The sequence below is a fragment of the Streptomyces sp. NPDC015346 genome (genome assembly GCF_043078785.1).
In the GTDB taxonomy this organism is placed as follows: Bacteria; Actinomycetota; Actinomycetes; order Streptomycetales; family Streptomycetaceae; genus Streptomyces.
Window position 1 is genome coordinate 47046 of sequence record NZ_JBIBTW010000008.1, and the last position, 113098, is coordinate 160143.

The following is a 113098-nucleotide window of genomic DNA, read 5'->3' on the forward strand; positions in this document are numbered from 1 at the left end:
TGTTAACTCGGTTGGCCTTAACCGCTGGCTCCGCCCCGCCCGCCTGTAGCTTTTCATGGGGGGCGGGGGGGGCGGGCCCCCCCCCCCCCCCCCCCCCGGTCATACGGCCTCCTCGCGCCCCCGCGGAGAGTACACCGCACCGACGGAGGCGGCGACCTACGGGATCGTGACCGGCCCTGCTGTGAGGGTCCGGGGTAGCTGTACGGCATCGTGATCGTGCGTTCCCCTTTCTGGGTGATGTCGTGGCGTCTGCGTTATCAGCGGGCGCGGGTGACGGGGCGGGGCAGCAGGTTGCGTAGGAGTTCGGCGGTTTCGGCTTCCATGTCGACGCCGCCGAGGAGCTGTTCGTTGATGCGGGCGAGGCGGGCCGCGGCTTGGCGCAGGGCATCGATGTCGTCGGCGGCCAAGAGGCCGCGCTTGGCGGCCCAGAGGGAGCCGGGGATGTCGTCGGCTTCGCGTCGGCGGGTGGCCAGTTCGGCACACCCAGCGGCGTTTTGAAGAGTGCTTTGTCCTGCCAGGGGTGTTTGGTAAGGCGACGGTTCCGGCGGATCACGGTCGCTCCTGAGTGCGGTCCGTGGGGTTCAATGCGGGTATGGGGAATGCTCTGTGGGACCGGCTCTCGATCGAGGTGCAGGCGGAGGTGGACGGTCTCGTTTCGGCCGGGCGGAATGTGCAGGCCATCGCCGTGATGCGTGAGCGTGCCAGTCTACCGATCCCGGGTCTGCATGAGTGTGTTGACCTGGTGGATCAGCGATTCAGGGTGTTGCGGCAGGGGTCGGCGAGCTCGTGATGATGCCGTGCCCAGTGGTCATGCGTCGCGCCAGTTCGGGGTCGATTCGCGGGTGAGCCGGCGGCATATGAGGCCGACCATTGCCACCTTGATCATGGCTTCGGAGCGGTAGGGGTGGGTCTCGTAGCCGCGGGCGAGGCGGCGGTGGCGCATGAGCCAGCCGAAAGCCCGTTCGACGACGGCCACCGCGCCGTACGCGACACGGTTTCCGCGCCGTAACGAGCGGGCGCGAGCCCGGACGCCACGGTGGGCGGCCCGCGCCCCGCTCCCACCGCCAGACGGGGGCGGAGCTGGCAGCCCCGGCTCCCGGCCCGCGCCGCCATCGGGCGGCGTGGCCGGTACGGGACCGAGGACCGCCACGTCGAGAGCACAGACGCGCCACAAGCGCAGCAGGAGGATCGGGGTTCAGACCTGACCGCGCCAGGATCCGGTCTCGGTGCCGCGCTCTCTCCCCCCGCGGGGCGGCTCCGAAGGGCCACGAAACCTTCATCTCTCGCACAGCATCACTTCCGGAAATCGCTCCCACATGCAACTTCCTTTCATGTTCGGGACACACGTCAAGGAGAAATGCGGCGGGTGCGCACCGAGTGGATGCACGGCATCGTCCCCGGCGATGCCGTCCACTCCCGCACGATGTCGTCCACTGAGCCTCCGCCAACCTGAAGATCCCAGGTCAGTAGGGCTGGTGTGACCGTGTTCCGGGGTACTCGTGCTGGTCGTGGGCGCAGGCTGCGCCGTAGACCGTTTGTCAACGGTTGATTTCGAGGTTCGTCAGGACGAGCAGAGCGCGCAGGAGTTGGGTGGCGTGGGCGGGGGTCGGTGCGGAGTTTGGTGAGGATCCGCCAGTTCTTGGGGCGGGCGAAGCCGTGCTCGACCGGTGCGCGTCCGACGGCGAGGAGGCGGTTGGCTTCCTTCTGGCCTGGGGTGAGCTTGGGGGTGCGGCTGGCGTGGAAGCCGGTGACGATCACGGGGTCGAGTACGTCGTTGTCCAGGCCGCGAAAGCCGAGGTCCGCGAGGGCGCCGAGGCCGGCGGCGCGCAGGTGGGCCAGGATGCGGTCGTGGCGGGCGGCGGTGTTGTCGTGGGTGCGGCCGGGCCGGGCGGCGGAGATCCAGACCGCTCGCTCACTCGCTCAAGGTCAGTTCGGCGACGGCGGGTTCGTCCCCCTCGGCCCGCACCTCGGCCAGCTGCTCTTCGAGTTCGTCCAGCTCCGCGCGGCGGGCGGTGATCCATTCCAACAGCTCGGGATCCAGCATGCACCAGATCGTAGAAGGCCGTCCGGCTACAGCGGGCAGGAACCGGACGGCCAGCTCCCGCCACACATGCCCTGTTGATCACTGGCCTACTCGGCCGTCGATCCTTTCGCGCAGGAGGTCGGCGTGGCCGCAGTGCCGCGCGTACTCGGCGATCTGTGCCACCAGGATCTCGCGAAGCGGAGCCTCCCCGGTTCGCGTGCCGAGGTCGGCGAAGCCGGCGATGAACCGGTCGGTCACCTCGCTCTCGGCCCGCCACTGCCGCCAGGCATCCTCAACGACCGCAGGGTCGGCGACCGCGCCGTTCCAGTCGCCGTCACGGTCTTCGGCGGTGCGGTAGATCCTGGGAGACTCCTCGCCGGCCATCCGGCGGAAGTGCCGCTCGTCCTCGGCCATGTGCCGCACCAGCCCAAGCAGAGACATCGTGGACGGAGGTACGGAGCGCCAGGCCATCTGTTCGACGTCCAGGCCCGCACACTTCATCTCGATGGTCAGGCGGAAGTGGCGCAGACTCTCCAGCAACGTGCCGCGTTCGTCGACCGTCTCGACTTCCGTCTCGCGCGGGTCGTCAACCGGGTCGACCCACATGTCGGGGTAGAGGGTGGAAGGAGTCCACCGAGTCACCGCTGCTGCTTCGTTGCGCTCGCCTGAGTCCATGATCGCATCGTTGTGCTCATCGACTTCGTCCGCCACTGAATATCGCATCCGGTCCCGCCGGCGGCCGACCCCGTCTCGCCTCCGCAGAGTCCAAGTCCACCAAGTGGCACATGTGCTGGCATTTCACCCTGATAGTCGCGAGCTGGTTGATCGCCAACTGGTCTCCTCCGCAGACAGCCGCCCACGACCAGCGTGAGCGCCCCGGGGACCGGTCACACCAGCCCTTTGGCCTGCAACTTCAAGTTGGCGGAGGCTCACTCCACTGAGTGGGCTCCACTCAGTGGAGTGAGTGTCGAGCACGGTGTCCTCCACTCCGGCGGGTGGGCTCCACTCGGTGGAGTGGAGCCCACCGCATCGTCGGTGCGCACCACGGCACCAGGCGCGTGGCATCGGGTCCGCTCAGTGGCCGGCCTCCCGGCCGCGGTGCGGTCCGGGCTCCTGCGGTCGGTGCGCCTGCTGGTCGTCCTGGCGCACCGGGTGAGCTCCATCGGCATCGTCCTGTTCGGCGTAGCGGTCCGTGCGGACGCGGGAGACGTCGGCCGCCTTGGTGAACAGGTCCTGGAGGCGGCGCAGCCGGTCGGCCGTGAGATCGAGGGCTTCCACGCCCGTGCGGGACTCCCTCAAGGCCCGCAGCGCCGTCAGTCGATCGCCTCCCGAGGTTCGGCCTCCGGCTCCTGGTCGTCGTGCTCGGGGTCGACGGCCGCGGCCCCGAGCAGCTGCTCAGGCATCGCCGCCTGCTCGTGCGCGACGACGTCGTACGCCCGGCCACGCACAGCGCCGGTGGTGGTGCGCGGCTGCTCCCGCACCGGCGAGGACCGCTCGCTCGTACTGCAGCGGAAGGCGGGGCATCTCCCACTCCCCCGCGTCCTGGCCCCGGGGCCGGAGCGCAGCCGGCTCGCCGGGCTCGGCCGGGGGTTGCCGGTCCGGGCCGGGGGCGGGGGTTGGTGGGTGGCGTCGGGCGGGAGGTCGGACAGGTCCCACCGGGCGGTGTAGAGGCGGTAGCCGGACTCCAGGCCGCGCACGGTCTTCGGCTCACTGATGTCCAGGCATTGGGTGGAGATAGCGGCGGCCATAATCCAGTCGTCCGGGCCCGGCTCGCGGCGACGGCCGCGCAGGACGAGGGCGAGGTGGCGGCGGGCTTCGGCGAGCAGATGCTGGCGGTGGAAGCGGCCACCTTCGTTCATCACGAACACCGTCGCGGTGACGTCGACGGCCGTGCCGCCAGGGCGATGTCGACCACTGCGGCGACCCGGGCCCGGATCGCCGCAGCCGCAGCACGGGCGTGCTCGAGGAGGGAGTTGATGACGTCCACGGCCGCCCCGGAGGTGAGGATCGCGCTCGTCTTCCACCACGCGCGCAGCTGCGCGAGCGGCCGGGTCTTCTGCTTCGGCGGGCGAGTCTTGCGGGCGGCCATCTGGCTCAGCTTGGCGCGGGCCCGTCCGGCGGGCGCCTGGGAAGAAAGTTCGGCTCGCCGCCGTCGTCGACCGCGGTGACGTACGTACTCGTGCTCCAGCTCTGCCAGACAGACGGCGATCTGGTCGCTGCGCCGGGAGGTCCAGCGGATCAGCTCGTGCGGCACACCGGCAATCTCCATCACCGGCCGGCGCCCCGGGGTGACGATGCGCGGCTCGGTCGCCAGCCCCAGCACCTCGCAGCCGGCTCGTCTGGCTGCGTGACCACCGCGAGGGCACCTGGGTCACGGTCCCGTGGCGGCTGCTGTCGTCGACCGCGACCCCATTCGGCGAGCCGGTGGCTCTGTCGATGACGAGGAGCAGCGTTTCTCGGGCGGCTCGGGAGGCACTGCCCGTGCTGGATGTCGATGGCTTCGGGCAGCAGCTCGGTGCCGATCGGTAAGACGCCGTGTGCTGCTCGTCCGAGGCCCGGGACACGAGCGCTGTGCACCCGCCGAGCCGGGGCACGGCACCCCGGGCACCTGGGCGGCGGACTGCACGCGGCCGCCACCACGACCAACACCTCGGCCGTGACCTCCACGGCCTCCAACCGCACATCAACGTCCGGCAACAGCACATCCTCCAGAGAGCAAACCCCCACCATCGACAAATGCCCTGCCAAAACGTTCCCTCATACAGCTCCTGAGCTGGGATTTCACGGAACTCCGGTCAGAGCCCGAATTTTCCCTAGGGCCGCTCTTGGTTCCCCAGTCGGTTGCTGCGGCAACGGGGATCGGGGCCGCCCGACCGTGGAGAGCGCGGGCCGTGCCGAGGGGTCAAGGGCGCCTACGGCGGCGCTCCGCGCTGGCCTTCGGCCACCTGGACAGCTCGGCCCGCCCCTGGGCCTGGCTGGCTATCGGACGCCCCTCCGGTGTTGCGCCCGACCGCAGGTCAGCGCCCCGGGGGTGGGGAACTTGGGTGAGCAGGTCTGTCCCACCCCCGAGCGCAGGGTGGGGAGATTTCTCGAGCCCATCCCCGACGCTGGCCCAGCCTTCAGCGGGCGCCCTGAAAGCCCGGCCGGGCAGGCGCAGACCGGCTTCGTACGGCAGCGGTCCGGACCGAGCGGGCGGCGTCGGACGGTGCTCACTCGGCCCAGTCTCCCCCACCCGGCCGGTTGTCAGAAATTTCTGACAACCGGCTGCAGCCTGCCACGTCCGGCCGCCCCGGGCGCTGAGATGGAGAGAATGCCCCTCCTGATCTCCCTAGAAGAGGTGCCGACGCCGGAATCGAGTGGCCCAGGGCCTGTGGCCTGCGCCGCCGCCAGGCTGGGTCGGAGAGGCAGGCAACCGGTGAGGCGACCGGTGGAGCAACCGGTGGACCGGGCCGTGCGCCTGGCGGTACGTCACCGAGATGACGTACGCCTCGGGATGGTGACGTACGTGGCGGGCGCGGCCGGGACCGTGCTCCTGGTGCTCGGCACGGGCAAGAAGAGTTCATCCGGCCTGGCGCAGGGCGGGGTCGGCGCCGGCCGTCCGGTCCGCTCGGTGCGGGCCCGAAGGATCGCGGGAATCCGGGTGGCTGCGGGGGCCTGGCGCTGCTGGGCGAGGCGTCTTCGAGGGACGTCGGGGAAGACGGTGGCGGCACGCTCGCGGCGGACCTGTTCCTGCTGTGCGGCCGGGGCCGGGCCCTCCTGCCAGGGTGCGGCGGCCGCACGGTGAGCGGCGAGGGCACGGTGGTAGCCGGTCGACGCGCTCTCCCGCGTCTTCACCGGCCCTGCCGGAACAGCTGGCCGCGGGGCTGGTTCGTCGACTGCGGCCGGCGACGGCACCGTGGCGGCAGGGGCGGCGGGCGCCAGGACGTGCACGGCCCGAACTATCGCACCGGTCACCGCCTCGTTGGCCGCCGTGATCAGCTTCGGCGCAGTCCAGCGCAGTTCGTGCCGTACGCCGGGGCATCGGGGGGTGCCCCTATCTCTTTGGTCAACGTGGACGGGCGCTGGTTCGGGCGTCTGGAACGATGAGCCTGTGCATGCTGATGATCAGGTTGCCGAGGGTGTCTCTGCAGACCTCGCGGCGTTTCTCCGGAACGCCGCCGACGGCCGCCCGTTGAAGGTCGTCCCTTCCTCTGCGGCGGATGTGGCGGGCGAGTGTTCTTGTGCTCGTCGACGATGTTGAGGGCGGAGCCGAGCGGGTGGGCGTTGGTTGCGGCGGTCGCGCGTTCATCGCGGATAGCGAGGAGTTCTGGGAGGACGTGGATCCTGGCGAGGCTGGCTGCCCCTGCGGGAGCGAGGAGTTCGAGACCGCGGTGGCGTTCTCATTGGCCGACGACGGATCGGTCCGCTGGGTGACCGTTGGGCTGCGGTGCCAGAAGGACCGCGCCGCGGGGGTCTATGCCGACTGGAAGATCGACTACGGCCCCACGGATCACCTCTTGACCATGGTCTAGGTGTGCGGAGCGACGGCCGGGACAGGCTGGGGTTCATAGAAGGCGCCGTCGCGGAGCATCGCCAAGAGAACGTCGGCCCGGCGTCGGGCGAGGCAGAGCAGGGCCTGAGTGTGGTCTTTGCCCTGGGCGATCTTCTTTCCGAGGGATTCGGACGGTCTGGGCCTGATGACGCCAGACCGACCCCGGATCTAAGGTGTGCCGGTGATCTTCAAGAGGAAGCGGGAGGCCACGGGCCTCACCGCCATCGTGTCCGAGCTGGAAGAGGCGGTCGCCACTCGCGATGGCGACCGTACCGGGCGTGCCTTCACCGCCATGATGAACGCCGTGCAGTCGGCACCGGATGCTGAACGCGTACTGGCAGGACCCCGGCTGGCAGCGTTGCTTCCCGCCTTCCCGCCTACAGGCCCGCGGCCGATGCTGGCGATGGCGGCCGGCTTCTGCGTCGAGCACGGGGCCGATCCGGCCGACTGCGCCGAGCCGATCCTCGACGGTGTACACCAGGACCTGCTCGACGCCCTGGAGTTCGCCCGCCGCTGGACCTCCACCTGCGCAGCGGAGAACGTGCTGCCGGAGCCGGACGAGAAAATCATTGACGACGCGTTGCTGGCCCGCCTCGGCGGCGACGGGCACGAGGCCGCGCGGCTGGCGCTGGCCTGGTGCTCGGTCGAACAGTGGCAGCCGCCCGCGCTGGCCGTGCTGTGCCGCAGCACCGAGGTGCGCCGTCGGTATACATCCGCGATCCTCCCTGCCTGCCGCGAGCTTGCGTCCCTGGAGCGGCACGACCTGAAATGCCTCGCCTACGCGCTGGCAGTCTTGGACGACGAGCCCCTCGTCGTGTTGCACAGGCCGACCGGGACAGGGTTCGAGGTACGCATCAGCGGCATCGGGGACAACTTCCAGCTGCACACGCTGCTCGCCCACGTCCTCGTCGGCGGAGGCTACGTACCCGGCACCGAGCCGTCGCGGGAGAGCGTCCGCCTGGCCACCGATCCCGAGCCTGCGCAGGGACGCACCCAGACCGTTGCGACCGGTACCTTCGAGCTCCTCACCGCGGACGGCGAGCGGATCTGGAACGAAGGGCTGCCCGACGACATACCTGTGGTGGAAGGATGCCGCCTGCTCGTGCTCGACGAGCCGACATACCAGCGCAGCTGGAACGCCGACCGCTTCTTCCCACATCTCCCGGGCAAGGCCGAGCTGATCCGCGTCCTGACCGCGGAAGAGACGCGGAACTGGTTCGCACACACATCGTCCGACAAGGAGATCCACCGGCCTTCCTGACCCGTTGCGCCAGGCCGTCACCGCTCTGGGCGCGGCCTGGCGGCGGCGCGGTGTGCAGGGTCGGCGCATCATCCGGGACGACGTCGGGCTCGGGGACGGCCCGGCGGGATAGCTCCCTCATCGCCCGGTTCTGCCCCTCCACCGCTTCCGCGATGGCCCGGGTCCACCCGGGATGGCGGCGTAGCCTGGCGGTCCGCCTCGATCACGCGGCGATAGCCGTCCGGCAGTGTCCGGCGCCCTACCGCCTGGTCGGGGCGGCGGGCTGTCGGGGCCGCCGCACTTCAGTCGCCGGAACTCGCGGCATCCGAAACAGACAGCGCATTGGATGGCAGTGAAATCCCTGTCGCTGACACGGATGAGCTTCGCATACGCCTGAGTGGCGAACATGACCACCTTTACGGCCGAGCGGATGAGCTTCTGAAATCGTCAGGCCTCGCCCTGTCTGATCATTACGCTCCCTCATACTTCGCCCCCCGGCGGAGTGCTCCCTCTCACAGAGGTCCGAAACGCGGTAGAAGAGTTCTGTAAAGCAGGCGGAAGGCGCCCTAACGGGATCCGTTGGGTTACCGGAAACCAGAACGGAACACGGCTCGACTGACGTCCCAACAGTCGTATCCTTCGCCGTGCATCCTGCTGGCGCCAGCAAGTCAGTCCCCCTGGTCGGGAAGAGGAAGAAGCCACTGCCGTGATCTTGTCTGTTCATACCGATAAAACTGTCTTCCTCGAAGGCAAGCGTGAAGTAGTCGAGGCCAATGACCGCGCGTTGGCCCCCGACAGCGTCCTGGGCTGCGAAACGGTCTCCTTCATGTACCACAAGGACAGGGACCCCGTGCCCAAGGAAGCCTCCCTAACCGTAACCGTCAACCCTGAGAACGGTTTTGGAGGTCTCGTCTGGTATGCCGACGGAGTTACAGCCACACGCCTAGCCGAGACTGTTGGCCACGACTTCGCTGATTCCATTTGGGTCTCAATAAACCCTAGCCCGCCCCAATTCGATCCGGAAATTCCGAGCGATCCCTGGGCACCCACATACATGGATCGCGTCAGCGCCTTGCCTCTCGCGGCCTTGCGCTCGGCGCTGGAAGAGTTCTGCGCGAACGGAACCGGAGATCGCCCAATGTGCATTGAATGGGTCGAAGGAAACTTCGACGGCAGTCTCCTGGACGATGTCGCTGGCGGCTAGACATACCTCTCAAGCGACACTTTATGTGAGAGGTCCCCTCCCTCGGAGGGGGAACCCCGGGTGGGAGTCCGAGCGCGGGCACTCTGATCATTGATCTTGTCGCAGGTCGAGGTGAGTTGACGGACGCGGCGTGAGAGCGAGTAGAGCCCCTGTTGCCGCAGGTGGATGGGCGTGGTCGTCCGTGGCGTGATCACCGGCAGGTGATCGACGGGGTGCTGTGGCGGCTGCGGACCGCGGCTCCGTGGCGTGATCTGCCCGGGCGTTACGGGCCTTGGCAGACCATTTACGAGCGGTTCGCCCGCTGGGAAGCGGACGGGACCTGGGCGAAGCTGCTGGAACACGTCCAGGTCCGCGACGACGCGGTAGGCCGGGTGTACGACATCGGCGCGAGTACTGGGCGACAAGGCGTATTCCAACCGGGCGATACGCCACCTGCTGCGGCGCCGGGGCATCGTTGCCACGATCCCCGAACGCCGCGACCAGATGGCCAGCCGTCGGCGACGTGAAGCCCACCGGCGGCCGCCCACCCGCCTTCGACAGGGACATCTACCGCGACCGCAACGTGGTCGAACGATGCTTCGCCCGCCTCAAGCAGTTCCGTGCGATCGCGACCAGGTTCGACAAGCTCGCCGATCGCTACCGGGCTGGAATCGTCCCTGGCAGCTCTGGTCCTGTGGCTCCGCGAACCCGCCAGATGATCATTTGACAGACAGGGCCTGGCAGCCTGCTCGGCCTGCTGCGGCGCAACGAAGGGTCCGTACCGACCACATCGGCACGGGCCCTCCCCTGCTCGGCTCTACGGATTCGGGTTGTCCCAGCCGCGCGTGGCGTCCACGGCGGCGGCAGCTCGTACTGGGTGAACAGGTCCTGCAGTACGGTGCGGCGGCGGTCGTACGGCTCGGTGAGCAGTTCGCGGCCGTCGATCTGAAGGACGTCGAAGGCGATGAAGTGGGCGGGCAGCGCGCCGGCGAGCTGCCCGGCTGTGCGGCCGCCGGCGCAAGCGCGGCGTTGCAGTGCCTCGAAGGACAGCCGCCCCTGCGACCAGACGACGACCTCGCCGTCGAGGACCAGGCCGTTCCCTCGACCTGTTTGGACCCCTGCCGGACAAGATCACCGTCCATCTGGACGCCGGCTACGACTCCACCGACACCCGCGCACAAGAGGCGAGAAAGCACCGATCCAAGCGAGTCAGCGGTGGCACGCCGAACGCACCCACGCCTGGCAGAACGCTTTCCACCGGCTCGCCCGCTGCTACGAACGCCGCGCTACCGTGATCAACGCATTCTGCGACCTCGCCGACACCATCCTCACCATCCGCAGCCTGATCCGACGCTCCTGGACGACCCACCGCTGGGACAACGGCCCACAACGTCGCCCATGAGATCGAGCAAGCCGCTCCGAGGCCACGGTCGCGTAAAGTACCTGGTCATGACCGTGCTGCGTGGCGCCTCCATCTCCCTTCGCCCCACCGTCCGGGAGGACATCCCCATCTTGGCCTCCATCCGGGCCACACCTGAGGTGCGCGCACGGTGGAGGGGCGGGGACGATCTCGAGGCAGACATCGCCGCCGATCTTGAAGACCCTGACACCCGGTGCCTGACTATCGACCACCAACAGCGCGTCATCGGCATGATCCAGTGGTACGCCGAGGAAGACCCGGACTACCGGCACGCCGGCATCGATCTCTTCCTGGATCCCACCGTGCACGGCAGGGGTCTGGGCACTGACGCCGTACGGACATTGGCCTGTCATCTCATCGACGACCACGGCTATCACCGTCTGGTCATCGACCCAGCAGCCGACAACACTGCAGCGATCCGCTGTTACACCAAGGTCGGCTTCCGACCGGTGGGCATCATGCGGCAGTACGAGCGTGGCGCAGACGGCACTTGGCACGACGGCCTGCTGATGGACCTCCTGGCCACCGAGCTGGTGCGCTGACCACTCCCACCACCGCCTAGGACAACCGCAGCAGGCGCGGGGACGCAGCACGAGCACAGGTCTCCCTGTCATCACAGAGCGTCGCAACTCCATGATCAAGGAACCGGTGCCTCACATGCCATCCCACCCTGGCCATCGCCCATCTGCGCGACCTCTTGACCGGCGACCGGGAAACCTGCGCTCCCGCACAGCTGATGGGCGCCGTCCAGGGTACGGGTCTGGGTGAACAGCTCCACCGTGCCGGAGATGTCGAGCAGGCGGCGCAGCTGGTGGAGCAGGGGGCCAACCAGTACAAGGCACCGGCGAGCGTCGAGGGGGTGGGCAGGAGGGCGCAGCTCGCGAACGCGACACCGGTGAGATCCACGGTCGCCGACACGTCGCTGGTCGCGTCCAAGACCTCACACAGGACCTGGACGGAGTCGGCGTCGGACTCACCGACCGACCGCACCAGAGCGGGCTGCTGCGGCCCCGTCAGATACTCCACGTCCGCCTGGGGGCGAGAGGCAGTCGAGCACGGACGGGCACGGGCGGTGTCCGGGTCGCGGAGACGCATGGCGATGAGGTCGGCGGCCTGGTCCAGGGCGCGGCAGGCGTCGCACCAGGCGCGCAGGTCGGTGTCGGAGGGTGCGGCCTTGGCGTTGAGGATGCGGGAGGTCTTGGCCGGGTCCCAGCCGCCGGGTACCAGCCGCACGGGGCGGGCAGCACGCGCCCGTTGGATCCCGGCGTCCTTCATCAGGTGCTTCAGGCGCCGGGCGAGGGCTTCACGAGCGGCCTGTGCGGCGGCGCTGTGCGCTGGAGGAGGGGGAAGCGGGCATGTGCTGTCCGGGCCGGGTCAGACGGTGTACTTCTCGTGCGGGATCGCCCGCTCCCAGACCTTCTCGAACGCGGCGCGCACAGGGCGGCCACCGTCGGGTCGTCGGTGCGCCCCTTGCCGTACTGCGCCCAGTCGCCGTTGCCGGTGAATTGGTGGAACTGCACGATGCGGCCGTCCAGGAGCCAGAAGTCGTTGCCCGGCAGGGCGATATCGGAGGCGCGGCGGCGGGGCAGCCAGCGGACCTGTTCACCGGCCGGGGGGTCACCGTGGTGATGGCAGCGCGTACGACGAGCGGCCCCCGGAGGCACGGCGCCCGGCGCGCACGGCGGCACGGCGCGCACGGCGCGCACGGCGGCACGGCCCGGCCGGAGGCACGGCCCCCGGAGGCACGGCCGGACGGAGGCGGCGCACCTTTTAGAGCGCACGGGCTCCGGGGAGATACCGCTGCTCGCCTACCCGGCGTCGCTCGGGAGGGTGGTCCTCGTGGGTCTCCCTCATGTGGCGACGCCGGGCGGGACGCGCCTCTGATCAGGTGCAGGTGCGGTAGTTGTAGCCGGCGAGTCGCTTTTCGCCACTGCGGTCGTAGAAGGTGTAGTCGCCGTCGGCGGTACGGGAGACCAGGAACGAACGGCCGCCGGTTCCTTGGTAGGTGTCCACGGAGCCGTTGCCGTCGGTGTCCTTCAGATACTGGCCGGCCTTGCTGAACGTGTCCTTGCCGACGACGCCGTCGGCCCCGCCCCCATAGGCTCGCTGCCAGGCGATGGTCGCGTCACGGGTCTTCGACCCGAACACGCCGTCGATGTCGTTCCAGGGCAGGTGGCCGTCCGCCCACAGGACCTTCTGCCACAGGCAGGTGGCGTTCGACGAGGTGTGGCGGCTCGTCGACAGGATGCCCTCGTCGTTCCAGTCGTCGCTGAAGCCGCCGCTTCCGGCCACCATGGACAGACCGCTGTAGTCGCCGCTGGCCGACGCCGGTGTCGCGCTCAGCACCACGGCGGCGGTCACCGCGGCGGCTACGCCGCCAACGGCCCGGACGCGCTTCCAGTAACTCATCTTGTTCGTGGCTGCCGCGGACGCGATATGCGTCTTCATTCCCATGGACTGTGTCCCCTTCTGCGAGGTGTGCGGGCGGCTGCCCGCCGTCGTGCGAATGGGGCGCTCGGGGCGCCGCAGCACCAGTTCAGCGGGCCGCACCTTTGTTCAGCAGGCCCCTTTCACCACACTGAACAATCACGCGCGCCCAGGTTGCGGAGCGGCATCGGCGCGAGATCGCCTTGTAGGGCCGCTGGACGCGCCCGTAGCGTCCCCTCAGCGCAGCGGACCTCTGCGTGACGGGAAACACGGGGAGCAGGGGGAGTTGTGGGGCGTCGCGAGAGGCCTGTTGATCCGAACGAGGGTCCGGTGCAGCGGTTCGCTTACGAGTTACGCAAGCTGCGGCAGGAAGCGGGAGGGCTCACCTACCGGGAGATGGCCCGCAGGGCCCACTATTCGGTGACCGCGTTGTCACAGGCGGCCGCTGGGGAGCAGCTGCCCTCGCTCGCTGTCGCCCTGGCCTATGTGAAGGCGTGCGGCGGCGACTTGGAGGAGTGGGAGCGGCGCTGGGAGGAGGCGAGCGAGGAAACGGCTTCCCGGGGTCTGGAGGAGGAGGGGGGCCGGTCGCCGTACCAGGGACTGGCGCGGTTCGAGCCGGACGACCACGAGCGGTTCTTCGGCCGAGACGAACTGGTCGCCGAGGTCGGGCGGATGACGGCCGAGCACCGCTTCTCGGCGGTCTTCGGTCCCTCGGGCAGTGGGAAGTCCTCCCTGCTGCGCGCCGGGCTGATACCGGCGCTGCGCGAGGACAGCGCGGGGCAGGTGGCGGCGATACGGATCCTGACACCGGGCGAGCAGCCCCTGCGCACTCATGCGGCCGTTCTGCGGGCGAAGGACGCGGACGGTGACACCGTCATCGTCGTCGACCAGTTCGAGGAGCTCTTCACCCTCTGCCGCGATCCGGCGCAACGTGCTGGGTTTGTCGACCGGCTGCTGGCCGCCCAAGAGCCGGACAGCCGGCTGCGGGTCATCATCGCCGTACGGGCCGACTTCTACGGGCGTCTGGCCGAGCACCGTGCCCTGGCCGCGGCGGTGTCCGCTTCCAGCCTGCTGGTCGGGCCGATGAGTGCATCCGAGTTGCGCGAGGCGATCGTCAAGCCGGCGCAAGGTGCCGGGCTGATCGTCGAGCGGGAGTTGACGGCTCGGCTGGTCCGGGAGGTGGAGGGTGAGCCGGGCGGCTTGCCGCTGCTGTCGCACGCTCTGCACGAGATTTGGCGCCGTCGGCGGGGGCGGGCGTTGACGCTGCAGGCGTATGAGGCGGCAGGCGGGCTGCACGACGCGATCGCGCAAACTGCCGAGGACGTCTACGCCGGTTTGTCAGACGAGCAGGCGAAGCTGGCCCGGACGGTCCTGCTGCGGCTGATCTCCCCCGGTGAAGGCTCCCCTGACACCCGCCGCCCGGCTGCCCGAAGCGAACTCGACACCGCCAGGCACCCAGACACAGGCGTGATCCTCGATCGGCTGGCCCGCGCACGTCTGATCACCATCGGCGAGGAAACCGTCGAACTCGCTCACGAAGCCATGATCACCGCTTGGCCCCGGTTGCGTGGCTGGATCGAGGAAGACCGAGAGCGCCTACGTGCTCACCGGCATCTCACCGAGGCCGCCACCGCGTGGGAGCAGCTGGGTCGTGATGCCGGGGCACTGTATCGCGGCGTCCGCCTGGTGCTGGCCACCGGCCTGGACCGACGGTCGCTGACCACCCTGGAGTCGGCTTTCCTCGATGCCGGCTTGGCCGCGCACGCAGCAGAGGAAACGGCGATACGACGACGTGCACGACTGCGGCGCCAGGCTGTGGCGTTGCTGACCGTTCTGCTTCTGGTGGCCACCACCACCGCGGTCTGGGCGGTGCGGGCGCAACGGATCGCGAACGCACAGCGCGATGTCGCGGTCTCGCGCGAGTACGCGGCCCGCAGCGACGCACTGCTCGCCCAGCGGCCCGAAGCGGCGATGCTGACGGCGCTGAAAGGCTTCCAGCGCAGCCCCACGCTGGAAGCCCGCTCCAGTCTGATCAGCGCCTACGGCATGTACCGCGCCAATGTACTCACCGGACACACCAAGAGCGCGCGGGCGGTGACGTTCAGCCCTGATGGACGCACGGTGGCCTCGGCGGGTGAGGATCACACCGTCAAGCTGTGGAACACGCGTACGTGGCAGCTGATCGCCACCCTCAGCGGACACACCGACACCGTCACCGAAGTAGCGTTCAGCCCCGACGGGCGGACCCTGGCTTCCGCCGGCGCAGACCACAGCGTCAAGCTGTGGGACCCCGTCAAACGGCGGGAAACGGCCATGCTCACCGGGCACACCCATCCCGTGAACACCCTCGCCTTCAGCCTGGACGGACACACCCTCGCCACCGCCGGCGGCGACCAGGCCGTACGGCTATGGGACACGCGGACCCACCGCACAACGGCCACTCTCACCGGCCACACCCGCACTGTTCTGGCCCTGGCCTTCTCACCGGACGGCCGCACGCTGGCCACGACCGGTGCCGACCGCACCGTGCACCTGTGGAACACGCACACCCGCAGGACAACAGCCACCCTCACCGGCCACTCCGATGCCCTCCAAGCGGTGGCCTTCTCGCCGGACGGCCGACTCCTGGCGTCGGCCGGCGATGACAGCACGACCCGCTTGTGGAGCGTCAAGACCCGGAGAACGGTCGCCGTTCTGGACGGCGAAGGCCAGACGGTGCGCGGTCTCGCGTTCTCCCCGGACAGCCGCGTGATCGCCACCACCGGCATGGTGGGCACGGTCACGCTGTGGAACACCGGCAGCCACCGGCGGATCGGGGTCGTCACCAGCCACAGCGACGTCGCCGTGAACGCGGTGGCGTTCCGTCCCGACGGCCGCGCGATCGCAGTAGCCGGGGACGGCACGGTCCGGGTGTGGGACACAGCGACGCGTCAGATGCTCGCCGATCTCGGGGACCACACCGAAGGTGCTTCCGACGTGGCGTTCAGTCCTGACGGGCGGGCCCTGGCCAGTGCCTTCAGCGATGGCACGGTCGGATGGTGGGACATTCGCCGACAGCGCGAGGCGGTCATGCCCACCGGTCACCGCGACAGCATCCGCAGCCTGGCTTTCAGTCCTGACGGCCGTACGCTCGCCACGGCCGGGGGCGTCGAGACCAGCGTCCGGCTGTGGAGCACAGCGACCCACCGGCAACTCGCCCTCTTCGAGCACCGAAGCCCGCTCATGACGGTTGCCTACAGCCCCAACGGCCGCACGCTCGCCACCGCCACCTACGACGGCACCGTCAGACTCTGGAACGTGGCCGAGCGCCGCACCACCGCGGTGCTGACCGGACACACGGACGCCGTCTTCACCCTGGCTTTCAGCCCTGACGGGCGGACACTCGCCACGGCGGGCGGCGATCGGACAGTCCGCTTATGGAACGTCACCACCGGCCGAACCACAGCGTCACTCACCGGACACAAGGCCGATGTCTACCACCTGGCCTTCCATCCCCGCGGCCGCCTCCTCGCCACCGCGAGCGCCGACCACACGGCACGACTGTGGGACACCAGCACCCGCCAGTCGACGGCTGTGCTGACCGGCCACAGTGATTCGGTCTCCGCTCTCACCTTCAGCCCCGACGGGGAAACCCTGATCACGGGAAGCCGAGACCGTACGCTGCGGCTATGGGGTGTCGAAACCCGCCACACCACGGCCGTCCTCAGCGGCCACGCGGAAGGCGTTCACGCCCTGGCCGTCAGCCCCGACGGCCGCACACTTGCGAGTCTCGCCGGCGGAGCCACGGGCACCGAACGACGGCTGTGGACCCTCGACACACGCCAAATCACTCGGCACGTCTGTCAGATCAGCGCTGCCCACCACTGGTCCCAGCTGGTGGTCGACACTGCCGCGACCACGGCCTGCACCTGACGCGCATTCCATGCCCTCGTCGTGCAACGGGCCTGATGGGCGGTGAACTGCGGCGGCGCTCACCCCAGTAGTACGGGGCAGGAGCGCCGTGCGGGTTCGGGTGTTCCGGTTTCGCCGCTACCCGACCCTGGACGGTTCGCCTTACTGATCATTTCGGAATGAGTTGGCAAGGCGGTCGAGCCGTTCCTGAACGAAGTCCTGAGGCCGTTAGGACTTCAGGTCCGCGAGACACGCCTGGCCCCCCGGACCCTCCCCCTTTACGATCAATGCCCATGTCCACCACCACCTCGCCCGTACCCGTCCTCCGAGGCTCCGGCGGAACCACCCTCCAGGCCGAAGAGGACGCCCTCGTCCTGAGCCGCCGGCGCAAGGAGAAGCGGATCCCGCTCCAGGCCGTCCGTCAAGTCCGCGCCGAGGGCCGAGCCCTCGCCGTGGAGCTCACCGCCCCGGCCGGTACAACCCCCACCGTGTTCCAGGTACGGGGCGTGAGCGCGGTGGCGGCCACGGTGTTCGCCGACGCGGTCACCGCGTGCCTGCCCGAAGACCGGGAATCCGACGGCGCGGCCCTCGTCACCGAAGGCACGCCGACGGAGTCCGAGGACGAGGCGTACTTCCGCACCCTCAAGATCTGTGCGTGGGTCGTCGGCCTCGTGACCGTCGGAGTGGCCGTGGCGATGATGATCACGGGGTCGAGGGCCAGCGCGCTCCTCTTCCTGTTCACCAACCCCATAACCCTGGTGATAGCCGTGCTGGGTCTCTATACGATGAGGACGCCGTACTACGAGTGGTACCTGCCCCGGTACGGCATCACCGTCGAGGCGGTGTACCGCGGCCCCCGGAACTATGCCTACACCGACCTGCACGGCACGACCCGCACCGCCGCCGTCGCGGGCACCGCCCCAACCAGACGGATCGCCTACCACCCGGACAGGGCCGGCGGCGAACCGTTCGCCGCGTACTCGTGGATTTACAAGGTGTTCCGGACCCTCTACTGTCTGGCGTTCCTCATCGTCGCCCTCTCGCTCTTCGCCCTCAACATCTACCTGGCCGTCGACGGCTTCCAACGCGGCTGACTGAACACTTCCGAATGGGTTCGGCCCGGAGGTTCGGCGGTTGGGCTGCTGGGCCGGCCCCGCCACCGGCCACGACGGCTGTTCGTCGACCGCGGCTACGACTACGACAAGTACCGCCGCCTCCTGCGGGCCCGAGGCATCACACCGAAGATCGCCCGCAAGGGCACCGCCGCTACGAGACATGAGCCGACCTCCACCTCGGGATACTCCAACTCGCCTGCAGCACGGCCGCCTACGCGTACGGCCAGGATCTCGCCGCGCCGGGCCCACGGCTTCGGCGGCATGGACCTCCCGCTCGGAGAGCACGGTGTACCCGCTCGCCTCCAGCGCCATCCCGGCGTCCGCGACGGCCAGGGGCAGTCGTTGACGCCGTTGACCGGCTGGTGCGGGGGCGCACGGAGAAACCGAACGGCAGGGCCGTATCCTGAGGCAGGCGACGCAGGCACTGCCGATGCGTCGCAGCCGTCCGTCGCCGCCAACGCCAGGTACCGGGTGCCCGGCAAACGATCGGGAGTTGACAAGTGATCAGTCTGGCCGCAGCGGGGGGAGTGGCCCTGGTCGAATTGGGCATGGCCCTGACGCCGGGACCGAACATGATCCACCTCGCCTCACGCGCGATCACCCAAGGCCGCAGGGCCGGCCTCGTCAGCCTGAGCGGGACCGCCGTGGGATTCCTGTGCTATCTGCTGGCTGCGGCCGCCGGCCTGTCCGCGTTGTTCGCCGCCGTGCCGCTCGCGTACACGATGGTCAAGCTCGCCGGGGCCGCCTACCTGGCCTACCTGGCCTGGGACATGCTCAAGCCCGGTGGCCGCTCCCCCTTCGCTCCAGCACAGGACCTGCCTCCCATCTCCGATGCCCGCCTGTTCTCAATGGGGCTTCTGACCAACCTGCTCAACCCCAAGATCGCTCTCCTGTACGCCGCTCTTCTGCCCCAGTTCATGGATCCGCAGGCGGGTCCGGCCTGGGCACAGCTGCTGCAGCTCGGCAGTGTGCAGATCATCGTGGGGGTCTCCGTGAACGCTCTGGTCATGCTGAGCGCAGCACGGGTGTCAGGGTTTCTTGCTACCCGGCCCCGCGTGATGACCGCTCAGCGGTTCGCGGCAGGCGGCTTGCTCGGTGTCTTCGCGCTGCGCACAGCCCTGTCCCGGACCCCTGTCTCGGCCTGAGCCGTGTATGTGCACCGGTGAGACCGGACGTGGAGCGATCTGACGGACGAGCGGAGCGTGACAGCGTTCTCTCCCTCAGAGAGCTCATTCTGAAATGATCAGTCAGGCACCTCTCCCTGGCGGAAGAGTGACTACCCCCGACGCCTGTTCTCCCCTGACCGTCCCGCTTCCAGAACGCGTTCGCGGTCCCAGCGCAGTTCGGGAACGCCCTGCTGGTCGCGCGCTGCCCATAGCTCCCCCTCGGCCACGGCCGGGCAGTGCGGTCGCCTCACGCTCCGGCATGTGCGACGGCGGGGCTACGGTCTGCGCCCAGCTCTCTCCGGAAGTGCGTCGTTCCGGCCGGCCACCCGGGCGCCCCCTCCCCCGCCGCTAGCCGCTTCGCTCAGCCCGAAGTACCCGCAGCCGCCGACGCAGGTGGCCACGGAGGCTCCCCCGTCGTCGCGGACTGCGAGGCCGCTTCGGCGGGCCGAGTGCTCGCCGCCTCCACGCAAGGTCCGCACAGTATCGCTGTCGCTGCGCGAAGGCCGGCGCCGCCCGCGCACCGCCTCCCGGCTCGGCGGCCTCGCGCATGTCCCACGATGCGGGAACGCCCCTTTCCTCATCATCCCCATGCCCCTTGCCGGGCGTCCCGAGGTCGGCCACCTCGCCGGGATTCTTGCCGTGGCAGGCCAGGGCGCTGCGTTCAGCCACCAAGGACGACCGGGGCCGCGATCGCCGGGCCGAACGCGCCGCCGAGTTGGTAGCCCAGGTTGAACAGGCCGATCGCCGTGGGGCGCTGGGAGGCGGGCGCGCTTTGGCCGGCGAGCACCGCGAGCGTGGCCTGACCCGCGCTCGTCGTGAACACGGCCAGCATGGCGACGGGCAGGAGCAGACGCCCAGGGGGGCAGAGAGCGGTGAGCGGCGCCAAGGCTCCGGTGGCGAGCAGGATGGCCAGGGACCGGGGGCGGCCCAGCTGGGCCGCAGCCACGGCCGGCGCCATGGAGAGCACCGAGCCGGCGAGGAGGGCGACCAGTTGACCGGTGCCGATCGTGGAGGTCTGTGCGGGCGCTGAAGGGCAATGAACCTCCCAAACGACTGCGGTCCCGGCCACGGCTCGCCCGGCCGGGACACCAGCTTGCTCCTGGGCCTCGCGCGGGCCGGATCACGGTCGACGCGCTGGCAGAGGAGGCCCCCGTCGCGGCGTGCACGCTGGCCGACGCCGCCGATCCGTCGCGGTGGAGCGCGGGCGCGGTGGAGGACTGGGCGGACACAGACCACCAGGTTCTCCTGGCGGGGAGCCGTGCCGCTCGGGGGGATGGCACGGCTCCCCGACAAAGGGGGTCGCAGCGCGAACGGTCCTGTCAGCGAAGCGCAGCTGCCCCCTCCTGCTTACGGCCGGGCCACGGTCCGCGCGACCGGCGCCGGGCGAGTTGGCGGCTCCAGTCCCTCGTACGGGTTGCCTCCCGTGAGCGGTGAACCGGTGGGCCAGACGGGGCCGTCATCGGGACATGTACGGCCCGACGCCGCCGGAGCCGACACCCGCGACGGCACACAACTGAACCTCAACGGCGAGTACTTCGTCATCAAGAACATCACCACCCGGGCCGTCAACACCAACGGCTACGTCCCCGACATCACCACCAACACCTACGGGCGCGCGCTGCCCTCCTATAGCCTGCCGGCCGGAGCGAAGGCGTACGTGCACACCGGCAGCGGACGCCACTACCGCGACAGCGGCGGCGCGCACCACATCTACCGTGGCTACACCCGCCATGTACTGCTGAACACCGCCACCGCGAAGAACCCGGACCTGCGGCTGAAGAGGCCCGGCAGCCTGGACGACAGCACGAGCGCTGACAGCATCTCCAGCTGTAACTGGAACACGGCTGCCGACGGCACCACATACGCCCGCCAACCCTGGTCACGGACCCCCTTGCCCTGGGGCAGCGATGAGGGCTGTGTACGGGCCGCGTCGACGTAGTGGATGTCGGTACTGCACGCAGCCCCTGGGCTAGAACCGCCCGGCATATGCGGCTAGCCAGCGGTCCTGCCGAGCGACGAGCCCGCTTCGCGTGCGTCGATGAGCTGGTCCCAGTGCTCCGCCGTCCAGGCGCACGCCGCGTCCATAGGCACGAGGAGGCTGCAGCCGAGGGGGGTCAGCTCGTACACGACCCGGCGCACTGGCTCGGTGTGGACCGTGCGGGCGATCAGGCCGTCGCGCTCCAGCGCGCGGAGCGACTGTGTGAGGACCTTGGAGGTGATGCCACGGAGTGGGACCCGCAGTTCCGAGAACCGCCGCGGTCCCTGTTCGAGACAGCGGATGATCATCCCTCCCCACTTGTCGCCGAAGCGGATCGGCGAGAGGTCGGACGGGCAGACCGGGTCGAACATGTCGGGATCAAGTGGTTCGGTCACCGTGCCACGGTAGCCGGTATCTCCTGGGTAACCGGGGCCTTTTCTATCGTCCGGGGAAGCGGCCGGCGTTCGGATCCGGCCCGCGGACCTGAGGGGAAGTCATGAGCAAGATCATCGTCTTCGGCGCCGGTGGCAGGGCGGGCCGGGCCGCTGTGGCAGAGGCCCGTAATCGGGGCCACCAGGTCACCGCGGCTGTACGCGACCCGGCCGCGCACGCCGGCCTGTCGGCGCTCGATGGCGTACGGACCGTCGCGGGTGACGTCACCGACGTAGGCGGCGTCGCCCGGCTGTCGGCGGGGCACGACGCCGCGATCAGCGCGGTGTACGACCCCGCCGAGCGGCCCGAGGCCTTCTTCACCGCCGCATCCCGTGCCCTCCTCGATGGCCTGATGCGGGCCGGTGTGAACCGGCTCGTGGGGGTCGGTCTGGCCTCGGTTCTGGAGACGTCCTCCGGGGCCCTCCTGATGGATACCCCTGGCTACCCCCAGGAGTACCGCGGCTTCTACCTGGGGCACGCGGCGGCCACCGACGTGCTGCGCGCCGCGACCTCCGGCCCGGACTGGCTGGTCCTCAGCCCAGCGGGCGACTTCGACCACAGCGGCGCCCGCACCGGTCGGTACCGTACGGCCCCGGCCGAGGCGACCAGCCGCATCACCCTCGCCGACTTCGCGATCGCGCTGCTCGACGAGATCGACGCCCCACGGCACCACCGCGCGCACATCGGCGTCGAGGCCGGCTGATGGACGGGCGGGAGGAGATCACCGACAGTCCCGACGCGTGGGTGGCGCGGCACATCCGCCGGTACGTCGAGACGAGCGGCCGGGCCAGGCCAGGCATGAACGACCTGCTCCTGACGACCCGCGGCCGCAAGTCCGGGAAACTGCGCCGCACGGCCCTGCTACACGTGCGGGACGGCGACCGCTATGTCCTCGTCGCCTCCAATAGGGGAGCCGACCGTCATCCGGCCTGGTACCTCAACCTGACGGCGAACCCGGATGTCACGCTCCAGGTCGGGCCGAAGACCTTCCCCGCGACCGCAAGAACGGCCACGCCCGACGAGAGGCCGCGGCTGTGGGCGCTCGTCGTGGCGGCCATGCCGTCGTACCAGGACTACCAGGAAGCGACCGACCGCGAGATCCCGGTCGTGGTGGTCGACCGCGCGCGCCGGGAACAGCCGTAGGACCTGTCCGGAAAGTCATGGGCGCAGAATCAGAGACAGGCAAGGGTGACCATGGCCTGCTGGTGACGCGACGTGCAGCTCCCGTGGATCATTGCATCGGGTACACCCGCTCGCCGGCGTTCGCTGACCGTGTCCGTCGATGAGGGTTCTCGTTGAAGCTGCTGGTGCCGCCTCACGCTGCCGCGACGGTGCCCGGCTGAGTGCCTCTCGCCCATGACCCGAGGACTGGTAGGCCCTAGACGCTCCGCGTCTTCGCAGCAGGCAAAGTGTGACCTGCCACGGTCAGCGTGCGCTCATGGGGCGACGCAAGAAGGGACCGAGTATGCCTTCCCACGCCCGCAAGAATGCGGCACGTCAGCACAAGGAACTGTCTGGGCTGAATCGACGGGCCGCTCTCCAGGCGATTCGCGACACCCTCCCGCCCGCGCCGCGAGCGCGCAGCGCGACGACGGCGCCTTCCGGCGGCCCGGCGCCCGAGATTGTCCCGGCGGAACTGATCGCGCTGGTCCAGTCGCTGACGCGTTCCGGCAGCGAGCATCTCGACGAGGCCGTCCGTAGGGCACGCCGGAATGCCGGCGCTCCGAGCGAGTGGAACCGCTTGGTGCTCTACTCGCTCACCGACGCACTGGCTTACAACGTCCTGCTCGTGGGCGCTCTCGCCGCGTACCTCCAGGAGCAGGGCATCGACCCGGAACTATTGCGCAGTCATCTCCAGTCTCCCGATCCTGACCGGTACGTCACCCAGCAGGCCCTGGACCTGGTGGCCGGGCTCCTGGGTAGAACCGTCACCGAAGGCCGGGTGGAGCCCACGTGGCACTTCGTCGGCAGGCACATCGCCGAGCGCGGCCTCGCACCCGACAGGAACTAGAGACGTTCGGAGCGGCCCGAGCCGGGGACGCGGCGGTGACCGCGGGCGAGAACGGCTCGGGACCTGCGCGCCGGGTCCTGGTCTTTGAGGAGGCCGGAGCCCCTACGGCTGCGCCAGGCGGTCTGCGACCTGGTGCAGGATGGCGGCGAGGCTGAGCCGCTGTCGGCGGTAGACGGTGTCCTTGCCGACACCCGCTCGCGCCGCGACCGCACCCGTGGACATCGCCGCGTAGCCGCTTTTGACAACCAGCTCGGCGGCGGCTGGACGATCGCGGCACCGGGCCGCTCGTCCCTGGGCCGCCCTCATGCGGCGGGGGAAGAAGTCATGCCCCCACATTGCCGCGGGTCTACCCGTATGGATAAGAGTGCTCGGGATCAGTGGGTCAGGTGCCAGTCGGTGGGGACGGGCATGCTCATGTGGGGTGCGAGGGAGCGAGCGCGCTGCCACATGCCGTGGGCCTGCTCGGTAGGGCGCTGCTGTTCGCCGTGCAGGGCGTTGAGGATGACCAGGCCGCCGGTCAGTGCGGGAACGGCCCACTGCATGCAGGCCAGCTGCCGCTGGGCCTTGTCGGTGTCGATGGGGTGCTTGGCGGCCTTCTCGGCGTCCTGAGGGTCGGAAGAGGCCGCCAGTTCGATCTTCTTGCCCAGCACGCGGCTGTAGGCGGTGGCCGCGAGGGCGGCGCCTGTCAGGACGGTCTTGGCAAGGGTGGACCCGGCCACACCCTGCTGCGTGGCGACCCGAGAGGCGTTCGCGGCGAGCAGACCGCCGGAACCGAAAAGGTGCGTGGCGATCGCCGCCGCGTTGACGGGGGTCCACTTCGCCCAGCCGGAGCTGGCGATCCTCGCGGTGGTCGCCCAGGTGCCGCCCTCGTCGCGGGCCGCGCCGTTCAGCCCGACCGCGCCCATGAGGGAGCCGCCGAACCAGGCAGCCAGCCCGACATCGTGCATGCTGCGCAGCATCGTGTTCCGTGACGACATGACCGGCTCCCTTGGTCCAGGCGGATGAAGCCCGGGCGAGGCGGCCGGGCGCCTCTTCACCGTCGCCGAGCAGGCGGCCGGCCGCCATCGCGGTTGGTGCGAACGGAGTAGATACACCAAGAAGGCGAGCGCCCTCGGTGGCGGACGGCAGCCTTGGCGTGGAGTGGCCGTCGGAGAGGGGAGCCGGAGCTGCGGGCCCGGGTGAGTCACGAGCTCGGGCACCACCTCAACGCGCTGCTGCGCACGAGGCCACGGGGGCGGGGAACCCGTGCTCCCATCTGATGTGGTCAGTCGGTGGACAGCGCTTCAAGAAGGTCGCCGACCTTCGGGTCGGGAAGAGCGCGGGCGACGTCGGCCTGGGCGACGATGCCGACCAGGCGGTGACCATCGATCACGGGCAGGCGGCGAACCTTGTGCGAGGTCATGGTGCGCAGGATCTCCTCGGCCTCGTCGTCGGCGCCGATGGTGACCGCCTCGCCCTGGGCAAGGTCGCCAGCCTTGACCTGAGCGGGATCCTTGCCGACGCCGAGGACTTTCACCACGATGTCGCGGTCGGTGAGCATGCCCTTGAGCTTGTCGTCGGTGCCGCAGATCGGCAGCGCGCCCACCCCGAGCTCGGTCATCTTCTTCGCGGCCTCGAGCACTGTCTCCTCGGCGCCGATGCACTCGGCGCCTTCCGTCATGATCTCGCGAGCCGTCGTCATCCCAGCAACCTCCATGGTCGTGTTGTGAGCGGTCTGTCCCGGTGCCGCCAGCTGGCTCCGGGCGGGAAGACGTGTGCCCCGTGGGCGTGGCGGGTAACGCCGTCTGCCGGTCAACCACCCGGCAGCCGGGCGGAAGGCGGCAAGCCGTCACTCCTGGGTGTCGGGCAAGGCGAGGGAGCAGTCGGCCGTGATCGCGCCCATGAGCCGTACCAGGTCGCTTCACGCTCAATCGCGGCGACCGGCAGGCTGTGCCCGGTCCTCCGACGGGTCGAAGGCCGGGCCCGGCTCGTACGCGTAGCCGAAGGCCGACACGTGACTTCGCGGCTCCTGCGCGCTGGCGGCTAGAGCCTGTTTCCTTGAGCGGTCAGTGACTCGTGGGGGGCTGGGTAGGTCGTGCTTGTGTATGGAGACCCTTACTTGGCCGCTCCTGCCACCGTTCAGGTGGGGATGCCCATGTACGGACTCCAGGGGGCCGAGGAGACTTTCTCCTGTACTGCGGTCAACTCCAAGACATGCATCCGCTCGATGTACTAGAAGGAATCTAGTGGTGGCAACGCTTCCAGAGATCACAGCCCTGTTGGGCGAACCCCGGTTCAACTGGTCGGATCCGGCTCCATGGATCGAACTTGAGCGGGAGCTCGGTATCGAATTTCCTGCGGACTTCCGTGAGATCGTGGACGCCTACGGTTCGATCGAGATCAACAGGCAGTTGTATCTGCAGCACCCGGCCGGCCATCTTGTGCACAGTCTGGGAGAAAACATCAGGGGGGATCTCGAGCTCTGGCGCGAGGAGGACATGGCGGAGTTCCTGCCGAATCCGGTGGGCGCGAACCCCGGGGAACTGATTCCGGTGGCGTCGGCCACGACCGGCGAGGCAGTTTTCCTTCGCATTCCCGGCAACCCCTCGTCGCCCTGGAGCGTCCTGGTCCAGGAGTTCGACAGTCCGGCCTGGACTCTCTACGAGATGACGTTCAGTGCGTGGTTGCTGGCTTATCTCAAGGGCAGGGACGTGACGTTGTGTTCTCGAAACTTCGCGCCTGACGGCCCGTTCTACGAATGCCTGCCCTGAAAATAAACGCGGTGGTATCTCCTGCCCTGGTGACAGGAGATACCACCGCGTGAAGATTTGCCCGTGACCACTTGGGCCACGTTTTTGATCGCATCGCGGGATTCAGCGGTCTGCTGCGATGACGGACAGCGGACTGATCGTTGACCTGTGCGGTCGGCTGATCGAGTCACTCAACGACTTATGGAAGGCGGTAAGCGAGCCGTGCGGGCTGCCGGAGTGGTTCGGCCGAACCTGGACGCGTGGTCGGACAGGATCGAGATCCGGGGCGTCTCTGAGGCGATCGACAGCCACGACCACCTGGCTGGCGTCTTTGGCGGAGAGCAGAACTGGCTCGTCGCCATGTGCCCTGGCCTGACGAACCCTTCGGACGCCTCGTTCAGCGCCGGGTCCAGATGAGTGTGGCAGCAAGATGAAGTGCGGCCTGGTAAACGATGGCGAGTCCGGGGGCAGTACGGGCACCGGATGCGCGTCACCGGCTTCAGGCAGAAGGTCCTGACCGCGGGCCGCCCGCTTGCTGGTCTGCTCGGCGATCTTCAGCGCGGTGCCGAGGAGAGGTGATCAACACTCACCGGGCGACGGCCCCAACTGACCGGTTTCGCCCCGTCGTTCGCGCCCAGAGACGCAAGCCAGTAGCCTGATCGAACGGAGTCCGTGAGACTTGGGGGGGGTGGGGAGTGCAGGCGCCTGCGACCGTCGTGCAGCTCGCTCTGCTCGTCCTTCTGGTGCTCCCGGGGGTCACCTATCAGTTCGTCCGGGAACGCCGCCGTGGGCCGGTGCCCGGTGAGCGTGATCTGGGTGAGCGGGTGCTGCGGGCGATCGTCGCGTCGATCGCGCTGGACGCCCTGTACGCCGTGGTGGCGGGGCCGGCGCTGGTTCGCCTGGTTCGAGGCAGCGGCGAAGGCTGGGACGGCTTCGCGGAGCGGCCGCGAGTGGTCGGCTTCGTCGCCGTGGTGCTGTTCCTCGTCGTGCCGGCCGTGGCGGCGGTGACCGTTTCCCTGGTGGATCGGCAGCGGCGCAAGGCTCGGTTCCTGCGCACGCCCAGCGCCTGGGACCACGCGTTCCGCGACCGCGAACCGTGCTTCGTGCGCATGCGGCTCAAGGACGGCAACTGGGCGGGCGGCTGGTACGGCGACCGGTCGTACGCCTCCTCGTACCCCCACCCGGCCGAGCTGTACCTCGAATCGGCGCGCGTGATGGGTGCCGACGGGTCGTTCGGCGCTCGCGTGCACGGGACGGCGGGCCTGCTGCTGCGGGCGGAAGACTTCGACGTGCTGGAGTTCGTCGAAGCCGGAGAACCGGCGGCCGTGCCGGAGGAGGAGCGATAATGGCGCACGAACCCGAGCTCTCGCCCGAAGAGGTGGCACTGCTGCAGGAGGCCGTGGAACGCGGCTACACCCCGAAACGCACGGTCGCCGAGCCGGACGAGGCGCCCGGCGGCCCGGCCGGCACCTCGAACGGCCAGCAGGACTGACGCGTGGGTGACGGGTCCGCGAACGACCTGGCCGAGCGGTTCTGGGAGGCGTTCAACGTGGCCCAGCACAGCGCGGACCCCGCGTCGGTCGAGAAGGCGATCGACCTCGGCCATGCCCTGCTGGCCGCCGAGGACGTGGCCGAGCGCCGCTCGGTCCTGTCGAATCTCGGAGGCCTGCTGCAGACCCGCTACCACCAGACCGGCGACTTCGCGCTTCTGCAGGAGGCCGTCCGGGCAGTCACGGAGGCCTACCTCCTGGCGTACGGAAACCCGGAGGATTCAGCGGGTTACGCCAACAACATCGGCATGCTGCTGCACACCGCGTTCCGGCAGAACCAGGACCGCGGAACCCTGGCCGACGCGCTGGACTGGAGCCGGACGGCCGTCGACGAAGAACCGTCCACGCAGAAGGCGTTCTACCTGGGTAACCTCGTTGTCGCGCTGCGGACGGCGTTCACCGTGACGCACGACCTCGCCCGTCTGGCTGAAGCCGCCGAGCACGCGCGGGCCGCCGTCGCATGCTCCCCCGATGACGTGTCCACCGCCAGGAGTCTGCACTTCCTCGCCGTCGTCCTGCGCGACTGGTCCCATGAGACCGGGGAGACTGGTGTCGTGGAGGAAGCCGTCGACGCCGCGCGGCGAGCGGTGGAGCTCACGCCGGCCGGGTCGCCCGACGTGCTCGACCGGTTGAAGAACCTCGCGTACCTTCTCGACGACCGCTACCGGGCTCGCGGAGCGCGAGATGATCTGGCCGAACTGCTTCGGGTCCGGCAGACGCTGATGGCCCACACCCCGGTCACCGATCCACGGCACTCGCAGAACCTCTCCGAGCTGACGACCACGGAACGAGACTGGGCCGCGCTCACCGGCGAGCGCCCGCAATCGAACCGTGGCTGGGAACCTGCCGATACCGAAGCCGAAGTGTGCGGCCGGTACGCCGCCAAGTTCAAACACACCCGGGACTCGGCCCTGCTCGACCGGGCGATCGAGCTCGGGCGTTCGGCGGCGGCGGCGACCCCCGCCGGGCACCCCCGTCGGGGTGTGCGGCTGGACCACTTCGCCACGGCGCTGGCCACCCGCGGTGAAGAGTTCGGGGACCACGCCGCGCTCGCGGAGGCCGTCAGCATCGAGCGGGAGGCGGTCGCGTGCACGCCGGCGGGCCAACCGCTGCGGGTCCAGTTCATGGGCAACCTCGCCGTCAACCTGAACGCGTTGTTCCGCGCGACCGGAGACCTGGCCCACGTCATGGACGCGATCGACGTCGCCCGCCGTGCCGTTGAGGCCACGGCCGGGCGGGGCGACCACCCGCGTTCCCTCGGGATCCTCGCCGTCGTACTGCACAACCGGTTCCGGGTGACCGGCGAGCTGCAGGTGTTGTCGGAGGCGGTCGACCGTGCGCGGGAGTCCGTCCGCCTCGGCGCGAGCCTGGTCGCCGAGCAGGCCCAGCGGCTCTCCAACCTTGGCGCCGTGCTGTCCGACTGGTTCACCAGGACGGGCGAGGCGAGCGTGCTCGACGAGGCGATCGCCGCGCACCGCGCGGCCGCGGATGTGACGGCGGACGACGACCCGGGCCGCGCCGTGCGGCTCGCCAATCTCGGCGGTGTGCTGGAGATGGCGTACGAGAAGTTCGGCGACCAGAACGCGTTGCGGGACGCGATCGCCGCGCGTCGCGCGTCCGTGGCCGCGACTCCGCAGGACAGCCCGCACTGGCCCGGGTACACCGCGAGCCTGGCCGCCGCGCTGGGCGACTGGTGCACGAACCCCGCCGCACCCGCCGACTCGCGACGGGAGCCGCCGGATCCGCAACTCCTCGCCGAGGCGATCGGCCTGGCTCGGAGTGCGGCGCGGAGGACCGGGCAGGACGCCTATTCCCGGGCGGGTTTGCTGACCCTCGTCGCCAACGTCCTGGCGCTCGGCTTCCGGCACCTCGGCGACGGCGACGCGCTGACCGAGGCGCTCGGCCGCTACCGGGAGGCCGCGGCGTCTGCCGGATCGCCGACGGAGAGCCGGGCGGAAGCGGCGGACCGGTGGGGCGCTCTGGCCGCCGAGGCCGGGCAGTTCGACGTGGCCGCCGAGGGGTACGCCGCCGCGGTCCGGCTGCTGCCCCGGCTCGCCGGGCGCCGCCTGGGCCGCGAGGACGCCCAGTACTGGCTTGGCCGGTTCGCCGGGGTCGCCGCCGACGCGGCCGCGTGCGCGCTGGCCGCCGGCGACGAGGTGAGCGCGGTGACCCTGCTCGAATCCGGACGCTGCGTGCTCGCGGCCCAGGCACTCGACAGCCGCGGCGATCTTTCCGACCTGCGCGAGCGGGCGCCCGAGCTGGCCGAACGCTTCCGGACGCTTACCGCGGAGTTCGAAACCGACACCGCGCGCGACCGCGTGGCCCTCGCCGACGAGCTCGACGCGGTGACCGACCGGATCCGCGCGCTGCCCGGGATGGAGCGGTTCCTACGGCCCCCGTTGCTCACCGACCTCACCGCGCAGGCACACGAGGGCCCGATCGTGTACGTCAACGTCAGCCGGCACCGGTGTGACGCGCTGATCATCACTCCGGACGGGGTCCGGTCACGCGCGCTGGACCGGCTGAGCGAAGAGACCGTGAGTCACCGCGTACGCGCTCTGCACACCGCGTTCACAGAGGGGCGGCTGGCCGCCGAGCAGGCGATCCATGACACGCTCGAGTGGCTGTGGGACACCGTCGTGGGCCCTGTGCTCGACGAACTGGGGCTGACGGCGAAACCGGCGGCGGATGGTCCGTGGCCAAGGATCTGGTGGGCCCCGGTCGGGTCGCTCAGCCTGCTCCCCCTGCACGCGGCGGGCCACCACCGCGACGGCGGACCTGTGCTCCTGGACCGCGTCGTCTCCTCGACGACGCCGACGATCCGCGCTCTGGGCCACGCCCGGGCGGGCCGCCGCGACGACCGGAACGAGCCGCGGCTGCTGGTGGTCGCGATGCCGCACACTCCGGACGCCCCGGACCTGCCTGGCGCGCAGGCCGAAGCCGACCACCTGGCCGCTCTCATACCCGGCGCCACGGTCCTCGTCGGCGCGGACGCGACTCGTGACGCCGTTCTCGACGCCTTGCCGACCAGTGGCTGGGCGCACTTCGCCTGCCACGGGTACAGCGACCCGGACAACCCTTCGGACAGCCACCTCGCGCTGCACGACCACGACCGCGCGCCGTTTCGGGTGCTGGACCTTTCCCGACTACGCCTGCGGAACGCGGAGTTCGCGTTCCTGTCGGCGTGCGACACGGCCCGCACCACCGCGCGCCTGTCCGACGAGGCGATCCACCCGTTGGCGGCTTTTCAGATAGCCGGGTTCTCCCAGGTGGTCGGCACACTCTGGCGCGTCGACGACGTCGTAGCGCCGGCTTTCAGTCAGCAGATCTACGGCGAGTTGAGCGCGGATCGATCCGGCGCGTTGTGCGCGTCGGCGGCGGTCCATCGCGCGGTCAGGCAGCTCAGGACGAAGTATCCGAACCTGCCGTCGGTGTGGGCCGCGTACGTCCACGCGGGCGCCTGATGAGGCGCACTCCGTCGTATCGGAGGTTGATCCGCAGCCGACCGGCCGGCTTCGTCGGTAGCTGTCATCGGCACCCGCTCATAGCTCCCCTTTGTGTCAGGCCGTGGGCTCATTCTTGATCTCGGACCCGATGAGCCGCTGAACGAGCTGCGGACCGCCGCCAGGGCATCGGGCAACAGGTCCTTCTCCCGGTACCAGTCGCGCACGTGGTTTTCGGTGACGTGCTTCAGGTACTCGGCACCGGGTTTCGTCGCGTGCCGCAGCAGCATCTCGGTGGAGGGCACGTGGAGGTAGTAGCAGCGTGAGACGCCACGGTGTGCGCTCACCAGGTTCTGGAGCATCGTGCCGTAGCCGTCGGCGTACAGGATGCCTTCCACGACGACGTGGAAGCCGTTGTCCAGGGCGTAGCGGGCGGTGAGGTCGATCAGGCCGATGTTGGCGCCGCCGGGCGGTCGCGTTCGCGCAGCACGGTTCGGCGCAGGTTGTCCTGGCCGACGATCGCGAGGTTGCGGCCGAACTGCTCGCGCAGTCCGGCCGCGACGGACGACTTCCCCGAGGCGCTGTTGCCCCGGACCACGATCAGACGCGTGTCCTGCGTTCCCACCGTGGTCGGCACACTCTGCGTCACTCGTCGTCGCCCGCGATGCTCAGCCGCATCCGGGTCTCGTGGAAGTGCTCCCAGTCCACGACCAGGCGGAAGCGCTGGTGCGCCTCCAGGCGTTCGGCGTCGGCGGGCTCCTGGCCGCGGTACACCCGGGCGTCCCCGGACTCGGCGAGCTCCGCGAGGGCGAGGCGGACGTCGTCGGCGTCCTGGCCGGTTGCGGCCGCCAGCCGGTCCAGGGAGGTGAGGACCTCCTGCGGTTCACCCAGATCGTCGACCAGGTGGTTGATGACGGTGTTGACGAGCGGGCCGGTGCGCATCGTCCAACGGATCCGGTCAAGCCGCTCGGTGAGTTCGGCGTCCAGAGGCAGCACGTCGCCGGGCAGCGGCAGCGCGGCGGGCATCGACCACCGGGTGCCCTCCGGGGATTCCTCGCGGCTGGCCAGGCCCCACGTCAGGTAGAGCTCGGACAGGTCCCGCACCGTCTTGGGTACCGGGAAGCCGGCGGCCGTCAGCATGGCGCCGAACTTCTCCCAGCGGCTCGCCTCACACGCCTCTCGGCCCTCCGGCGCTCCCTCGTAGTCCCACTCCTCGTCGGGCCACGAGAACGTGAGCGCACCATCGAGATCGCCGCCGATCATGGCCCAGTGGCCGCCGAAGATCTCCTGCAGCAGGTCGTCCAGAGAGCCGGTGAAGCCGGACTGGCTCGCGGTCCCGATCAGCATGGTCAGTGGGAAGCCCTGGCGGGGCAGGACGTGGTCCCATCCCGACACCCACCAGTCGTTGTGCATCGCCATGTCCCGGCGCGGGCCAGGTACAGACGGGTTCTCAGTCATCCGCGGCTCTTCCTCGAAAACGGCCGGACGCTCGCAGCGTACGCACTGAGGCGCGGCACGTTTTCACGTGCGTCCGACCCAGGCTTGACGGTCGGGGGCGACGTGCGGTTGCTCGCGTAGGAGACCGCGCAGAACACCCACCCGCGAACTTCGTCCCGCGGCCGGTGCTCACCGGCTCCGCCGCACCTCCCGATCGGCGGCCTCACACTCCGCCTTCCGTCGCCGGGCCGGCGCCGACTGCATCCGGTACAGCCGGTCGCCGTCCGGGGTGTCCAGCGCATCCATCGCCCAGCGTCTGCCACTCCTCCCTGCTCAGCGGCGACGGTCGGGGCGTCCTCGTGTCGCAGAGGCGATCACGGCGGAGACGACGGCGGTCACGATGAGACTGCCCACCATGACCGTCCCCACGCCGATCACGAAGAGGCCGCTGGCGTCGTCCGACCAGTCGTAGTAGGCGGCAACGGTCAGACCGGCGCTGGTGCCGAGCACAGCACCGGCGACGTAGCGCCGGGATGCCGCCCAGTACACCGGTGCCAGGAGACTCAGTACGAGCCCGATCACCTGCCACGCCTCGTAGGGGCCGGTCGTGGATCCATCAGGTTGCACGTCACGATGCTGGTCCCAGCCCAGCCAGGCCGCCCACGCGGTCAGCGCCACCAGAGCCAGTACGGGGATCACCAGCTGGGGAGCGAGTCTCAGTAGTCTTTGTCGCATGGCCCAAGCGTTCCGGCTCACCGCAAAGGCGACCAGAGCGCAGGTACTCAGCCACACCTGAGTCCTTCAGCCAAGAACGCTGGACAAGGCGCGGTACCGTTTGCTCGATGCCATGGGTGGCGAGGAAGCAACGCTGATCATCCGGGCGAACGAGTCACTCCCGCAGGCTTCCCTGGGCGGCATCGAGCGGGTGCGGCAGTTCGGCGAGGAGAACGGCTACCCCGCCCTTCCTTGGCCTGCAACTGCCACCCAGACCTCGTCGCTGAGGCACGGGTGGTCGAGGCCTCCGTGCTTGACGCCGAGGGGCTGTGGGAGGAGCCGATGGACGGCCACGGACCGCCGCCGTCTCCACCGTGACACGGCGATGCCATCGGCTACGGGCGGTCAGGCACGGCTCGCGGTGCAGTCCGCGGGTGTGGGGCGGCCCGTTGGCCAGGCGAGGCCGACGAAGCGGATGCGGCCGGGTGCGTCGGGTGCCAGTTCCACGACGGAGACCGCCTTGTTGTAGGGGTTGCCGTAGTTGTCCAGGCAGATCCAGCCGCTCGCGCCGTCGACCTTGCCCATGCCGTGCAGTCGCAGCCACGAGTCGCTGATGCGGCCGAGCGTGGGGATGACGGGGTCGCCGTCATCGCGCATCCGGATGGCGGTGACCGCGGTGAGACCGGCGTCGTAGAACGTGATGGTCCGCGAGTCGGTGAGTTCCACCGGGCCGATGTTTCCGACCTCCTTGCTGGTCGCGAGGTCGGACAGGGCACGGAAGGCGGCGGCGGAACCGCCGGTGGCGGGCGCCTTGGGGCCGGTCCAGGCGTCGGGGTGGGCGACAGCGGCGTACTGGAGGGTCACTCCCTTGCGGAAGGCGTTCCAGTCCAGGAGCTTGTCCGAGGAGAGTGTCGAAGCGCCGGAGCCGGTGATGACGGTGTACTTCTTCTCGGTGCAGCCCCGGTTGCCCAGTTCGTTGACGAACTGCCGTAGCTGGACGGGGCGTCCGGCGAAGTAGATGACCTTGGCCGCCGAGGTGCAGATGGTGTCGACCATCTGGTCGAAGGCGTTGGCGGTGGTGCCCTCCTCGTGGAACTCCTCGGGCGCGCGGTACTGCTCCGGCGCCCGGGGCGATCCGAGGGTCCGTTCGGCGAAGGCCCGCTTGAGGGCGTCGACGTAGTTGTCGCCGGTGCGGATGTCCTCGACGACCAGGGTGTGCTTGGGGTCGATGCCCTGGTTGAAGTGGGAGAGGGCCTTGGCCTGGTCGGTGGTGGTGGGCACGACCCGGGCGAGCCCCGGATACGCGTCCGGCCGCTGAGGGCTGTTGCCCGAGTCGTCGGCGGTGATGGGGCCACCGACGACGGGAATGCCGCGCTCGCGGGTGAGGTAGGCGATGGCGGCCTGGGTGGTGGTGGTGGAGACGTCGAAGCCGATCACGACCCGGAGGTTGTCGGTCGTGGACTGAGACATGGTGCCGAGCTGTTCGGCGACGGGCCGCCAATGCGCGTGGCTGCGACCGGGGTTGGCGAGCAGGAGCCGTATCGCCGGCTTCTTGCTGTTGGAGTCGTGGTTGGCGCGGTACTGCGCGAGGTAGGCTCCCTGCACCTCGTGGAGTGTCTTCTCCTGTTCGAAGGCCTGCGCCGGTGCCATCGGCAGCATCACGGCGATGGAGACGTGCGGTTCGCCCTTGATGCGCTCGTTCTCCGCCTTGATCCGTGCGCTGACTTCCTTGAGGTTGTCCGCGAAGACGAAACCGCCGTCGGTGACGCCCGTGCATTCCCGGGCGCCTTCGGGGCCGCGTTCCTCGACGCCCTTGGCGCAGGCGGGATCCGGTCCGAAGAGGACCATGCCGGTCCATACGGCGGCGCCGAGCACGGCCAGGGCGACGACGAGGGCGGCGGCCTTGGTGAGCGGTCCGCCGGGGAGTCTTCTGATGAACGACGTCATGACGCAGCACCTTCCTGGACGGGCAGGTCGGGAGCCTGTGCTCCGGCCCGCAGGCGGGCCGGCCAGGCGGCGGACGCCTCGCGGTAGGCGGCGTGTGCGGCTTTGTTGCCGTACAGCGTCTCCAGCGCGATGCGGACGGTGGTCAGCTCGTCCTCACGCGGGGCGAGGGTGAGCGGGTCGGACAGCCGCCACAGCAGGGGCACGAGGGAGGCGACGGCATCGTGGTGCGGGCCGGGGGCGTCGCTGCCGCAGGCGGTGCACGACAGGGCGGGGTTCCCGGCCGGGGGCTCGTAGCCCTCGCGGGGATGGGGTGCGGCGCAGATCAGGTTGAGCGAGGTCAGCCACTCGGTGGGCGGGGCGACGGTGAACCGGTGGTGCAGGACGCTGACCACCTCCTCGACCCGGCCCAGGGCGAGCGTGTGGTGCAGATACGTGTCACTACGTGGGTCGCACAGGGAGCGCAGGCGCAGCTGGGTGTCGCGCCAGCGCTCGTGGGTGACGGTGGCGGCGAGGCGATGCCGGAGCAGCAGATCGAGAGCACGGTCGCCGTCGAGACAGGAGCGGCTGCGGTAATCGTCGGCCTCACGGACGCGGACGGCGACCAGCTCCTCGGAGTGGTCCTCGGGATGGGCGAAGGTCCACAGTCCGCGCCGGGTGCCCGCGTCGGCCGCGGCGGACAGCAGTACCAGGCGCTCGCGCATCACCGGATCGGGCAGCAGCTTGGCGAGGAGCGTCGGCGCGGCCTCGTCGAGGAGTTCCCCGCCGCGTATCGTGCCCACCTCCTCGACACGGCGTGCGGCGGCGTCCGCCAGGATGCGGGCGCTCGCCGCGCGGCCGCCGCTGTAGCGGGCGACGACGCGGGGCAGGTGGTCGGGGTAGTCGACGGGGCTGAGCATCTCCGCGATGTGGGTCGGCTCGATGTCCGGGACGCGCAGCACCAGGGGCCGGGCCTGCGGTACGGCGTCGCCGCCGACCTCGGTGAGCGACGGGTACCCGTCGCCCCTGCCGAGCAGGGTGGCAAGGGTCACCGGCCGTGTCGGGGACTTGCCCTGCGCGTCGCCGTGTCCGGTGTCGAGCAGGTCGAGGAAGGCGCGCCCGACGTCGGTGTGGGCGTTGTCGAGGAGCAGCAGCGGTCGGGGCTTCTTGTTGAGGCGGCGCAGTGTGCCGTAGTTGGCGTCGATGTCATCGAGGAGGGCGGCGACGAGGTGTTCCTCGGCCGTGCGTCTGCGGTCGTCGAGTCTGCGGAAGCCGCGGACGAACTGGAAGAGCCGCTGCAGCGAGTCGCCTTGGTAGCCCTGGGAGCCGTGCAGCCGTGCGCCCCACCAGGCGAGCGCGCCCTTGTCCGGTTCGCCTTTGACGAGCTGCGCCCGGGCGGCGTCGAGGACGATCCCGGCGATGGTGTCGAGGCCGGGGACGGCGGACAGCACCAGCGGGAGGTTGTCCGTGACGAGGTCGAACCAGCGGCCGAGGCTCTCCCTGCGGCGGCGCACGTCGGGGTCCTCGGCGGTGATGAGCGTGCGCAGATCCGCTTCCGCCCGGCGCAGGTCGGGCGGTCGCACATCGGTCTCGGTCTCCGAGGTGTTCAGCGGGCGCCAGGCGGTGACGACGAGAAGGCCGAGCGACAGCCGCGGGAAAGTCATCGGCCTACCGAAGTGCCGTACGTCCAGGCCGAGTTTGTACGCGAGGAGATACAGGAGGTGGGTGACGCGCGAGGCGTTGGGAACGTCGCCGTCGCCATCGGCGACTCCGGGCTCGCCGAACCCCGGAGCCTCGAGATCGACTTGGGCGAGTGGCACCCTGCCGTTGTACGCGTCATGGACGGCGCCCAGCAGTGCGGTCTTGCCGCTTCCCCGTCCGCCGAGGATGCGTACGACGGGCGCGCCCTTGGGATAGGCGAAGGGGACCAGGTACCCGTCCTTGTGATGCAGTCCCACCAGCCGAGGGACGAATCCCTCCTGCAGGGCCTGCTGACCGTACAGCCTCCCGCCCATGGCGTTCGCGCCTCCCCCTGTCACCTGCGCATCATGAGATCAACTCAGCGTGCACAGAGGGAACTTACCTGACACGAGCCTGTTCGGCAGAGGGGTTGGGTGTGTCTCGGGTTTCTCGGCGGAGCCGCGGGCATCGCTCCAACGGCCCCGCGGCGTTCCCTCGTTGACAGCTGTCGGCCGTGGTCGGTCTAATGCGGACGCGTAGCGCTCGGGCCCGTTCGGCCCGGTCACGAGGGAGGGGCGAAGTCGTGGGCGTGCACACCGGCGTGCCGGTCGACGCACCGGCCGGGATCGCGGAGCTGTACGAGCGGGACCGCACGTGCCGGAGCCTGGGCATCGCCCTGGTGGAGGTCGCACCGGGCCGGGCTCTGATGAGCATGCGGGTGGGCGAGGACATGGTGAACGGCCATGGCATGGCCCACGGGGGGTTTCTGTTCCTCTTCGCCGACGCGGCATTCGCCTATGCCTGCAACGGCTACGGGCCGGTCACCGTGGCGCAGTCCGCACAGGTCACCTTCCTGCTGCCGGCCGCCGTGGGCGACGAGCTGCTCGCCGAGGCCGTGGAGCGGACGCGTTCGGGCCGCAACGGGGTCTACGACGTGACGGTCCGCCGGTCGGACGGAACGGTCGTCGCGGAGTTCCGTGGACAGAGCGTGATGCTCAGCGGCAGGGCGCGTCCACCGCGTGACTGACGGGCGTGCCCGGGCGGGCCCGGCAGCCGCCATCAGCGGGCCGCGAGCCGTACGGGTCCGCCTGTCGGCCGGCGAGCGATCGGGGCGACCGGTTCGCGGGGCCGCCGCGCGGCGCGGGCGGCCCGGCAGCCGGCCTGCCTCGTGTGCGGCTGCCGGGGTCCGCCCGGTCAGGTGGCCGGACGCTCGTCCACCACCTGCTGGAGTTTGCCCGTTCGCGGGTTGGTGACCAGCTCCGACCGCGGCACCCACTCGATGCCCAGCTCGTGGATGGCGCCGTCCGCGACCTCCGCCGGGAAGAGGGGCCGGGCCGCGTAGACCGCCTCGACGAGCCTGGCGCTCAGGTCCGCCGGGGGCTCTTCGACGTACCCCAGGCGCAGGATCAGGCCGTCGCGTCCGTCCCAGCGGCGCTGCACCATCTGCATGCCGGCGATGTACCGGTCCGGGTCCGCCTCCACGAGCACCGCGCGGACGTCCTCGATCGGCATCGCGACCGTGCCGACACGTCCCCCCTCCAAGGACCGGCCGAGGAGACGGAACCGCCGGCACTCGGAATCGACCCACTCGCCGCGGTCGCCCGTCGGAAACCTGATGACCGGCATGAGGGTACGGAACAGGTTGGTGACCAGGACTCGGCCGGGCACCCCCGGTGTGGTGATCGGCTCGCCGGTGACGTCGTCCACGAGTTCCACCACCGTTCGGTGCGGGAACGCCTCGTGCACCCGTACGTCGTCGCCGGGTACGGGCCGCCCGACGAGCCCGGCGTCGATGGACGCGTAACCGACCGAGGCGATCGCCGCCTTGGGGAAGGCCCGCAGCAGGATCGGCCGCAGGTCGGTGAAGAGCAGGTCACCGCCGAAGAGCAGCAGTTCCACCGAGTCGGCGGTCCGGTCGCGGCGGACGAGGCATTCGGCCACGGCGGCCAGCTTCATCGGGACTCCGGCGAGGACGTTCACGCCGAAGTCGCCGATCAGATCGGCGACGAATTCGTTGGGGGCGCCGGCACCGACCGGCAGCCGGACGTTCTCCACGGGGGCGGCGTGCAGGGCGTGTTCGATGTAGAGCATGCCGCCGTACAGCTCGCCGGCCCAGAAGAGGTTGGCCACCCGGTGGCCCGGCTTGAGCCCGGCCCGCACGATGCCGGCGCCGAACGCGGTGACCGAGTCGGCGTGTTCCGACCGTGACCAGACCGACAGCTTGGGGACGCCGGTGGTGCCCCCGGTCTTGTAGACCCCGGCATCGGTCAGGGGTCCGGTCAGTACCCGGTTGTCCGGCCACGTGTTCGCCGTCCAGAACTCCGTGTGGTCGATGACGGGGAGCTGGGTGAGGTGCGAGACCGTCCGCGGTACGTCCCGGTACGCCTCCGCGTAGAAGGGCGAGTGGGTGCGGACGAAGTCGACGAGTTCTTGAATGGATTTGGCGGGCACTACGTCTCCTGATGTGTGTCGTCGGATTCCTGCCGGCACCCGATCCAGGTACGTGCGAGTCCCTGCACGACGGAGCCGTCACGGTCGGTCAGCTTGTTCTCGAGGTAGGTGGCCGCCCAGGCGTTGGTGGGGACACGGAAGGCCGGTCGCTCGGCCCGCAGCGTCCGCACCACGACCTCCGCCACCTCGGACGCGTCCTGCCCCGCGCCCTCCCACCCGTGGTTGACGACCCAGTTGATGTAGTCGGCGAAGGTGGAGGCGTAAGGGCCGGAGGCGGCCTCGATGGTCTTGCGGTTGACGTCGGGGAAGATCCCGAACGAGGTGTCCCTGACGAAGCCGGGGACCACCACGGACACCTTCACCCCGTGTGCCTCCGCCACCGGGGCCAGGCTCTCCATGAACCCTTCGACGGCGAACTTGGCCGCGCAGTAGGCCTCGTTGAAGGGCTGCCCGACGATCCCGTGGACGCTGCCGATGGTGAGAAGGCGGCCCTGGGCGGCGCGGAGCAGCGGCATCGCGGCCCGGCTCACCTCGACCACCCCGAAGAAGTTCACCTCCAGGTTGGCCCGCAGTGCTTCCGTGGTGGACATCTCCAGGGTCGGGTCGAAATTGGAGATGCCGGCGTTGTTGACCACGGCGTCCAGTCGTCCGTACGTCCGGTGCACGCCCTCGACGCAGCGGGCGACGGAGTCGGGGTCGGTGACCTCCAGTCTGCGGATGTCCAGCGGGACCCCGGCCCGGTCCGCCGCCTCCTGGAGCGCCCCGGCACGGGCGGGGTCGCGCAGGGTGGCGACGGTGACGAAGCCGGCCCGCGCCGCGGCGATCGCCGTGGCCAGTCCGATGCCGGAGGAGGTTCCGGTCACCATGACGACCTGGCGCGCCGCGGTCATGAGGTGCCCTCGGCCAGAGCCGGTTCGGCGTTTCCGCCGTCCGCCTCCGGTGCCTGTTGCCGTTCGGCCGCGTCCAGCAGGCGCTGGATCCGCAGCGCCGGCAGGAAGGAGCAGGCCGCGAGCAGCGTGCCGCCGGCCATGGTGACCCGGGCCGCGTCCAGTATTCCGAGCGGGCCGGTGAGCAGGCTGACCGCCAGGCCTCCGGCCAGGGCGGCCAGAGGGATCACACCCCAGGTGGCGGTCCGGAAGGCCGCGTGCATCACGCCCTGGTTCTGGACGGACATCCGGGACTGCCGGATGGGCGCGCTGCACACGTTGATACAGGACATGAAGAAGCCGTAACAGCCCATGGTCACGGCGATCACGGCACCGGCCGGGAGGGCGGGCGCCGCCAGCACGCCGAGGCCGACCAGACAGTGCAGCAGCAGCGACCAGGCCAGCATCCGCCCGCCGCCCAGCCGTTCACTCGCCTTCGGGGCCAGCGCCGCGCCGACCAGGGCGCCGACCGCCGCTATGGACATGGCGGCGCCGAAGACCCCGACGGAGACGCCGAGTCCCTGGTAGGCGAGGATGGGGAGCACGGTGACGAAGACGGGGCCGCCGCAGTTGAGCGTCACGGCGGCCACCACCACCCGGCGCAGCACCGGGTCGGACCAGTTCAGCCGGAAGCCCACCGTCAGCCGCCGCCAGACCGATCCGTCGGCCACGGCCCGCTCGCCCCAGGGCCGCATGGACCGGATGCTCAGGGCGGAGATCAGGTAGCTGGCGGCGTCGACGACCAGGGCGGCGACGCCCAGCGCGCCGTAGAGGCCGGCGGCCAGGGACGGGCCGGAGACCTCGGAGACCGAGCGGCTGCCTTCCAGGCGGGAGTAGGCGCGGACCAGGTGGTCCTTGGGCACCACGGCGGGCACGGCGACCAGGTAGCCGATGGTGAAGAAGATCGTGGCGCCGCTGATCACCGCCACGCAGGCGAACAGCAGCGGGGTGGAGAGCCAGCCCTGCCAGTACGCCAGGGGAATGACGGCCACCGCCGCCAGCCGGGCGAGGTCGCAGACGAGCAGGGTGCGGCGGTTGTCCCACCGGTCGACCAGGACTCCGGCGAGCGGGCCGAGGAGAGGGATGCCCAGGTACTGGGCCATGGCCACGATGCCCACCTGGAAGGCGGAGGCGTCCAGGGCGAAGATCATCACGGTCGGTACCACGAAGACGGTGATGCGGTCACCGACGGTGCTCACCGACTGGCCGACCCAGAAGCGGTTGAACTCGGGGCCCAGGGACACCGGCCGCCAGGGCTTCACCGTCCCTCCCGCACCACGAGGCCGGCGGTCTTGCCGGTCCGCTCGTTGCTGATCAGGTCGGCGACGGGGCGCACGCGGAAGTTCTCCGGATCGTGCTGGAAGGCGGTGCTCAGGGTGAAGGTCTCGGCCAGGAGTTCCTTGCGCAGCCGCTCGACGTCCACCGCCGCGCCCGGCGCGGTCAGCAGGAGCACCTCCACGGCACCGGCGCGTCCGCCTGTCTCGTAGATCACCACCTGGGCGCGTGAGACGCCCGGCTCCCCTTCCACGCGATGGATCACCTCGTCGATGTGCAGACCCAGGCCCCGGACCTGGACCACACTGTCGCGGCGGCCGAGCACCCGCATGGCCCGCCCGGGTCGGCCGCACGGGCAGGCCACGAGTCGTCCCGCGTCCCCGGTCCGGTAGCGCAGCACCGGGTTGAGCATCTCCGGGTTGAGTGTGGTGAAGTCCAGGAGCTGCTGCTCCCCCACGTGGACCAGTTGGTCGGGGAGGGTGTGGAAGGTGTCCGCCGGGCAGTCGGGCGTGTTGGTCCCGACCACCCAGGTCTCGGTGCTTCCGAACATGCCCCACCGCCGGGCCGCCGGCGCGACCGCGGCCATGTCCTCCTCCAGCTGCGGCTGCCAGGCCTCGCCGAGCCAGAGGACCTTGCGCAGATCCGGCAGTTTGAGGTTGGCGGCCCGGGCGTGGGCGAACCAGAGTCTCAGCACGCTCGGTGTGCCGCCGATCGCCGTCACCTCGCGTGCCGCGAAGAAGGCCAGCCACTCGGGGTACTCGTCCTTGGTGACCGAGCCCAGCGAGATCACCTGGCAGCCCGAGAGGTCGGCCAGGGCGGCGGCCAGGAAGTGGGCGCCCCACATGCGGCCGGCTCCCCAGGCGTTGACGAAGACGTCGTCGCGGTCCAGCGGTTGCCAGTGGGCATGGACTCCGGACATGTAGAAGCCGGTGGGCGCGTGCCCCAGTTTGGGCGCGCCGGTGCTGCCGCCGCTCTGGAAGAGCCAGGTGGCGCCGTGCTCGGCGCGCGGTCGCAGGTGTGTCAGGGCGAGGTTGAGGTCGTCCTTGAGCAGCGGTGGGAGCGCGGCGATGCCGCCGAGGGAGCGGATGTCCGCGACGTCGCGGTAGCGGGGCGCCAGTTCGGGGACCTGCCGCAGACGCTCCAGAGTCCTGCGGGGGACCGACAGCCGCGGCTCGGCCGCCTCCGGGGTGAGCGAGAACATCGTGGTCAACTCGTTTCCGTCGGTGAGGTGAACGGGCGCGCTCCGCCCCCGCCGATGTGCCTGACGCTGTGCCCGGCGCTGTGCCCGGCGATGTGCCTGGCGTGGGCGTCCCGGTAGGCCGCGAACCGGGCCCGGGTCACGTCTCGTTGGATCGTCCGGTCCGGATCTCCGGGGACCTGGGGTATGACGCCGTCGGGCTCCAGCTCGGAGAACCAGAACCGCTGTCCGTCGTGAAGGAAGTCGACGCAGAAGAAGGGGATGGGCAGCCGTTCGGCGAAGTAGGCGGCGGCCTTGGCCAGTTCCTCGGGGACCGGAGCGAACTCCAGGATGCCGCCGTGGCTCGCGTTCGCCACCGCCGAGCCGGGTTGCGGGGTCCGCTTCAGGACCGTGTGGGCGGTGCCGTCGATCACGTAGACGCGGAAGTCGACCGTGCCGTCGCCGAGGTACGGCTGGACCACGAGCGTGGTGTCCCCGCCCTGGGCGAGGCTGGCCAGGCCCCGGATCTCCCCCGCGCTCCGCGCCAGGTTGATACCGCCGCCGCCGCACCAGCCGGCCGGCTTGACGATGGCCGGATAGGTCATGTTCCCGAGGGCTACCTCGTATAGGTGCCTGCTCACATCGCGCCCGGTGCCGATACGGACGGTCGGGATCGGGGGGATCGGCGAGCCGCCGAGGTGGAGCAGGGTGGCCAGCTTGTCGTTGCCGATGAGTGAGGTCTCGGGAGGAAAAGGCAGGTAGAACCCGGCCTGTTGCAGCACCGCGCAGAGCGCGTACTGGTTGAAGACGTCCATCTGCTGGTAGGGCAGCGAGTAGAGCGCGGTGATGAAGAGCGTGTCACGGGGTGTGACCGGTTCGTCGTCCACGTAGACCCGGGGGCGTCGGGGGTCCGTGCAGTCCACCGTCACCGCGTCGGGGGAATGCCGGGTCCACCTCATGCCCAGGTCCTCGGCGACCTCCGCGTAGAGGTCCCAGAACATGGCATGCCATGTCTCGGTCATCCGGGTCGACTCCCGGTCGGGGAAGATCCAGCACATCCGGCGCAGCGGGCCGGTGGCGGGGCGGGCCGATGAGGGATTCACGGGGTGTCCTCGGGTGTGGTGGGTCGGGGGTGCGGGGCGCCGGTCCGTCCGTCCTGAGCAGGGGTTCGCTCCGCCCACCAGCGGCGACCGGACTCGGGAAGGGTGTCCAGCGGGTCGTAGTGGGGGTGGCGCCGGGCCAGCGTGGCCTCGAGGTCCGGGTCGGGTGGCTGTGACTGTGACTGTGACTGTGACTGTCGGACTTCGAGCTCGGTGCGGTAGTTCTTCGTCCAGTACGAGATGCCGCGTTCGCGGTCGTAGGCCACGGCCTGGTGCACCCAGCGCTTGCCGACATGCGGTACGTCGCACACGATCCGGGGGGTCGCGTAGCCGGGGAGGTACCCCATGATCGCCTCCTGGAGCCACTGGGCCTGGTGGAGGGGGGTCCGCCAGTGTTCGGCGTGGGGTATCAGGTCGCAGAGGTAGAAGTAGTACGGGAGGATGCTCGCTTCGCCCTGGAGTGCGAAGCACAGGTCCAGCAGGTCCTCGGGGGTGGCGTTGACGCCGCGCATCAGCACCCCCTGGTTGCGGACGTCCCGGACACCCGCGTCGAGGAGGGCCCTGGCCGCCTCGGCGACCAGGGGGGTGACGGACTGCACGTGGTTGGCGTGGGTGTGCACCGCGAGGTTGACCGCGCGCCGCGCGGCGACCGCGGCGACCCGCCGCACGCCTTCGACCACCTCGGGCCGGAGCCAGTGCTGGGGCAGGCCCACCACGGCCTTGCTGGCCAGGCGGATGTCACGTACCGAACCGAGGTCCAGCAGCCGCATGAGGAACGCCTCCAGCTGTGGCCAGGGCACATTGGCGACGTCTCCGCCGGACACGACCACGTCGCGCACGGTCGGAGTGCGTTTCAGGTAGTCCAGCATCTGCTCCTGCCGGTCCCGTGGGCGGAGCGCGAGCCTGGCCTTGGTGATCAGGGGGGTGGAGGTGCCGACCAGGTCCATCCGGGTGCAGTGCCCGCAGTACTGCGGGCAGGTGGCGACCAGCTCGGCCAGGACCTTGTTCGGGTAGCGATGGGTGAGACCCTCCACCACCCACATGTCGGCCTCGTGCAGCGAGTCCCGTCCGGCCTTCGGGTGGCTCGGCCACCGCGGGTGCCGGTCCGAGCGCACCGGCAGCATGTACCGACGGATCGGGTCGGCGAGGAACGCCTCGGTGAACGCTCCCGGTTCGACGGCGGCCCAGGGCGCCATGGTGTTGAGCATCTGCGGGGTGAGCAGCATCGCCATCGTGGCGAACTCCGCCTGGTCGGCGGCGAGATCGTCGAAGAAGCCGTCGGTGAGCAGGTCACCGGTGACGGTCCCCAGCTGACGAATGTTCTTCACGCAGTGGGCCCTCTGCCACTGAACGTCCCGCCATTCGCGCTCCGTGACATGGCGCCAGCCCGGCAGCCGTCGCCAGTCCGGCTCGGTCAGCGGGGTCCGCGCGTACTGGTACGGCTGCCGGATCATCCGAGATCCCCGCCTAACGGCCGGTCAGGAAGGTGGCGAGACGGGTGCGGAGCTCTCGCTTGAGCACTTTTCCGGTGGGGCCGAGCGGGAAGTCCTCCGGCGTGCGCGCGATGCTCACCGCGGCCAGCGGTGTCAGGCCGGCGGCGATCAGGGCCTTGTTGGCCGCCTCCTGGACCTCCTCTGCGGTGCTCGCGGCGGCTTCCGCCTGCAACCGGACGACAGCGACGGGAAGTTGGCCCCTTTCCGGCCCGGCGGGAACGCCGATCACCGAGCAGTCCTGCACCAGCGTGGCGCAGTCGGCGATCAGGACCTCCTCGATCGGCAGGCTGTACGCCGGTCCGCCCGCGGTGTCGATGACGTCCACCGTACGGTCGAGGTGGTAGAAGCGTCCCTCGGCGTCACGACGAGCCACGTCGCCGGTGAGCCAGTAGCCGTTCCGTTCGAAGGAGCTGGTGAGTCTGTCGTCGTTCCAGTACCCGGGGGTCCGGGAGGGCGTGATCACTCCGAGCAACCCCACCGTGCCGTCGGGGACCTCCTCCCCGTCCTCGTCGAGCACCGCGGCCTTCTCCACCACTTCGAGAGGCTTGCCGACACAGCGGTCGTCGCGCTCGCTCTCCGGCGTGGTCATCTGCCCGAACAGAGCCATACCCATCTCGGACGAGCCCAGACCGTCGACGAACTGCGAGCCGGGGAGGGCGGGCTGCTCCTCCTTCTCCCGGGGCAGCAGCCAGGGTCTGATCAAGCCGGCGGGCCGCTCACCGAGTTGCACCAGCCGGCGGATGTGTCCGTAATGGGCGCTGTCGCCGGTGTTGAACCAGGAGTGCACCTTGGCCGCGCCCTTGACCGGCAGTTCACCGGTGGCCAGTTCCACGAAGGTGCGCGGGAAGGAGGCGACCATGGTGGGCTGGAAGGCCTCCATCACCGGCTCGACGACCGTCCGCCGCCAGGCGGACATGACCACGGTCGGCAGGCCGAGCAGGGTGGCGGTGAGGAAGTAGCTGAGTCCCCCGGCGTGGGTGTGCGGCATGAGCGACATCAGCCGGTCGTACTTCTCGGCGGGGAAACGCACCATGCGCGGCTGCTTGCCCTCCCAGAACTGGCGGTGCGCCAGCTTGGTGGACTTCGGTGTGCCGGTGGTCCCGGAAGAGTGGATGAGCGCGACCACGTCATCGGCAGCGTGCCGGTACGGGTAGACCTCGGGAAGCTCTACGGCTTCGGCGTCGAAGGCGTGGAGTTCGGCGGCCATGGCGATGAAGCGGGGGCGGCGGTGAGGAGTCTCACGGTACGCGGCGGCCAGCCGCGTGGGGTCGTCCGCGACCACTCCGACGACCCCCACGTGGTTCAGGTAGCGCACCATCACCTCGTGTCGCATGGCGTCGTTGATCAGGGCCGGGACGGCTCCCAGCGCGCCGAGCGCGAGGAAGTGGAGCAGGGGTTCCATGCCTTCCCCGACCACCACGCCGACCGGGTCGCCGGGCCGGACGCCGTTGGCCCAGTACCACTTGGCGTAGTGGTCGCGCAGGGCGGCGATGTCGAGCAGGCTGTGACCGCGCAGTTCGACGGCGCCCCGGTGGTCGACGCGGTGGGTGTAGGCGTACGGGACCGCGCGGTTCGGGTTGACGGCGATGGCGTGGTCGAGGAAGTTGCCGGCTCCGAGCGTGGGCTCGGTCATCAGCCGCTGTCTGGCCGCGAGAGGGGCGATGGACGTGTGGTCGCTCATGAGGTCTCCCGTTGTGTGTCGCCGGGACGGGTTCCTGGTGGGGCCGGGACCCGGCGACTGGTCGAAGGCTTTGCAGTACTCGGATGTCGGATGAACTTGTGGTTCGGCTGCCGTGCCCGTGCGGTCGTGAGGCACGCCGCACGGGCTGGGCTCGGGCGCATCGCGTCGCGTCGCATCGCATCGCCTCCTCGACGGGTCGTGATCGGGGAAGGGTGCGGTGCGGCGTGCGGCCGTCCCGGACGGCGGCGACGACGACGCGACGACCGGCGGGTGTGCCGTCCGCGGCGACTCGGAGCAAGCGTGCGTTTCGGGCCCGAGGGCGTGGTGGGGGTGGGGGGTGGGGTCGGGGGCGCGGCGGACGAGGGCCGCCGGCGGGGACGGGTTCTTGGCTGGCGTTCGCCGGAAGGACGTTTGCCGAGGGGCGGATACGAAAAGGGTGTGCCGTTCACCGAGGCGCGAACCGGCCTTTCTCGGCCGGTGCCGCGGCTCTACGGGCGGGCGAGGACCTCCGCCGCCACCCGGCGGCCCGAGCGGATCGCCCCCTCCAGTAGTCCGAAGAACTCGGTGCTGGTCTCCGTGCCTGCCCAGTACACCCGCCGGTGCGGGGCCGTCAGCGTCGGACCGTGCCGCACCCAGTCGCCGGGGCCGAAAAGGGATGCGTAACACCCCTTGCTGTAAGCCTCGTTGACCCAGTCGGTCACATGGAAGCCCACGGGTTCGGGAAGCATCGGGAACAACCGGGCCGCCTGTCCGACCGCTGACGCGCGCTGCTCCCCCCGATCGAGCGCCGCGAAGCGATGGGCCTCGCTGCCCGTGACGAAGCCGGTCAGGACGCCGACTCCGGCCTCGGCAGGCGAGTCGTCCACGGTGGACAGCAGGGGTCCCTGGGCGTTCACCGACCAGCCCGACAGGCCGTGGTCCCGCCATACCGGTGCCGGGTACACCAGGTGCACCTTTACCGCGCAGCCCCGCGCGGTGCGGTCGCTCGCCCGGCGCGCCGGGAGCTCGGGCCGGTACTCGACGGCATCGGCCAACAGGGGCGGCAGGGCCATCACCGCGACGTCGGCCCGGTACTCCCCCTTCGCGCTGCGGACCGTGACTCCGCCGTCGTCCTGGTGCACGGCGTGGACCGGCTCACCGAGTCGCACCTTGACCCCCAGCCGAGCGGCCAGGCGCTCGCACACCTGGTGGGCGCCTCCGTCGATCCTGTCTTGCTGGGCGCCGCCCTCGAAGGCGTTCAGGTAGCGCAGACCACCGCCCGACCGCAGGTAGAAGGCGACGTGCAGGATGGACACCCTGGCCGGGTCGGCCGCCATCATCTCGCCCAGGAAGAGGGGGAAGAACAGCCGCGCGTCCGGATGGCTGAGGTGCTGTTCGGCCCATGCCTCAGCGGTCAGCGCGTCCAGCTCCTCGGCGCCGGGGGTGAGCCACGGTGCGTCGGGGCGTACGGTGGCGGTGAGTTCGTCGAGCCTCTCGAAGAGGTCTCCCAGGGCCACCGCGTTGAGCGGGGGAAACCGGCCCTCCCGGGTGGTCGCGTCGCTCCGGAGGGCGAAGCGACTGGCTCCCCGCATCGTGGTGGGTACCGCCTTCAGGTCCAACTCGGCCATCAGCGCGTGAAGTTCGGTGTGCCGATCACCCAGGTAGGCGGCCCCCGCGTCCACCCACGCCTCGGGAGCGACCTGCAGTCCGCGGGCCCGGCCGCCGACGTGGTCGCGTGCTTCCAGTACGGTCACGTCGACCCCGCCGGCAACCAGTTCGGTCGCGGCCGCCAGTCCGGCGAACCCGGCTCCCACCACCACGGCGTCGGTGACGCCTCGCGTACGCCGGGAGGCGCCGGCGGCGGCGGATCTGTCGTGGGCGGTTCTTTCGCGGGCGGATCTGTCGCGGGCGGTCACCGGGTGGCCGCGATCTTCTCGGCGAGCTGTTCGGGGGTTGGAGCGCCGATGAAGTCCTCGAAGGTCAGCTCCACCCCGTAGGAGCGGGCGACGGCGCTGAGCACCCGGGTGGCGACCAGGGAGTCGCCCCCGAGGAGGAAGAAGTCGGAATCCGCCGAGACGTCCTCGACCTCCAGGACGCGCCGGAACATCGCCACCACGCCTTCGGTGTCGGCATCGGCATCGACATCGGCAGGGGAGCCGACGGGTGCGTCGGGGCCGGCGGGCGAGCTCCCGGCGGCCGAGGCGGTGGTGTCAACGCTCATCAACGGTCTCCTTTGACCTGTTCACGGTTGCGTAACGCTGGTGCGAGGCTCTTCTGTCGACCTTGCCGCTCGTGGTCAGCACGAGGTGCGGGACGACGGTGATCCGGCTCGGCACGAGGTGGGCGGGCACCCGCTCGCGCAGGTAGGACCGCAGGTCGCCGTCGAGGTTCCGCGTTTCGGTGTCCGGCCGGGGCACCACATAGGCGACCAGTGCGGCGCGGCCGACGGCGGTGGCTCCGGTGACGGCCACCGCGTTCACCGCGGGGTGGCCGGCGAGGTGTGCTTCCACCTCGGCCGGATCGACACGGATGCCTCGGATCTTGATCTCGTCGTTCAGGCGGCCTTCGTGAGTGAGGAGACCGTCCGGCGTCCTGCTGACGCGGTCGCCGGTGCGGAAACGGCGCTCGCCGCCCACGACCGCGTACCTCTCCTCGGTGGCCCGGGGCATTCCCAGGTAACCGAGGGACAGGGCCGGGCCCCCGATCAACAGCTCGTCCTGGTCGCCGATGTCCTCCACGACGTGGGCCAGCGGCCGGCCGATCGGAGCCCTGGTGCCGCTGTCCCAGTCCCAGCCCGGGACGGGGGCGGCGGGTCCGTGCAGATCGACGGCATGGGTGATCAGGGTGGTCTCGGTGCACCCGTAGGTGTTGACCAGGCGGATCCGGCCTGTGTCGAGGCGGCTCCAGTCGGCCAGCCGGGCGGGGCTGACGGCCTCCCCGCCGATCACCATCAGCCGTACGCAGTCGGGAAGGGACGTCCCCTCCTCCGCGAGGTGGAGCACGAGCTCGTGCCAGAAGGCCGTGGGCAGGTCGAGAACACTGACGCGCTCGCGCTCGACCATCCGCAGGAATCGCGGGAAGGATCCCGAGTGCGCCTCGCGGTCGAAGACCAGGGTGGCTCCGACGGTCAGCGTCGGGAGAATCTCTTCCAGCGAGGTGTCCCAGTTGAGCGAGGCGAACTGGAGCACCCGATCCTCTTCCGTGAGGGCGAAGAGGTCACGGAGCGAGCGCACGGAGACCGAAATGGCCCGGCGCGGTGTCACCACCGGCTTCGGCCGGCCGGTGGAGCCCGAGGTGAAGAGGATGTACGCCGCCGCTTCGGGGCTCGCTTCCTGCCCGAGGTCACCGGTCACGGCCGACGTGGCCCTCCCCGCCGCCTCCCGGCTGAACTCGACGACCGGCAAGCCGAGCCGAGGGTCGAGTACCGCATCGGTGGCGATGGTCGCGCGACAGTCGGCCGCGGTCGCCATGTCCTTCTGCCGCGACAGCGGAAAGGCCGGATCGACGGGACAGTAGACGCCACCGGCCGCCAGCACGCCGAGCAGCGCGACAACGGTCTCCGGGGTGTGCGTCGCCGGCACGGCGATCACTCCGGGCCGCGGCCCGAGCCGCCCCGCAAGGCTGTTCACGAGCTCTTGCAGCCGGCGGTACGTGATGACCCGCCCTTCATGGACGATTGCCGCGCGCTCCGGGTTTCGAAGAGCGGCTTCCGTGAAGGCCCCGATGATGTCCGGGGTAGATCCATAGGTCTCGCACTGCATCGACTTGATCGCCCCAAAATAAGCTTGAAAGCGCCTGTCCGTGCCCGACGAACGGGGACTCTACCTCCGAACAAGTGTTGCCACAACGGGAGTTGAGGAGAATGCGGTGATCTTTGTGAACGCGGCGTAAGCGCTCGCGCTCCAGCAGGTCAGAGCCCCTCGGAGGTCGTGCCCGCCGCTCGGGCGGGTCCTGCGGAAGCGGAGGGGACCATGCCGCGGCCCGAGGTCGGCGGAGCCGTGTGGCCTGCGGCTCGGCACGGTCTCGTTTCCGTCGTCGGCTGCCCTCACCGTCGCTGCTCCTGCCGGGTCTCGCCAGATGCTGACCCAGTGCAACTGGCGGGCTCTGCGGCCCAACCGGATGCGCAGTCGTATGCACAAGCGGTATCGGCAGGATCCACCTGCGCATCATGGTGACGCAGGTTGTCGCTGAGTCGAAATGCTCCTCGGACCAGGCGGCTCACCTGTGTGTTCGCCCGACGCTGAGGCGGCCTTCGTCTGATCATGTGCTCCGACCAAGGAAACACGTGACCACGACGAAGGGTTCCAGAGCGTCGACCACTTCGTGGATGATGTCTTCCACTGCACTGATCATGTGCTCTGGCTCCTCAGGGCCTTGAGGGACAGGTGTCCGGTGCAGGCCGACGAGCCTCAGCTCGTGGTGAACCCGTGCCGGCCCTCGACTCGGTGCGCAGCCTTGTCGCAAACGATGAGGCCGAAATCGCCATCGGCTACCTCATCAACACGGTCAACTCGTTCCGGCTTGCGCTGAGGCAGGACGAGTACGACAGGCTCACGTCCGCAGCTGTCCAACTGAACTGCGCGGACGGCCTGACCGATGTCGACCGCAGGCTGATCGTCCCCGCCTCGGACGACGCTCGGCCCCCGTCCGAAGAACTTCTGGAACGCATCGGAGCTCGAAGCTGACCGGACGCAGCGCGCAGGATCACGCGAGCGGCCTGTTCACCGCGTGCGGCTGACTGTGAGCCTGAGGGATCATCGGCGTTGTCTCGGTTGCTGAACTCTGTGGGCGTCGCGCAGCAGGTCGGGTGCCAATCGGCGGTGAATCGCGGACAGCGGCGACCAGACGCGTGCCGCGATCGGCCGGTCGTAGCGGACGATCGTGGCCAACGACACCTTCTCGTCCTCGACATGGATGACGAGGTTGCCGGTCATCATCCAGGAGCGGGCTTCGAGCCTGATCCCTCTGTCGCAGCGGTCAGCGATCCTCCATCCGGCCACGTGGTCCGGCGATGCCCGCCGCTTCAGACGCAGGCCGAGAAGTATCCGCCAGACGAATTGGCCTTGGAGGCCCGCGACGTCTTCGAACGCCGCGCGGGCCCACTGCTCCGGTGACCTGTGCGGGGCGTCATCCGTCATGAGCGTGAAGATGTCGATGTAGTCGGGGTCGTTCGAGATGAGGGCGCGGATCGCCTGGGGTATGTCGTGCTGCTGTCGGACGGTCAGTACGCGGGCGCGGTCGTTCCGATTCGCGCCGTCTCGGTGGTCGGGACGGTTCGTTCCTGGTTCCACCTTGATCTCCTTGACTGCCCTCGGGAGTTCGGCTGGGCGAGTTCGAGCAGCGGCGTCTTCAGCGGCCGGCAGCGGACGGGTATGGGTCTTGCTGAGGCGCCCGCACGTCAGGTCGGCGTGCCGAGCCGCCAGTCCCGTCCGATCATGCGCATCAGCGCCGGGTACACGATCAGGTACCGGAACGGCACGATCGCGGCCATGTAGATACTGCCGAGCAGGCCGTTCGGTTTCACCAGCACAGCCATCTGGCCGCGATAGCCTCCGGCGTCATCCGGGACCCAGCCGATGTGCATCAGGGTGTGCACGGTCTTGTTGGCGCTCTCGGCCGTCCACTCGGTGCCCGTCAGGTAGACCGAGGTGAACGGCACCGACGGGAGGGCCGGCCCGCACGGACCCTCGCGCAGGTCTTCCGGCAACCGGGTGCGCAGCGTCGGCACCCGCGCACCGACGCCCGAGCCGGCCTCGTCCCAGCCGAACAGCTTCCCCAGGTGCCGGCGGACCGCGAACAGGGCACGGGCGACCCCGGAGAACGGGTTCGGGCCGTCGTCCTTAGCGAACCACTCCGCCAGCAGCGGAAGGTCGTCCGGGCCGCCGGGCGTCGGGAGGGCCCAGACGTCCTCGACGCGGAAGTCCGGGGCGATCTGGTGGATGCGCCAGGGCCGGGAGGTGTGCGCGGTCTTGGGGATCCTCATGAGTGGCCCCGCGTCCGGTCGGGGGAAACGGGGTTGAGTCCGAGCACGCCGGCGACGGCGCGTTCGGCGAGCAGTTCGTCGTGCGGGGCCTGGCCGGCCAGGGCGACGACGGTTCCTTCGAGGGCACCGACGAAGGCGAGCGCGAGAGTACGGGACGGAGGGCCGGACGGGATCGTCCCCGCCGCGCGGCCGGCGTCGATGAGCTGGACGCAGTGGGTGACGAGCTCGTCGTAGCTCCGCTCCACCTCACGCCCGACGGGATGGTCCTGCCCGGTGAACTCCAGCCGCAGCGCGATCGCCATACGGGCGAAGTCGCGTCGACAGAAGACGGCGTGTCCGCGCGCCAGGGTCAGCAGCGCCGTGACGGGCTCGGACTCTTGCTCGACGAGGCGACCGACCTCCTGCTCCCAGGTGTCGAGGATCCACTGGAGGGCGGCCAGGGTCAGGTCCTGCTTGTCCTTGAACTGGTGGTAGAGCGCGCCCCGGGTGTACCCGGCCTCGTTCGCCACCTGCTCCAGCACGAGGTTGCCATAGCCGTACCGCGACAGGCTCCGGGCGGCGGATTCCAGCAGCGCGCTGCGGGTCTGCGCGCTGCGTTCGGCCTGGCTGGTACGGGGACGGCCGGCCGAGCCCCGCCCAGCCGACCGGCCCAACTGGTTTCGTACATTCATGTATGTATGTTAGCGGACCGAGGAAGTCGCATCCGGTACGGGGCCGAATGCACGGGAACGCCTGTCGGCGCGGCTACCCGCCAGAGCCATCGGCGATCACAGTTGAGCTGTGGTGCTCGCCCCATCGAGTGCTTCCCGGATGATGTCCACGTGTCCGGCATGCTGGGCTGGCTCCCTGATCAGGTGCAGCAGGATCCGACGTGCCGATCAGTGCACTGTCCGCGGCGGCGACCACGGGGTCTTGGAGAGGGGCACGCTCGAGTCGAGGCGCTCTGCGGCTTGGCCGTCGGTGATACCGCGCGTGGTGATGAGGAGTAACGCTCGCTGGACGGCAGCCTCGTCGAAGTGCAGCGCAACCAGTGGATCTCATTCCGCGTCCTGAGTGATGTCCTTCCTGCCCGTAGTTCGAGAGAGAAGAGCATGATCCAGCGAATGACAGGGGCGCGCCTGTCCCGCCGCGCAATGCTGACCCTCGGTACCGGAACGGCGCTGGCCGCCGTCACCGCGACCGCCGGTACGGCCCATGCGTCAGTGCCGGGTGGGGACGTGGTTGGCCGGCGACTGGCAGAGCTCGAGCGGGAGTATGACGCCCGTCTCGGGGTCTTCGCGCACAACGTGCGGACGGGCAGAACGGTCTCCTACCACGCCGATCAGAGCTTCCCGATGTGCTCGCTGTTCAAGACGCTCGCCGCCGCGGCTGTCCTGCGCGACCTCGACCGTGACGGCGAGTTCCTGGCCAAGCGCGTCCGGTACACCCAGAAGGACGTCGAGGAGGCCGACTGGGCGCCGGAGACCAGCAAGCACATCGCCGACGGGATGACCGTCGCGGAACTGTGCGACGCCGCGATCACCCAGAGCGACAACGCGGCGGCCAACCTCCTGCTCCGCGAACTGGGCGGCCCTACTGCCGTCACCCGATTCTGCCGCTCGATCGGAGACCGCACGACCCGCCTCGACCGCTGGGAGCCCCATCTCAACTCGGCCGAGCCGTGGCGCGTCGAGGACACCACCAGCCCCCGCGCGATCGGGCGGACCTACGCCCGCCTCGTGCTCGGCAGCGCACTGTCCCCCCGGGACCGCGGGCAGCTCACCACGTGGCTGCTCGCCAACACCACCAACATCCAGCGCTTCCGGGCGGGCCTGCCCGCGGACTGGACGCTCGGCGACAAGACCGGAGCTGGCGACTACGGCACCAACAACGACGTGGGCATCGCCTGGACTCCGGACGGCTCCCCCCTCGTACTGGCGGTGCTCACCACAAAGCACACGCAGAAGGCCGAGGCGGAAGACGCCCTCATCGCCGACACCGCCAGGTTGCTGGCCGCCACGCTCGGCTGACACGCCGACAGGGCGTCACGCTGCCCGGCTCACCCCGGCTCACCGAACTGACTGAGCCGGTCGGTGTGCCGGGCCGCGACGACATGTGGGACCGGATCGAATCGCTGCCGGCGCTGCAGTCCTGTGGCTTGGGAACGCTGCTCGTCCGAGCGGCCGAACAACGGATCCGGGACCGCGGGCTGCGGGCCGCGCAGGGTCGCGCTCGCCGTAGAGGAGGACAATCCGCGGGCGCGCGCCCTCTATGAGCGCCTGGGCTACGTCGCATATGGCTGTGAGCCGGACGTCTGGGACGAAGAAGGGCCCGACGGGTCGATCCGGCACCACGAGACGGTGTGCGTCCTCATGCGAAGGGACCTCTGAAGCCGCCGCAGTGCCACCCGCTCATTGCCTTTTCGATCCCATGCTCCACGTCACATCGAGAACGCAACGCTCAGGATCAGCGCGACGGGCGGCAAAAGCATTGTGGCCAGGTGACTGAACAAGGTCCGCGTCATACGCAGCATCGAGAACAACATCAGCCCGCCGGCGAACCAGTAACCGAAGACCTGGGCCGCAAGATGCTGAGCGGTGGTTTCCTGCTCCTGGGTGGTGGCCTCGAAGATCAGTACTCCTCCGATCAGCATGGGGAGAAGTAGACCGCACAGCACCAGGTTCCCCATCCCGACGATGACAGCGGCCGATTTGTCTGCCTGACGTACTCTTCTCCACAGCTGTGCGGCGTTCATGGGCATGAAGCCCATCTTCACGGGTCGTTGAGGACCTGCCAGAGGACCAGCCCGGCCCCGCCGCTCAGGCCTCCGCGCCGGCGGGGATGGGCCCTACGGGAGTAGCTGAAGAAGCGTCGTCTGCGTGTGCCCCCCTCCCGGCTGCGTTGACGCGTCGTGTGACATCACTGACGGTGCAGCTTCGCACCAGGGTGGGCCCGCAGCCGACAGGAAGCGTGCCCGACCGGGCAAGTACGGCCCGATGGACTTCGCCGCTCGGGCCGCGGACCATACTGGTCGAGCCCTGATCACCCACTGGACGGTTCCATGGCCAAGAACAACTCTTCATCGACCGCTGTCCCCGACACCGTGTGGCTCGGGCGTGGGCGCCACCTGGGGCCCGAGGCCGAGCGGGATGTCCGGCGCAACCTGACCGCGCTCAAGGCGGCCGGGGTGATCGACGACTTCCTGGACCTCGACCCGGTCGAGGCGGCCCGCTCGACCGATCTGTTCCCTCGGGACGAATCCGCCCACGCCGGCCCGTCAGCCCGCCGGCTCTTCGAGGCCCGCTGGCGCGTGGCCGACGGTGTCACAGTGCGAGCTCAACTGACCACGTACGGGTCGGAGTCCCGCCGCGTCGAGAGCGAGGGCGTCACATGGGTGCTCGCCGCCGAGGCGGAGCGGGCGTGGGAAGCGAGCTGGCCCTCACCCGCCACCGTGTTCTGGCCCGACAGCGACCAGGTCGCCTGGGATCACGACAAGGTGCCGGGCGTGCGTCTGCGGACCACGAACCACCTGCCGAAGGACGACGGCGAGTTGCGGCGCCTGCTGCGGGATTGCACCCGGCAGAGCTGGTTCATCCATGTCGTGGTGCACGAGGCGATGACGCCGGACGCGCGGGGGCGGCGGCCGATCACGGCGTTCCTGCCACCGAGTCTGCGGCACCGGGTGGTCGAGCACCGGGCCACGCCGGAGCAGGCGCTGATCGCCGACTTCGCGATGAAGCGTGAGCTGGGCGTGGGGCTACCGCGCGGCGGGGCCGTCGTCCTGCCTCCGACGCCGCAGGTCCCGGGCTACGACGCGGAGCGCTTCACCGTACGCGCTGTCTTTCTGAACGGCACGGAACCAACCGAACTCCTGCAGAAAATCGCGGAGTTCGCCTCACTGCCGCGACCGCTGCCGGCCGATGCCGAACAGGTCCTGACACGATTGCGCCAAGGCTGGCACCTCCTCACCCCGGACGAGGAGCTTGCCCACGCTCGGGCCATGGTCACCAGGTACGCCAAGGCGCTCGAGGCCATGACCGCATCCTGTGACCTGTACCGTGAGGCGGCCGAGTCGGCTCTCGCCGCGCTCGCCGAGGCGACCAGCGGCAACGACGCGTCCCGGACGCCCACGCCGACTGCGACCGACCAGGACACCTCGCCGCTGAAAACCCTCACGAAGACGCTCGCCTTCTTCCGCAGCGCGAACCGATCGTGACGGGAGAGCGAACGGCACCACGAAGCGCAGCCGCGGACCCCCGTCGTACCTCAACTCCGTCGGGGTCATCGAGGTATCTGCGTCTGCTTTCGGCAACCAGCTCGGGCGCAACCAGGATGACGTCCTGGGGTTCGCGGCTTCCCCAGCTGGAACAGAAGCGCACGCCGGCCCACGGGGGATCGAGGCCGGCGGAGCGGAGGCGCTCGGAAACCCGACGTGCCGCAGCACACCTTCCCCGTCGTACCGGCCCAGGACGAGAACCTGCGGTTGGCGAACGTGCCGGTGATGCCGCCAACGATGGCCTCGGTGGTATGGCGACGCCTGAAGCCCTCCACGCCCTGAACCTCGGTCGGTCCAGGACTCCAGCCACTCCTGAGCGACCGTGACGTCGGTCGTCATCGAGCAGAGCGTCCACGGCGGCGTCAGCTCGGACTGGGTGAACAGGTCCTCCAGTAGTCCTGTCCGGCCGGGGTGAATAGCAAGCACCTGTAGCCGTCGAACTTGGCCTCGAACGCGAGCCCGCCGGGCAGGACGCCGGGGCCGGGGGGTCTCCCCGGCCTGGGCAGGCATCGGCTCCACCGGGGGACGTAGGACCAGGTCCTCGTTCCCGACAGGGAGCCGTACCGCTCTGGGGTGGGCACGGCTACCCGACTGTGGGCACGCAGGTGGGCGCGCTCACCGTCCGCAAGGACAACTGACGGCTGCGTCCCTCCCTCACGAGGTGTGCGCGGCGGCCCTTCCGTACGCGGTCTCGGGCCCGAGCAGGACGGTGTCGGCTACCAGTCGAGCTCCCACAGCCGCAGGGTGCCGTCCAAGCTTCCCGAGAGCAGGAACCGGTCGTCCGGGGTCAGCGCGATGCCGTAGACGTCGTCGTCGTGGCCGTCCAGGGTCCTGACGCAACGGCCGGTCGCCGTGTCCCAGATCCGTATCCGGCCGTCGTCCTCGCCCGAGACCGCGAACCGTCCGTCGGAGGTGAACCGCGCCGTCAGGACCTCGCCGGACCGGTCGTCGGGACGCCCTGGCGAGCCGCGGTCCCGGTCCCGTACGTCCTCGAAGGTGCGTACGAGGTCACCGGTACCAGCGTCCATGAGCCAGAGCGTACGGCCCCGGCGGTCGCCGGCGGCGAGCACGAGGCGGCCGTCGGGGCTCAGGCACACCGAGGAGACCCACGAGTCCGGGTGCGGGAACACGGCGCACTCACCGCTGTCCACGTCCCAGACCCGGATCTCGCCGTCGGAGCCGGCCGACACTGCCCGGCGGGCGTCCGGGCCGAGCCACACCGCGGACTGCGAGGCAGTGTGTCCGACCAGCGTCTGCGGACACGTGCCGTCCAAGAGGTCCCACATCCGCAGGGCTTAGTCCATGCACATGCCCAGAGCGAAGCGGCCGGAGGCGCTGAAGGCGAACGAGCCCACCACGCCCTTGCTGATGTCCTGGTACGGGCCCCTGGGCGAGGCGCGCCGGCCCGGGGGGTCGCGGGGGTCGAACCGGCTCACCGCGCCGGTCACCGTGCACCGCATGAACTTCCCGCCGCCGCAGGCCAGTACCCAGTTCCCGGGGACGGCGACCCCGTCCGAGCCCGCGCCGGGGCGCCCCAGGGTCCGCAGGAGCGTTCCGGTGGCGAGCTCCCACAGCCGTACCGGTTCGTTCCGCCCTCCGCACATGCCGAGCCGCCCGTCCGGAGAGATCGCGACCGTGCCCCGTTGGAAAGATCCCAGGAGGGTACGGATCGGGGTCGCCCCACGAAGCGAGCCCGGCGGCGAAGCGCGCACCCGCCGGTCGTCCGTGTCACCGTTGCCGTCCTCGCCCATCGTCCCCACCCCGCACCTCTGGTCGAACGGTCACGGCCCAGTGTGCCCGAACGGTGTGACAGGCCGGTGGCGGCAGCGGCGTACAGCGCACCCATCACACACGGGTGACCGCACCACAGTCCCCCTGGTAAACCCGCCCCCTCAGAGCGCGTCGTCGTCGTGCGCGCTCGTGATCAACGGCCGAAGTCGACCTCGAGGAGGTACCGGGCTCCGAGGGGATGCTGGGCGCTTCCGGCCGTCAGGGTCCGGCGGAGGACGGCGCGTCGGACAGCTGGTCGGTTGTTCGGGGCGGTGGCTGTGACCTGGATGGCGCAGCCCTTCTCGGAGGTCAAGCAGTCGCTGCTGCGGGTGGAGGGGACCGCAGCCACGCCGGGGAGTGCGGTGAGCCACTGCTGCGCGCTGTCTGCTTGGGAGCCGCATTCCTCGTTGCCGGCGCATTCTGCCGTGTAGGTCATCCGCGCCTGGTCCTCGGAGACACGGGCCTCGGCCTCCCGGCGGAAGTCGGCGGGGGACCCGAACCCCTGGGCTGTGCGCAGGTTGTCCTTGTACGTGGCATTGAAGGCGTCAGGATTCATCAGCACATAGCCGGTCGCCGACGCGGCCACCACGGCCACGACCGCAATCACGCTGAGCACGATCCGGAGTGTGGACCAGCGGCGGCGGGGTGCGGTGGGGGTGTGCGGGGCGGCCATCGGAGCGTCGGCGGGGATTGCCGGCCGGCTGGCGGGAGGCGGTGTCATCGCGGTGACGGTACGGGGCTGCGGCACCGGGGAAGGCGGCTGCAGTGGTGGACCGGTGGGAGCGGAGGGAGCCGGGGTCCATAGGGTGACGGGCTGCTCCAGCCGCGCCCGCAGCTGGTCCATCGTCAGCCGCTCGGCCGGATTCTTGCGCAGCAGCCCTCCCAGCACGGGGGCAAGGGGACCGGCCTGAACGGGGGGCGCGGGATCCTCCGTCGCAACCGCGACGAGAACAGCGCTCGGGGTCGTGGCGGTGAACGGCGCTCGGCCCTCCACGGCGGCGTAGAGCGTCGCTCCCAGCGACCACAGATCGGACTCGGCCGTCGCGGGCAGGCCCCGGATCTGCTCGGGAGCCATGAACGCCGGTGTCCCCATGATCATGCCGGTGGCCGTGAGGGTGGCGTCCCCCTCAACAGCCGCGATCCCGAAGTCGGTCAGCACGGCCCGGCCCTCTTCGAGGAGGATGTTGGCGGGCTTGATGTCCCTATGTGTGATCCCCATCCGGTGCGCGGCGCTGAGCGCCGCGGCCACTTGCAGCCCGATGTCCGCGACCTCCTGAGGCGGAAGCGGGCCCCGTGCCTCGATGAGGTCGGCCAGGGACCCGCCGGTCACCAACTCCATGACGATCCATGGCCGTCCGTCCGCGCCGGCTATCCGGTCGTACACGGTGACGATCCCCGGATGCTTCAGCCGCGCCGCGGCGCGGGCCTCCCGGTCGAGCCGCGCGATCCAGTTCGCCCGCTCGGCGTCCCCGAGGTGCCCCGGCAGCCGCAGTTCCTTGACGGCCACGTCCCGCGCCAGCTGTGCGTCGCGGGCCCGCCAGACCGCACCCATGCCGCCCTGGCCCAGGAGGTGCGTCAATTGGTAGCGGCTGGCAAGGAGTTGACCGTCGTCATCGTTCACAGGTGAATACTAAGAGCTCACAACGCGATCTTGTCGATGTGCCCTGGCCGGTGGGGTTGTCCTCGCGGCCATGACGAAGTGGACGGGTCCGCGGCCGGGACGGCGTCGGGTTCGGGCTGAGCTGCCGCGGGCTCCAGGACGCGCAGGATGCGGCGGTGCTGGGTAACGCACCGCTCGATGGCTTCACTCAGGTTGTGCCAGAGATGCCACCGCTCCGGCGGGGGATCGTCCCCACCCGTCCCACCTGTTGCGACGGCTGATTTTGCGCCCTTGTGGCCGGACATGGTGGCCCGTCATTTTCGGTAGCGACACCCGTGTCACTACCGAGGGGGACCTGTTGGCCAATCCGACCGCACCCGCACCCCGACCCTTCACCTTGTGGACCGGCCGAGCGCTCCTGCACTGGGCGCGCATTCTCCAGCGCACGGTCGCGTCCCGTGACCGCCGCCGAGCCCTCGTCGCCCGCCGGAACGCTGCCATGCGCGCCGCATTCGAGCGTGGTGTCGACCGAGAGACGATCGCCCGCACGATCGGCCTGAGCCCGGCCCATGTCGGCCAGGCGCTCCGCGGAGAGCCCACCGGCGAGTAGCGGGACCGATACGGTGACCGGCGGGATTCACCTGAGGGTGAGCGCCTTTGTCGGGCCGCCCCTCGTGCCCCCGTACCGCGCTCTGGGCGGGGGCACTGGCACAGTCACCGGGCCTCGTCCGGAACCAGCCCCTGCGCCGCGACCTGGCCAACGTGCTGCTTCGCCCGAATCGTGGGGTGGGCAGGCAGTCGGTGGCCGAGGAGCTTGGAGATGTTCGTCCGTCATGGAGCCAGCAGGGCGGTTGCCGTGTCTGTCGGCGTCCGGCCGTTGTCAGTGCCTGCTGGCAGGATCACCGGCATGACACCCTTGCTTCTCACCGACATCGAACGAGCCGTTCGCAGCAGCTGGAGTGCCGAGACGTGCACGCCTGAGTTCCGGTCGCGCTGGTCCGAGGACAACCCGGCCCGGGATCAGTGCGGAGTGACCGCGATGGTGCTCAACGACCTGTTGGGAGGTGAGTTGATCCGCGGAGAGGTCCACGTCAACGGAGAGCGGGTGGACTATCACTGGTGGAACCGCCTGGGCATGGGCATCGAGATCGACCTCACCCGCGAGCAGTTCGGGCCGGAGGAGATCGTCACCGGAGGAATGACGATTCCCCGCCCGCCCGTGACCGAATGGCGCAGACTCCGGCAGGAGTACGAGATTCTCCGCGACCGCGTCCTGGAGAAGCTGAATCGGCAGGAGGCGACGGCCCCTGCGGCCGCATCTCGTCAGCCTGCTTGAACCTGTTCGGCTGTGTGCGCGGGTGGAGCGCACCTACGGCGTCACCTTCCCCAGTGACGACCGAGCCTTCATGACGCGGTACGGGTCCGGCAGGACCGAGAACCACCTCACCGTGCCGGCACTTGTGATGTCCGGGGACGGCCTGCCCGCGGAGCCCATGGTGTTCATCACCGATGACGCGGCACCTGGGCACGTGGTCGACGGCGGGATCGTCGGGTTCCCGTGCCGGATCCTCCGGACCGGGCTCGGCGAGTTGCCGGGGTGTCCGGCGCGCCCACGGGGGCGAGAAACTCCGTGCCCTTCCTGACGGACGCGGGGAAGACCCGCGTCAAGGCGTCCGGCCGGCGTCCCGGGGCGGACTGACGCCACCGCCCGCACCGCCGTGTACACCCCTTTGTATTCTTTGCCGCGCTATTTCGGCGGGGTACGGGTGGGCTGCGGCCTACGCCGCAGGCGCCCAGGACATTGGACAGTGGAGAAGACATGCAGATACTCGGTCCCGGATGTGGGCGATGAAGAGCCGGCTCTTGTGGTCAGCAGCGGGCCTGGCCGTCCTCACCGCGATGAGCGGATGCGGAACGCCGCAGGTCCCAGGCGCGGGTGCCGAGTCCGTGAAAGCCTCGGCACCTGCCGCGGGCGCTTCGGAGGCCCCAGAGGACGGCCCGGCGGAGCTGCTGGCACGAGCGAAGGCGGCCATGGATGCCGAGACCGGGTGGACCTTCGCAGTGACGGGCAAGGAGTCGCTGAAGCAGAGCGGCGCACCGGAAGGGCAGGGCAGCGCCGCCTCGTACTCCGCCACAGTGGACCGGACCGGCAGCCCGGAGGCCCTGCACCAGAGCGGCACGGTTCTCAGCAAGGGCAGGCGAAAGGCCGAGGAGGTCTTCGCCGTTGACGGCACCGGATACGTGCGGAAGGGCGCACCCGGCACTCCCTGGACCAAGGGGCCTCTGACCGACCCGGAGATCGCCGCCAAGGTGGAGGACCCGATGGCCGCGCTGGCCTCCTTCATCACGTACATCGAGAGGGACGAGCGGATCGAGGTCACCAGGGCCGGCCGCGAGATCAAGCTCCAGATCCGGATCCCCGCCGGGCAGCTGGCCGACCGGTCGGAGCGACCGGCCATCGCGAAAGCCGTCCAAGAGTTCCGGCCCACCCTGGACAAACTGCGGAAGGCCGGGGTCACGGCGGGCGAGGAGCGAATCGTACTGGCCGGGTTCGAGGAGACCCTCATCCTGGACGCGCACACCTACCGAATGACGTCCTATCGGTCCTCCTTCGGGTTCACAGTCCCGCACGAGGGCCGGCAGCTCCGATACGAGCAGGAGCTGCGGGCGGACACGCGACGTACCTTCACCGGCAGGATCGAGGTACCCGACGCTGCCCGTTAGCCCCGTTCCGGCATCCGGTTCCGCTGGGTTCTCGGGAGGCCCGGGGGGAAACGGCGGCCTCCCGAGGACCACGGATGCATGGGAACCGGCAGGGGGCAGAGACTTCGGGGTCGGACCGACCGTCCACCGCCGCCGTACCGGCACTCCCCTCTCAGGCACCCGCCCACCGAGCAGGGATGTACCCCTCGGTGTCGGCGTTTCGGCCAAGTCCGTCCCCTCACCGCTCCGTTGTGCCGCAAGGGTCGGTGTAGCACGCACGTTCGCAGTTCCGCTCAGTGCTGGGGCGGACATCCCGACCGAAAGACGTGTGTTCGATGCGCCGGGTCGCCTCGTTGAGCCCGACGACACCCGGACACCCCTTACGGAGGCGACGATGTATCCCCTGCCCACCACCATGACTCCGCTCCCTCCCACCACTCAGGTCGTCTCTGCCCGGCTCCCGGCCGTCGTGGTGCCCGCCCGGCGCACCGCCGCTGCCCTCCGCGTATCACGTCCGGATACGAGGTGGGGGGCGTGACGACCGGCGACAGTGATCCACTGGCAGCCGCGGCGGGAAGTCCGTCTGACTCGGAGCAGTTGCTGTTCGGGGGCGAGCTCACCTACGACTACGGGTGGGGCGCCCACGACGGTGCCTGGCTGAAGCTGGGGCTGCGCGCGATGGCCGGTTCGCTGCCGAGGCAGGTCGCGGTGGCCGTCCGGCTGGCGCGCGAGGCCGACCGGCGGGCCTTCACCACGGTCGCCGTGAGCGAGGTCGCCCGCGGCATCACCCAGGCCGTCTCCCTCATCGCGGTCAACAGCCTGCTGGTCGAGCTCCTGGCCCAAGGGGACATCCCGGGCCGGCTGCGTGCGGCGCTGCCGTCGCTCGTACTGGTCGCTGTCCTCGCGGTCGTCGGCTCGGTGTGCGGGTCGGCATCGTCCGCCGCCACGGGGATCCTGGAGCCGAAGGCGCAACGGGTGGCGACGGAGCGCTATCTCGGTCTTGTGGCGCGGGTGGAGCTGGAGGCGATCGAGGACGATGCCTTTCACAAACTGATGGACTCGGCTCAGTGGGGAGCGGACTCGGCCCGGCGGATGGTCGGCTACTGCACGGCCGTGGTCACCTCCGCGATCTCCCTGATCGCCGCCGCCGGCGTGCTCACGGTCCTGCACCCGGTCCTCCTGCCGCTCCTGGTCCTCATGGCGCTGCCGAGCGCGTGGGGTTCACTGACCATGGCCCGGCACCGGTACATCAGCTGGCACCGCTTCGTTCAGCACGTGCGTGCCGCCAAGCTGATCAGCCAGCTGCTGATCAACCAGCAGGCGGCTGCCGAGATCCGCGTCCACGACGCCGCCCCGTTCCTGCTGAAGCACTTCCGGCAGATGGCCGAGACCAGCGAGCGGGAGCAGACGCGGCTCGCGTGGACCGGCGCCCGCACCAACGTCGTCGCCGATTCGGCGCGCGGCATCGCGACCGTCGCCGCCTACGGAGTCCTCGGGCTCCTCCTGTGGCACGGGCAGATGGGTCTCGCCGTCGCCGGCACGGCGGTGCTGGCGATCCGCACCGGGGCGGCGAGCATCACCGACCTCGTCCTGCGCGTCACCGACGTCCAGGAGGAAGCCCTGTTCGTCGCCGATCTGGAGACCCTGTGCGAGGAGGCCGTCCGGCGGGCCATTCCCGTCGGCGGGCTCGACCTGCCCGAGGTCGTGGGCGAGATCAGGTTCGACAAGGTGACCTTCACCTATCCCGGCTCCGACAAGCCGTCCCTGCAGGAGGTCGACCTGGTCATCCCCCAGGGCAGAACCGTCGCCCTGGTGGGGAAGAACGGCTCGGGCAAGTCGACCCTCGTCCGTCTGCTGAGCGGCGCCCGGCTTCCCGACTCTGGCCGGGTGTTGTGGGGTGGCGTGAGCACCGCCGAAGCCGACCGCGCACAGATCTTCGACCGCGTCGCCATGGTCGCCCAGGACTTCTTCCGCTGGCCCTTCACCGCCCGGGTCAACATCGGCATCGGCCGCAGCCACGCCACGATGGACGACCGGACCATCGAGATCGCGGCGGCCTACGCGGGCGCCGACGAGGTGGTCAAAGGGCTTCCGCGCGGCCTGGACAGCCTGCTCGCCCGCGGCTACAAGGGCGGACAGGAAATCTCCGGCGGTCAGTGGCAGAAGATCGGCCTCGCCCGCGCCCGGCACCGGGACGGCGACGTCCTGATCGTGGACGAGCCGACCAGCGCGCTCGACCCGGCCGCCGAGCAGCGGGTCTTCGACCAGATCCACCAGCTGGCCGGCGCCGGCCAGACCACGATCTTGATCACCCACCGTCTCCACAGCGTCCGGCACGCGCACCTCATCTACGTCCTGGACGAAGGCCGGGTCGTCGAGCACGGCACCTTCGCCGAGCTCATGGACCCGACCACCAGCGTCGGCGTGTTCCAGGACATGTACGAGCTCCAGGCCCGCCAGTTCCTGAACCCTTCGGTGCCGGCGCAGCCTTCCCCGGCGGACGCGACACCGAGCAGGCCGGCCGACGCCGTCGGTGAGGGGCAGGCACGGTCATGACACCGTCCGTCTCCGAGTCCATTGCAGGCCAGGGTGACGATGGATGAGTAATCCGCTTCTTTCTGCCGGCACCTGGACGTCAGTGAAGCTCCGACCTCTTGACGTAGCCGGTCAGCGAGGTGGCCTGACCTCGTTCAGGGGTGCTCGTGCTGCTCCTGGGCGGCAGTCTGTGCCGGCAATCGTCTGGCGGGGTGGTCCTGCCGATGAGTTCACCGTCCTCCAACGGTCTACCCAGCGACACGACCGTTCTCGACAGGAGTGCCATGTCCACCATCCAGCCAGTGATCGTGACTGCCGACCATGACGTTCTGCTCGGCTTCTATACGAAGTTGTTCGGCGCTGAGGAGATCTTCCGGGTACCGGCGGAAGGCCCCGCCTTCTACCTCGGCCTGCGCATCGGTGACACCGACCTCGGGCTCGTGGCGAAGGCGGACCCGGGGACTGGGGCGGCGTCGCGGATCCTGCTCAGCATCGGTGTCGACGACGTCGACGAGACGCTCGGCCGGGTGGAGGCGCTGGGCGGCTCGGTCCGCGGCGGCCCCACCGACATGCCGTGGGGACAGCGCGTCGCCCACATCCAGGACCCCGACGGCAACCCGGTGAACCTCACTCAGCCGATCCCGGCCCGGTGACGCGGTTCCGGAGGCATGACGCTTGACGGCGAGATCACGTCTCCACCTTCTGTGGAGCCGGCGGCGGGGCCTGCGTAGGGCGTCCGGGTACGGCAGGTTCCGTGAGGGTCAGGAAGAGCAGCCAGCTCAGGGCGGGCATCGCGATCAGCGGGATCAGGGCGGTCCGCAGGGATGTGGCGTCGGCCAGGCGTCCGATCAAAGGGCTGAGGAGACCGCCGATGCTGATCGTCAGGCCCAAGGTGATGCCGCCGGCGGTGCCCACGCGGCTGGGCAGGTAGTCCTGGGCGAGAGTGACTTGCAGCGAGAACGGAATGTACAGGCCGGCCGAGGTCAACGCCACGAACACGTAGACAGCCGGCCCCGGTACGAAGACGAGCCCCGCTACGGCGAAAACGGTGAAGAGGTAGGACCCGCGCACCACCGTGACCCGGTCCCAGCGCTCGGCCAGATTGCCGCCCAGGACGGTGCCCACCGCGCCGCCGAGATAGAGCACGACCAACGCCGCGGTCCCCGCGGCGACACCGCCGCCCGTCCGCTCCCGCACATGGAAGGAGATGAAGGTGCTCAGGCCGATGAAGACGATCGACCGGCCGACCACAGCCAGTGTGAGCTTCACGAACGAAGCGGTGTCGTCAGGGTTCGCGTGAGCCGTGGGCGCGTCGGAAGAGGCGGGTGTCATGCGCTCCATACCGCGCAGAACGGGCAGGCACAGCACGCTGCCGGCAAGGGCGGGGATCACCAGCAGGGGTGAGAACCGCAAGCCTCCGGCACCGATGGACACAGCCACCAAGGCAGGGGCGGCGGCAAAGCCGAGGTTGCCGCCGAGTGAGAACCAGCCCATCGCCGAGTGACTGCCGTTGCCGGCGAGGCGCGCGACGCGTGCGGACTCGGGGTGGTAGGCGGCGACGCCCACGCCGGAGACGGCGACGAAGAGGAGGGTGAGGGTGTAGGAGCCGCCGAGTCCGCTCAGTGCGACACCCACACCGCCGACGACCGTGCTCACAGGCAGCAGCCAGGGCATCGCACGCCGGTCGGTGAGCACTCCGAACATCGGCTGTGCCACGGAGGACAGGAGGGAGGCGGCCAGCACGATGCCCGATGCCGCGGCGTAGGTGTAGGCGCGTTCGGCGACGAAGTACGGGACGAGCGCGGCCACGGCGCCCTGGTAGACGTCGACGCAGGCATGCCCGATGGACAACAGAGTGATCGCTTTGTTTCTCGCCACTCAGCCATCGTCGCCACTCCCCCGTTGTCGCACTTCCGATATAAAGACAACTCATGACGCGAATCCGCCACGAGCCGGTTGCCCCGACACGCACCCAGTGGCTGGCGCCCGGCTCGGACATCGACGCCCACCGCCACGACGATCACCAGATCGTCTACGCCGCGCGCGGCGTGCTGGCCATCACCACCGACGTCGGTACGTGGATCGCGCCGGCGACCCGGGCCATCTGGGTCCCGGCCGGAACGGTGCATGCCCATCACGCCCACGGGGCGCTTGATCTGCGTCTGGTCGGCCTGCCGGCGACGGACAATCCCCTGGGGCTGGACGCTCCGACCGTCCTGACCGCCGGGCCCCTGCTGCGGGAGTTGATCCTGGCTTACACCGGTGACCCCGAGGAGGACAGTCCCGAGCGTCGGCGCCTGCTGGCCGTACTGCTGGACCAGCTGGCAGCCTCGCCACAGCAGCCGGTCCACCTGCCGGCTCCCACGGATACGCGGCTCAAACGAGTCTGCGACGTCCTGCGCGCCGATCCCGGTGATCAACGCACCCTGACGGCTCTCAGCAGGGAGGCCGGCGCCAGTACGCGCACATTGTCCCGGCTGTTCATGTCCGACCTCGGCATGACGTTCCCTCAGTGGCGCACCCAGTTACGTCTTTACCATGCCCTGGTGCTGCTGGCCGAGGACGTGCCGGTGACCACCGTGGCGCACCAGTGTGGCTGGTCGTCCGCCAGCGCGTTCATCGACGTCTTCCGCCGGGCCTATGGCGACACGCCAGGCAGGCACCGGCCGCGGGAGCGAAGAGCATCAGCGGCCCCGACCGTACAGACGCGGCGACCGCGTCGCCTTCGGCCGGGGGTCGACCGGTGACGCCTGTGAGCCGGCGAACCGTGGTGTCGCCTGCGCCGGGCATCGTTGCGACGTGGCCGGGTATGCGGTCCGTACACACGGCCCTAGGGAGGACGACATGCCCGGATTGATCGCGCGACTCAAGCAGTACGCCCGCACGCCGCAGGGACAGCGAGCGGTCGCGTCGGTCCGGCGTGCCGCCGCCGACCCGCGCAAGCGCGCCCAAGCGCGCACTCTGCTCGGGCGGCTGCGCGGACGCCGGTGACAGCACACGGTGCGAAGGGAGGGTGAGGGGCATGGCCTGGGAGACACTGACACGGTGGGAACGAGCACTGGAGCGGTGGCAGCAAGCTCTTCTCGAAAAGGCTCACCCCCACCAGCCCGTCGAACTGCTCGACGCTCTCCAGCATGAATGCGATCGCCACGCCGTGGTGTGCAGCGAGAGCCGTGTGGTGGCGCCGAACGCGTACGAAGTGGAGCTGGATGCGAAGGTGCACGCTGAGCTGGTGCGCCATGGCTGCGGTGACGTGGGAGAGGCACTGGCGGACAACCTCGCACGCCACGGAGTGGAAAGGGGCTACGAGTGGGCGGGGCCTCTCACGGTGCACATCACCCCGACGCCCCTCCCTTCCGGCGAACAGTACCGGGTGTACAGCAGCCCCATGCCCTACGTGCGCGCCGACGCCTTTCCACCGGAAAGCGGCCCGCCCCCCGCCACAACGTGACCGCGATCATGCGGCCAGGCGTCGACTTCGAGACCGAAGAACACGGGCGAGCTGCCTGAGCGTCAGTGATGCCGGGATCATGGCCACATGCCCGAGGAATCGAACCTGCTGTCAGACCTGTGGCCGCTCGCGCCGTCCGGTACGACCGACTGGCTCCGGGAGCTGTGCGGCGACGGCCTGACCGGGTACATGCCGCCCCCGATGCCCGACGCCGTCTGGGTCCTCAACGCCATGTACGAACACGAGGACCAGAACGAGCTGACCGAGGTGTCGTACCACGAGTACCGCCAGGCACGGCTGGCGCGCCTGGCGGACGGAAGCATCAAGCCCGACCCCCTTGCCGGCGTCGACCTCGAAGTGGGTATCGCCACGGGAGGCGGGCTGGGCCGGGCCGAGCACCCCGGCCGCGGCTGGCGGCGGCTGCGCTGGGCGGAACTCGCCCGGCGTACCGGCGATCCCGTCGTGCCCGAGAGGCTGCTGCCTTCCTACCGATGCTTTCCCTCGGCAAGGAAGAACAACAGCTGGCCGCTTGGCATTCGTCCGCCCACCGAGGGCAGCCTGGACCGCGAGACGTGGAACCGGCTGGTCGCCATCCTCACCGAGCACAGTCCCGCAGGGCCGGGCACTGCCTGCCTGGCCTACTACAACCCGCTGATGCTCGGGGCCGCCGACTTCGAGAACCTCCATGTACAAGCCGGTCGCCTCGGCGATGCCGAGATCCTCTACGGCAACCCCGAGGCGGACTTCAGCCCGTCCAACTTCTGGGCCGAGGACCACTCATGGGTCTTGTGCACCGATTACGACCTGTGGGGTACCAAGGTCGCCGGCCCTCCGGCCCTCATCGAAGCGCTGCTCGACGACATCGAGATCGAGGCGGTACGACTGCCCTGGGCCCGCTGACGACGAGCCGCCCGGCAACCAACCTCCAAGCCCCCAGCATGACCACTTGCGCGTGTATCAGGCTGAGGGCATTCGCCTGACGCCGACAGTGCCGACCGCTCGAGCGCTGACAGCGTCAGCGCCTCAGCGCCTCGGGGGGACGGTCAGGGCGGCGGTTCCGACTGCTCGTCATCGGTGGGGGAATCAGCGCCGTCGCCGTGCGGGGCGCCGGCCGGGCGGAAGCACGCTGTGACCGTCTTGCCGTGCCGCAGACATCGCATGCCCCACTCGTCGGCGAGGGCCTGCACGATACTCACACCCCGGCCGGAGACCGCTCCCTCGTCGGGATTGCGGGGCCTGGGCAGCGTGGGGTCGTCGTCGTGGACGCTGATGTGGAGGCAGTCGCCGTCCCAGGTGAGGACGAGTTGCGCGTCGCTGTGCGCGTGGATGTGGGCATTGGTGAGGAGTTCGGACACGGTCAGGACGATGGCGTCCACCGTCTCGGGCTCCTCGGCCGTCCACGCCAAGGATTCCAGGTGCTCCCGCGTCCACTGCCGTCCGGCCCGCACGCCCCCGGACACGGGGAACGAATGTGCCCAACCCATCGCCTTGACTGTCACCGTCATCACTCCCCGGGTCCGCTGATCCGCGTGCCCACATGTCCACATCGTTGTCCGTACAGGAGCCGGGTACCCGGCAACGGTCCCGGCAGGCGTGGTGAATGGCCTGTCAGCGATTACGGTTCCGGCCCACGCTCGTCCCGCGGGAGCCGGCGGGCTCGGACGGCGGTCACGCCGGTGGATACGCGAGCCGCTACGGGTAGGCGACCTACCGACAGAGGCGGCGAACGGAAGGATGCTCATGGCCGACGCGTTGGTGGCAGGCGGATGGGGGCTGTTCGCCGGGGCAGCGCTCCTTGTGGGGGCCGTCGCCGGATCATTCTTTTCCGTGCCCCCACGGTGGGTGGCGCTGATCATGGCATTCGGCAGCGGAGTGCTCATCTCGGCAGTCTCCTTCGACCTGATGGCGGAGGCTCATGAACTGGGCGGCACAGTGCCGACGGCGGCCGGGGCACTGGGCGGGGCCGGTCTCTACTCCCTGGCGAACGTGTTGCTGTCCCGGCACGGCGCCCGCCATCGCAAGCGTTCCGGTGATCAGCAGCCCTCCGAGCAGGAACAGCCCGGATCCGGCAACGCGATCGCTGTCGGCGCGCTCCTGGACGGCATCCCGGAATCGGTCGTCATCGGTACCAGCCTCCTCGGCGGCGGTCACGTGGGAACAGCCACCGTCGCCGCCGTCTTCATCAGCAACCTCCCCGAGGGACTGGCCAGCGCCGCGGGCATGCAGCGGGCCGGCCGGAGCCGCACCTACATCTTCACCCTGTGGACCGCCATCGCCGTGATCAGCGCACTCGCCGCACTGGCCGGCTACACCCTCCTCGGAGACGCCTCGCATACGACCATGGCAGCGATCACCGCCTTGGCGGCGGGAGCGATCCTCGCCATGATCGCCGACACGATGATCCCCGAAGCCTTCGAGCAGGCACACCTCCTCACAGGCTTCACCACAGTGCTCGGCTTCCTCACGGCCTTCATGCTGTCCCACGGCTGACCTCGCAGGCACCGACGCGGCCTTGACGTCCCCCGGTGCGCGAAAGCCAATCGCGGATTCGGGGACCAGGCCCCGACACCGTACGGGTACGGGAGATGCCGCGGCACTGTCCGCGTAGGGAGAATGGATCGGGACATTCCCCACGTACCCCGGCCCGCACCCCACACCGCCGACCTGCGCATTGAGCGGGGTGATGGAACAGTTCCGGCCCAGGCGCCCCCCAGTGCGCCCCTCGTGCGCCCGGTGCCGCGTTCTCGCCCCGGAGGCAAGGGCAGAGGGGTGGGGTGGCTGCTCGCGCCATGCTCCCTGGCATGACGGAGGACCGAAGGGGTGGGAATGATAAGAGTGACGGTGGTCTACGAAGCACAGCTCCTGCGAGCCGCGCTTGTGGAACTGCTGCGATCGGGTGGGGGCCTGGTCGTTTCCTCGCTTCCGCACTGGCCGCAGGGGCCGGCCCACGAGACGCCGCCGCCTGACGTGTATGTCGCCGATGCCGAGTGTCTGCCATCCCCGGGTGAGGCGACACCAGCCACCGCGTCGACGTCGGCTTCGACGTCGGCTTCAGCTTCAGCTTCAGCTTCAGCGAACGGTTCGGCTTCGGCGGGCGGTTCGGCGTTGCTGGCGCTGATCCCCGCACAGCGGCCTGGTGTGCTGCGCCGGGCCCACGCGGCGGGAGCCACCGGATTCGTCGACAAGAACGGCTCCAAGGGCCGCTTACTCGAGGCGGTGCACCGTGTCGCCGCGGGCGAGCGCTTCATCGACGACACGCTCGCCGTCGGATTTCTCCAAGCCGCGGAGATGCCCCTCACCCGGCGTGAGCTCACGGTTCTCTCGCTGGCCGCCAAGGGGGCGCCGGTGGCCGAGATCGCCGCGACGCTCTACCTCTCCAGGGGCACGGTGCGCAACTACATGGCGAGCGTCATCCGCAAGGTCGGCGCTCGCAATCGGGTGGACGCCATCCGGATCGCCCAGGGTGCCGGGTGGACCTGATCGCCGTCGCGTGACGTCTCCCGGGCCCTCACCCTTCACGCCTGGACGTCGTTCCAGTGACCCACCAGGTCGCGGTAGAGAGCGGAGCGCACGAGCAGATCATCGTGCGTGCCGTACTGGGCCCGGGTGCCGTCGAGGACGAGGACCCGGTCCGCGCGCAGGGCGGACGACAGCCGGTGGGCCACGACGACCAGCGTCCCTGGCCGGGCGCGCAGGGCGCGCTCGGCCGCGGCCTCCGCCACCGGGTCCAGATGGCAGGTCGCCTCGTCGAGCAGCAGCAGGGGGGCTGGGGAGAGATGCGCGCGCCCGAGGGCGATCAGCTGCCGTTCGCCGAGGGAGAGAGACCCCGGTGTCAGCGGACGGTCGAGCCCACCGAGACGGTCGACGAGAGCGCTCAGCGCCAGTACCCGTACGGCCTCGTCGACGTCGGACCGGCCGGCGTCGGGCCGCAGATACCGGAGGTTCTCCCGCAGGGTGCCCGTGAAGACGTAGGCCTCCTGCGGGATCAGTACGCGCAGGGCCGCCAGATCCGACGGGCGGCAGGCTCGGGCGAGGCGGCCGGAGATCCGTACGTCGCCCTGGTCGGGTGTCAGCAACCCCGCCGCGACCCGCAGCAGAGTCGACTTGCCGATGCCGCTCGGGCCGACGACGGCGATGTGCTCGCCGTCCTCGACGGTCAGTTCGAGATCGTCCAGGACGGCACGGGTGCCGGGCCCGTACGCGGCCCGGACGCCGGTCAGCTCCAGTGCCGCCGTCGCGCGGCCCCTGCGAGCGGGCCCGCGGTCGGGGGCGGTGGGAAGAGCGCGTTCGGGCAGCGGCCCGGTGAGTCGGTCGAGGATGACGAAGAGACGCGCTCCGGCGGCGCCCAGGACCGTCATCAGCGTGTGCAGAGCCGGCAGCAGCGCCTGGAGGACGTAGGTGAGCGCACCCACGAGGGCGCCGGTCGTAACCCCCTGTCGATGGAGCCACGGGGTTGCGGCGAGCAGCAGGAACACCGGCAACTGCCCCGCCGTCGCCACGGAGAGAGTGCGTACCGCCGCCCAGCGGGCCATGGCGCGCTGGGCGGCGGCGGCCTCGTCGATCGCCCGCCGGTTGTGTGCGGCGGTCGTGTCCTGGGCGCCGCAGGCGACGATGTCGCGCAGGGCGGTGCACGTGATGTCGGCGCGCCGTCCGACGGCCTCGTCCGCGTCGAGGTAACGGTGCTGGACCCGTGCCATGGGACGCAGGGACACGGTGAACAGGGCCAGGCCCAGCACCAGCGGTGGCAGGACGACGAGGAGGAACTGGGGCGCGAGTGACAGCAGACCGACCAGGGCTCCCGCTGCGACGAAGACGAAGGAGCGGGCGGCGAGCACCAGCCCGGCGAAGCTGTCGCGGGCGATCTCGGTCTGGCTGGTCAGCCGGGACACCGCGGTCGTGTCCACGGTCGCGCCCGCGCCCGCGCCCGTGCTCATGCCCATGCCGGCGCCGGCGCCCGCGCCCGCCCCGGTGGCGGCACGCAGCGCGCGCTCCACCGACCGCTGTACGAGGTGGTCGCGCAACGGTTCCGTGAGCTGCGCGAGTTCGGCGAAGACCCCGCGGACGACCGGAGCACCGAGAAGGATGGCCACGGCGGCGCCGGTCAGCCAGAGCAGCCCGGCCACTGGAGCGCCCCGCAGGAAGCCGTCGTCCAGAGACCGTGCGACGCAGTAGCCGCCGAGGAACGTCTGCGCGGACTCGGCCGCGGACCATGCCGCCAGTCTGACCAGCACGCCCTTGCGGCGGCCGAGAAATACCGCCGCCGAAGCCATGAGATGTCGGGACCGCCGGGACCCTCCTGCGGTCATTCGCCCGCTCCGGGTCCGTTGTGGGCGGAGCGTTCAGCGGAACGGGACGCCCGTGCAACGGGTGCCGGTACTGGTGCCGGTCCCGGCGCCGGCGCTGGCGGCTGAGGGAGAGCCGATGACACGGTGACCTCCGCCTCCCCCTCCGCACCTGCGCCCGCACCCGCGCCCGCGCCCCCCGTCGGTGGTGACGCCTCGGCCAGGAACACCGCGCGGTAGTCCGGGTCCTCCCACAGCCGGCGGTGCGGTGCGTACCGCCGCACGCGGCCCGCCTCCAGCCAGACGACCCGATCCGCGCGGGCCGCGGTGGACACCCGGTGGGCCACGATCAACTTGGTGCACGGCCGCATCCGAGTGGAGAGGGCGAGCTCCACCTGCCGTTCGGTGGCCGTGTCCAGGCTCGACATCGCGTCATCGAGGATGAGCAGGCGCCCCGATCCGATGAACGCCCGCGCCAGTCCGAGTCGTTGACTCTCGCCACCGGAGAGCGGCGCATCGTCCAAGGGAGTGTCGTACCCGTGCGGCAGCAGTCGGACGAAGCTGTCGGCGCTCGCGGCCCTCGCCGCCTGTCTGACCTCGGCGGCCGTGACGGGGCCCTGGCCGGGGCCAATCCCGGCGGCGACCGCGGCACGGACCGTGGCGGCAGCGCCGCCGTCGAAGGCGGGCCGGGCGAACGCGTAGGCGATTGCCCCGCGCAGTTCGGTGTGGGTCAGCCGGTCCACGTCGACACCGTCGAGGAGGACGCGTCCCGCGTCGGGGTCGGTCAACCGGCCGGCGACGGCGGCCAGGGTCGACTTGCCGGCTCCCGAGCGGCCGACGACGGCGACCGTCGCCCCACCGTCGATCGCGAGCGTCACTTCCGTGAGCAGCGGCACGCCGTCGCGCACCACCCGGACCCCCCTCAGTTCCAGGCCGCCCGGTCCGTCCGCCGGCAAGGCGGTGGAGCCGTACGACACCTGCGGAAGATCGGCCAGTTCGGCGGTGCGGCGTCCGGCGCTGCGGGCCCGGACCAGCGTGCCGAGCGGTGCCGCGATGCCTCCGATTCCGGCGGCGAGGGCGGCGTACCGGGAGGCGGCGAGCAGTTCACCGACGCTGAGCTCCCCCGAAGCGAGTCGGGTCCCCGCCACCGCCACCACGGCCGTGGTGAGCAACGGGAGCAGGACGCCGCTACGGGCCACGGCGCGACCGTGGACGAGCCACATGCGCGTTCCGTGCCGCGTCATGTCCTCCAGTGGGGCGAGGATGCGCTCCTCCTCGCGGCGTACCGTGTCCGCGGCGGCGATCGTGCGCGCCCCTTTGAGTGCCTCGGCCAGCCGGGCGGCGATGGCACCCTGCGCTTGCTGGTACCGGACGACCGTGTCGGAGGACTGGTGTGCGAACGCGCGCAGCAGCAGGAGGAGCAGGGGCAGACCGGCGAGGAAGACGGCGGCGAGCCAGGGGTCGATGAGGGCCAGCGCGACGAGGGCACCGGCCGGGGCGAGTACGGAGGACACCGAGGACGCGAGCGCCGCCGGTGCGGTGCCGCTGTCCGTGGCGTTGACGCACAGCCGGGCGGCGACGTCGCCGCCGGTGTGTGCCGAGGCGCGGTGCGGGGCGGTGCGGAGCAGCCCGGACAGCGCGCGTCGGCGGATCCAGGCGGTGGCGCGGGCGTTGGTGAGCTGGGTGAGCAGGACCGAAGCGGTCTCCAGCAGGACCTCCGCGGCGAGCAGCACGGCCGCGTATGCGAGCCAGGTGCCCGCGTCGGGGTGTTGGCGCAACAGGAGGTCGAGGGTCTTGCCGGCCACGGCGGGTACGGCGAGCGAGCAGGCCGCACCGGCGACCGAGCAGACGAGCAGCGCGACCGTGGTGCCCGCGGTGTGCCGTACGGCGCCGCGCAGCAGTCGGTCGGAGCCGGTCGGCGAGGCCATCCGATGCCCTTTCTCCTGGCGGATGCGCACGAGCGACCTCCCGTGGCGGATGCGCACGAGCGACTTCTCCTGGCGGATGCGCACGAGCGAGGGCGCTGTCGGCTTCCCGTCCGGGGCCGCCCCTCGCGCTCGGGCCCGACGGCCGGTGCCCCGGGAGACGCGCTCCAGGGGCACCGGGCCCGCGCCGACGCCATCAGCCGCCGTGCGCGGCGCCGGACCGGGTCAGTTACAGGTCGTCACGCTGAGGCTGCTGTCGCCGCAGAGCAGCAGGCTCGCGCGGCTGCCGGTCTCGACGTCACCGACGGCCTCGTCCTTGGGGGTCTCCAGCGACTGCAGGTCGAGCAGGTTCATGATCGTTTCCTTTCGTGTGGGGACGGTGGTGCATGGACGACCCCGGATCGGGGCCGGTACTGGGGCCGCGGAAGCGGCGGGAGGAACGGCAGGTGTGCCGGGCGGTCGCCCAGCGCTGCCGCGAGGGCCAGCAGGACGCCCGCGGTGCCGGTGGCGAGGTCCATGGAGAGCCGCATCATCTGTTCGCCGGGGAAGGCCAGATGGCCTTGGTAGGACATCGCGTGCCAGGTCAGGCAGCCGACCTGGCGGCGTACGTCCGCGGGCTTCGTGCCAGGCCCTCCGGCGTTCGTGCGGGCGAGGTGGAGCACCATCCCGGCGGCTCCGCGGAAGAGCCCCGGCTGGGCGTAGAACGTGGCCTGCGCCGCCCGCACGATCTCGCGGCGGGCCCGGTCGAGGGTGTCGTCGCGACGGTGGAGCAGGTAGTCGTCGATCACCATGCCGATGCCCACGCTGCCGGCTCCGAGGTACGGCATCGTGCGCCAGCCCTCGTCGACGTGCAGGGTGCCGGAGATTCCGCGCACACACCGGGAGAGGTCGTCGTGGAGCGCTTCGGCGGCGAGGTCGAGAAGGGCGGTGTCCCGGGTACGTTCGTAGAGCCGGACGAAGAGCAGTGCCCGGCCGGCCCCACCGTGCAGCAGTCCGGTCCGCACCCCGCCGGGTTTTCCGGCTGCCGCCCGGGAGGAGGCGGCCGGCGGGCGGGCGGTCAGTTCGGCGCACCGCAGGGCCGCCTCGTGCAGGCCCTTCTCGCCGGTGGCGGTGGCCAGTGCGTCCAGGGCAAGGCCGATGCCGGCCGTTCCGCCGTGCAGGTCGGGGGCGAGTGCGTCGTGGTCCTCTCCGAGGACGAGTTCGGCCAGTTCGAGAGCGGACGCCGTATGCCCGAGCCGCTGGAGGGTCCACGCGACGCCGGTCAGCCCGTCGTAGAAGCCGAGTGGCGTGCCGGACTCGGGCTCTTTCGCGTGTCGGAGGAGTCTGGCCTCCGCTTCCGGGCATCGTTCGGCGCCGCTCTCGTGGAGGGCGTGGAGGACCCCCGCGGTGCCGTAGCCGAGGGACACGGCGCCACCGGCTGTGGCGAACTGCGCGATGTCGCCGGGAAAGAAACGATCCTCCCGATCGGGTGTAGCCGACGCCAGGATCGCGCGCACCATCGAGTCGCGGCTGCGCGGCCAGTCTCCCGGCTCCTCGGGAAGGAAACGGGCACCGCCCGCGGGACGGCGGGGCACCGGCGTGCCCTCCCGGGGCGGGTCGCCGGCCGGCTCGCGCATGATCTCCCGTACCGCCGCGTCCAGGAACTCCCGAGGTACCGGGAATTGCGCCGCCGCCACCTCCGCCAGGTGCGCGGCCTTGGCACGGTCCACGGCGAAGAGGCTGGTGAGCGGGACGAACAGGGCGATGCGCAGGCACGCGAGGGCGTAGCGGTCCACGTCGAGGCCGCGCCGGTCGGCGGGTGCGACGAACGCCGGGTTGGCGACGGTCTGGCGGCCGTTCCGCGCGGCGGGCTGTGCCGCCTCGAAGTCCAGCAGCACCACGGAGGACTCGTCCTCGGACACCATGATGTTGAACAGGTGCAGGTCGTTGAAGACGATCCCGCGTGCGTGCACCGCTGCCACAGCCTGCTCGACGAGCCTGTGCATCCGCAGGGCCCAGTCCGTGTACTCGGCGAGCCGCTCCGCCGACGGATCGGCCTCCATCAGCGGATGTCTGCGGGCGAAGAAGGTGTTGAGCGGCTTGCCCTCCACGAACTCGAGGGCGAGGAAGTGGTGGTCGCCGATGGTGAAGCTGTCGAGCACCTCCGGTGTGCAGGCGAGCCCCGAGAGCCGCTCCAGCGCGCTGCGCTCGCGGTGCAGCCGCGTGACGGCGTCGGCGCCGTCGGCGGCAAGCCCGGCGTACGGCCGCGCCTCCTTCAGGACGACCCGCCTCCCGGTCGGCCGATGCCGGGCTTCGTACACGCCGCCGCCGTTGGAGAAATGCAGGGCCTTCTCGATCTCGTACGGCATGTCCTGGACGGTCACCGCGGCCCTCGCGTCGAGGTGCGGGCGCAGGAAGGGGGGCGGGGTCACCCACTCGGGCACACGGAAGACGGGACCGCGCTGATCGGGTACGAGAGTGCCCGAGCCGTCCTCGATGGCCGGCCGCAGCTCCCCGTGTTCGTCGTAGCAGTGGCGGCGGGTGAAGCTGCCGTACCGCAGATGCACGGGGCCGCTGCCCCACCGCAGGTCGCTGAGGATGTAGGGGCCCGGCTCGCCGTCGAGCAGGCCGGCCAGGTCGGTGGCCACGCGGTCGCACTGCCCGTCGTCGGCGGGGTACACCGTGATGAACTTGCCGCTCGCCGCACGGTCCGCGTACTTGGCGTTCCGTTGGTGCAGCAGGTAGCGGCTCGGCACGAACTTGAACGCCACTTCATGACGCAGGCAGTAGTCCCGGACCGTGGCGAGGACCGTCTCCGCGTTGTCGAGACCGGCCGAGACGTGGATCTTCCAGCCCTGCGCCGGGAGCGTGCGGCCCAGCGGACGCAGGGCGAGCCAGTCGCCCGTCCGGTGGGCGGTCCAGCCCTCGGGGACGGGGAGCGTGGCGGCCGGATACAGGGAGTCGCCCGCCCCGTCGGCGAAGAGCAGGCGGTGCGGGGCGTCGTAGAAGTGACGGTCGGCGTCGCAGAAGACCGCGTACCCCTTGTTCACAACGCACTCCCTCGGTCGGTGACGAGTCGACGTTGTCACGGCCCCCACGGGCCTCGACAGTCGCCGCTGTCACCTTCCGTCCATGCGCTACGCACAGGTAACCGGGCCCCTGGGTCCGGGTGTCTAAGCGCACCGGACTCTCGCCGGACGCTCGCCGAACTCTCGCATCCACGTGGACCGCGGTGGCGCCGCAGCCGCGGGCCGCGAGCATCGAACGTCGAACATCGACGACCGGCGCACTCTCTCCCTGCGACACCACCGCTCTAGCCGGTGGGCTCCTGCGGTGCGGGCGTACCCGGTCCGGCAGCCGGCGCCTCCCCGCGGCGCTCTTCGCCTCCGCTTCGTCGCCGATCGTCCTCGTCAGGTGCGTCCTTCCGTTCACCGGCGCCCGGGACCCGGATGTCGGGTGCACCGGGCCCCGCCGCCGGCAAATCCGGCGTCACCGCATCGTCGTTCGCCGGAACTCGGTCCGGCAGCTCCGGCTCAGGGGCACTCTGCATCGCTGTCTCCTCACTCTGTTCCACACCCTCGTACGCACCCCGAGTGCCCCACCCACCAGCCCTCACACGCCACCACCGGTCTCGGTGGGGGTCCCGGGGCGCTCACGACCGGTCACCGTCGCGGGCCGGTCCGGCAGGGCCGGGGCGGCGCGGGGCGGCCTCGCTTCGGCGGAGGGGCGGCCGGGTCAGGGTGGCCCAGGAGCGCAGCAGCCATTCCAGCGGGCCGTAACCGTACCGGCGCAGCCACCAGCGGCTCGTGACGGCCTGCGCCATGAAGAGCAGGAGGGCGATGGCCAGGACGGCCGAAGGAGGCACATGGCCGACCAGGGCTGCGCCGTAGCCGGTGAACAGCAGGGCGAGGACGAGGGACTGGGTGAGGTAGTTGGTCAAGGTCATACGGCCCGCCGGGGCGAGCAGCGCGATCAGCCGATCCGCATGCCGGCCGCCGCAGGCGAGCCGGAGGACCGTCGCGGCGTAGGCGGCGGCCAGCAGCGGGGCGGTGACGACGTCGATGCCCAGGGCGAGGATCTGGTACGCGCCACCCGGATGCTCCAGGCTCGCGTGGGCGTACACGAAACCGCCGAGCAGCCCCAGTGGGAAGCCGATCCACTGGAGCCTGCCTGCCCAGGGTCCTGCGATGGCGGACGAGGTCCCCGAGGGCTTGGCGCCTTCCTGCGGCGAGGCCGAGGAGGAAGGCGGCCAGGGCGGCCGGAGCCTGGAAGAAGACGAGCAGGATCAGTACGTCGGGCAGCTGCTCAAGGTGGGCGGAGACCACGGACGCCGGGCCGCCGCGCAGCGCCTCGGCGGCCCGCTCGGCACCGGCCGCCGTGCCCGGGTCCGCTCCGGAGCCGCCTGTCGCGTGGGTGGCGAGCGCGAGCAGGACGTACGCGGCGGCGGTGAGGACGAAGAGAGCGGCGGCGGTGCGCACGGCGGTACGGGGCCGCAGACGACGGGCGGCGAGCAGGATCAGGCCGAGCACCGCATACGTGGTGAGGATGTCGCCGGGGAACAGCAGGACCGCGTGCAGGGCGCCCAGGACGAACAGGCCGGCCAGGCGCCGCAGGAAGCGGGGGGCGAAGCGTGCTCCGTGCCGTTCGGCGGAGGAGAGTTGGAGGGTGAAGCTGTAGCCGAACAGGAACGAGAACAAGAGGAAGAACTTGGCCTCGAAGAACACGGCGACGAACCATCGGACCGCGTTGTCGAGCGGCGAAGCGAAGCCGGGGTCCTCCAGGCCCGTGCCGTGGTAGGTGGAGGCCAGGTAGCCGATGTTGACGATGAGGATGCCCAGCAGTGCGAAGCCGCGCAGGGCGTCGACGTGGGCGAGGCGTCCGGCCGCCCGGGAAGGAGGCGCGGTGGTTGCGGTGGTTGCGGTGGTAGCCGTGGTTGCGGTGGTAGCCGTGGTTGCGGTGGTAGCCGTGGTTGCGGTGGTAGCCGTGGTTGCGGTGGTAGCCGTGGTTGCGCTGGCTGCGGGGGTCACTCGGTCCCCTTGCGGTCGGTGATCTGCTCGACGAAGCGGCGCTGGTCGGCGAGGAATCCGGCTGCGTAGAGGCGTCGTGGGGCGAATACGGCGGTCAGGGTGAGGCGTGGAGCGGAGTTCTCGACGGCGTGGTCGACCAGGGAGTGGGTGGCGTCGGGGTAGTGGCGCACCGTCAGGGAGGCGGGCGGCAGGATGCGGCGGTACGCGGCCTCGGTATCGGCGACGTCGACGTTGACGTCGTGCCCGGCCAGCACCAGGAGCGTGGGGGTGCCGCGCATGGCGCGCAGGTCCTCACTCGCGTTGGAGCGGTAGTTCTTGGCGATGAACCGCCAGCGTTCGGCGGTCATGCCGTCGGTGTGGCCGACGGCGGCGCGGTACTGCTCGAAGGTCGCGCTCTGCCGCAGGAGGCGCAGGGTCGTCTCGCGCCGTCGCAGCGCCGTTCGTGTCTCGTCCTGGCTTGCGCCGTTCCCGCGGAGTTCGGCGAGCAGGTTGTAGCGCCCCTGCTGTTGCCAGTCGACGGCCGGCGAGACAGCGATGACGAACCGCAGAGAGCGGTCGCGGGCCGCGACTTTGGGCAGCACCCACCCGGCCTGACTGGCCCCCCACAGGCCGATGCGCCGGCCGTCGATGTCGGGACGGGTGCGGGCCCAGGCGATCACGGCGAGGATCTCGTCCGCGCGGTCGTCCATGCTCTGGTCCTGCCAGTTCCCCTCGGAGGCGCCGACGCCGGGCTTGCTCAGGGAGAGCGAGGCGTAGCCGGCCTTCGCGAAGGACTCCCACAGAGGCCGGTAGAAGGTGTCGTGTGTGGCGTCGATGGGCCCGTCGCCGTGGACGAAGACCACCAGGCCCGAAGGGCTGTCGTCGCTCTGCGGCCGCGCCAGGACGCCGTCCAGCAGCCGCCCCTCGTGCCGCACGGTGATGCGCTCCTCCCGTAACGCGTAGGTGTTCTGCCAGACGGCGACACCGCCGAGCCCCGTGCCCAGCAGCATCACGACGACCAGCGACCACACAAGGACGCGCCGGCGACGCCGTGCGAGCGGCGCCATACGTCGGTTCATACACTCCCCCAAAACTATCAACTTCGATACGCTCGTTCTCAGAATGAACGTAGTACGATCGATAGTGCAAGTGTCGGGCGACTCGGCCCGCCGCGCGGAGGGATGCCGATGAAGCCGACGATTCCGAGGAAACCGACGGAGCCGGCGGAGCCGATGGAGCCGATGGACACCCCGAAGAGGGCGAGACACAGGCCGGAGGATGTGGACGGCGGCCCGGAGATGCGCAGGGGCGTCCCCGAGGGCAGTGAGTCCCGTGTGGCCGCGCTGTACTGGGAGGCGTTCGGGCGGAAGCTCGGCGCCGCCCTGAACCCACCGGACAAGGCCCGCGCCTTCCTCGCCGCGCATCTCCACCACGACCGCGGTGTGGTCGCCGTCGTCGACGGCGAGGTGGCGGGGGTGGCCGGCTACCAGCTCACGGGACGCGGCCTGACCGGCGGTGGCGCGGGCGACGTCCTGTCCACGTACGGGACCTTGCGCGGACTGCCCCGCCTGGCGCTTCTCGCCTTGCTGGAACGGCAACCCGCCGACGGGGAACTCGTGATGGACGGCATTGCCGTCGCCCCCGAGCACCGGGGCAAAGGCATCGGCGGCCTCCTGCTGCGCGAGATCGCGGCCGTGGCCGCCGATCACTCCTGCCGACGTGTCCGCCTCGATGTCATCGACGTCAACCCGCGCGCCCGGGCCCTGTACGAACGGCACGGCTTCGTCGCCGTACGCACCGAGAAGACCCCGTACCTGCGTCACCTGATGGGCTTCGGCGCCGTCACCACCATGCACCGGCCCGTCACACCGGCCGTCTCGACGAACCGCCGGGAGGCTTGATGAGTACCCGCCCGAACAGGCCGGTGGGCACGCGGGGCGACGCGTACGACACCGCCCCTGTGCCCGTCCCCACCCGACTGCTCGTCCATGCCCTGGTCCGCGAGGACGGCACCGTCGACGCCGGTGAGCTCTACGCCGTCGCCGGTCTGCTCGGCATGACCGACCAACAGGTCCGCCTGTGCGTCAAGCGGCTCGTCGCCGAGGGCCGCTTCACCCACGAAGGCCGCGGACGCAAGGCCGTGTTGAAGGCGGTCGCCGACATCACCGGCGCGATCACTCCCAACGTCGCCTACGTCCGCCACGCCTACCGCCAGGACCATGGGCTCGCTCCCTGGGACGGTGTCTGGCACCTCTTCGCCTTCGCCATCCCCGAGTCGAGCAGGACCTCCCGTGACACCCTGCGCGACACCTTGCGCCACCTCGGCGCCGCCCCGGTCCAAAGCGGCCTCTATGTCAGCGCGAACCCCATCGAAGAACTCGTCGAGGCCCAGGTCCGCCACCTCGGCGTCACCCGCGCGGTCACCCGCCTCACCAGCACCGACCTGAGCGTCGGGGACGTCGATCATCCGCCCTCCCTGGCCGCCGCGCTCTGGCCCTTGGACGACATCGCCGCCCGGTACGACCGCCTCGCCGACCTCGCCCAGGTATGCCTCGACCGGCTCGCACAGCCGGACGAGCCCAGCGCGACCGAGCAGTTGACCATGGCCATCCAGCTCGCGGCGGCCTTCACCGACGCCATGGAACCGGACCCCCTCCTGCCCCCCGAGCTCCTCCCCCACCCCTGGCCCGGCGCCCACGCCCGCCGCCTCACGGCCGCCTGCTGGACCGCGCTCGCCGAGGCCGGCACCCACGCCCCTGCCGGGACCCCTGCACCCCGCCTGTTCGTCCAGTACAAAGACCTGCTCGCATCGATCCCCGAACGCCTCACCTGACAGTGATCGCCGCGCGCCGCCTCCGCCCTCCGGATGGCGGCACATAAACTCCTCCCACCGAAACGAGCGGGGGGAGCTGGAAGGTGACTGCTCGAATAGTTCGGCTCGGACCCGTCGACCGGTTGCCCATCCATGTGAGTCGTCATCCCGGGGCGACGCTGTTCTCCGTACTGAAGGACGTTTTCGGAGGACACGACCACGGAATGCCACCCCTCTGGCGGGACACCGTCCGCCGCGCGATCCCCGCCCACGCGGCCGCCATCGCAGGTCCGATGCTTGCCTCACGCGACTGCTGGATGCCCGACCGCCTCGCGCTCGTCGGAAATCTCGGCGCCTCGAGCATGTCCACGCTCGTCGAGGACTTGGCCGAGACGGACCCCCACCTCCTGGCCGCGGAGGTGTCCGCCCACCAGTCCACCTCTACGCCTCCGGGCTGGCGGCGCCTCCTGGACGACCCGGCCGGGTTTCTCACCGCGTACCGGCATCTCGTCGATGCCGCCTGGGCCGCCTTCGCGCCTCTGTGGAAACAGGCGGACAGAGTCATAGGCCGAGAAACAGAGCGGATCGGCGTCGCCGCCGTCACGGGCGGGCTCGACGCACTCCTGACCGGTCTCGACAGCGCACTCCGCTACGAGGACGGCACGTTACGACTTCCCCACCCCTGCCCCAGCCACCTCACCGACCTCGGTCGCCGACCTCTCGTCCTGGTACCGCTGGCCTCCGGTTACCGCGCTCGCATGTACGGAGCCGATCGTGGCGACGTTCTGTGGATCGGATATCCGGTGCCAGGGCTCGGAAACGTCGCGGGCCGTCGGGGCGATCGCTCTTGTACCGACGGTGAGCTCGACGCACTGGGTGCTGTTCTGGGCGAGGTCCGCGCGGAGATCCTGCGATACCTCCCGCACACACCGACCGTCAGCGATCTCGCCCGGCACCTCCAGGTCGGCGTCAGCACCGCGTCGTACCACTGCCGGCAATTGGCGGCCGCCGGACTCCTGCACCGCGAGCGCCACGGCAAAGAGGTACGCCTTCTTCCCACGGAGCGCGGAACCGCGCTCACGCAACTGCTCACGATGCCGTTCGCTCCACGCCGGCGGTAGATCAGCGGACGCGAGACCCAGCAACTAGACCTCGGTACGGTGCGTCCGTACGCGAGCACGGCCGTGCCGCATGGTGCGCCGGGGCCCACATGCGGCGGCTGTTTTTTTGACGCAGTTCGTCCTGCGGCCGGTGGAGAAGTCGCGCGAGCATCAAGGACGCCGCCGTCCACGTCGCAGGAGACCCGCAGGAGATCCGGCCGTGAGCCCAGTCCAGGTGGCAGCTCCACGAACGACGCGATCCTTCATGCGGGGGCGGCGCGCTTGGCTGCACCGCCCTTGCGGTGCGACAGGCAGTCGACGCCTTCGCGATGAGGTGACAACCCCACCGTGGGAGGGTCAATCGGTGCCGCGGCACTCGGATCCGTGACCGGAGTGCTCGATGGTGCCGGCAGGCAGTCTGGCGGCGGTGCCCGGCCGGTCGTGCGCTCACTCGATGGTGTGGATTGGTGTGGATGGCGAAAAGGGGGGTCCGGGCGCTCCGCGTGAACGGCAAGGCGCTCTTCACCGCCGCGGCGGGAGGACGAGGAGAGTGATCAGCGGGGGTGAGCGCCGTCGCGGGCGGCGACGCGGTTGATCGTCGCGTCCCTAGACTCCCCTCCCATGTCGCTCTGGCTGCTCAATCATTTCAGCACCTTCACCCTGGCCGCGGTCACCGTCGGCGGAACCGTCGCTGTGTCGGTGGCCGGCAGTGTGCTGCTCCGGCGCAGGTACCCGTCGCTGGCCGAGGGCGAGCACAACGACATGGTCGGGGTGACGCTGGGCATGTTCGGCGCCATCTACGGGATCATCCTCGCGTTCGTCATCGTCACCCTGTGGACCCAACTGGACAACACCCAGACCATCGTCGCGACCGAGGCCACCGACATCGCGCTCATCGCCCGCGACGCCGCGGCCTTCCCGCCCCCGGTCCGCGCCGACCTCGACGCGGCCCTGAGCGGCTATGTCCACGCGGTCGTCGAGGACCAGTGGCCCCGCATGCGCGCGGGACAGCCCAGTTACGGCGCCACGGAACGGCACCTCCGGACCGCCTTCGACACCCTGCAGGCGTACGAACCGAAGACCACCCGCGAGGAGATCTTCTACGAGGAGGCTGTCGCCCATCTCAACGACGTCGCCGCCCAGCGCCGCTCCCGCCTGACCATGGCCGAGCAGGAACTCCCCCCGCTGCTGCAGGTCCTGGCCTTCGGCGGCGCGCTCGTCCTCATTCCGCTCACCTTCCTGTACGGCATGCGCAAGCTGCGCATCCAACTCCTCTTCGTCGCCTCGGTCGCGGCCCTCATCGGCTTCAGCCTTCTCCTGGTCCTCGTCCTCGACCGCCCGTTCGCCGGCGAACTCAGCGTGAGCCCGGCTCCGTACCAAGAAGGAGCGCTCGCCCAGTACTGGGGCCCGTGACCGCGAGGACCGGGACGGCCGCCATCCGGTCACATCAAGGCCCGCTGTCTCTCACAGAGATCACGGTCGGCCGCACACACACAGACGGTCCGTGAGGAAGGCGAGGATCTCGTCGCGGGCCTGGAGTGTGGGGTGGCCGGCCTCGTCCACGAGGTGGGCGGTGACCACGCTGTGTGGTGTGCCGACCAGGTCGGCGAAGAAGGGGGGTGGGGCCGGGTTGGCGGCGGCGGCCGGGAGGACGCGCCCGTCGAAGGCGTCGCCGAGCAGGGCGCGGTAGGCGGCGAAGCGCCGGCCCGTGCACCAGCGGTCGCCCTCGAAGCGGTAGGCGAGGACCGTGAGTCCGTCACGGTCGAGCCGGTCCCGCACCGCGCGCGCGTCCGCCGCGTCGAGTTCGAGTCCGCCGGGGTCGTCGAGCGGCAGCGACGGGTGGTTGACCACCGGGGCGATCACCGCGGGCTCCAGGGCCATGGTGAGGGCGAAGTTGCCGGTGAAGCACAGGCCGATCGCGCCCACCCCTGGCCCGCCGCACTCGGCGTGGGCTTGGCGTGCCAGGCCGCGCAGCCAGACCGTCACCGGGCTCGTACCGCCCCCGGCGAAGGCGCGGAACTCCGCGCTGACACAGGCGCGGCGGACGACCTCCCGGCCGCCTTCGACCGTGGGGAAGGCGCCGTCCTTCCCGAACAGGGACGGCACGTGGACGGTGAAGCCCGCGTCCCGCACCCAGCGTGCGAGCCGCAGGACATCGGGGCTGATGCCCGGCATCTCGGGCAGCACCACGACCGCGGGCCCGGCCCCGGCCACGTACACCGTCTTCTCCACCCCCTCTACGGCCACGGTCCGGCGGATGAAGTCGGTGATCGGGTCGTCTTCGCTCATGGGGCCAGCCTGGTGGGAACGACGGCCGTCGGGTGAGGGGCGAGATCGCCAAGGTCAGGGGTAATCTCGCCACACGTGAGGGAGTCGAGCCGTACGTGTTCGGCGACACGGGGCGGGGACACAGGGGGTACGGGAGTGAGGGCGGAGGCGCGGCAGGCGGAGGACGGTGTGGGCCCGGGTAGCGGGCTCGGTAGCGGCCTGGGTGCGCTGCGGGTCGGGGTCCTGGCGTATCCGGGCTGCTTCGCGTCCGAAGTGTTCGGCGTCCCCGACGTGTTGACGATGGCCGGGCATGTCGCCGGACCGGATGCCCCCGGTTACCGGGTGACGATCGTCTCGCCCCGCCGCCGGGTCACCGCCTCGGGCGGCGCGAGCCTGGACGTGCGTCCCTTGCGGAAGGTCGACGTCCTCGTGGTCCCCGGATTCGAACTGATCCCGGACACGGACCTCGACGCACGGCTCGCGCGGCTCGCCCCCGAGGTCGCGGCGATCCGCGCGCAGGCCGCCGCCGGCACCACCGTCGTCTCCCTCTGTATCGGCGCGTTTCTGCTCGCCGAGGCGGGGCTCCTCGACCGCCGCAGGGCGACCACTTCCTGGCTGCACGCCGGCGAACTGGCCAGGCGCTGCCCGGACGCCGACGTGCGGCCCGAGCACTTGGTCGTCACCGACACGGGGGTGACCACCACGGCCGCCTTCAGCGCGATGTACGACTTCGCGCTGGACCTGATCCGCCGGCACAACGGCGCCCGAGTGGCCCGTACCACCGCCCGGGTGGCGCTCCTCGACGCACGGACCTCGCAGACCGCGTACGTCGACCCGCGGCTCCTCCCGCAGCCGGGCCGGGAGTTCTCCCAGCGGGTGATGCGGCGGCTCGATCAGAACCTCGCCGAGCGGTACGACCTCGCCGCGCTCGCGGACGCCTTCGGGGTCAGCACTCGTACGCTGCTGCGCCGCTTCGCCGATGAGACCGGACGCAGTCCGCTGGCCCATCTGCAGGCCTCCCGGGTCCGCCGCGCCCGTCATCTTCTGGAGACGACCGACCGTACCGTCGCCGCCGTCGCCACGGCCGTCGGTTACCAGGACCCCGGCACCTTCGCCGCCCTCTTCGCCCGCCACACCGGCCACCGGCCGAACGCCTACCGGGCCGCCTTCCGCCGCGCGGACCGGACATCCGCCCCGAACGGCGACGTCTAGGCCTTCACACCCACGTGCGCGAGTCTGCCGCGGGCCGGCCGGCACGGCTGCGGGCCGGGATGGTGGCCTCTCACCGATTCGGTTCCACGTCCCGGTGGTCCCGGAACCACTGCGCCACCTCCTCGGCGTGGGTGTCCGGCGGAAAGACCGGGTAGAAGACGTGCTCGATCGTGGTGCCGCGCAGTACGAGGGTGAGGCGCCGGTAGAGCGTCTGGCCGTTGGCCTCGAACGTCGGGAGCTTCAGCTCGTCCGCGAGGGTGAGCCGGGGGTCGGAGAGCATCGGGTAGGGCAGGTGCAGGCGGTCCACGAGCGCCTGCTGGTAATCGGCTCGGTCGGAGGACAGGGCGAGGACGCGGTCGATGCCCTCGGCGCGTAGGGCGTCGAGGTTGTCGCGGAAGTTGCAGGCCTCCTGGCTGCAGCCGCGGGCGCCCGGGATCTCGTTCCAGCCTTCGGGGATGTCGGCGGCCGGGTCTCCGGTGAGCGGGTAGAGGAAGAGCACCCAGCGGCCGTCGGAGACCGCGTCGAGGCGGACATGGCTGCCGTCCGTGCCGTCGAACGACAGGGCGGGGAGCGTGCGGCCCGGCAGGTGGGCGGCGGCGCCGTCGTCCACCGGGGTCGGCAGGCCGGCGGGCAGGGGGTCGGCAGTGGGAAGCATCTCGTGGGATTCCTTCGCTGGGTCGGTGGAAGAGGGGAAGCCTCTGCGCGCCGCCGCGTCTCGGCGGCGGATCAGCTGTTCCCGGCTGTGGGTCAGCCGGGCGACGAGAAGGTCCAGGGCGTCGATCTTCTGCTGGTAGGCGGCCAGGGACTCCACGCAGTGGTCGCCCGTGTCGTGTCCCGCGCGCAGGCACGCGAGAAATGGCCCCGTCTCCTTGGGGGTGAGGCCGAGCGCCCCGAGGCTGCGGATCTCCTCTGCCAGCCGGACGTCCTGCGCGGTGTAGTCGCGGTAGCCGTTGGTCGTACGGCCGGGGCTGAGCAGCCCGCAGTCCTCGTAGTAGCGCAGCGCCTTGATCGTCACACCGGCAGCCGCGGCCGCTTCACCTGCACGCATGTGCACCTCCTCGTCGTCCAGAACGCTAAACCCGGACCTTGGGGGACGGGTCAAGGGCGTACTGGCGGACAACCTGGTGCCCTGCTGGGCCGCCCGGCCGAGACCGTCCGAAGCTGCTGGCCAGAGGCGTCGTACGGCTCAGCCGCGGTCGTGGTTCTGGCTCAACTCCCCGCGCTCCCGGCAGTGGGGGCAGCGCTCTCGGCCGTCCCACGCCGACCAGCCGAAGTCGGTCGGGGCCAGGGCGTGGCCCTCCAACTCGTCGCGGACGGCCTCCCGGTAGGCCCAGACGGCGTCCAGGTAGGGGTGGTAGATGTCGTGGAAAGCGGGCGTCGAGATGCTGGCGCCGGCGGCGACCGCCTTTCGCAGGGCACGGAGGCGTTCGAACATGGTCTGGCCCGTGCCCGCGATCCGTGCGCTGGCGTCGAGGAAGAGTCGCTCGCGCACCTCGTAGACGCGGGCGTCCGTCAGCGCTGCGCGGCTTGCTTCCTCGAGGTCGGTCACCCCGGCACCGTCCTGCGCGAGACGGCGCAGTTCGGTGTGGGCCGCGCCCGCCGCCGTGATGAACTCCGTGTAGACCTCCCGGCGGCGCGCCTGAAGGCCGCGGCGGTGTTCCTGGCGTGTGCGCAGGCGGTCGGCCAGCACCGTGCCCGCTATCGCGATCAGGCCGCCACCCAGCGTGGCGACCAATGTTCCCCACTCCACCCCGTGTCCCCCGAGTCCGTGTTCCGGGAGGGGCGCCCTCCGCGCCGTCCCGCCCCCGATCATGCCCGACGGCCAGGGCCCACCGTGCGCAAAGGGAGAGCGGGGCTGCTTGAGAGTCCTTCTTGAGGGCTCCGGCCGCATGCTCGTGGCCCGTACGACGGTTGGGTCCACCGAGACGGTCCGGTCCGGAAGCAACGAGTCAGTTGTCGGCAGGCCGCCCCTCGCCCAGGGATGAAACCGCCGGGTGCGGCATGGGGCGGCCGCCCACAGATCCCGGCGGCCCCCTACTTCTGCTTCGCTATGTCCCCGACCTGCTGGGCGATGCCCTCCAGCACGGCCTTCGGGTCGGCGGACGGCGCGACGGCCTTGCCGATGTTCCGCTTGATGATGTTGCTGGCCTGCAGCCAGGACGGTTCGTTGACCGGGTAGAGCTCGGCACCCCGCAGTGCGTTCAGGAACTGAGCGCCGCTGGGGTCCGCCGCCGCGTCCTTGGAGGCCTGGGTCGCGGACACCGTCGAGGGCAACAGGTGGTAGCGCCCGGCGAACTCGTTGAGGTTCTTGTCCTCGTAGACGAATTCCAGGAAAGAGCCCACCAGTTCACGATTGTCGTCGTGCTTGAAGGCCATCATCCAGTCGGCGACGCCTGCCGCCGGCAAGGCCTGTCCGTCTCGCAGCGTGTCCGACACCGGCATGCTCAGGGTGCCGACCTTCATGCCCTTCGCCCTCGCCTCGTGGAGGAGCGAGGGGTATCCGTTGAGCATGCCCACATCGCCACGCAGAAAGGCGGCGAAGGCGTCCTGCCGGTTGAGCTCGGCCGGCGGAACCGGGCCGGTCAGACCGGGCACGACCAGGTTGTCCTTGATCCAGCGGAATGTCTGCGTGTTCTGCTCGGAGGCGATGCTGTAGCCGCCGCTGTTGTCGGCGTACCCCCCGCCGTTGCTCAGTTCCCAGATCAGGGCTTCGGCGTGCGCCTCCTCGGGGCCGAGCGGCAGGGCGTACGGATAGAGCACGCCCTCCCCCTTCAGCGCCTCGGCCGCCTCCTTCAGGTCCGACCAGGTCTTCGGCGGCTTCGCCCCGGCCTTGTCGAACAGTTCCTCGTTGTAGAAGAGCAGCCGGCTGCTGGCCACGAAGGGCAAGCCGTACAGGGTGTTGCCCACCGAACCCGCCTCCGCGAGCGCCGGCAGGAAGTTCGCCTCCGCCTTGATCGACAGCAGCTCACTGGCGGCGTAGAGGCGACCCTGAGCAGCGAAGTCGGAATACGCGCCCATCAGGGCCACGTCGGGGGCGTTGCCCTCCTCGACCATGCGGGTGACCTCGCGGTCGACGTCGGCCCACGAATGGAGCGTCACCTCGACCTTCTTGCCGGGGTGGGCGGCGGTGAAGGAGGCGGCCAGTTTGTCCCAGTACGCCTTGGAGCTGGTCGCCGGGCTGTTGCCGTACTCGGCGGCCACCAGGCGCAGTGTCGTCCCGTCGCCGCTCCCGGACGAGCCGCAGGCGGTGACGAGAGAGCCCAGTAGTCCGAGTGCGGCCACGGAGGCGGTCGCGCCGAAGAGTCTTGGTCGCACAGGTTTTTCCTCTTGCTTTTTTGGATGGTGCGTCCGGAATTCTCTCCTGGCCAGGGGCGGATTGCGCCCCCTTACCAAAGGTTGTGGCCATTTCTCCAACTGCGCCGATTGCGACTGGTGTTTTCCGATATACCGTCGCCGATTCCGACGCGCGTAGAACCCTCCACGGTGTCCAACGCGACTCCCGGATGGAGCATTGACGAAAGGATGGCCAAACTGACGCTTTCGCCCCGCCACCGACGCCGGGACCGCTGTGGCCGCCGCCGAGAACGTGATGCCGAGCAGGATCACGTGGAACTCGTCCCCAACGGTCGATTTCAGGAACGGCGCCACTCCGTACGCGTTCAGTACTACGGCCGCAGATCGTGATCTTCATGCTTGAGCGGCTTGACGCCGGTAGTGGATGGTCTGGGATCGGGCCTGGTGGCGGCGTCGCCAGACGGGCCGGCGAAGTCGGTGGACAGGGTCAAAGACGGTCCGGTTGACGAGCGTGATGAACAGTCGTTGGATCTCGTCACAAGTGAGCGGTATCAGCTCGTCGGGCGAGGGATGACCCTCGTGTTCGTTCGCGCGGAGGACAGCGAGGAAGGCATGCGCGAGCATGGCCAGGGTGACCCAGCGGGACCAGGACGGGTAGCGGCGGACCTGGTGCTCGCCCAGGGCCGCCAGGCCCTTGCCGGACTGGAAAAACTCCTCGACCCGCCACCTTGATCCAGCGACGCGCACCAGGGTGGTCAGCGGCACTGCGGCAGGCGAGTGGCAGCGGTAGTAGGCACGTTCGCCGGTGCTGCGGTTGCGGCGGATCAGCAGCTGCCGGCTCTCGGGCCGGGGATCGGTGAGGTCGATGACGGCCCAGTCGTAGAAGCGGTGGGTCCTCGGCTCCGACCCCTGCGGACAGCTTCTGCCAGGCCCTCTTGGGCACCTTCCTGGCCAACATGTCGGCGCGAAACCTCCGGCGCCTGTGGTGACTTCGCGCGAGCAGGCCACCTTCTTCACGTCGCCGGTCTCGTCGACCACCAGCACCGCCTCGTCGTCGTGCAGATGCTCCACCACGTAGTGACCCACCTCGTCGCGGACCTGGTCGGCATCCCACTTCGCCCTCCCGAGCAGGTCCGACAACAGGCCGAGTACCAACTTCCGGGCCCGGCGTCGGGATTCGACCCGTGTGAAATGTCCCGCTATCCGGCTCATCAGGCCCTCGAACGCCTCTTGACAGCAGGCAGGGTCTACGCTGTGACCTGCGGCCACCGCGTGATCGTTTGTCTTCACGCACCGGCGATCAACGGTGGCCGCACCCGTCTCCACACCGCGTCAGGTCGCGCAGCGTCTGCCTGCCGTCCTGTGTATCGGAGGGCTTGTGCAACGTGGCGAAGTCTGGTGGGTCCAGTTCGACGAGCGGAGGTTGGTCGTACTGCTGTCAGGAGACGACGCGTCCGGGTTCGAGGTGATGCAGGTCGTCGCTCCGGCGGGCCTCGACATCAGCGGTCTGGGCATCGAAGTGACGGTCGGCGCCGGTGAAGGGCTGCCGCTCGAAGGCGTGCTGCGGCTCGCGTTCCCGCGTCCAGGCTTCACCCCGTGCACGTGGCTGACCACCGTGTCCCGGGACGACCTGATAGAGCGGGCGGCCATCCTGCCCTCCAGGAAGCTCAGCGAGATCGACGATGCCCTCCGACTCGCTGAACAAGCACAGGAGCGGACCCCGGCAACGACCGCGAAGCTCAGCGAGATAAGGGACGCCCTCCGTCGCGGTGAACTCGGGTAGACGGAGAAGGAGCCGACGCCCGCACCTGGCCACGTCTAAGCGACGCAGGGGCTGTCCACGTCGGGCGGTCGATCGCAGCGTCCGCGCTGACAGCAACGGCCGGCACGATGCGGGCGCGCGGCACTCGCAATGCGCTCCCTCTCCAGTACGGCGGCCCCCATTCGATTCCCACCCATCCACCCCGACCGGCCTCACTCCACCGCCTTCTTGACGAGCGCGCTGATGCGTTGTTCGTCGGCTGCGGTCAGCTCCTTCAGGGCGTAGGAGGTCGGCCACATGGTGCCGTCGTCGAGTGCGGTGGTGCCGGAGCTCTCGGCCGAAGCTTTGGTGTGCTGCATGGCAGATTCCTCTCGGGACAGGGATGAGGCAGGTCGAGGCGGGAGACTCGGGGAGTCAGGACGGTGCGGACGCCGTGGACGGCGCGGGGGTGAGCGATGGGGCAGCCTCCCAGGCGAATCCGTCCGGGTCGGTGAAGGAGCCGGCGGTGCTGCCAAGGCCGATGCGGTGGGAGCCGGTGCCGTCGGCGGCGACACCGAGGTCCCTAGCCAGGCCACGGCGCTTGTACAGCGCCAGCTTGACGGGGCTGGCTCCGCCGGAGACGAACTCGGCGTACTTGCCGCCGAAGCTCCTTGCCACGGCCAGGCCTCGGCCGACGTAGAACTGCTTGCTTGCCTTCACGTCCTCGACGCCGAGCAGGAGGACGATCTCGTCGATCTCGCGGGTGGCCGGGCCCGTGTCCTTCTTCGCGGAGGTCGCGACCTTCCAGATCGTCCCGTCCGGTGCCGCAACTACGCCGCCGTAGCCCCACAGCGACTTCGCGGCGGGCTTCAGCACCGTGGCACCGGCGTCCACGGCGGCGCCGAGGAAGCCGTCGACGGTGGCAGGCCGGGACACCGTGAGCGCCAGGGTGAAGCTGCGGAATCCGGTGGAGTGGGCCTCGGACGCCCGCAGGCGTACGTGTGTGTCCACTCCGAAGGCTGTGTAGAAGCGGTGGGCGGCCTCGGGGATCGGCACCTCGATGGTGACGGATGCGAGAGTGGTGGTGGAAGCGGTGGTTGCCATGGCCATCACGCTATGGGCTGCTCGGCGGCCGGGGCTTCTCGATTCCTGACCGGTCTTGTCACCTGCTTCGCACACAACTCGGCCTCCCCTCCACCGTGACCGCAGGCCCCCCGCATGACCGGCCGTACTTGCGGCATCGGCACGGTCGGCCGCCGCATCCGCCGCTCGGCCTCGGAAGGCTCCGGGCGACAGGCCGACGAGCTGGGTGAATCGGGTACTGAACGTGCCCGGCGACGGGCAGCCGACCGCTAAGCAGACCTCGGTGACGCTGAGGTCGCCACGCCGCAGCAGCGCCGTCGCGCGCTCAACGCGACGCGTCATCAGGTACGCATACGGCGACTCGCCGTATGCGGCCTGGAACTGCCGGCTGAGGTGCCCGGCGGACATGTTCACATCGCGGGCGAGCGCCTCCACGTTCAGCGGCTGCGCGTACTCCCTGTAGATCCGGTCACGGACGCGGCGGAGCCGCGCGAGATCGGTCAGGCGCTGCGCCTCGACGCGTGCACGCCGCCACTCGGGCCGGCACATAGAGCAATCCCCTTTCTTTCCTCTTCCATCGACGCCTACGAGCCCCCGGGGGTGCCGGCTGGTACGGCCGCATCGATGCCCGCACTGCTCAGCGAAGCTCCTGGATGCGGATCAGATTGCCGGCCGGGTCTCGGAAGGCACAGTCACGGATGCCGTACGGCTGCTCGGTCGGCTCCTGGACGACCTCGGTGTCACCGGCCTGGACCTTCTCGAACGTGGCGTCGAGGTCCGGGGTGGCCAGCAGGATCCAGCCGTAGGTGCCCTTGGCCATCATCTCGGCGATGGTGCGGCGCTCGTCCTCGGTGACTCCCGGGTCGGCGGCCGGCGGCGCCAGGAGGAGGGACGTTTCGGGCTGGCCGGCCGGGCCGACCGTGATCCAGCGCATCCTGCCCTGCCCGACGTCGCTGCGGACCTCGAATCCGAGGACGTCGCGGTAGAAGGCGAGCGACGCGTCCGGGTCGTCGTGCGGAAGGGAACTCGTGTGAATGGAGATGTCCATGCCGAGGAGGCTAGAAGCGGCTCCATGTCCCGCGCTTCTCGATTCCTGATCGATCCGGCCGCACTCGGACATTCACGTGCACTGTCGCAAGCCCTCCTCCGGTTCATCAGGTGCACCACGAACTGGCTGGCTCGGTGTCACGCGTCGCGGCGGCGCACCGCAAGCCAGCCACCGACCAGAGCGGCCGCCGCCCACAGGGCCAGAACCCCCAGCCCTGTCCATGGCCCAAGATCCCCGGGCATCTCCAGACGCATCACGAGCTGCCCTGCCCGGTCCGGCAGGAACTGGGCCACGCCCCCGGCCGTCGCACCGATGACGAACGACACCATCAGAACGAAGGGTATGAGCAGGCTCAGGACCGCCGCCGCACTGCGCAGCACCGCCGTCACTCCAGCTGCCAACAGGGCCATCAGGGTGAGGTACATGCCACAACCGACGATCGCCCTGTAGGTTCCTGGGTCTCCCATCGCCAGTGCGTACGGGCCCATGAAGGCTTGGCCTGCCAGGAAGGTGGCGAACCCGGCTATCTGGCCCGCCACAAAGGCGAGGCCACCCACCATGGCGATCTTCGACAGGTAGAAGCGCGTGCGGTTCGGGACCGCCGCCAACGACGTACGCAGGGCGCCGTTGTGGAACTCGGAAGACAGGGCGGTCGCTCCGAAGGCCATGGCAGCTATCTGGCCGAAGTTGATGCCGTAGAACGCGGCCAGAAGTGGATCCTCCCCCATGCTGCCGGCCTCGGCCTGGCCGATGGCCGCGGCTGTCAGCACCTGGATCCCGACGGTGGCGACGATGACCGCCACCAGCGCGCCGAAGGTGCCGCGCAGGGACCGTATCTTGATCCATTCCGAGTGCAGGACGGGGACGGTGGGCAGAGCGGTGCTCATGGGCCTAGCCTCCTCAGAGGTTGAAAGGAAGAGTCAGCGGGTGGCGGAGAACTCGGTGTGGTCGGCGGTGAGATCGAGGTAGGCCTGCTCCAGTGAGGCGCGCTCGTCGGAGAGTTCGAGCATGGGGATGCCTTCACGGGCGGCCATGGCGCCGATCTGCTCGGCCTGTATCCCGTCGACGCTCCAGCGCCCGTCGTCGGTGGCCGCCATCTCCAGACCCTGCCGGGCCAGCGCGGCGCGCAGGCGTATCGGATCAGAGGTACGCAGCCGCACCCTGGGGGTGCTGCGGGACTCGATGAACTCCTTCATCGAGGTGTCAGCCAGGAGCCTCCCCCGACCGAGCACGACCAGGTGATCTGCCAGGGACGCCGTTTCGGACATCAGGTGGCTGGAGACCAGCACCGTGCGTCCTTCGGCGGCCAGCGCCCGCATGAGTTCCCGGATCCAGATGATGCCCTCGGGGTCGAGTCCGTTGGTGGGCTCGTCCAACAGCAGCACGTCGGGGTTGCCCAGGAGTGCGCCTGCTATGCCGAGGCGCTGCCGCATGCCGAGAGAGAAAGTCTTGATCCGCTTCTTGGCCGCCTCCGCGATGCCGACCTGCTCCAGGACCTCCTCGACCCTGCGAACGGGGAGGCGGTTCGCGGCGGCGAGGAAGCGGAGGTGGTCCCGGGCGGTGCGCCCCCCGTGGGCGGCTTGCGCGTCCAGGAGCGCGCCCACCCTGCGGAGTGGGTCGGGCAGGTCGGGGAAGCGCTGTCCGCCGATGGTGGCGGTACCGGAGGTGATCCGGTCCAGGCCCAGCAGGAGGCGCATCGTGGTGGACTTGCCGGCACCGTTGGGTCCGAGGAATCCGGTGACCCGCCCGGGCAGGACGTCGAAGGTGAGGCGGTCCAGGGCACGGGCGGTGCCGTAGTCCTTTGTCAGTTCTCGGATCTCGATGTTGTTCATGGCTCAAGACTCGCCGCCGGCCCCACCCTCCTTCCTCCCCCATGCGAGGGTCCCGTCTCCCCCACGTGGGGGAGACGGCCGGGGCCCCGACGCTGCAACGATGGGGACATGTACCGAGTCTTGCGTGCGCCGTTTCAACCAGTGACCTATTCACGCTGGTTGCACCTGTGCGTGCCGATACTGATGCTGGCCGTCTGGTTGTTCATCGAGCCCGACGCTCCGTGGTTTCCGCTGCTGATCGTCATACCGCTGGGGCTGATGCCCTGGATGCGGCTGGCCGAGGGGCTGCAGGCGCGGTTCCTGCTCACACCCCATGACCAGGACTCGTCCGACAGCGGCATCAGCGCCGCCCGCTCCGTTCGGTGGGGCGACCGGTGGCGGACACTGTTGTGGGTGGAGATACGGCTTGTCGTCTCGTTTCCCGCCATTTTCGCGACGGTGTGGCTGCCGTTGATCACCATCGAGTTGATCTGCATCGCGCTGGGGCAGCCGATCAACCCTGACCCCATCGTGCCGTTCACGCCTTCACGCTGGGCGGCGGGTCTGCTCGCGCCCCTGCCGTTGGTACTGCTCGGCGTCATTGTCGTGGTGCTGGGTGAGCTGATCACGGCGATCGCCCGCCGACTGCTCGGGCCTTCCGCGGCCGAGCGGATGAGCGCGCTGGAGGCCCGTACGGAGCAGTTGCTGGAGCGTACCCGTATCGCCCGGGAGCTGCACGACTCGATCGGGCATGCGCTGACCGTGGCGGTGGTGCAGGCGGGGGCGGCGCGGGCCGCGGGCGACCCGGATTTCACCGACCGGGCTCTGAGCGCGATCGAGGAGACGGGGCGGTCGGCGTTGGAGGATCTGGAACGAGTCCTGCTCGTTCTGCGGGAGTCGTCGCAGGCGCCTTCTCAGCGGCCGACGCTGGCGGAGGCCGACCGCCTGCTGGAGTCGGCCCGGGCCTCTGGATCGGTGGTCGACGCCGAACTGAGGGGCTCGCTGGAGAAGTTGCCGGGGCCGGTCACCCGGGAGGGCTACCGGATCCTGCAGGAGGCCCTCACCAATGTGTTGCGTCACTGCGGCCCCGTTCCGGTCCGGGTGCGGGTGGAGGTGACCTCCGAGCGCCTCATTCTCGAGGTGATCAACCCACTTCCGGAGCGGCCCACCCTCATGAGCGGCACCGGGAGCGGCCTGCGGGGGATGAGAGAGCGGGCAGCTTTGCTCGGCGGCGAGGCCGACACCGGACCGTTCGCAGGCAGTTGGAGGGTACGCGCGCGGCTTCCGCTGGAGCGAATAGGCTGACCGGATGCCGGTTACCGTACTGCTCGTCGATGACGAACCCCTGGTGCGCGCGGGTCTGCGTGCCGTCCTGGATGCCCAGCCCGACATCGAGGTGGTGGGTGAGGCTGCGGACGGCGCCTCGGTGGTCCCCCTCGTCCGGCAGCTGCGGCCGGATGTGGTCGCCATGGACGTGCGGATGCCTCTGCTCGACGGGATCGAGGCCACTCGGGCGGTCCTGCGGACCGTGGACTCCCCGCCGAAGATCCTCGTGGTGACCACGTTCGAAAATGACGAGTACGTGTACCAGGCGCTGCGGGCCGGCGCGGACGGCTTCCTCCTCAAGCGGGCCAGGCCGTCGGAGATCGTGCACGCGGTGCGCCTGGTCGCGGAGGGCGAGACGCTGCTGTTCCCGGCAGCGGTACGAGCCCTCGCTGCGGAGTACGGGAACCGGCAGGCGCGGGCGGCGCTGGAGCGGGCTTCGCTGACGGAACGGGAAGAGGCGGTTCTGCGGCTGATGGCGAAGGGGCTGACCAATGTGGAGATCGCCCGCGAGCTGATCGTCGGTACGGAAACGGTGAAGTCTCATGTGAGCGCGATCCTGGGCAAGCTCGGAGCACGCGACCGGACCCAGGCGGTGATCACGGCGTACGAGTCGGGATTCGTCGCCCCGGCCTGAGAGATGTGACCGGCTCCCCGCTCGGCTGGGACTACGGCAGCCGGTCGAGGGCGGCCGCGCCGTCTGCCGCAAGAACACTTCGATCTCCAGCGCCCCACGATCGGTGGTAGCGATGCTGAGCGCCGGCTTCGACGCCGAGTATCGGCGCGCCCCTCTACGGAGCACGCGGCAGATCCATGGGCGGCCTCGGGCCGGGCGCCAGAACAGCCTGATGTGCTCCTCCCCCGCCCTGCACGGAAGTGCCGGTTCCATGTCCGCACCAACATGTTGCCGGCCCTTGGGCCGCACATCCCCTGACAGCAGTCCCGGGCGGGCCCGGCTGCGGGCGAGCAGCAGGCGAGACGTTCCTGATGTCGATCCGAGGGTGCACTCCGGGGAGGCGGCCGACCGTGGAGGAACAGCCTGGGCCGTTCAGAGCAGTCCGGATGCGGCCTGACGGCCCCAAGTGGACGCTGTCCACATGTCGCATCCAGAGCCGCAGCCCGGTTGGGGCCAACCGTCACCGGGTCAGGGCGGACCGCGGTCTCCTCGCAAGGGCAACACGGGAAAGATCATCGGCTTCTCGTGTCTTGGTGCGATCGTGCTGGTCGTCGTGCTGATCATCGCCCTCCTGGCTATTGGAGGAGGGGACGACGGCGAGCCGGATCAGCCCCATACGAGCCCAGCCACCCAGCCCACGGCAGGAAGGACACCGACCTCAAAGGAACCGCAGACGGACAGCGGCCCCCGAGGGGACGTGAGGATCACGGCATGCGAGGTCGACTCGGCCACCAATTGGCCCAGCGCAGAGCTGACGATCACCAATCGCTCCAGCAAGGCCAGTAACTACGTCGTGCAGGTCGAATTCGTCGATGCGTCCAATACGCGTCTGAGCGAGGCGACAGCGGCGACCAACAACGTGGCTCCTGGACAGCAGTCGGAGGTAACAGCGCAAGGCCTGGACCAGATCACGAGCAAGATCACATGCCGGATCACGGACGTCACCCGGTACGCGTCCTGACCATGCCGCGATCGCTCCGGCTTCCATCCGATGGCCACCGGAGTTCCGGATCCCGGGCCGGCTTCTCCACCAGGCGGGGGCCGCCCCGGTGGACGCGGGCGGCTTCCCGCACAGCGGGCCGGTGGTCAGGGTTTCCAGGGGCCGAGGCGGTCCAGGCGGCGGAGCTGCTGCTGGGCTACGGGGAGGTCGAGGCCCTGGCCGCGTTCGGTGAGGTGGTCGGCGACCGTGGTGCGGTGTTCGAGGGGCTTGTGGTCGTCGTACTTGAACTTGGCCCGTACGTCGATGACTTCCAGGCGCAGGCCGCGGATGCCGGGCAGCATCCGCCCGTACGGGGGCTGGTCGACGGCGACGGGGGCGTGGTCACCGTCCGGCTGGAAGTGGGCGAGCTGGCGGCGCAGCAGTTCGGCCTTGGCCTCGGGGTCGTCGACGATGTGGGCGCGGCAGGTGAACTGGACGGCGGTGTAGTAGCTGGTGGGGACGCCGTCGGTGGGAGGCGTGTCGGGCTTGGCGCGCCATGGGCCGGGGATGAAGGCGTAGTCGCCGAAGACGGTGAACAGGACGTTGGGGTCGTGTCCGATCGCCTTCCAGACCGGGTTGGGGCGGGCGAGGTGGATCAGGAGGTGGCCGGGGTCGCTGGTGAAGTGGGTGGGGACGGCGGCGGGCGCCTGGCCTGGCAGGCCGTTGACGCTCAGGAGGCCGAAGTCGTGGCCTTCGGCGATCCAGGTCTGCCATTCGGCTTCGTCCAGGCCGGCGTCCCAGGGCTGGATGAACATGCTGGTCTCCTTGCGAGGGGGCGATGGTGGTGCGGCGGTGCGGTGGTACGGACGTGGGGCGATAAGGGGTGGTCAGGTGAGGGCGAGGAGGCTGACGGCGACAGCGGCGGCGCCCAGGCCGACGAGCTGACCACGGTAAATGCGTTCGGCGAGCACACTCCGGGCGAGCAGCACGGTGCCGGCCGGGTAGAGGGCTGTGATCACCGCGACCACCGCGAGGTCCCCGCTGCGGGCGGCGAGCAGGAACAGCAGGTTGGCCACCGAATCCAGTACGCCCGCGGTGGCCGACATCGCGTACGCGGGCTTCTCCGAGCCCAGCTTGCGGTACATCATCCCTGCCGCGGCCAGGGTGACGGCCGAGGAGACCGCCCGGCCCACGATCAGCGGGGCCACGCCGCTGTCGGACGGCGCCTGGTGCAGAAAGATCAGCTGCAGGGCGATCGCGGCGCCCGCGCCGAGGGCCAGCAACAGAGCGGTACGGGACGGGCGGGCCGATCCGGCGCCGTGGCCGGCGCTGACCAGGACGACCGCGGCCAGGGCGAGCGGCAGCCCGATCAGCCCGGCCATGCCCAGGTGCTCGCCCTGGAGCAGCCCCACCCCGACAGGCAGCATGGCGGAGACCAGGGCGGTGACGGGCGAGAGCACGTTCATCGGGCCGATCGCCAGAGTGCGGTAGAGCAGCGCGAACGCGGCGGCCGAGGCGACCCCGGATGCGGCGCCCCAGGCGACGGCGCCGGCGCTGAACGTGGCGCCGAGGAACGGCCACAGCAGGAGCTCGACCGCGAGCGAGGCCGGAGCCGCGATCATCACGGTGCGCAGGACATGCGCCTTGCGGGCGCCGAGGCCGCCGAGGAAATCGGCGCAGCCGTAGGCGAGGGAGCTGCCCAGGGCCAGCAGCAGAGCGATCACGGTACGTACATCCCTTACTATTTCAATGGAACGACTAAACCGCACAATGGATCGACCGTCGGCTGTCAACCAAACGACCGGACGGTGCAATGAACCGGTCCCCTGGCGAGGAGAACGATCAGATGGCCGAGACAGAGGAAGCCCTGCGGACGCTCGCGCACAACGTCAGGACGGCCCGCCACCGCGCCGGCCTGTCCCTGGACGAACTGGGCAGGCGCGCGAAAGTCAGCAAGGGCGCCCTGGTCGGACTGGAGAAGGCGCAGGGCAACCCGAACTTCGCCACCCTGGTCCGGCTGGCCGACACCCTCGGCGTCTCCGTCTCCGCCCTGCTGGAAGGCCCCGCCGAAGGACGCGTCCGAGTCGTGACGGCCGACGCCGTGATGCCACTGTGGACCGGAAGCAAGGGCAGCGAGGCACGGCTCATGCTGACCACCTCGGGCCAGGCCCCGGTCGAGGTCTGGCGCTGGAAACTCGAACCGGACGAGGAATACCCCAGCCACCCCCACCAGGCCGGCGTCGTCGAAACCGTCAGCGTCACCTCAGGACGTATGACCCTCGTCGTCGACGGCGCCGAGCACCCCGTCGAAGCGGGCCAGACCGCCACCTTCGAAGGCGACGCCCCCCACACCTACCGAGGCGCCGGCACCGAGACCTGCCACCTGATCATGACCGTCCACCTTCCGCCCGGCCCCGGCTCCTCGAACTGACCAACCCGTGTTCAGCCCGCGGAGGCCGAGACGCGCCCGCCGCCCGGTGATCGGTGCGGCCTCATAACTGAGGAACCCGAGCGTCGAAGAAGCGGCGCGTCGTCCGTGCCGCCCAGTCCGATATTCGATGGGGCGGGGGCACGCCATCAGGCACAATGCCGGCGATGATCTCCCCCGCCGGCCAACTCCTCGCCGCCCTCGAACCCCTGCCGCACGCCGCCCGACTGCGGTACACCGCCGTCACCGCTCACCGGCTCGCCGCCCAAGGCGAACTGCGGCCTCTGCTCGCCGCGCTGGATGTGCTCGGTCTGTACGAGCGCCGCCTCGCCGCGCTGGCGGCCCTGGCCGCCGGGGAGATGGGGCACTTGGTTGCTCGGCTCGGCGACACGGACCCGGTGGTCCGGCGGTACGCGCTGCGCGGCGCCCGCCGACTGCCCGTCCCGGACGCCGCCGTCGAGGCCGCCTACGACGACGCGCCCGCCGTGGTCCGCGCCGACCTCGCACGGCTGCTGCGCGACGGGCGGCGGCCCGCGCTCGCCGAGCGGCTGGTGCTCCGGGTCCGCACCGAGTACGGCGATCAGGACGCGGCCCGCCTGCTGCCGGGCTGCTCGACGGAGTTCACCGCGCGGATGCTGCCCGAACTCGCCGGGGCGCTCGCGTCCGAGGACTTGAGCACTCTGGCCGTTCGCCATCCCGACGCTGTCCTCGCCCACGTGGAGCGGGAACTCAGCGGCCTCGCCAAGCGGTCGCGTGATGACTGGTGGAGACGGCACGCCGCCGCCCTGCCCGCCGCGCCGGGGCGCGTGCTGGATCGGCTGGAACGTTACGGCCCCGACAACCTGCCCGGTCCGGTGCACGACCGGCTGGGCGACCTCGTCGCGGTGGACGCCGAGCGCGTCACGCGCTGGCTCGCTGATCCCCGCCGGGCGGCCGCGCGGTGGGAACGGACACCCGGCCGGGCGGTGATGAGGCAGCTGGTGGCCGCGGATCCGCCGTCTCTGCCCCTGCTTGGGGCCCGGTGGTTCCACCGGGAGGCATTCGGCATTCTGCTGCGCGCGGTGCCACCGGCGCGCAGGCCCGGCTTCGTGGATGCCGTCGTCACCGCGGGTGATCCACGCAGGAATGTCCGGGCGCATGAAGGGGTGCTCGCCCTGCTGCCGACCGACGAGCGGCATGCCAGGGCCCGTGCCGCGATCGTAAGACTTCGTGCCGAACGCGGCGGCTCGGACTGGGATCTCTGGGGTCTAATGGCCCTGCTTCCACCTGCCGAGGCCCGCCCCGAGCTGCTGGCCGCCTTCCGTACCAGTGACGCCGAGGAACGCGGGACGATCTGGGACCGGCTGGCCTCCAACGCCGGCCACACCCGTGATCCGGGACAGGTCGCGGAGGTCCTCGCGCTGGCCGCAGACCGACTGACGAACGAGCGCGACCCCGTACGCGGGGAGGCCCTGGCCGCCTTCGCCGACCTGCCGGCACCACTGTTCGTGGCAGCCGTCAGAACCGGCGCGTCCGCCGGAGGCCGCACCGGGTCCCAATCCCTGGAACAGCTGTGCCTGGATGCCCTGGCGGCCCGGGACTGCTCGCTCGGGACCCGGGAAACGATCCGGGCCCTGGCGGTGACCCTGCTCGCCACGGCTGTGGAGGGGGTCCCAGCCGGCGGTAAGGGGGTCCCAGCCGGCAGGGAGGCTCCTTACGCGGATGTCCCTTCCGCGGTTGTCCCTTCCACGGACGCCTCCGCCACGAATGTTTCCGCCACGGATGCCTCTGCCGGTGCCGTTGGTGGCGCCGCGCTGCGGACTGCCGTACGCCTCATAGAGGCGCTGACCGCTCACACCGGAACGGTGGAACTCGGTCGTTTGGGCAACATGGTGCGCGGCGGCGGAGTACGCGCCCTGCTCCATGCACTCGGCCCGTGGCTGGACCGGGCAGCCGCCCGCGGCGATGTCGTGCCCCTGCTCGGCCTGGTGAGGTCCTGCGGACACCGCGCCTACCGGATCCCGGAACTCCAGGACCGCCTCGAACAGGCTTTGCGCACCTGCCCGGACGGCGTCTTCGGCGAGGTGGCCGCGGCCTGGACGGCCGACCCCACGACCCGTGGGGACCGGGTGGCGGAGTTGCTGGCACGGGAGCCGTCCGCGGCCTTCGTGCCCCAGGTGCTCGCCGTACTGGCCGCGGAGCGCACGGACCTGCTGGACCAGGCCCTTCTCGAAAGCCCCCTCCCGGGCGGCCGGTTCCCTGGGGCGGGCACCCCCCGGCCGCTGCCCCCGTTCCGGTACGCCGACCGGTGGCTGCCTCGGCAGCAGGAGGCCGCGGTCCGGCTGGCCGCGGCCGCCATCGCCGACCCCGGCCGGGGTCTCGACGAACGTGCCGCGCTGCTCCGTGCGGTGGCGCGGGTGCCGGAGCATGGGAGGGCCCTCCTCCAGCAGTACACCGCCTCGGTGGCGACCGTAGCCGGTTCCGATGACACGGCGGGGCCCTCGGCCTGCCATGTCGAGCCCGCTCTGACGGCAGCGGCTCTGGACGCGGCCGCCCACACGGACGACCCGGCCTCGGCGCTCGGCGCCCTGCTCGACCACGCTGGTGACGACCAAGCCGCAGCCGCCTGGTCCGCGGCCGCCCGGGCGGCGGCACACGCCCGGCCCACGCAGGTCGCGGCCCTGCTCCGTGACGTACTGACCGGCGAGAACGGGGCGAAGGTCACGGTCAGGAAGGCCGCCGCCCGGCTCGCCGCCCGGCACCTGCCTCCGGACGCCGCCACCGCCCTCCTGTCCACAGTGGGCAGCACGCGGAGCATCCACCCGGACGTACACGCCACCGTCGTCGGTCTGGCCACGACGCTGCTGCCGAACGACGAGATGTGGGCCCTGGTGGAGTCGGCCGCCATCGAGGGGCCGGATGCCGCCCGGCGTACCCTCCTGGACGTCAACCCGGCGGATCTGGCCCCGGCACATCGGTCGCGGTACGGGGAGCTCATCGCGCGGCTGCCCTTCGTCGCCGAGGAACAGGTGGCAGGCCAGGCTCTGTTCAGCCTCCACGACTGGGCGCGGTACACGTCGGCGGCCGGCACGACGCTGGCATGCGTCTACACCGACCTCACCTCGCCCCTGAGTGTCTGGCGGGCGAGCTACGGGCTGACGGACCTGGCCCAGTCCGAACTGCCCCACCCGATCGGCGGCGTGGAGCCCGGCAGCCTTCTGCTCGACGTGGTGGACCGGCTTCTGGCGTTCATCGCTGCCGGTGAAGAGGAAGGCGGCGTACGCGGTGGTGACCTACCGGCACGCCGTCGTCTGGAATCCCTCATCGGCTCGTCGATCCGGGACCGCCGGATGTGCGCGGCCCTGGCCCGGCGGCTGGCGGCCGAACCGGCAGTCACTGCTCTCCGCACAGCCCTTCTCGTACGGGCCCTCGATCTTGAGGCAGCCGCGCCCCACCTGCTGCTCTCGCTCCGAGAGCTGACCGCCGCGATCGGGGGCCGCCCTGTCCTCGCGGTCCGCGTGGCCGAGGATCTGGAGGAAGCGCACCGGTACGGCGACCCGCTTGCCGATCCCGCCGCCGCTCTTGATGCGGTCGATGCCCTGAGCGGCGACGGCGGTCTTGTGGAAGGCCTCCTCGCCGTCGGCCTCGCCACGGCTCTCGGAGCCCGCCAGAACTGGCCGGAGAGCTGCCGCTCGGCCGTTGTCGCACTGCGCCGCCACCCGGAGCTGGAAGTCCGGGAGGCGGCGTACGCCACGGCCCTGGGCTGAGGCTGAGCCCCCGATGATCGAGGCGAAACGGGGCGCGGTCGTCGCCCCACGGCCGGCCGCCGCCGGGACCGTTCCCACCCCGTTCACGGACCACCTTCGCGCCGGCCACCCGCCGGCCGACGCGGTTGAACGGTTGTGGATCGTGGACGGCACGCTGATCCAGGTCCGTGACCGGAAGACCGGTGCGTCCTCACGCAACTACCGGTGCTCCGCGAACGTGCAGGGGATGCCGACACCAAGCCGGTGATCGCCGCGGCACGTCCCGTGCCCGGCACCACCGCGGACGCGAGGGCGTGGGCGTGACCGTGCTGGCCGACGGCGCCTACATCGACACCGGTCTCGTCGTCCCGCACCGCAACGTCAAGGACGTGCCCTGCTGCCCGGCGAACAGGAAGACAACGCCGAGCACCGCAGGGTCCGGGCCCGCGTCGAGCACGCCTTCGCCCGCATGAAGCACAACTGATCTCTGACATGCGCGTAGTCGGGCAGCGCTGAATCCTGGTGACCCCCGTGGGCTTCCGCCAGCGTCGCATCGCCCTTGTGGCGCTGTCCGGTTGGATCGCTTGATGTCCGAGACGGCCCGGCGCCTGACGGGTTGCGGGCAGGCTCTCGGAGAAAAACTTGACGGCAGAAACCCAGGTGCCCTTGGTACGGTGCACCGATGTCAGAGATCAAGAAGTTCCAGGTCACCTTTGACTGCGCAGAACCCGAGCGTCTCGCTCGTTTCTGGTGTGAGGTGTTGGGGTATGTCGTACCGCCGCCGCCAGAGGGGTTTGCCACTTGGGATGATTACAGGCGCTCGCAGCCGCCTGAGCGGCGGGATTCTTGGTTCGCCTGCATTGACCCCTCAGGTGTGGGTCCGCGGCTGTACTTCCAGCGCGTCCCCGAGGGGAAGGCCGCCAAGAACCGGGTGCATCTTGATGTGCGGGTCGGCACCGGGCTGGTGGGAAAAGAGCGCCTCGCCGCACTTGAGGCCGAATGCGCACGACTGGTCCCGCTCGGCGCGGTACACGTGCGAACGCTGTATGACGGCAATGATTCGTGCATCCCGATGCTGGACATCGAGGGCAACGAGTTCTGTATCGACTGAGCGTACGGGCGGGAGTCATCCCGTGAGGGCGAGGTTGTGCAGCCGAGCGATGCCGAGCGTGGCGGTGGGCCGTCGCCGCGCAGGCGGCAGTCGTGGAGGATCTTCCAGGTCTTCATGCGGCCACTAGCAGCACCCGATCCTCGAGCGGCAGCTTCCCCGGCCGGCCCCGGCCAGAGACATAGGCTTCGGCGTATCCGGCGAGCAACCCCAGGTGGTTCTCGTCTAGGGCGAGACTGTCCGGAAGTCCTCGTCGACGCGGTCGTCGTGGTCGTGCTCGTCCCCGACGACGCGACGATAGCGATCCAGCAGTGCATGTGGTGCTCTGGGCCGCAGTTCGCCCCGTACTTCCTGGACCGAGCGGCCCTCCGCTGGGGGCTCCACCTGTCAGCGCAGAAGGACCTGCTGCGGCCGCAGGTCGGCGGCGGCCGCGCGTGCGGCAAAGGCATAGGCGAGCCCGGCTTCGATGTCGGCCTGTACGTACTCCCCGGCGCGGCGGACGGATCAATCCCGGATGGCTTCGTCGCCCTTGTCGGGCTCGGTCTGCTCCAGCGTGACATCGCGCAGTGCCTGGAGCTTGTCGGCGCTGGCCGCGATACCGGCGGCCTCACGCGGCTCTGCGTCCCGAGCGGCAGCTTCGGCGGCGAGGTCGGCCTGGACGACGACGTCGGCGTCCGGGTCGTACACGGTGCCCGGGGCCCCGGCTGCGAGCAGCTGGGCGATGCGCTCCCACTCCCCGAGCTCGGCCAGGCCGCGCACGTCGTCGGCCGCGTCCTCGTGTCCGGAGTCCTGCCTGGCGAAGAACCGGGCGTCCTCGAGGGCCGCCGCGACGTCGGCCGCAGTCATACCCTTCGCGCGGCGGCGCACCGAACGCCGGCCGATGCGGGCCGGGTCGACCCGCTCACGGAAGGCGGCCGTGCGGGCGGCGAGGGAGCGGCGGACGGGGCGCTGGGGCGTGGTCATCAGGGCCTCGCATGTGAGGGGACGGATTCGGGAGCGGTTCTACGAGGTGCGTGCGGGCCCGGCGGTACTGCACCCGGAACTGGGCCCCGGGCCCAACCCGCCCCTCCCTTCCGGCACGGGTCGGAAGTGAGGGTGGTCCAGGCCTGGCTGAAACACCCGACGGCGCCTCCCGACGGTACCGCAACGAGTAACGCCACAGACCTCCCCCTGGTACCCATACCGTTCCGGAACCCTGACGGTGAAACCGGCAGTGATGGGTCGGCAGAGCCTCCAGCCCCAGGAGCAGAGCGGAGGTGAACTGACGCGCACCCCCCCTACGCCGGGGCCCCAGCACAGTCACCGCGTCCCGGACCAGCGCGTCGGCGGTTGGCTGCCGCCGGGCTCGTTCGGCGGGCGGGCGGGCGGCCAACCGGCCGGACGACGGGTCGGACGACGGGTCGGACGACATGACCGAGCAGGTAGGTCAGCGGCTGCTCGAACGCGCAACGCTCAGCGGCCGACTGGACGGTCAACCAGAGCCGGATGTCGAGATCGCTCCAGGGGTGCCCTGTGGTCGCAGCAGCTCGAACACGCTGGAGAAGCTGTCCTGCCCGTGGCCGTCAGCCGACCGTCTGTCGAGCAGGACCTTCAGCGGCTCATGTACGTCGGAGGCGATCCCGCCGGCGCGGCTCAGGTGGATGAGGCTGTCGACCGCGACCCGGTTCAGGTCGACGGTCGACACCCCGTCCTCATATGTTCCTGATGCTGCCTCGCGCGCCAGCTCCGGCAGGAACTCCGCCATGCCGTACAGCCATCGGGCCGCGAGCGGGGCGCAGGCCTCCGGAGTGGTGCCCACCGGGTCGAGCAGTGCCGCGGCGTGCAGGAATCCGGTGAGGGCCGCGGAACCGGTGCCAAGAAGCGCCAGCGAATGGATCTCGGCCGCAGCGGGGTCCGGACCGAAGTAGTGCGCCGGAGCCATTACCTCCAACTCCTGGCGGTAGGTGGTGAAGGCATCCTGGGAACCACCGTAGAGGAAGAATCCCTCCGGGGTGGCGACGGTCTGCGGAAGGGCCATCATCGCGCCGTCGAGGTAGTCGGCGCCGTGGTCGGCGGCCCAGGCGGCCAGCTCGCGGGCCTGGGCGGGGGTGACGGTGGCGAGGTTGACCAGAGTGCGGCCGCGCAGCGCCGCGCCCGCGGGCTCGAGGGTCTGTCGTACGGAGCTGTGGTGGAGGAGCGGCGCGATCACCAGGGGGCCGGCCGCGACCGCCTCGGCCGCGGTGGTCGCGCGAGTGGCGCCGCGCGCGACGAGCGGGTCGGCCCTCGCGGCGGTACGGTTCCAGACCGTCGTCGGGTAGCCGGCGGCGATGAACGCGTCGGCGATCGGCAGGCCCATCGTGCCGAGCCCGAGAATCGTGACGCGTGGCTCCGCGCGCTCAGGCATTGCGCTCTCCTTCCGTGATCGTCTCGATGACGCCGGCGATGCCGCTGGCGCCGTTCCCGTCGGCCACCGCCCGCTCCAGCAGGGTCTTGAAGAGATCCGGCACGTCGGTGCGGAGGCCGTGGCTCCGGCTTGTGTGGGCCAGGTGCTCGATCGCTGCCGCGTGCACCTCGACCGTGCCGTCGTCGTTGGGGAAGCGGCCTTCCTCCGCCTGGCGCGCGTGGTCCGCCATCAGCGAGGTGACGAACGGCATGTGCTGCGTCGCCACCGCCGCGAAGGTGGTCGGCTCGACGCCGGCCGCGCCGGCCAGCGCGAGGGCGTGGTAGAAGCCGGACAGTGCGCCCCACGCAAGGCCGAACAGCGCGGTGTCGTACACCGGCGCCAGCCCCGGATCAGCGGCAAGGTGTACGGAGTTGCCCAGGCCGGCCAGCACCTCTCGGTGCGCGGCGAAGGCGTGCTCGGAGCCGCTGAACACGAACAGCGCCTCCGGCCGCCCGACCAGCCGCGTACCGCTCATCGCGGCTCCGTCCAGGTACGCGACGCCGTGTCCGGCCGCCCAGTCGGCCATCCGCGTGGCCTCCTGCGGAGTCCCCGAGGTCAGGTTCACCAGAGTCCGCCCCCTCAGGTTCTCCGCCACCGGTGCGAGCACGTCCCGTACGGTCGCGTAGTCGGGCAGGCAGACCACCACCAGCGGGCTCGCGGAGACCGCGGCGTCCACGCCTGTGGCGCGGGAGGCGCCTTGCACGACCAGTGTGTCGGCCTTCGCTGCGGTGCGGTTCCAAACGGTTGTCGTGTGGCCGGCGGCGGCGAATGCCTGGGCGAGCCGGGATCCCATCTGGCCCAGGCCGAGCACCGACACATCCGACCGCTCCTGGTTCTGGTTCTGGTTCTGGTTCTGGTTCTGGTTCTGGTTCTGGTTCGTCGCGTTCTCCGGCATGGGGAACTCCCGCTCGTCGTCGTGTACTTCACCGAACCGGTTGGTTCGGTGTGACCTCACTGTGCGGACCGGCGCTGTCGGGGCCCTGTCGGGCCGCTGTCGGTCTCCGGGCGGCCGTGCCGGGGAGGCCGCCCGTTACCGTTTGCCCATGTACTTCTCCGTGCTCGGGCCTCTCACCGTCTCGACGACCGCAGGAGGGGCGGTCGACATTCCCGAGGCGAAGGTCCGCGCGCTGCTGGGAGTTCTGCTCGTGCGTGCGGGACGTACGGTCTCGGCCGACCGGCTGGTGGACGATCTGTGGGGCGACCGCCTGCCCCGCGACCCGGCCGGCGCCCTGCAGACGAAGGTCTCCCGGCTGCGCAGCGCCCTGGCGCGGGCCGAACCCGGGGCCGAGAAGCTGGTCGAGTCGAGGGCGCCGGGGTATGTCCTGCGCGTCGGCTCGAACGACGTGGACTCCGGCGGGTTCGCCGAGACGACCACTGCCGCGTACGCCACCGAGGACCCGCGCACCAAAGCGGAGCTGCTGACGCAGGCCCTGGCGCTGTGGAAGGGGGACGACGCCTTCGCCGGCCTCGGCGACATGGAATCCGTACGATCCGCGGCCGGGCAGCTCGCGGAGCAGCGGCTGACCGCCCTGGAAGCGCTCGCCGAGACCCGTCTGACACTGGGCGAGCACCATGCGGTGATCGGCGAACTGACGGAGCTGTCCGGCCGCCACCCGCTGCGGGAGCGGCTGCGCGCCGTTCAGCTCCGGGCGCTGTATCAGGCCGGACGGCAGTCCGAAGCGCTGGCCGTCTACACCGAGGTGCGCAGGCGACTGGCCGATGAGCTGGGCGTGGATCCCGGGCCGGAACTGGCCGCCCTCCACCAGGCGATCCTCCGCCACGACACGGCGCTGCGGGTGGCGGCTCCCGTTCCCCGGCAGGGCGGACGCGGGAGAGCCGGCGTCGGCACCCTGCCGGCTCCTCTCACGGAATTGATCGGGAGGACGGAAGCGGTGTCCGCGATACGCGAACTCCTGGCCGCACACCGGTTGGTGACGCTGACCGGCTCGGGAGGAGTGGGCAAGACCCGGCTGGCCGAGGAAGCGGCGGGCCGCATGGCTGCCGATGCCTTCCCCGACGGTGTCCGGATGGTCGGCCTCGCCGGTTCCACGGACGTGGCCGACCAGCTGAGCTCCGCATTGGGCGTACGCGAAGAGGGCGCCGTGGGCCTGGAGGACGTACTGCGTCCGAGGCGACTGCTGCTGGTGCTGGACAACTGCGAGCACGTCGTCGAGTCGGCCGCCGAGACCGTACGCCGGATCCTGGCCGCCGCCCCGGGGCTGAGCGTTCTGGCCACCAGCCGGGAGCCCCTCGGGCTGGCCGCGGAGAAGGTGTGGACCGTGCCGCCGTTGTCGCAGACCGACGCCGAGCGCCTGTTCGCGGTGCGCGGCGGCCGCGGCGCCCGGATTCGCCGTCACCGAGCGCAACGCCGAGGCCGTCGCGACGATCTGCCGTCGCCTCGACCGGATACCGCTCGCGCTGGAACTGGCCGCCACTCGGGTTCGTGCGCTGGGTGTGCACGAGATCTCCGCCCGGCTGGACGACAGGTTCCGTCTGCTGTCCGGCGGCCACCGCGGGGTACCACCGCGCCAGCGGACCCTCCGCGCGGTGATCGACTGGAGCTGGGGGCTGCTCACCGACGACGAACGGATGGTCCTGCGCCGCCTGGCCGTCTTCACCGACGGCTGCACTCTGGCAGCGGCCGAGAGGGTGTGCGGTGACGGG

At 70.3% G+C, this 113098-nt stretch carries 102 protein-coding genes and 13 pseudogenes (1 of these 115 running past the window's edge); 50 read left to right on the forward strand and 65 right to left on the reverse strand.

What is annotated here, in order from left to right; all coding sequences use genetic code 11:
• Window positions 1–257: 257 nt before the first annotated feature.
• The 8 genes and pseudogenes from ACF06X_RS26720 to ACF06X_RS26755 form a co-directional block, all read right to left on the reverse strand.
• Complete coding sequence (locus ACF06X_RS26720) at window positions 258–407, reverse strand: hypothetical protein (RefSeq protein WP_392289838.1); 150 nt, start codon at window positions 405–407, stop codon at window positions 258–260.
• 401 nt (window positions 408–808) lie between these two features.
• Window positions 809–978 (reverse strand): annotated as a pseudogene (locus ACF06X_RS26725) (IS5/IS1182 family transposase); the annotation flags it as partial.
• A 369-nt stretch (window positions 979–1347) separates the two neighbouring features.
• On the reverse strand, window positions 1348–1899 hold the full coding sequence (locus tag ACF06X_RS26730) for a transposase family protein (protein WP_392290179.1): 552 nt from the start codon (window positions 1897–1899) through the stop codon (window positions 1348–1350).
• A 13-nt stretch (window positions 1900–1912) separates the two neighbouring features.
• Window positions 1913–2044 (reverse strand): hypothetical protein, encoded by a 132-nt coding sequence (locus ACF06X_RS26735; protein WP_392289839.1) that lies wholly within the window; start codon window positions 2042–2044, stop codon window positions 1913–1915.
• Between the two features lie 78 nt (window positions 2045–2122).
• The gene (locus ACF06X_RS26740) at window positions 2123–2698 is read right to left on the reverse strand and encodes a DinB family protein (RefSeq protein ID WP_392290180.1); all 576 of its coding nucleotides are present in this window, start codon (window positions 2696–2698) and stop codon (window positions 2123–2125) included.
• A 399-nt stretch (window positions 2699–3097) separates the two neighbouring features.
• The gene (locus ACF06X_RS26745; RefSeq protein ID WP_392289840.1) at window positions 3098–3301 is read right to left on the reverse strand and encodes a hypothetical protein; all 204 of its coding nucleotides are present in this window, start codon (window positions 3299–3301) and stop codon (window positions 3098–3100) included.
• 35 nt (window positions 3302–3336) lie between these two features.
• Window positions 3337–3882, reverse strand: a complete 546-nt coding sequence (locus ACF06X_RS26750; protein ID WP_392289841.1) for a hypothetical protein — start codon at window positions 3880–3882, stop codon at window positions 3337–3339.
• The gene (locus ACF06X_RS26755; RefSeq protein WP_392289842.1) at window positions 3882–4346 is read right to left on the reverse strand and encodes a relaxase domain-containing protein; all 465 of its coding nucleotides are present in this window, start codon (window positions 4344–4346) and stop codon (window positions 3882–3884) included. Before ACF06X_RS26755 ends, ACF06X_RS26750 begins: the two co-directional genes overlap by 1 nt.
• Before the next feature lie 1897 nt (window positions 4347–6243).
• On the opposite strand from ACF06X_RS26755, the gene ACF06X_RS26760 reads away from it, so the two are divergent.
• Window positions 6244–6534, forward strand: a complete 291-nt coding sequence (locus ACF06X_RS26760) for a hypothetical protein (protein WP_392289843.1) — start codon at window positions 6244–6246, stop codon at window positions 6532–6534.
• Here the strand turns inward: ACF06X_RS26760 and ACF06X_RS26765 are convergent.
• A pseudogene (locus tag ACF06X_RS26765) lies at window positions 6531–6671 on the reverse strand (IS110 family transposase); the annotation flags it as partial. The gene ACF06X_RS26760 and the pseudogene ACF06X_RS26765 overlap by 4 nt on opposite strands.
• Before the next feature lie 64 nt (window positions 6672–6735).
• Here ACF06X_RS26765 and ACF06X_RS26770 point away from each other — a divergent pair.
• The 4 genes and pseudogenes from ACF06X_RS26770 to ACF06X_RS26785 form a co-directional block, all read left to right on the forward strand.
• Window positions 6736–7815, forward strand: a complete 1080-nt coding sequence (locus ACF06X_RS26770; RefSeq protein ID WP_392289844.1) for a hypothetical protein — start codon at window positions 6736–6738, stop codon at window positions 7813–7815.
• A gap of 448 nt (window positions 7816–8263) precedes the next feature.
• A complete protein-coding gene (locus ACF06X_RS26775) occupies window positions 8264–8413 on the forward strand; it encodes an Imm1 family immunity protein (protein ID WP_392290181.1) in 150 nt (49 codons plus the stop codon).
• An 87-nt stretch (window positions 8414–8500) separates the two neighbouring features.
• Window positions 8501–8998 (forward strand): Imm1 family immunity protein, encoded by a 498-nt coding sequence (locus tag ACF06X_RS26780; RefSeq protein ID WP_392289845.1) that lies wholly within the window; start codon window positions 8501–8503, stop codon window positions 8996–8998.
• A gap of 149 nt (window positions 8999–9147) precedes the next feature.
• Window positions 9148–9715: pseudogene (locus ACF06X_RS26785) on the forward strand (transposase); the annotation flags it as partial.
• A gap of 195 nt (window positions 9716–9910) precedes the next feature.
• On the opposite strand, the pseudogene ACF06X_RS26790 reads toward ACF06X_RS26785, so the two are convergent.
• A pseudogene (locus ACF06X_RS26790) lies at window positions 9911–10069 on the reverse strand (ATP-dependent DNA ligase); the annotation flags it as partial.
• An 8-nt stretch (window positions 10070–10077) separates the two neighbouring features.
• On the opposite strand from ACF06X_RS26790, the pseudogene ACF06X_RS26795 reads away from it, so the two are divergent.
• Window positions 10078–10379: pseudogene (locus ACF06X_RS26795) on the forward strand (IS5/IS1182 family transposase); the annotation flags it as partial.
• 47 nt (window positions 10380–10426) lie between these two features.
• Window positions 10427–10939: a GNAT family N-acetyltransferase gene (locus ACF06X_RS26800; protein WP_392289846.1), complete on the forward strand. Its 513-nt coding sequence runs from the start codon at window positions 10427–10429 to the stop codon at window positions 10937–10939.
• A gap of 16 nt (window positions 10940–10955) precedes the next feature.
• Here ACF06X_RS26800 and ACF06X_RS26805 read toward each other — a convergent pair whose 3' ends face one another.
• From ACF06X_RS26805 to ACF06X_RS26815, 3 genes and pseudogenes are all read right to left on the reverse strand, one after another.
• The gene (locus ACF06X_RS26805) at window positions 10956–11672 is read right to left on the reverse strand and encodes a hypothetical protein (protein ID WP_392289847.1); all 717 of its coding nucleotides are present in this window, start codon (window positions 11670–11672) and stop codon (window positions 10956–10958) included.
• A gap of 99 nt (window positions 11673–11771) precedes the next feature.
• Window positions 11772–12007 (reverse strand): annotated as a pseudogene (locus tag ACF06X_RS26810) (DUF6879 family protein); the annotation flags it as partial.
• A gap of 274 nt (window positions 12008–12281) precedes the next feature.
• A complete protein-coding gene (locus tag ACF06X_RS26815; protein WP_392289848.1) occupies window positions 12282–12845 on the reverse strand; it encodes a peptidoglycan-binding protein in 564 nt (187 codons plus the stop codon).
• 309 nt (window positions 12846–13154) lie between these two features.
• On the opposite strand from ACF06X_RS26815, the gene ACF06X_RS26820 reads away from it, so the two are divergent.
• From ACF06X_RS26820 to ACF06X_RS26835, 4 genes and pseudogenes are all read left to right on the forward strand, one after another.
• A complete protein-coding gene (locus ACF06X_RS26820) occupies window positions 13155–16736 on the forward strand; it encodes a helix-turn-helix domain-containing protein (protein ID WP_392289849.1) in 3582 nt (1193 codons plus the stop codon).
• 272 nt (window positions 16737–17008) lie between these two features.
• On the forward strand, window positions 17009–17809 hold the full coding sequence (locus ACF06X_RS26825; RefSeq protein WP_392289850.1) for a hypothetical protein: 801 nt from the start codon (window positions 17009–17011) through the stop codon (window positions 17807–17809).
• A 42-nt stretch (window positions 17810–17851) separates the two neighbouring features.
• Window positions 17852–18045 (forward strand): annotated as a pseudogene (locus ACF06X_RS26830) (IS5/IS1182 family transposase); the annotation flags it as partial.
• Between the two features lie 285 nt (window positions 18046–18330).
• Entirely contained in the window at window positions 18331–18975 is a 645-nt protein-coding gene (locus ACF06X_RS26835; RefSeq protein ID WP_392289851.1) for a LysE family translocator, read from the forward strand.
• Window positions 18976–19657: 682 nt separating this feature from the next.
• Here the strand turns inward: ACF06X_RS26835 and ACF06X_RS26840 are convergent.
• Window positions 19658–19942, reverse strand: coding sequence for a hypothetical protein (locus ACF06X_RS26840; protein WP_392289852.1), 285 nt, complete (start codon window positions 19940–19942; stop codon window positions 19658–19660).
• A 477-nt stretch (window positions 19943–20419) separates the two neighbouring features.
• Between ACF06X_RS26840 and ACF06X_RS26845 the strand changes: the two genes are divergently transcribed.
• On the forward strand, window positions 20420–20935 hold the full coding sequence (locus tag ACF06X_RS26845; RefSeq protein WP_392289853.1) for a hypothetical protein: 516 nt from the start codon (window positions 20420–20422) through the stop codon (window positions 20933–20935).
• 53 nt (window positions 20936–20988) lie between these two features.
• Here ACF06X_RS26845 and ACF06X_RS26850 read toward each other — a convergent pair whose 3' ends face one another.
• Window positions 20989–21369, reverse strand: coding sequence for a winged helix-turn-helix transcriptional regulator (locus ACF06X_RS26850; RefSeq protein ID WP_392289854.1), 381 nt, complete (start codon window positions 21367–21369; stop codon window positions 20989–20991).
• A gap of 101 nt (window positions 21370–21470) precedes the next feature.
• On the opposite strand from ACF06X_RS26850, the gene ACF06X_RS26855 reads away from it, so the two are divergent.
• From ACF06X_RS26855 to ACF06X_RS26865, 3 genes are all read left to right on the forward strand, one after another.
• Window positions 21471–22109, forward strand: a complete 639-nt coding sequence (locus tag ACF06X_RS26855) for an NAD(P)-dependent oxidoreductase (protein ID WP_392289855.1) — start codon at window positions 21471–21473, stop codon at window positions 22107–22109.
• The gene (locus ACF06X_RS26860; protein ID WP_392289856.1) at window positions 22109–22549 is read left to right on the forward strand and encodes a nitroreductase family deazaflavin-dependent oxidoreductase; all 441 of its coding nucleotides are present in this window, start codon (window positions 22109–22111) and stop codon (window positions 22547–22549) included. The genes ACF06X_RS26855 and ACF06X_RS26860 overlap by 1 nt, the downstream gene beginning before the upstream one ends.
• A gap of 322 nt (window positions 22550–22871) precedes the next feature.
• The gene (locus ACF06X_RS26865) at window positions 22872–23417 is read left to right on the forward strand and encodes a hypothetical protein (protein ID WP_392289857.1); all 546 of its coding nucleotides are present in this window, start codon (window positions 22872–22874) and stop codon (window positions 23415–23417) included.
• A gap of 102 nt (window positions 23418–23519) precedes the next feature.
• Here the strand turns inward: ACF06X_RS26865 and ACF06X_RS26870 are convergent, their stop codons facing one another.
• The 3 genes from ACF06X_RS26870 to ACF06X_RS26880 form a co-directional block, all read right to left on the reverse strand.
• Window positions 23520–23639 (reverse strand): hypothetical protein, encoded by a 120-nt coding sequence (locus tag ACF06X_RS26870; RefSeq protein ID WP_392289858.1) that lies wholly within the window; start codon window positions 23637–23639, stop codon window positions 23520–23522.
• Window positions 23640–23791: 152 nt separating this feature from the next.
• Complete coding sequence (locus tag ACF06X_RS26875; RefSeq protein WP_392289859.1) at window positions 23792–24394, reverse strand: hypothetical protein; 603 nt, start codon at window positions 24392–24394, stop codon at window positions 23792–23794.
• Window positions 24395–24681: 287 nt separating this feature from the next.
• On the reverse strand, window positions 24682–25098 hold the full coding sequence (locus ACF06X_RS26880) for a CBS domain-containing protein (RefSeq protein ID WP_392289860.1): 417 nt from the start codon (window positions 25096–25098) through the stop codon (window positions 24682–24684).
• 547 nt (window positions 25099–25645) lie between these two features.
• On the opposite strand from ACF06X_RS26880, the gene ACF06X_RS26885 reads away from it, so the two are divergent.
• From ACF06X_RS26885 to ACF06X_RS26900, 4 genes are all read left to right on the forward strand, one after another.
• Window positions 25646–26167 carry an SMI1/KNR4 family protein gene (locus ACF06X_RS26885; RefSeq protein WP_392289861.1) on the forward strand — a complete coding sequence of 174 codons (522 nt, stop codon included), beginning with the start codon at window positions 25646–25648 and terminating at the stop codon, window positions 26165–26167.
• Between the two features lie 674 nt (window positions 26168–26841).
• Window positions 26842–27492 (forward strand): DUF6338 family protein, encoded by a 651-nt coding sequence (locus ACF06X_RS26890; protein WP_392289862.1) that lies wholly within the window; start codon window positions 26842–26844, stop codon window positions 27490–27492.
• Complete coding sequence (locus ACF06X_RS26895) at window positions 27492–27638, forward strand: hypothetical protein (RefSeq protein WP_392289863.1); 147 nt, start codon at window positions 27492–27494, stop codon at window positions 27636–27638. Before ACF06X_RS26890 ends, ACF06X_RS26895 begins: the two co-directional genes overlap by 1 nt.
• A gap of 3 nt (window positions 27639–27641) precedes the next feature.
• Window positions 27642–31160 carry a CHAT domain-containing protein gene (locus ACF06X_RS26900; protein WP_392289864.1) on the forward strand — a complete coding sequence of 1173 codons (3519 nt, stop codon included), beginning with the start codon at window positions 27642–27644 and terminating at the stop codon, window positions 31158–31160.
• A 152-nt stretch (window positions 31161–31312) separates the two neighbouring features.
• Here the strand turns inward: ACF06X_RS26900 and ACF06X_RS26905 are convergent.
• From ACF06X_RS26905 to ACF06X_RS26925, 5 genes and pseudogenes are all read right to left on the reverse strand, one after another.
• Window positions 31313–31764, reverse strand: a pseudogene (locus ACF06X_RS26905) (AAA family ATPase); the annotation flags it as partial.
• A 20-nt stretch (window positions 31765–31784) separates the two neighbouring features.
• Window positions 31785–32597 (reverse strand): DUF6042 family protein, encoded by an 813-nt coding sequence (locus tag ACF06X_RS26910; RefSeq protein ID WP_392289865.1) that lies wholly within the window; start codon window positions 32595–32597, stop codon window positions 31785–31787.
• Window positions 32598–32909: 312 nt separating this feature from the next.
• The gene (locus tag ACF06X_RS26915) at window positions 32910–33311 is read right to left on the reverse strand and encodes a hypothetical protein (protein WP_392289866.1); all 402 of its coding nucleotides are present in this window, start codon (window positions 33309–33311) and stop codon (window positions 32910–32912) included.
• A gap of 384 nt (window positions 33312–33695) precedes the next feature.
• Entirely contained in the window at window positions 33696–35237 is a 1542-nt protein-coding gene (locus ACF06X_RS26920; RefSeq protein WP_392289867.1) for a hypothetical protein, read from the reverse strand.
• Complete coding sequence (locus ACF06X_RS26925) at window positions 35234–37252, reverse strand: hypothetical protein (protein ID WP_392289868.1); 2019 nt, start codon at window positions 37250–37252, stop codon at window positions 35234–35236. The genes ACF06X_RS26920 and ACF06X_RS26925 overlap by 4 nt, the downstream gene beginning before the upstream one ends.
• Before the next feature lie 224 nt (window positions 37253–37476).
• Between ACF06X_RS26925 and paaI the strand changes: the two genes are divergently transcribed.
• Window positions 37477–37920, forward strand: a complete 444-nt coding sequence (gene paaI / locus ACF06X_RS26930; protein ID WP_392289869.1) for a hydroxyphenylacetyl-CoA thioesterase PaaI — start codon at window positions 37477–37479, stop codon at window positions 37918–37920.
• 167 nt (window positions 37921–38087) lie between these two features.
• On the opposite strand, the gene ACF06X_RS26935 is transcribed toward paaI, so the two are convergent.
• The 10 genes from ACF06X_RS26935 to ACF06X_RS26980 form a co-directional block, all read right to left on the reverse strand.
• Window positions 38088–39344: a phenylacetate--CoA ligase family protein gene (locus ACF06X_RS26935; RefSeq protein WP_392289870.1), complete on the reverse strand. Its 1257-nt coding sequence runs from the start codon at window positions 39342–39344 to the stop codon at window positions 38088–38090.
• Entirely contained in the window at window positions 39344–40234 is an 891-nt protein-coding gene (locus ACF06X_RS26940) for an SDR family NAD(P)-dependent oxidoreductase (protein WP_392289871.1), read from the reverse strand. Before ACF06X_RS26940 ends, ACF06X_RS26935 begins: the two co-directional genes overlap by 1 nt.
• Window positions 40231–41532, reverse strand: a complete 1302-nt coding sequence (locus tag ACF06X_RS26945) for an MFS transporter (protein WP_392289872.1) — start codon at window positions 41530–41532, stop codon at window positions 40231–40233. Before ACF06X_RS26945 ends, ACF06X_RS26940 begins: the two co-directional genes overlap by 4 nt.
• The gene (locus ACF06X_RS26950; RefSeq protein ID WP_392290182.1) at window positions 41529–42746 is read right to left on the reverse strand and encodes a phenylacetate--CoA ligase family protein; all 1218 of its coding nucleotides are present in this window, start codon (window positions 42744–42746) and stop codon (window positions 41529–41531) included. Before ACF06X_RS26950 ends, ACF06X_RS26945 begins: the two co-directional genes overlap by 4 nt.
• 5 nt (window positions 42747–42751) lie before the next feature.
• Window positions 42752–43825, reverse strand: coding sequence for a RimK family alpha-L-glutamate ligase (locus ACF06X_RS26955; protein ID WP_392289873.1), 1074 nt, complete (start codon window positions 43823–43825; stop codon window positions 42752–42754).
• Window positions 43822–45276, reverse strand: a complete 1455-nt coding sequence (locus tag ACF06X_RS26960) for a KamA family radical SAM protein (protein ID WP_392289874.1) — start codon at window positions 45274–45276, stop codon at window positions 43822–43824. Before ACF06X_RS26960 ends, ACF06X_RS26955 begins: the two co-directional genes overlap by 4 nt.
• A 13-nt stretch (window positions 45277–45289) precedes the next feature.
• Window positions 45290–46996, reverse strand: coding sequence for a class I adenylate-forming enzyme family protein (locus tag ACF06X_RS26965; protein WP_392289875.1), 1707 nt, complete (start codon window positions 46994–46996; stop codon window positions 45290–45292).
• A 488-nt stretch (window positions 46997–47484) separates the two neighbouring features.
• A complete protein-coding gene (locus ACF06X_RS26970; protein WP_392289876.1) occupies window positions 47485–48795 on the reverse strand; it encodes a flavin monoamine oxidase family protein in 1311 nt (436 codons plus the stop codon).
• 92 nt (window positions 48796–48887) lie between these two features.
• Window positions 48888–49196, reverse strand: coding sequence for an acyl carrier protein (locus ACF06X_RS26975; RefSeq protein WP_392289877.1), 309 nt, complete (start codon window positions 49194–49196; stop codon window positions 48888–48890).
• Entirely contained in the window at window positions 49186–50736 is a 1551-nt protein-coding gene (locus ACF06X_RS26980) for an amino acid adenylation domain-containing protein (protein WP_392289878.1), read from the reverse strand. The genes ACF06X_RS26975 and ACF06X_RS26980 overlap by 11 nt, the downstream gene beginning before the upstream one ends.
• Window positions 50737–51402: 666 nt before the next feature.
• On the opposite strand from ACF06X_RS26980, the gene ACF06X_RS26985 reads away from it, so the two are divergent.
• Complete coding sequence (locus ACF06X_RS26985) at window positions 51403–51660, forward strand: hypothetical protein (RefSeq protein WP_392289879.1); 258 nt, start codon at window positions 51403–51405, stop codon at window positions 51658–51660.
• Window positions 51661–51729: 69 nt separating this feature from the next.
• Here ACF06X_RS26985 and ACF06X_RS26990 read toward each other — a convergent pair whose 3' ends face one another.
• From ACF06X_RS26990 to ACF06X_RS27005, 4 genes and pseudogenes are all read right to left on the reverse strand, one after another.
• The gene (locus tag ACF06X_RS26990; protein WP_392289880.1) at window positions 51730–52113 is read right to left on the reverse strand and encodes a hypothetical protein; all 384 of its coding nucleotides are present in this window, start codon (window positions 52111–52113) and stop codon (window positions 51730–51732) included.
• 260 nt (window positions 52114–52373) lie between these two features.
• Window positions 52374–52958, reverse strand: coding sequence for a DUF2867 domain-containing protein (locus ACF06X_RS26995; RefSeq protein WP_392289881.1), 585 nt, complete (start codon window positions 52956–52958; stop codon window positions 52374–52376).
• Window positions 52955–53629, reverse strand: coding sequence for a TetR/AcrR family transcriptional regulator (locus tag ACF06X_RS27000; protein ID WP_392289882.1), 675 nt, complete (start codon window positions 53627–53629; stop codon window positions 52955–52957). Before ACF06X_RS27000 ends, ACF06X_RS26995 begins: the two co-directional genes overlap by 4 nt.
• 96 nt (window positions 53630–53725) lie before the next feature.
• Window positions 53726–53896 (reverse strand): annotated as a pseudogene (locus tag ACF06X_RS27005) (DUF664 domain-containing protein); the annotation flags it as partial.
• A gap of 165 nt (window positions 53897–54061) precedes the next feature.
• Between ACF06X_RS27005 and bla the strand changes: the two are divergent.
• Window positions 54062–54967 (forward strand): class A beta-lactamase, encoded by a 906-nt coding sequence (gene bla / locus ACF06X_RS27010; RefSeq protein WP_392289883.1) that lies wholly within the window; start codon window positions 54062–54064, stop codon window positions 54965–54967.
• A 104-nt stretch (window positions 54968–55071) separates the two neighbouring features.
• Window positions 55072–55327 (forward strand): annotated as a pseudogene (locus ACF06X_RS27015) (GNAT family N-acetyltransferase); the annotation flags it as partial.
• Window positions 55328–55377: 50 nt separating this feature from the next.
• Here the strand turns inward: ACF06X_RS27015 and ACF06X_RS27020 are convergent.
• Window positions 55378–55698: a hypothetical protein gene (locus tag ACF06X_RS27020; protein ID WP_392289884.1), complete on the reverse strand. Its 321-nt coding sequence runs from the start codon at window positions 55696–55698 to the stop codon at window positions 55378–55380.
• 300 nt (window positions 55699–55998) lie between these two features.
• Here ACF06X_RS27020 and ACF06X_RS27025 point away from each other — a divergent pair, with 300 nt between their 5' ends.
• Window positions 55999–57153 carry a hypothetical protein gene (locus tag ACF06X_RS27025; protein ID WP_392289885.1) on the forward strand — a complete coding sequence of 385 codons (1155 nt, stop codon included), beginning with the start codon at window positions 55999–56001 and terminating at the stop codon, window positions 57151–57153.
• A gap of 776 nt (window positions 57154–57929) precedes the next feature.
• Here the strand turns inward: ACF06X_RS27025 and ACF06X_RS27030 are convergent.
• From ACF06X_RS27030 to ACF06X_RS27040, 3 genes are all read right to left on the reverse strand, one after another.
• Entirely contained in the window at window positions 57930–58499 is a 570-nt protein-coding gene (locus ACF06X_RS27030; RefSeq protein ID WP_392289886.1) for a WD40 repeat domain-containing protein, read from the reverse strand.
• Window positions 58500–58508: 9 nt separating this feature from the next.
• Window positions 58509–58973, reverse strand: a complete 465-nt coding sequence (locus ACF06X_RS27035; RefSeq protein ID WP_392289887.1) for a hypothetical protein — start codon at window positions 58971–58973, stop codon at window positions 58509–58511.
• Between the two features lie 164 nt (window positions 58974–59137).
• Window positions 59138–60604, reverse strand: coding sequence for a serine/threonine-protein kinase (locus tag ACF06X_RS27040; protein ID WP_392289888.1), 1467 nt, complete (start codon window positions 60602–60604; stop codon window positions 59138–59140).
• Window positions 60605–61490: 886 nt separating this feature from the next.
• Here ACF06X_RS27040 and ACF06X_RS27045 point away from each other — a divergent pair.
• The 4 genes from ACF06X_RS27045 to ACF06X_RS27060 all read left to right on the forward strand — a co-directional run bounded on the left by ACF06X_RS27045 (window position 61491) and on the right by ACF06X_RS27060 (window position 66474).
• Window positions 61491–61919 carry a hypothetical protein gene (locus ACF06X_RS27045; protein WP_392290183.1) on the forward strand — a complete coding sequence of 143 codons (429 nt, stop codon included), beginning with the start codon at window positions 61491–61493 and terminating at the stop codon, window positions 61917–61919.
• Between the two features lie 695 nt (window positions 61920–62614).
• On the forward strand, window positions 62615–63307 hold the full coding sequence (locus ACF06X_RS27050; RefSeq protein ID WP_392289889.1) for a hypothetical protein: 693 nt from the start codon (window positions 62615–62617) through the stop codon (window positions 63305–63307).
• Window positions 63308–63820: 513 nt separating this feature from the next.
• Window positions 63821–65842: an ABC transporter ATP-binding protein gene (locus ACF06X_RS27055; RefSeq protein ID WP_392289890.1), complete on the forward strand. Its 2022-nt coding sequence runs from the start codon at window positions 63821–63823 to the stop codon at window positions 65840–65842.
• 263 nt (window positions 65843–66105) lie between these two features.
• Window positions 66106–66474, forward strand: a complete 369-nt coding sequence (locus ACF06X_RS27060) for a VOC family protein (protein ID WP_392289891.1) — start codon at window positions 66106–66108, stop codon at window positions 66472–66474.
• Between the two features lie 34 nt (window positions 66475–66508).
• Here the strand turns inward: ACF06X_RS27060 and ACF06X_RS27065 are convergent, their stop codons facing one another.
• Window positions 66509–67699: an MFS transporter gene (locus tag ACF06X_RS27065; protein WP_392289892.1), complete on the reverse strand. Its 1191-nt coding sequence runs from the start codon at window positions 67697–67699 to the stop codon at window positions 66509–66511.
• 53 nt (window positions 67700–67752) lie between these two features.
• Between ACF06X_RS27065 and ACF06X_RS27070 the strand changes: the two genes are divergently transcribed.
• The 4 genes from ACF06X_RS27070 to ACF06X_RS27085 all read left to right on the forward strand — a co-directional run bounded on the left by ACF06X_RS27070 (window position 67753) and on the right by ACF06X_RS27085 (window position 70172).
• Complete coding sequence (locus tag ACF06X_RS27070) at window positions 67753–68568, forward strand: AraC family transcriptional regulator (protein WP_392289893.1); 816 nt, start codon at window positions 67753–67755, stop codon at window positions 68566–68568.
• Window positions 68569–68665: 97 nt separating this feature from the next.
• Window positions 68666–68812 carry a hypothetical protein gene (locus ACF06X_RS27075; protein ID WP_392289894.1) on the forward strand — a complete coding sequence of 49 codons (147 nt, stop codon included), beginning with the start codon at window positions 68666–68668 and terminating at the stop codon, window positions 68810–68812.
• A 31-nt stretch (window positions 68813–68843) separates the two neighbouring features.
• Window positions 68844–69272, forward strand: a complete 429-nt coding sequence (locus ACF06X_RS27080; protein ID WP_392289895.1) for a DUF3662 domain-containing protein — start codon at window positions 68844–68846, stop codon at window positions 69270–69272.
• 87 nt (window positions 69273–69359) lie between these two features.
• Window positions 69360–70172, forward strand: coding sequence for a hypothetical protein (locus ACF06X_RS27085; protein ID WP_392289896.1), 813 nt, complete (start codon window positions 69360–69362; stop codon window positions 70170–70172).
• Window positions 70173–70315: 143 nt separating this feature from the next.
• Here the strand turns inward: ACF06X_RS27085 and ACF06X_RS27090 are convergent, their stop codons facing one another.
• Entirely contained in the window at window positions 70316–70771 is a 456-nt protein-coding gene (locus tag ACF06X_RS27090) for an ATP-binding protein (RefSeq protein ID WP_392290184.1), read from the reverse strand.
• A gap of 241 nt (window positions 70772–71012) precedes the next feature.
• Between ACF06X_RS27090 and ACF06X_RS27095 the strand changes: the two genes are divergently transcribed.
• Together ACF06X_RS27095 and ACF06X_RS27100 are read left to right on the forward strand one after the other, a co-directional pair.
• On the forward strand, window positions 71013–71762 hold the full coding sequence (locus ACF06X_RS27095) for a ZIP family metal transporter (protein WP_392289897.1): 750 nt from the start codon (window positions 71013–71015) through the stop codon (window positions 71760–71762).
• A gap of 336 nt (window positions 71763–72098) precedes the next feature.
• Window positions 72099–72752: a DNA-binding response regulator gene (locus ACF06X_RS27100; RefSeq protein WP_392289898.1), complete on the forward strand. Its 654-nt coding sequence runs from the start codon at window positions 72099–72101 to the stop codon at window positions 72750–72752.
• Between the two features lie 35 nt (window positions 72753–72787).
• On the opposite strand, the gene ACF06X_RS27105 is transcribed toward ACF06X_RS27100, so the two are convergent.
• From ACF06X_RS27105 to ACF06X_RS27125, 5 genes are all read right to left on the reverse strand, one after another.
• Complete coding sequence (locus ACF06X_RS27105) at window positions 72788–74542, reverse strand: ATP-binding cassette domain-containing protein (RefSeq protein ID WP_392289899.1); 1755 nt, start codon at window positions 74540–74542, stop codon at window positions 72788–72790.
• 32 nt (window positions 74543–74574) lie between these two features.
• A complete protein-coding gene (locus ACF06X_RS27110) occupies window positions 74575–76482 on the reverse strand; it encodes an ABC transporter ATP-binding protein (RefSeq protein WP_392289900.1) in 1908 nt (635 codons plus the stop codon).
• Window positions 76483–76704: 222 nt separating this feature from the next.
• On the reverse strand, window positions 76705–76833 hold the full coding sequence (locus tag ACF06X_RS27115; RefSeq protein ID WP_355109764.1) for a SapB/AmfS family lanthipeptide: 129 nt from the start codon (window positions 76831–76833) through the stop codon (window positions 76705–76707).
• Window positions 76830–79508: a class III lanthionine synthetase LanKC gene (gene lanKC, locus ACF06X_RS27120; RefSeq protein WP_392289901.1), complete on the reverse strand. Its 2679-nt coding sequence runs from the start codon at window positions 79506–79508 to the stop codon at window positions 76830–76832. Before lanKC ends, ACF06X_RS27115 begins: the two co-directional genes overlap by 4 nt.
• A 602-nt stretch (window positions 79509–80110) precedes the next feature.
• Entirely contained in the window at window positions 80111–80581 is a 471-nt protein-coding gene (locus tag ACF06X_RS27125) for a DUF418 domain-containing protein (protein WP_392289902.1), read from the reverse strand.
• Window positions 80582–80645: 64 nt separating this feature from the next.
• On the opposite strand from ACF06X_RS27125, the gene ACF06X_RS27130 reads away from it, so the two are divergent.
• On the forward strand, window positions 80646–81554 hold the full coding sequence (locus tag ACF06X_RS27130) for a hypothetical protein (protein ID WP_392289903.1): 909 nt from the start codon (window positions 80646–80648) through the stop codon (window positions 81552–81554).
• On the opposite strand, the gene ACF06X_RS27135 is transcribed toward ACF06X_RS27130, so the two are convergent.
• Window positions 81482–82543 (reverse strand): alpha/beta hydrolase family protein, encoded by a 1062-nt coding sequence (locus ACF06X_RS27135; protein WP_392289904.1) that lies wholly within the window; start codon window positions 82541–82543, stop codon window positions 81482–81484. The two genes, ACF06X_RS27130 and ACF06X_RS27135, sit on opposite strands and share 73 nt — an antisense overlap.
• A 219-nt stretch (window positions 82544–82762) precedes the next feature.
• On the opposite strand from ACF06X_RS27135, the gene ACF06X_RS27140 reads away from it, so the two are divergent.
• The 4 genes from ACF06X_RS27140 to ACF06X_RS27155 all read left to right on the forward strand — a co-directional run bounded on the left by ACF06X_RS27140 (window position 82763) and on the right by ACF06X_RS27155 (window position 86789).
• Window positions 82763–83365, forward strand: coding sequence for a GNAT family N-acetyltransferase (locus ACF06X_RS27140; RefSeq protein WP_392290185.1), 603 nt, complete (start codon window positions 82763–82765; stop codon window positions 83363–83365).
• On the forward strand, window positions 83365–84297 hold the full coding sequence (locus ACF06X_RS27145) for a PaaX family transcriptional regulator C-terminal domain-containing protein (RefSeq protein ID WP_392289905.1): 933 nt from the start codon (window positions 83365–83367) through the stop codon (window positions 84295–84297). Before ACF06X_RS27140 ends, ACF06X_RS27145 begins: the two co-directional genes overlap by 1 nt.
• Window positions 84298–84500: 203 nt before the next feature.
• Entirely contained in the window at window positions 84501–85397 is an 897-nt protein-coding gene (locus tag ACF06X_RS27150; protein ID WP_392289906.1) for an ArsR/SmtB family transcription factor, read from the forward strand.
• 600 nt (window positions 85398–85997) lie between these two features.
• Window positions 85998–86789: a DUF4239 domain-containing protein gene (locus ACF06X_RS27155; RefSeq protein ID WP_392289907.1), complete on the forward strand. Its 792-nt coding sequence runs from the start codon at window positions 85998–86000 to the stop codon at window positions 86787–86789.
• 60 nt (window positions 86790–86849) lie between these two features.
• On the opposite strand, the gene ACF06X_RS27160 is transcribed toward ACF06X_RS27155, so the two are convergent.
• The gene (locus ACF06X_RS27160; protein WP_392289908.1) at window positions 86850–87665 is read right to left on the reverse strand and encodes a dienelactone hydrolase family protein; all 816 of its coding nucleotides are present in this window, start codon (window positions 87663–87665) and stop codon (window positions 86850–86852) included.
• 168 nt (window positions 87666–87833) lie between these two features.
• Between ACF06X_RS27160 and ACF06X_RS27165 the strand changes: the two genes are divergently transcribed.
• Complete coding sequence (locus ACF06X_RS27165; RefSeq protein ID WP_392289909.1) at window positions 87834–88856, forward strand: GlxA family transcriptional regulator; 1023 nt, start codon at window positions 87834–87836, stop codon at window positions 88854–88856.
• A gap of 70 nt (window positions 88857–88926) precedes the next feature.
• Here the strand turns inward: ACF06X_RS27165 and ACF06X_RS27170 are convergent, their stop codons facing one another.
• The 4 genes and pseudogenes from ACF06X_RS27170 to ACF06X_RS27185 form a co-directional block, all read right to left on the reverse strand.
• Window positions 88927–89904 carry a MerR family transcriptional regulator gene (locus tag ACF06X_RS27170; protein WP_392289910.1) on the reverse strand — a complete coding sequence of 326 codons (978 nt, stop codon included), beginning with the start codon at window positions 89902–89904 and terminating at the stop codon, window positions 88927–88929.
• A gap of 138 nt (window positions 89905–90042) precedes the next feature.
• A complete protein-coding gene (locus tag ACF06X_RS27175; RefSeq protein WP_392289911.1) occupies window positions 90043–90591 on the reverse strand; it encodes a CchlQ in 549 nt (182 codons plus the stop codon).
• A gap of 299 nt (window positions 90592–90890) precedes the next feature.
• Window positions 90891–92171, reverse strand: coding sequence for an extracellular solute-binding protein (locus ACF06X_RS27180; protein WP_392289912.1), 1281 nt, complete (start codon window positions 92169–92171; stop codon window positions 90891–90893).
• Between the two features lie 372 nt (window positions 92172–92543).
• Window positions 92544–93362, reverse strand: a pseudogene (locus ACF06X_RS27185) (hypothetical protein).
• A gap of 166 nt (window positions 93363–93528) precedes the next feature.
• Between ACF06X_RS27185 and ACF06X_RS27190 the strand changes: the two are divergent.
• Window positions 93529–93933, forward strand: a complete 405-nt coding sequence (locus ACF06X_RS27190) for a type II toxin-antitoxin system PemK/MazF family toxin (protein WP_392290186.1) — start codon at window positions 93529–93531, stop codon at window positions 93931–93933.
• A 191-nt stretch (window positions 93934–94124) separates the two neighbouring features.
• Here the strand turns inward: ACF06X_RS27190 and ACF06X_RS27195 are convergent, their stop codons facing one another.
• From ACF06X_RS27195 to ACF06X_RS27220, 6 genes and pseudogenes are all read right to left on the reverse strand, one after another.
• The gene (locus ACF06X_RS27195) at window positions 94125–94271 is read right to left on the reverse strand and encodes a hypothetical protein (protein ID WP_392289913.1); all 147 of its coding nucleotides are present in this window, start codon (window positions 94269–94271) and stop codon (window positions 94125–94127) included.
• Window positions 94272–94326: 55 nt separating this feature from the next.
• Window positions 94327–94995, reverse strand: coding sequence for a glyoxalase (locus ACF06X_RS27200; protein WP_392290187.1), 669 nt, complete (start codon window positions 94993–94995; stop codon window positions 94327–94329).
• 219 nt (window positions 94996–95214) lie between these two features.
• Window positions 95215–95523, reverse strand: a pseudogene (locus ACF06X_RS27205) (helix-turn-helix transcriptional regulator); the annotation flags it as partial.
• Window positions 95524–95611: 88 nt separating this feature from the next.
• Entirely contained in the window at window positions 95612–96022 is a 411-nt protein-coding gene (locus ACF06X_RS27210) for a VOC family protein (protein WP_392289914.1), read from the reverse strand.
• Between the two features lie 137 nt (window positions 96023–96159).
• Entirely contained in the window at window positions 96160–96909 is a 750-nt protein-coding gene (locus ACF06X_RS27215; protein ID WP_392289915.1) for an ABC transporter permease, read from the reverse strand.
• A 33-nt stretch (window positions 96910–96942) separates the two neighbouring features.
• Complete coding sequence (locus ACF06X_RS27220) at window positions 96943–97854, reverse strand: ABC transporter ATP-binding protein (protein WP_392289916.1); 912 nt, start codon at window positions 97852–97854, stop codon at window positions 96943–96945.
• 108 nt (window positions 97855–97962) lie between these two features.
• Here ACF06X_RS27220 and ACF06X_RS27225 point away from each other — a divergent pair, with 108 nt between their 5' ends.
• The 3 genes from ACF06X_RS27225 (at window position 97963) to ACF06X_RS27235 (ending at window position 100793) form a co-directional block, all read left to right on the forward strand.
• Window positions 97963–99138: a sensor histidine kinase gene (locus tag ACF06X_RS27225; protein WP_392289917.1), complete on the forward strand. Its 1176-nt coding sequence runs from the start codon at window positions 97963–97965 to the stop codon at window positions 99136–99138.
• 4 nt (window positions 99139–99142) lie between these two features.
• A complete protein-coding gene (locus ACF06X_RS27230) occupies window positions 99143–99793 on the forward strand; it encodes a response regulator (RefSeq protein WP_392289918.1) in 651 nt (216 codons plus the stop codon).
• A 460-nt stretch (window positions 99794–100253) separates the two neighbouring features.
• Window positions 100254–100793 (forward strand): FxLYD domain-containing protein, encoded by a 540-nt coding sequence (locus ACF06X_RS27235; protein WP_392289919.1) that lies wholly within the window; start codon window positions 100254–100256, stop codon window positions 100791–100793.
• 125 nt (window positions 100794–100918) lie between these two features.
• On the opposite strand, the gene ACF06X_RS27240 is transcribed toward ACF06X_RS27235, so the two are convergent.
• Together ACF06X_RS27240 and ACF06X_RS27245 are read right to left on the reverse strand one after the other, a co-directional pair.
• Entirely contained in the window at window positions 100919–101566 is a 648-nt protein-coding gene (locus ACF06X_RS27240; protein WP_392289920.1) for an FMN-binding negative transcriptional regulator, read from the reverse strand.
• Between the two features lie 72 nt (window positions 101567–101638).
• Entirely contained in the window at window positions 101639–102475 is an 837-nt protein-coding gene (locus ACF06X_RS27245) for an EamA family transporter (RefSeq protein WP_392289921.1), read from the reverse strand.
• 122 nt (window positions 102476–102597) lie between these two features.
• Here ACF06X_RS27245 and ACF06X_RS27250 point away from each other — a divergent pair, with 122 nt between their 5' ends.
• From ACF06X_RS27250 to ACF06X_RS27265, 4 genes and pseudogenes are all read left to right on the forward strand, one after another.
• Complete coding sequence (locus ACF06X_RS27250) at window positions 102598–103182, forward strand: helix-turn-helix domain-containing protein (protein WP_392289922.1); 585 nt, start codon at window positions 102598–102600, stop codon at window positions 103180–103182.
• Between the two features lie 164 nt (window positions 103183–103346).
• Complete coding sequence (locus ACF06X_RS27255) at window positions 103347–106925, forward strand: hypothetical protein (protein ID WP_392289923.1); 3579 nt, start codon at window positions 103347–103349, stop codon at window positions 106923–106925.
• Between the two features lie 112 nt (window positions 106926–107037).
• Window positions 107038–107382 (forward strand): annotated as a pseudogene (locus ACF06X_RS27260) (IS5/IS1182 family transposase); the annotation flags it as partial.
• Window positions 107383–107586: 204 nt separating this feature from the next.
• On the forward strand, window positions 107587–108015 hold the full coding sequence (locus ACF06X_RS27265) for a VOC family protein (protein ID WP_392289924.1): 429 nt from the start codon (window positions 107587–107589) through the stop codon (window positions 108013–108015).
• A 501-nt stretch (window positions 108016–108516) separates the two neighbouring features.
• Here the strand turns inward: ACF06X_RS27265 and ACF06X_RS27270 are convergent.
• The 3 genes from ACF06X_RS27270 to ACF06X_RS27280 all read right to left on the reverse strand — a co-directional run bounded on the left by ACF06X_RS27270 (window position 108517) and on the right by ACF06X_RS27280 (window position 111329).
• On the reverse strand, window positions 108517–108975 hold the full coding sequence (locus ACF06X_RS27270) for a hypothetical protein (RefSeq protein ID WP_392289925.1): 459 nt from the start codon (window positions 108973–108975) through the stop codon (window positions 108517–108519).
• Between the two features lie 508 nt (window positions 108976–109483).
• A complete protein-coding gene (locus tag ACF06X_RS27275) occupies window positions 109484–110395 on the reverse strand; it encodes an NAD(P)-dependent oxidoreductase (RefSeq protein WP_392289926.1) in 912 nt (303 codons plus the stop codon).
• Window positions 110388–111329, reverse strand: coding sequence for an NAD(P)-dependent oxidoreductase (locus tag ACF06X_RS27280; RefSeq protein ID WP_392289927.1), 942 nt, complete (start codon window positions 111327–111329; stop codon window positions 110388–110390). Before ACF06X_RS27280 ends, ACF06X_RS27275 begins: the two co-directional genes overlap by 8 nt.
• 148 nt (window positions 111330–111477) lie before the next feature.
• Between ACF06X_RS27280 and ACF06X_RS27285 the strand changes: the two genes are divergently transcribed.
• Both ACF06X_RS27285 and ACF06X_RS27290 read left to right on the forward strand, forming a co-directional pair.
• Window positions 111478–113094, forward strand: coding sequence for a BTAD domain-containing putative transcriptional regulator (locus tag ACF06X_RS27285; protein ID WP_392289928.1), 1617 nt, complete (start codon window positions 111478–111480; stop codon window positions 113092–113094).
• A protein-coding gene (locus tag ACF06X_RS27290) for an ATP-binding protein (RefSeq protein WP_392289929.1) crosses the window boundary here: on the forward strand, window positions 112982–113098 show its beginning. The gene runs 1569 nt beyond the window's last position; 117 of the gene's 1686 nt are visible here — the first part of the coding sequence; the start codon lies at window positions 112982–112984; its stop codon lies off the right edge, out of view. Before ACF06X_RS27285 ends, ACF06X_RS27290 begins: the two co-directional genes overlap by 113 nt.

Excerpts from the sequence above, each read along its gene's own strand:
- ACF06X_RS26975 (WP_392289877.1), bottom strand. The coding sequence starts at position 49,196 with ATGAGCGTTGACACCACCGCCTCGGCCGCCGGGAGCTCGCCCGCCGGC.
- ACF06X_RS27255 (WP_392289923.1), top strand. The coding sequence starts at position 103,347 with ATGATCTCCCCCGCCGGCCAACTCCTCGCCGCCCTCGAACCCCTGCCG.
- ACF06X_RS27215 (WP_392289915.1), bottom strand. The coding sequence starts at position 96,909 with ATGAGCACCGCTCTGCCCACCGTCCCCGTCCTGCACTCGGAATGGATC.
- ACF06X_RS27105 (WP_392289899.1), bottom strand. The coding sequence starts at position 74,542 with ATGGCTTCGGCGGCGGTATTTCTCGGCCGCCGCAAGGGCGTGCTGGTC.
- ACF06X_RS26800 (WP_392289846.1), top strand. The coding sequence starts at position 10,427 with ATGACCGTGCTGCGTGGCGCCTCCATCTCCCTTCGCCCCACCGTCCGG.
- ACF06X_RS26920 (WP_392289867.1), bottom strand. The coding sequence starts at position 35,237 with ATGACGTCGTTCATCAGAAGACTCCCCGGCGGACCGCTCACCAAGGCC.
- ACF06X_RS26750 (WP_392289841.1), bottom strand. The coding sequence starts at position 3,882 with ATGAACGAAGGTGGCCGCTTCCACCGCCAGCATCTGCTCGCCGAAGCC.
- ACF06X_RS27195 (WP_392289913.1), bottom strand. The coding sequence starts at position 94,271 with ATGCAGCACACCAAAGCTTCGGCCGAGAGCTCCGGCACCACCGCACTC.
- ACF06X_RS26995 (WP_392289881.1), bottom strand. The coding sequence starts at position 52,958 with ATGAGGATCCCCAAGACCGCGCACACCTCCCGGCCCTGGCGCATCCAC.
- ACF06X_RS26735 (WP_392289839.1), bottom strand. The coding sequence starts at position 2,044 with ATGCTGGATCCCGAGCTGTTGGAATGGATCACCGCCCGCCGCGCGGAG.
- ACF06X_RS27095 (WP_392289897.1), top strand. The coding sequence starts at position 71,013 with ATGGCCGACGCGTTGGTGGCAGGCGGATGGGGGCTGTTCGCCGGGGCA.
- ACF06X_RS27235 (WP_392289919.1), top strand. The coding sequence starts at position 100,254 with ATGTCGCATCCAGAGCCGCAGCCCGGTTGGGGCCAACCGTCACCGGGT.
- ACF06X_RS26980 (WP_392289878.1), bottom strand. The coding sequence starts at position 50,736 with ATGCAGTGCGAGACCTATGGATCTACCCCGGACATCATCGGGGCCTTC.
- ACF06X_RS27080 (WP_392289895.1), top strand. The coding sequence starts at position 68,844 with ATGGCCTGGGAGACACTGACACGGTGGGAACGAGCACTGGAGCGGTGG.
- ACF06X_RS27020 (WP_392289884.1), bottom strand. The coding sequence starts at position 55,698 with ATGCCCATGAACGCCGCACAGCTGTGGAGAAGAGTACGTCAGGCAGAC.
- ACF06X_RS26950 (WP_392290182.1), bottom strand. The coding sequence starts at position 42,746 with ATGTTCTCGCTCACCCCGGAGGCGGCCGAGCCGCGGCTGTCGGTCCCC.
- ACF06X_RS27270 (WP_392289925.1), bottom strand. The coding sequence starts at position 108,975 with ATGACCACGCCCCAGCGCCCCGTCCGCCGCTCCCTCGCCGCCCGCACG.
- ACF06X_RS26805 (WP_392289847.1), bottom strand. The coding sequence starts at position 11,672 with ATGAAGGACGCCGGGATCCAACGGGCGCGTGCTGCCCGCCCCGTGCGG.
- ACF06X_RS27275 (WP_392289926.1), bottom strand. The coding sequence starts at position 110,395 with ATGCCTGAGCGCGCGGAGCCACGCGTCACGATTCTCGGGCTCGGCACG.
- ACF06X_RS26940 (WP_392289871.1), bottom strand. The coding sequence starts at position 40,234 with ATGACCGCGGCGCGCCAGGTCGTCATGGTGACCGGAACCTCCTCCGGC.
- ACF06X_RS27280 (WP_392289927.1), bottom strand. The coding sequence starts at position 111,329 with ATGCCGGAGAACGCGACGAACCAGAACCAGAACCAGAACCAGAACCAG.
- ACF06X_RS26910 (WP_392289865.1), bottom strand. The coding sequence starts at position 32,597 with ATGACTGAGAACCCGTCTGTACCTGGCCCGCGCCGGGACATGGCGATG.
- ACF06X_RS26860 (WP_392289856.1), top strand. The coding sequence starts at position 22,109 with ATGGACGGGCGGGAGGAGATCACCGACAGTCCCGACGCGTGGGTGGCG.
- ACF06X_RS27140 (WP_392290185.1), top strand. The coding sequence starts at position 82,763 with ATGCGCAGGGGCGTCCCCGAGGGCAGTGAGTCCCGTGTGGCCGCGCTG.
- ACF06X_RS27110 (WP_392289900.1), bottom strand. The coding sequence starts at position 76,482 with ATGGCCTCGCCGACCGGCTCCGACCGACTGCTGCGCGGCGCCGTACGG.
- ACF06X_RS27155 (WP_392289907.1), top strand. The coding sequence starts at position 85,998 with ATGTCGCTCTGGCTGCTCAATCATTTCAGCACCTTCACCCTGGCCGCG.
- ACF06X_RS27085 (WP_392289896.1), top strand. The coding sequence starts at position 69,360 with ATGCCCGAGGAATCGAACCTGCTGTCAGACCTGTGGCCGCTCGCGCCG.
- ACF06X_RS27045 (WP_392290183.1), top strand. The coding sequence starts at position 61,491 with ATGACACCCTTGCTTCTCACCGACATCGAACGAGCCGTTCGCAGCAGC.
- ACF06X_RS27160 (WP_392289908.1), bottom strand. The coding sequence starts at position 87,665 with ATGAGCGAAGACGACCCGATCACCGACTTCATCCGCCGGACCGTGGCC.
- ACF06X_RS27135 (WP_392289904.1), bottom strand. The coding sequence starts at position 82,543 with ATGAACCGACGTATGGCGCCGCTCGCACGGCGTCGCCGGCGCGTCCTT.
- ACF06X_RS27240 (WP_392289920.1), bottom strand. The coding sequence starts at position 101,566 with ATGTTCATCCAGCCCTGGGACGCCGGCCTGGACGAAGCCGAATGGCAG.
- ACF06X_RS27210 (WP_392289914.1), bottom strand. The coding sequence starts at position 96,022 with ATGGACATCTCCATTCACACGAGTTCCCTTCCGCACGACGACCCGGAC.
- ACF06X_RS27265 (WP_392289924.1), top strand. The coding sequence starts at position 107,587 with ATGTCAGAGATCAAGAAGTTCCAGGTCACCTTTGACTGCGCAGAACCC.
- ACF06X_RS26815 (WP_392289848.1), bottom strand. The coding sequence starts at position 12,845 with ATGAAGACGCATATCGCGTCCGCGGCAGCCACGAACAAGATGAGTTAC.
- ACF06X_RS26960 (WP_392289874.1), bottom strand. The coding sequence starts at position 45,276 with ATGATCCGGCAGCCGTACCAGTACGCGCGGACCCCGCTGACCGAGCCG.
- ACF06X_RS27285 (WP_392289928.1), top strand. The coding sequence starts at position 111,478 with ATGTACTTCTCCGTGCTCGGGCCTCTCACCGTCTCGACGACCGCAGGA.
- ACF06X_RS27150 (WP_392289906.1), top strand. The coding sequence starts at position 84,501 with ATGCCACCCCTCTGGCGGGACACCGTCCGCCGCGCGATCCCCGCCCAC.
- bla (WP_392289883.1), top strand. The coding sequence starts at position 54,062 with ATGACAGGGGCGCGCCTGTCCCGCCGCGCAATGCTGACCCTCGGTACC.
- ACF06X_RS27230 (WP_392289918.1), top strand. The coding sequence starts at position 99,143 with ATGCCGGTTACCGTACTGCTCGTCGATGACGAACCCCTGGTGCGCGCG.
- ACF06X_RS26990 (WP_392289880.1), bottom strand. The coding sequence starts at position 52,113 with ATGACGGATGACGCCCCGCACAGGTCACCGGAGCAGTGGGCCCGCGCG.
- ACF06X_RS27130 (WP_392289903.1), top strand. The coding sequence starts at position 80,646 with ATGGCGGACGAGGTCCCCGAGGGCTTGGCGCCTTCCTGCGGCGAGGCC.
- ACF06X_RS27250 (WP_392289922.1), top strand. The coding sequence starts at position 102,598 with ATGGCCGAGACAGAGGAAGCCCTGCGGACGCTCGCGCACAACGTCAGG.
- ACF06X_RS26965 (WP_392289875.1), bottom strand. The coding sequence starts at position 46,996 with ATGAGCGACCACACGTCCATCGCCCCTCTCGCGGCCAGACAGCGGCTG.
- ACF06X_RS26875 (WP_392289859.1), bottom strand. The coding sequence starts at position 24,394 with ATGTCGTCACGGAACACGATGCTGCGCAGCATGCACGATGTCGGGCTG.
- ACF06X_RS26855 (WP_392289855.1), top strand. The coding sequence starts at position 21,471 with ATGAGCAAGATCATCGTCTTCGGCGCCGGTGGCAGGGCGGGCCGGGCC.
- ACF06X_RS26825 (WP_392289850.1), top strand. The coding sequence starts at position 17,009 with ATGTCCACCACCACCTCGCCCGTACCCGTCCTCCGAGGCTCCGGCGGA.
- ACF06X_RS27075 (WP_392289894.1), top strand. The coding sequence starts at position 68,666 with ATGCCCGGATTGATCGCGCGACTCAAGCAGTACGCCCGCACGCCGCAG.
- ACF06X_RS27220 (WP_392289916.1), bottom strand. The coding sequence starts at position 97,854 with ATGAACAACATCGAGATCCGAGAACTGACAAAGGACTACGGCACCGCC.
- ACF06X_RS27070 (WP_392289893.1), top strand. The coding sequence starts at position 67,753 with ATGACGCGAATCCGCCACGAGCCGGTTGCCCCGACACGCACCCAGTGG.
- ACF06X_RS26870 (WP_392289858.1), bottom strand. The coding sequence starts at position 23,639 with ATGTCCACGGGTGCGGTCGCGGCGCGAGCGGGTGTCGGCAAGGACACC.
- ACF06X_RS27115 (WP_355109764.1), bottom strand. The coding sequence starts at position 76,833 with ATGAACCTGCTCGACCTGCAGTCGCTGGAGACCCCCAAGGACGAGGCC.
- ACF06X_RS27200 (WP_392290187.1), bottom strand. The coding sequence starts at position 94,995 with ATGGCAACCACCGCTTCCACCACCACTCTCGCATCCGTCACCATCGAG.
- ACF06X_RS27030 (WP_392289886.1), bottom strand. The coding sequence starts at position 58,499 with ATGTGGGACCTCTTGGACGGCACGTGTCCGCAGACGCTGGTCGGACAC.
- ACF06X_RS26895 (WP_392289863.1), top strand. The coding sequence starts at position 27,492 with ATGGCGCACGAACCCGAGCTCTCGCCCGAAGAGGTGGCACTGCTGCAG.
- ACF06X_RS27145 (WP_392289905.1), top strand. The coding sequence starts at position 83,365 with ATGAGTACCCGCCCGAACAGGCCGGTGGGCACGCGGGGCGACGCGTAC.
- ACF06X_RS26915 (WP_392289866.1), bottom strand. The coding sequence starts at position 33,311 with ATGCGACAAAGACTACTGAGACTCGCTCCCCAGCTGGTGATCCCCGTA.
- ACF06X_RS26880 (WP_392289860.1), bottom strand. The coding sequence starts at position 25,098 with ATGACGACGGCTCGCGAGATCATGACGGAAGGCGCCGAGTGCATCGGC.
- ACF06X_RS27025 (WP_392289885.1), top strand. The coding sequence starts at position 55,999 with ATGGCCAAGAACAACTCTTCATCGACCGCTGTCCCCGACACCGTGTGG.
- ACF06X_RS27225 (WP_392289917.1), top strand. The coding sequence starts at position 97,963 with ATGTACCGAGTCTTGCGTGCGCCGTTTCAACCAGTGACCTATTCACGC.
- ACF06X_RS26865 (WP_392289857.1), top strand. The coding sequence starts at position 22,872 with ATGCCTTCCCACGCCCGCAAGAATGCGGCACGTCAGCACAAGGAACTG.
- ACF06X_RS27060 (WP_392289891.1), top strand. The coding sequence starts at position 66,106 with ATGTCCACCATCCAGCCAGTGATCGTGACTGCCGACCATGACGTTCTG.
- ACF06X_RS26740 (WP_392290180.1), bottom strand. The coding sequence starts at position 2,698 with ATGGACTCAGGCGAGCGCAACGAAGCAGCAGCGGTGACTCGGTGGACT.
- ACF06X_RS27100 (WP_392289898.1), top strand. The coding sequence starts at position 72,099 with ATGATAAGAGTGACGGTGGTCTACGAAGCACAGCTCCTGCGAGCCGCG.
- ACF06X_RS27000 (WP_392289882.1), bottom strand. The coding sequence starts at position 53,629 with ATGAATGTACGAAACCAGTTGGGCCGGTCGGCTGGGCGGGGCTCGGCC.
- ACF06X_RS27050 (WP_392289889.1), top strand. The coding sequence starts at position 62,615 with ATGGATGCCGAGACCGGGTGGACCTTCGCAGTGACGGGCAAGGAGTCG.
- ACF06X_RS27170 (WP_392289910.1), bottom strand. The coding sequence starts at position 89,904 with ATGCGTGCAGGTGAAGCGGCCGCGGCTGCCGGTGTGACGATCAAGGCG.